The sequence below is a fragment of the Streptomyces sp. NPDC023157 genome (genome assembly GCF_055560575.1).
Map to the genome: position 1 here is coordinate 57672 of NZ_JBVHIL010000006.1, position 110176 is coordinate 167847.

Consider the following 110176-nt stretch of genomic DNA (forward strand, 5'->3'; position numbering starts at 1 on the left):
GTCGCCGGGGTCTCGGGCGCGGGAGCGCAGGCGCGGCGCGGTGAGCTGGTGCGGGGACTCATGGCGGCCGCCACCCTCGCCGAGCAGGAGTTCCTGATCCGGCTGCTGTCCGGGGAGGTGCGTCAGGGCGCTCTGGACGCCATCGCCCTGGAAGGGGTCGCACGGGCCGCCGGGGTGGCGCCGGAGGAGCTGCGGCGGGCCGTCATGCTCGAAGGTTCGCTGCCGCGGGTCGCGAGCGCGGTGCTCGCCGAGGGTGCCGCCGTGCTCGGCACGTTCACGCTGCGGGTCGGCAGTCCGGTGCAGCCGATGCTCGCCCACACCGCGGGCAGCGTGACGGAGGCTGTCGCCGCGCTGGGGCCCTGCGTCGTGGAGGAGAAGCTGGACGGCATCCGGATCCAGGTCCACCGCCTCGGCGACGAGGTCCGGGTGTTCACCCGCTCCCTCGACGACATCACCGACCGGCTCCCCGAGGTCGTGGGCGTCGCCCTGGAGACGCGCGGCGACGGGCTCGTCCTGGACGGCGAGGTCATCGCGGTCGACCCCGCGACCGGGCGGCCGATGCCGTTCCAGGACATCGCCTCCCGGGTCGGTTCCCGCGTCGACGTGGCCGGCGCGCGGGCCGGGCTGCCGCTGTCGCCCGTCTTCTTCGACGTGCTCGCGGCGGACGGCCGGGTGCTCGTCGACCTGCCGGGGGAGGAGCGTCACCGGGTGCTCGCCCGGTTGCTGCCCGAGTCGCTGCGGGTGTGCCGCAGCGTCGTCGCCGACCCCGGGGAGCCCGGCGCGGCCGAGACGGCCGAGCGGTTCTTCCGGGACACGCTCGCCCGGGGCCACGAGGGCGTGCTGGTGAAGGCGCTCGACGCGCCCTACGTCGCGGGGCGCCGGGGACGCGGCTGGCTGAAGGTGAAGCCCGTGCACACCCTCGACCTGGTCGTGCTCGCCGCCGAGTGGGGTCACGGGCGGCGGACGGGGCTGCTGTCCAACCTGCATCTGGGGGCCCGGGCCGCCGACGGCACGTTCGTGATGCTGGGGAAGACCTTCAAGGGGCTCACGGACGAGATGCTCCGCCTGCAGACCGGGCGGCTCGGTGAACTGGCCGTGTCCGACGACGGGTTCACCGTACGGGTGCGGCCCGAGTTCGTCGTGGAGGTCGCCTACGACGGGCTCCAGCGCTCGACCCGCTACCCGGCCGGGGTGACCCTGCGCTTCGCCCGAGTCCTGCGCCACCGCCCCGACAAGAGCGCGGCTGAGGCCGACACCGTGGAACGGGTCCTCGCGGGCGACTGAGCCGTGTCCGCCGTGCCCGCCGGACCCGCCGGACCCGCCGTGCGGTCAGTCGTGGTCCGACGTGTGGCGGCGGCGCACCCAGAGCGGCAGGACGAACCAGCACAGCACGTACCAGGCGAACAGGCTCCCGACGAGCCAGGGCACGTACGCGCCTCCGGTCGCCACCCGGAGCACCAGCAACAAGGCCGCGGTCAGGGTCGCGAGGAGCAGCACGAGCCCGATGAGGATCAGCCGCGAGGTCCAGGCCACCGCCCGGGGCTTCAGGCGCCGGCCGGCGACCATCCGGTGGAAGGAGACCGGTCCGATCAGCGCGCCGATCGCGGCGGCGGAGAGCGAGATGGTGACCACGTAGATCGTCCGGTCGGTGTCGGAGAGTTCCGCGAAGCGGGGCGTGAAGACGACCGTGAGCAGGAAACCGAAGAAGATCTGCACGCCCGTCTGGGCGACCCGGATCTCCTGCATCAGCTCGCCCCAGCGCCGGTCCGCCCGTTCCTCGGGCGTCTCGTTACGCCCGCGGACCAGCCCGTCGTGGTCCTGCCGGGCCGGTTCCGCCGGCCCAGTAGGCTCCGTTGGCCCCACCGGTCCAGTCGGTCCCGCAGATCCGGGCGATCCTTCCGATGGTCCGGCCACGTGTCCTCCCGTGTCACTCCCCCTCCACCGTGGCACGAACCTCGCGGGATGCCCTGCCGGGAGGCATGCTGGAAGCGGGACAGGAGGAGATGAGCGACGTGTACGACTTGCACATCGACACCGATGTCACCGTGCAGCTGAGCGACTGCTGCCGGGAGGACGCCCAGGCCGTCTTCGAGGTTCTCGACCACGCCTACCAGGTCGAGGACACGACGGCACCGGGCCCCAAGGCGGCCGCCGGGCCCGCCACCACCGTCTGGATGGCCACCTTCGACACGGCGGGCGGCCGGCACGAGGAGATGCCGCCGGTCAGGCTGAGCTCCATGGTCGGCGCCACCCTCACCGGCGGTTACCACGCCGTCGACGAGGTCGAGAAGGTGCTGGCGCGCAACTTCGCCATCCAGTCCCTCCAATCCGTCTCCGGCGACCAGGAGACCGAGGCGCGGATCCTCCTCGCCTCCCGGTGACCCACTGACCTGATGGCCTCGTGACTCGATGACCCCGTGACCCCCCGGGCGGAGCGGACGGGCGCCGCCCGGGGTCGTCGTGTGCCTGAGGGGGCGCGCACCTGCCCGGAGCAGGGCAGGACCCCCCTCGACAGGGCAGCTATACACCGTGTGTAGAGTTCTGGCTGTGCCGCAGGGCCCCGCCGTGACCAGCGTGGGCCCCGGTACTCGAACCATCATCGGGGAAAGCGGGTTGAACATGTTCCGAACCACGTCGGGCCGCCGCCGAGGGCCGACCGTCGCCCTTCTCGCCGCGGCCTCGCTGGTCCTCACTCTCGCCGGCTGCTCCGCCGACACGGTCACCCCCGGTGACGCGCGTGGCGGCGCCGCTGCGGACCTCAAGGGCGCGGCTACGGCCGGCGGCGTGGACTGCGACAAGGTCAAGTGCATCGCGCTGACCTTCGACGCGGGGCCGGGCAAGGACACGCCCCACCTGCTGGACGTGCTCAAGGAGAAGAAGGTCCACGCCACCTTCTTCCTCCTCGGCAAGAAGCACGTCGAGCGCTACCCCCAGGTCGTCAAGCGGATCTCGGACGAGGGGCACGAGGTCGCCAACCACACCTGGTCCCACGAGATCCTCACCGACCTGGACGCCTCCCAGGTCCGCGAGGAGCTCTCACGCACGCAGGACGCGATAGCCAAGATCACCGGCCGCAAGCCCACCCTCATGCGCCCGCCGCAGGGCCGCACCGACGACACCGTCGCCGAGGTGAGCCGCGAACTCGGTCTCGCCCAGATCCTGTGGAGCATCACGGCCAAGGACTACTCCACCACCGACTCCGCGCTCATCCGCAAGCGCGTCCTGGAGCAGGCGCACCGGGACGGGATCATCCTGCTCCACGACATCTACGACGGCACCGTCCCCGCAGTGCCCGGGATCATCGACGAGCTGAAGCGCCAGGGCTACACCTTCGTGACCGTGCCCGAGCTGCTCGCCCCCGGGAAGGCCGAGCCCGGCGCCGTCTACCGCCCCGAGAAGGACGACTGACCCGCCCGGAGTGGCTGAACGGGTGCCAAACGGGTGATTTGACTCACATGTGGCGCAGGGGACACCCCGGAACAATGCGGGGAGGTTTACCGTTCATCAGTATGTGACGGTGAAGGGGTCCGGCGCCCTAGGTCCCCCCCAAGAGGCGGCCGCCCTTCTCTTGTCACGGCAAACAGCCCCGGTTGGAATCCCCCGTCCAACCGGGGCTTTGTCGTGGGCGCCGCACGCGCCGTGAACGCCCCTCCGGCGGCGCGCGCTCCGGCGCGTCCTACCCCTTCGAGTGAGTCGCGCGGACCCCTCGCATGGCCGGTCCGGCACCGGGCATTGATCGCCACGAACGGTGGCGACCACGCCGCCGGACCACGCCGATCAAACCCGCCACCAGGGGGAACCTCTTGCGTCACGGAACCCGCCGCGCACTCGTGACGGCCGCCGCCGCCCTCGTTCTGGCCGGCTGCGCCACCGTCCGGCCCGGCCCTGCCGGACCGCCCGTCGGCACCACACGGCTGGAGCAGGACCGGCTCCTCAAGGCCGCCGAGCAGAGCCTCGTCGTCGACTGCCTCGGCGACCGCGGCCTCACCCTCCCGTCCAGGGCGCGCGCTCCCGCCGAGGACCGCCGGCTCCAGGCCGCGCTCTTCGGCAGCGACCCGCGTGAACTGTCCCTGACCCTCGCCAGCGGGCTCACCGTCACGGCCAACAGCGACGGCTGCGTCGCCACGGCCCGCGCGAGCCTCTACGGCGACCAGATCCGCTGGTTCCACGCCCAGGTCACCGTCGACAACCTGCGCGCCGAGGCCCAGGCCCGGATGAAGGACGACCCCGCCCACCAGGCCGCCGTCGACCGCTGGACCCGGTGCGCCGCACCCGAGGGCGGGCCGCGCCAGGGGCGCCCCGACCCGGCCCTCGCCGACCGCTGCTCCCGCGAGAGCGGGACCGTCTGTCTCGCCCCCGGCCAGGAGGTCGGGTACAACGGCGCGGCCAACGACCGGGGTGACTCCCACATCTGGGCCGCCGGCTGCTGACCCCGGACGCGCGTGCGCGCCCCGTCCCACCGGACGTACCAGGGGATGCGGGGGCGCGTCGGCGGGACCGGACGGTCAGCGCCCGCCCGGGTGCCGCAGCGCCGAGGAGAGCAGCAGGCCCGCGCCACGTACGGTGCTCGTGGCCGGGTCGTTCGCCAGCCGCAGCCGGACGCCGAGGCGCAGGGCGAGGCGGCTCGTCAGGTCGAGACGCAGCGCGCCGCCCCCGGTGACGAGGACGCCCCGGCCCAGCGCCCCGCGGACCGCGCCCGTGGAGTCCCGCCGCCACAGGTCCCGCACCATCTCCGCGGCCGCGGAGACCACGGCGTCCGCCGAGCCGCCCGCCTCCGTGAGGTCGTCGAGGCCGACCTCGGCCTGCCGGGCGTCCTGGACCATGCCGTCGACGAGGAGGGTGACCTCGGTGAGCTCCGCCCCCAGGTCGGCCACGAGCAGCGGGCCGCCGCCCGAGGGGCCCGCGTAGGCCGCCGCGGCACGGGCGCTGTTCACCGAGACGACCCGCGCGGCGCCGAGCCCGGCCACCATCCGGCGGGTCTCCTCCCGCTCCGCCGGGCCGGCGAGGACCGGGTGGCAGAGCATCACGACGGTCTCGTCCATCGCGCCGCCGAACGCCGAGTCCGCGACCTCCCGGAGCAGCCGCTGGTGCGGGGTGGCGTCGGTGACGCGCCCGCGCCGGACCGGGCCGCTGGGCACGTCCGCGACGACACCCGCGCCGGGCGCCCACACCCGGGTGCGGGAGCTGCCGATGTCCAGGGCGAGTCCGTGAACCGCCTTCTGCGCCGTACCCATTCGCCCGCTCCTGCCACTGATCATGAGGTGATTTAGCGGCATCACTATGCAATATCCCGGGCGGAAACACCATGGCCCATCGGATTGCAGGCGATGTGGCCGGTCAGGCCTCGGTGCCCAGCCACAGGTCGGGCCCGAACACCTCGTAGTGCACGGCCGCCGGGGCGATGCCCCGGGCGAGCAGGTCGCCGCGCACCGCGCGCATGAAGGGCAGCGGGCCGCAGAGGTACGCGGTGACGTCCTCCGGCAGGTCCAGCGTCGAGACCTGGGCCCGGCCGCGCCCCGCCTCCTCGGTGCCCGGCTCCTCGTACCAGAGGTGCAGCGAGCCCTGCGGCAGGGCCTCGACGAGGCGGCGCAGCTCCTCGCGGTGCGCGTGGCTCCCGGGCGTGCGGTCGGCGTGGACCACGGTCACCGGGCGCTGCGAACCGGTGGTCACGAGGTGGTCGAGCATCGCCAGCATGGGCGTCGAGCCGATGCCGGCGGAGGCCAGCAGCAGCGGCGCGTCGCCCTCGGGCAGGACGAGGTCGCCGAACGGGGCCGACACGGTGACCCGGTCGCCGACTCCGGCGTGCGTGTGCAGCCAGGACGAGACCTCGCCGGCCGGATCGCCCTCGATGCGCTTGACGGTGATCCGCCATTCGGGTCGGCCGGGCGCGGCCGAGAGGCTGTACTGGCGGATCTGCCGGGCGCCGTCCGGGAGCGCGACCTGGACGCTGACGTACTGGCCGGGCCGGAAGCCGCCGGCCGGACGCCCGTCGACGGGGCGCAGCACGAGGGAGACGGTGTCAGGGGTCTCGGCGCGGCGCTCCGCGATCTCCATCGGCTGCCACACCTGCCCCTCCGCGACGCCCTGCTCCTGGTAGAGGCGGGCCTCGATGGCGATCAGGGCGTTGGCCATCAGCCAGTACACCTCGTCCCAGGCGCGTGCGACCTCAGGGGTCACGGCGTCGCCGAGCACGGACACGATGGCGGCGAAGAGGTGCTCGTGGACCACCTTGTACTGCGCGGAGGTGACGCCCAGCGAGGCGTGCTTGTGCGCGATCCGCGAGAGCATCACGTCCGGGCGGGCCTCGGGCCGCGCGAGCAGCGCCCCGGCGAAGGCGGCTATGGAGCCGGCCAGGGCCTTCCGCTGGTCGCCGGTGGCCTGGTTGCCGCGGTTGAAGAGGTCCCGCAGCAGCTCAGGGTGGGCGGTGAACAGCCCCGCGTAGAACCGTTCGGTGATCTCGTCGAGCGCTCCCCCGACGACGGGGAGGGTGGCCCGGACGACCGGGGTGGCCTGCTCGGACAGCATGACGACTCCATATTTGGTAGATGATCTGCGTATTTAAAACGGTGCGGAAACCCCGCGTGGCGCGCGGGGGTGCCGTCAGTCGGCGGGACGGCTCGTGGACAGGGCGATGAGCACCGGTCCGGTGGGGGAATCGACCAGATCCGCGACGGTGAGCGGGTCGAGGGTGCGGTAGAAGGCCTCCTGCGCCTCGCGCAGCGCGCCGCGCAGCCGGCATGCCGTACGCAGCGGGCACGGTGGATCGCCCTCGCAGGCGACGACCTCCTCCTCGCCCTCCAGCGTCCTGGCGAGCCAGCCCACCGAGGAGCGCCGGCCGAGATCGGTCAGCGTCAGCCCGCCGCCCCGGCCGCGTCGCGCCTCGACCACGCCGAGATGCTGGAGGCGCGTGACCACCTTCGCCATGTGGGCGTAGGGGACGGCCATGGAATCCGCCACCTCGCGCGTGGTGGGGGTGTCGTCCTGCCTGGAGACCGCCAGACGCATCACGGCACGCAGCGCCAGGTCGGTGAATTTGGTCAACCGCACGGAACGACCGTATCAAAGGCGCATTTCTCATACGTATTAAGGGGGTGGCTTCCGGTCCTTCCGCCCGTGGCGCCGCCACGTCCACCAGCCGCCGACCGCCATCGACGCAGTGAACAGCGTGACGCCGAGGACCGGCCATTTCCGGTCGGCGATCCGGGCGTCGGTGAACACGACCACCGCGAGTGCCACCAGCGGAACGAGCAGGGACAGCGCGGCACGCACCGAGGCCGTCACCACCGCGGGGGAGAGCCGGCCGCTGCGGCGCGGAAGCCGCGCGCCGGAGTAGAAGAGCGTCGCCCGGTCCGCGACCCGGGCCGTGCCGCGGTGGTACGAGAAGGCCAGGTACGGCAGCCACACCAGCGGGGCCGCCAGACCGACCAGGAACACGGCGCCGACCAGCGCCCACTGGCCGATCCGTACGAGAAGCCCGGTCCCGCCGCCGTCCGAGGGGGTGACGAGCCCGAGCAGCCGCGCCATCCGCATGACCAGTTCCCACAGGGCGGCGAACCGCGCCGGCCGTCCCGCGGCCGGGGGCTGCGGGGCGGCCAGTCCGGCCCGCGCGGCGTCGGTGTCCTCGTACACCCCCTGGAGGACCAGCAGTTCGGCGGTCCGCTCGTCGTCGGCCGGATCCCGGCCTTCGAGGGCCGCCAGCTCCAGCAACATCCGCGCCTGCGAGAGGAGCGCCGCGCAGAACGCGACCGGGATGAACACCAGGAACGGCCCGCCCACGAACGCGCCCTCCGACGTCGCCGCCCGGCTGCCGCGCGCCACGATCCTGGCGCGCAGCAGGTCCGGCGTCTCGTCGGGGTGCTCCGCGCGCAGCCGCTCCACCGTCCGGCCGGCCCCGCGGCCCAGCCGGCGGGTCGCGAAGTCGGCGAGGAGCTCCGGCAGCCGGCCCGGCTGCGCGCTCGCCGCGCGCAGCAGGGAGCGGGGGAGTTCCGCGGGCGCCTCGTGCTCCTCGCCGTTCGGTCCGGTCAGGACAGGACCTTGGCCTTCGCCCTCTCGAACTCCTCGTCCGTGATGGCTCCCTTGTCCTTCAGCTCCGACAGGCGCGCGAGTTCGTCCACGCTGCCGCCCGTGCCGCCGCCCGGCGAGGTTCCCGCGGTCTTGCGGATGTAGTCCTGGAACGCCGCCTCGCTCGCCTGAGCCTGCTTGAGGTCGCGCTTCCCCATCCCCTTGCCGCGTGCGATGACGTAGATCAGAACGCCCAGGTAGGGCACCAGGATGCAGAGGATCATCCAGCCCGCCTTGCCCCAGCCGCTGAGGTCGTGGTCGCGGAAGATGTCCGTGATGACCTTGAACAGCAGGAAGAGCCACATGATCCAGAGGAAGAACCAGAGCATGGTCCAGAAGAGATTGAGCAGAGGGTAGTCGTCCATGCCTGCACTCCGTTTCCCGTCGACCTCGAACGGCCCGACGTGGAAGCGAGTCTTGTCGACCCCGCGCGGTCCCGCATGTCGTGGCCGCCCCGGGGTGCGGGCCCGCCGAGGCCGTGTTCGGATGAGCGGGCGCACGCGAACGGCGCTCGCACACGAGGGAGTCATAGGGGACCGGTGGAATGTCTGGTGTTTGCCTCTGCTCGGCGTCTGACGATGCGCGCCCCGTGATGCTCGCCCCGTGATTCGGACCGCATGATGCGCGCCGTGGGGCGCGGGACGCGCGGGCTCAGCGCCCGCGCGCCCGGAGCGCCGCGAGCGCGCGGTCCGCGTGGGCGCTCATCCGCAGCTCGCTACGCACGACCTCCAGCACCTTCCGGTCCTGGTCGATCACGAACGTGACCCGCTTCGTCGGCGCCAGCGAGAAGCCCCGCTTCACCCCGAACCGGTCCCGGACGGCACCCGTGGGATCGGAGAGCAGGGGATAGCCGAGCGAGTGGCGCTCGGCGAACTCCTGCTGCCGCTCCACCTCGTCCGTGCTGATGCCGACGGGCCCGGCCCCGACCGCGCGGAACTCGCCCGCCAGGTCGCGGAAATGGCAGGCCTCGGCCGTGCACCCGGGGGTGAGCGCGGCCGGGTAGAAGAAGAGGACGACCGGCCCCTCGGCCAGCAGGCCCGAGAGGGAGCGGGGCGTCCCCGTTTCATCCGGAAGAGTGAAGTCCTCGACGATGTCACCGACGTTCATGCGCAGCGACGCTACCGCACGGTAGCCACGCACGTCACCGCGCACGTCACCGCGCACGTCACCGCGCACATCACGGGGCACGTCACCGGGCCTGGCGCACCGGGGACGAGGCCTCGCGCTCGGCGAGGACCGTCAGGACCCGCTCGCCCCAGCGCACGTTCTCCTCCTCGAAGGCCCGGCCGCGCATCAGTGTGAGGTACGGGCCGACCCGCTCGGCCTCGCGCAGATAGGTCTCCTCGTCGCGACCGTCCAGCAGCCACTCCCGCAGCCGCTCGTAGCGCGCGATCTTGCCGCGGGCCCACTCCATCCGCTCCCGCACGTGCTGCCGCACCGCCGCCGTGTCGCCCTCGTCGCAGGCCTGCACCTGCACCATGAGCTCGTCGCGGACCGCCGTCGGCTTCGGCGGGTGCGAGGTGTAGGCGACGAGGTCCTGGCGGCCCGCCTCGGTGAGGGTGAACATGCGCTTGTTGGGGCGCCGTTCCTGCTGCACCACGCGGGCCGCGATCAGGCCGGCCTCGGAGAGCCGGTCCAGCTCCCGGTAGAGCTGCTGCGGAGTGGCCGCCCAGAAGTTGGCCACGGAGACGTCGAAGAGCTTGGCCAGGTCGTATCCGGACGCCTCGCCCTCCAAAAGGGCCGCCAGGACCGCGTGCTTGAGAGACATCCGGACAAACTAGCAGTTCGTTCAATAGTTTCCTCTGCACCTATTCTCCGGTGAAAGCCCTGGTGAGAGGGGCGGGGTCCAGTCGGCGTGGCGAAGGATCATCCGCAGGGCGACGCCCGAAGGGGTCAGGCGCAGAAGGGCGTTGCGCAGGGGTACGGCGAGCGGGTGGGCGAGCTGCTGCCCCATCCGCCCGGCCTGCCGGGCCGCGGCGGCCACGGCCGTGGTGCGCGGGCGCCGTTCGGTGTCGTACCGGGCGAGCGCGGCCGTCACCCCCGGCTCGGTGTCGAGCGCCGCGGCCAGGACCACGGCGTCCTCCAGCGCCTGGCAGGCGCCCTGGCCGAGGTTCGGGGTCATGGCGTGCGCGGCGTCGCCGAGGAGGACCACCCGTCCGGCGACGAACGACGGCAGAGGAGTGGCCAGTTCGGCGATGTCGTGGTGGAGGACGGCCTCGGGCTGGGTCGCGGCGAGGAGTCCGGGGACCGGCGCGTGCCAGCCGGCGAAGCGCCTTCGCAGCACGGCGAGCGGGTCCTCGTGCCGTACCCCGGCGGGGGAGTTGAGCACCGCGTGCCATTCCGCGCGCCCGTCGGCGAAGGCGATGTGCCCGAACTCGGCGCCGTGTCCCCAGGTGAGCTCGAAGTCGGTACGCAGGTCCACGGGCCGCTCGGTGACCGCCCGCAGCACCGTCGAACCGCTGTGCACCGGGCCCGGGTGGCCGGGGAACAGGGCGCTGCGCAGCCGGCTGCCGACGCCGTCGGCGGCGACCACCAGATCCGCCTCCAAGGAGCCGTCCGGACCGGCCTCCCCCCGACGGGTACCCGCCGCCTCCGCCGTATACGTGAGTCGCGCCCTGCCGTCCTCCCCAGGGGGGATCACCCCCGTCGCGGTCACTCCCGTACGCACCGTCCCGGGCGGCAGCGCGCCGCGCAGCAGGCGGTGGAGTTCGGCGCGCGGGATGCCCACGATGGGGGAGCCGAGGGCGCGTTCCAGCGCGGCGCCGTCCATCCGGGCGAGCCAGGAGCCGCGCGGGGTGCGGGTGCCTCCCGTGTACTGGCCGCGCCCGGCGGCCCGTACGGCGGCGCCGAGCCCCAGGGCGTCGAGCGCGCGGATGCCGTTCGCCGCCAGGGAGATCCCGGCCCCCGCGTCGGTGAGGACGGGCGCGCGGTCCACGACTCGCACCTCCCAGCCGACGCGGCGGAGTCCGATCGCGGCGGCCAGCCCCCCGATGCCCGCGCCGACGACGACAGCGGTGTGTCCCATGGTGCGCCCTCACTCCCGTACGGCCGCCTTCTACATCTGTAGAAGACGATGACCGGAGCGTAGCGCTGCCCTCTACAGGTGTAGAAAGAGGGGGTGACTTCCGCATCCCCGGCGCCCGCCCCCGCCCGCCGCACCGTGCTCGCCGACGCCGCCCTCGACGTCCTCGCCGACGCGGGCATGCGCGGCCTCACCCACCGGGCCGTGGACGCCGCCGCCGGGCTGCCGACGGGGACCACCTCCGCGTACTTCCGCACCCGATCCGCCCTGCTCACCGGCCTGGTCCTGCGGCTCGTCGAGCTGGACCAGGCCGAGCTGCGGGCCGCCGCGGAGAACGCCCCCGCGCTCCGTACCCCCGCCGATCTGGTCCACGGCCTCGCCGTGCTCGTCGCCACGCGCACGAGCGGGGAGGGGCGCCGGCGCTCCCTGGCCCGCTACGCCTGTGTCCTGGAGAGCGTGCGCGACCCCGAGCTGCGCGCGATCCTGGTGCCGAGGAGGAATCCCGGGCGCGAGGCGGTACGGAGCTTCCTCGCCGCCCATGGCGTGACGGACCCCGAAGCACGCACCCTCACCCTGCTCGCCTGCGTGGACGGCCTGGTCCTGGACCGGGTCGTGGCCGCCGGGCGGGCGCCGGGCGCGGTGCGGGAGGAGATCGAGGGGCTCGTGGCCGCCGCGCTCCGCTGACGTGCGGCCGAATGGCTGCCCGTCGCGGTGCGACGCGGCCGGTAGCGGGAGAAGCTGCACTATCCGAAGGCCGCCCCGGTCAACGCCCCCGCCGACCTGAAGTCCGCAATGGAGCAAGCCCCGATGGACAGCAACGCGTTCGTCTACACGACGTACATCCGCACCACACCCGACGAGCTGTGGAAGGCGCTGACCGAGCCCGAGCTCACCCGCCGCTACTGGGGCGTGGCCTTCGAGACCGACTGGGCCGCCGGCTCCGCCATGGTCTGGGACGAGAACGGCCGCAGGACCACCGACCCCGAGCAGGTCGTCCTCGCCGCCGAGCCCGGCCGACGCCTCGCCTACACCTGGCACACCTTCACCCCCGCCTGGGCGGAGGCCGTACGGATCGACCCGGAGACCTACGCCCGCCTCGCCGGGGAGCGCCGCTCCAAGGTGACCTTCGGGATCGAGCCCGCCGGGGACATGGTGAAGCTCACCGTCGTCCACGACGACCTGGAGCCCGACGGCACGATCGGCGGCCTGGTGGGCGAGGGCTGGCCCGCCCTGATCTCCAGCCTGAAGTCCCTCCTGGAGACGGGCGAGGAACTGCCGGAGGTCCCTCGCTGAACCCCGGGCCCTCACCCGTCCGCCGCCCCACGGGCACGCCCCAGGTGTCCGCGGCCCGCCGGAATTCCCCCGAACGGCCCAGCGTGACGCGCCGGCGAAGACGCGTCGTCCCCGGTCGCGAGGAACCCCTCGCCTCCACCGCGACCACGCCCCGCCGACCTCCGCGCACCCCCTCGTTGGTGCTTTCGAGTCGTCTCACGGGCCTCTCCCACGCCACGCCCGGTCAGTTGATCATCTTTTCGGTCCCCGATCGGATTTGATGCACCCGTCGGACCGGATCGGCGCAGGCGAGAAGGGGTGGGTGCCCGACGTGGCGTCACGCAGCAGCATCAAGGGGTGGGGTGCGCTCTCCCTCGCGGCAGGAGCCGTCCTCACCGTCAACGCGGCCCAGCCGCCGGGCGCCGGCGCCCCCGACGCCCGGGCGGCCCCCGCTCTCGTCTCGGTCGACGCCTGCCCCGCCGGCGACGGCGGGCTGTGCGCCGTCCCCCGACGCACCCTCCTCCTCGACGGACCCAGGCCCCCGATCTCCCTCGACGGGCGCACCGCCCTCGGCCCCCTCGGCCTCGCCCTCCGCACCCCCGGACGGCTCGCCGACGTCACCGTCACCGACCACAAGGGCCACCGCGTCGCCGGAGCGGTGAGCGCCGACGGCGCCCACTGGACCAGCACCGCACCGCTCCCCGCCGACGCCCGCTACACCGCGCGCCTCGTCGTCGAGCGCGCCGACGGCGGCCGGTTCCGCCACCAGCGCGCCCGGCTCGACCTGCGTACCGGAGCGGCCCCCAAGGGCGAACGCCTCACCGCCGAATTCGGCCCCACCCGCGGAGGAGGCTCCGGCGACGCGACGTACGGCGTGGGCCAGCCGCTCACCGCCGAACTCAGCCACCCCGTGCCCGCCACCGACCCGGAGGCCCGGCGCTCCGTCGAACGGGCCCTCGACGTCCGCTCCACCCCCCGGACCGACGGCGCCTGGCACTGGGTCGGCCCCACCACCCTCCACTACCGGCCGCGCACCTACTGGCCCGCCCACGCCACCGTCCGCGTCCACAGCGCCCTCGACCGGGTCCGGGTCGCCGACGGGCTGTACGGCGCCCCCTCCGCACCGCTCACCCTCACCACCGGCGATCGCGTCGAGGCCGTCACGGACGTCACCGCGCACACCATGACCGTCTTCCGCGACGGCCGGGTGATCCGCACCATCCCGGTCACCACCGGCAAGGAGGGCTACCGCACCCGCGGCGGCATCAAGGTCGTCCTCGGCAAGGAGGCCACCGTCCGCATGCGCGGCGACTCCATCGGCATCACCCGTGGCAGCGAGGACTTCTACGACCTGAAGGTCCGCTGGGCCACCCGGGTGACGTGGAGCGGCGAGTACCTGCACGCCGCCCCCTGGTCGCTGGACGCGCAGGGCAGCGAGGACGTCAGCCACGGCTGCACCGGCATGAGCACCGAGGACGCGGCCTGGTTCTACGGCACCGTCCGCGAGGGCGACCTCGTGCGGGTGGTCCACGCCTACGGCGAGCCGATGAGCCCGTTCGACAACGGTTACGGAGACTGGAACCTCAGCTGGGCCGAGTGGCGCCGGGGCAGCGCCCTCGGTCCCGCGTCCCCCGGCGCCGGGCAGGCCTCCGGCGCGCTGCGGCCCGCCCTCTGAGCCCGGACCGGCCGCCCGCCCCGTACCGAGGAGTGACGATGACAGAGATGACCAAGGTCGAACTCGCCGACGGCATGCTGTACGTGGAGGCGGAGACGCTCGCCCCGGAGCGCGGATCCGACGAGCTGGAAGGCCTGCACGGCCGGCTGCCCGACCTGTCGGGGGTCACCGCCGCGCTGTCCTCCTTCGCGGGGCAGCTCGGCGACGCGCTGCACCAGGCCGCGCCCGACCGGGCGGTGGTGGAGTTCGGCTGCCAGCTCGGCGTGGAGGCGGGCAAGCTCACCGCGCTCGTCGTCCAGGGCACGGCCAGCGCGAACCTGAAAGTCACCCTGGAATGGACCAAGGAGCAGCGGTGAAGGCCCCGTCGGAGAACCGGTGAGAGATCCCGTACGAGATCCGACGGCGGCCCATAGGAGACTGCCGCGGGCCCCCGGCCGGCTAGGCGTCCGCCCCGGTCCGCTCCGGACTCTCGATCCGGCACACCAGCGCGTCGTTCTCGACGTCCGCGACGATCGTGTCCCCGGGGTCGGCCTCTCCGCTCAGCAGCAGCGAGGCGATCCGGTTGTCCAGCTCCGTCTGGATCGTGCGGCGCAGCGGGCGGGCGCCGAACTCCGGCTGGTGCCCGTGGGCGACGAGCAGCTTCTTCGCCGCCGTCGTCACCTCCAGGTCCAGGCCCTGGGCCTTCACCCGCCGCTTGCTCTGGTCGATCAGCAGGTCGAAGATCCGTGACAGGTCCTCCTCGCCGAGGCCGTGGAAGATGATCGTCTCGTCGATCCGGTTGAGGAACTCGGGCCGGAAGTAGTCCCGCAGGTCCTGCTTGAGGTCCTCGCGGATCTCCGACACGTCGCCGTGGTGGGCGAGGATCCGCTGGGCGCCGATGTTCGAGGTCATGATGACCACGCAGTGGCGGAAGTCGACCGTGCGGCCCTGCGCGTCGGTCAGCCGCCCGTCGTCGAGGACCTGGAGCAGCGTGTTGAACACGTCCGGGTGCGCCTTCTCCACCTCGTCGAAGAGGAGCACGCTGTACGGCTGGCGGCGCACCTTCTCGGTGAGCTGCCCGGCCTCCTCGTGGCCGACGTATCCGGGCGGGGCGCCGACCAGCCGGGAGACGGTGTGCTTCTCCTGGAACTCGCTCATGTCGAAGCGGATCAGCCGGTCCTCCTCGCCGAACAGCAGCTCCGCCAGCGCCTTGGCCAGCTCCGTCTTGCCGACACCCGTCGGGCCGAGGAACAGGAAGGAGCCCACGGGCCGCTTCGGGTCGCCCATGCCGGCCCGGTTGCGGCGCACGGCCTGGGCGATCGCCACGACGGCCTCGTCCTGGCCGACCACCCGGCTGTGCAGGGCGTCCTCCAGCTTGAGCAGCCGCTCCTTCTCGTTCTCGGTCATCTGCGCCACGGGGATGCCGGTGCGCCGGGACAGCACCTCGGCGATGTCGGCGGGCGTCACCTCCAGGACGCCCTCGCGGCGTTCCTCGATGCCCGCGAGCTCGCCCTCGACCCGGGCGATGTCCTGCTTGAGGCCGTTGGCGCGCTCGAAGTCCTCCGCGGCCACCGCCTCGTCCTTCTCGCGGCTCAGCTTGGCCAGTCTGTCCTCGCGCGCGACGGCCTCGGTGGACCGCCCGAGCGAGCGCAGCCGCACCCGGGCGCCGGTGTGGTCCATGAGGTCGATCGCCTTGTCGGGCAGGAAACGGTCCCGGACGTAGCGGTCGGAGAGCTCGGCCGCCGCCGCGAGGGCGTCGTCGCTGTAGCGCACCTGGTGGTGCGCCTCGTAACGGTCCCTCAGGCCCTCCAGGATGCCGATGGTCTCCTCGACGGTCGGCTCGGGGATCAGCACCGGCTGGAAGCGCCGCTCCAGGGCCGCGTCCTTCTCGACGTACCGCCGGTACTCGTCGATCGTCGTCGCGCCGACGACATGCAGTTCGCCGCGCGCGAGGGCCGGCTTGAGCATGTTGCCCGCGTCCATCGAGCCCTCGCCGGTGGCGCCCGCGCCGACCACGGTGTGCAGTTCGTCGATGAACAGGACCGTCGAGTCGGCGTCCTCCTTCACCTCGTCGATGACCTTCTTCAGCCGCTCCTCGAACTGGCCGCGGTACTGCGCCCCGGCGACCAGGCCCGACAGGTCGAGGGCCACGACCCGCCTGCCCTCCAGGGTGCGCGGCACCTCGCCCGCCACGATCCGCTGGGCCAGGCCCTCGACGATGGCCGTCTTGCCGACGCCCGGCTCGCCGATGAGCACCGGGTTGTTCTTCGAGCGGCGGGAGAGGATCTCCACGGTCTGCTCGATCTCCTCGGCCCGCCCGACCACCGGGTCCAGCTTGCCCGCCCGGGCCTCCTCCGTGAGGTCCCGCCCGTACTCGTCAAGCGTCGGCGTCTTCGACTCCGGCTTCGCCGCCGGCGGGGCCTCGGTACGGGCCTGCCGGTCGGCGGTGGAGCGCAGCGCCCCGACGTCCGTCCCGTACGAGCCGAGCAGCCTGGCCGCGGCGGAGGAGGGGCTGTCGAGCAGGGCGCCCAGGATGTGTTCGGGACCGATGTACGAGACCCCCGACTCCTGGGACCGTTCGAAGGCGCGCAGCAGCACCCGCTTGGCGGCCGGCGTGAGCCCCGGCTCGGCGGACGGCACACCGCTCTCGCCCGGCAGCACCTGGGCGACGGCCTCGCCGAGTTCGTCGGGGTCGGCACCCGAGCGCGCGAGCAGACCGCGGGCCGGTTCGACCTGGGTGCACGCCCACAGCAGGTGCTCGGTGTCGAGGTCGGCGCTGCCGTTCTCGGCGGCCTTGGTGGCGGCCCGGCCGAGCAGGTCACGGGCCGAGTCGGTGAGCAGCCGCCCGATCGGCACCCGCTGCACGGCCGGGGGAGAGGCCGCGGGGGACATGCCGAAGAAGCGGTTGAGCAGGTCGTTGAAGTGGTCGGAGCCACCGAACGGGTCTGAGCCGCCGAAGGATCCGAAGGGGGACATGGTCATGGAGTGCCGTCCAGATGCGTCGACTTCCGGGCAGTTCCCGTCCACTGGAACAGCAAGGGGCTCCCCTCACCCGGCGGGAGCCGGTCACGGACGGTGGCGGGGACCCCTGCGGGCCGTGGGCCGTACGGATTCAGGCCGGGCGGTCCGGCGCGGAATCCGTCGCGTCCCCTCCGCCATCCGGGTCAAGGAGTCCGGCCGGGGACGGTTCGCCGACCCGCAGCCGGGTCCTGTGCTGGAGCCCGGCACCGACCAGGACGCCCAGGGCGATCGCGGCGACCGTCACGATGGTGTTCACCAGACTGGACAGACCGCCGTCCGTGTCGCCGTCGACGATGATCTCCGAGACGCTGGTGAGCCCGACCGCGCCCGGTACGAGGAGCCAGAAACAGGGCAGGAACACCACCTGGTCCGGGGTCCTGGAGCGGCGTGCGATCCAGGAGGCCATCGGAGGCAGCAGCACCCCCGCCGCGAAGGCGCCGAAGGTGACCCCGCCCAGTTCGCCCGCCGCCGACTGCACCAGGCGCTCGGTGAGCAGGGCGCCGAGCAGCCAGCCGGTGACCCGGGGCGGCGCCGAGAAGTAGAGCAGGAAGCCGAACCCGAGGAGCAGCACCCCGGCCCACGGGGCCCAGGCGCCCAGCGCCTCGGAGGGCGGCTTGCCGATCGGCCGGGGGTGGACGAGCTCGGTGCCCACCAGGATGCCGAGCGCGAGCAGCAGCAGCACGTTGACCGCGACCGCGAGCCGGGCGATGCCCGACAGGGCGGCGCCGGTGGCCAGTTCGATCGCGCCGAGGGTCAGCGCCGCGCCCGGCAGGAAGGCGATCAGCGGCGGGATGTACAGGAGGGTGGGCTCCTCGTGCAGGAGCGGGCCCGCCCAGCGCAGCGAGACCGCGCTGACCAGGATCGCCGTGACCACCGGCAGCGCAGAGCGGCCGGCCGGCAACCGGTCCCCGAACAGGCGCAGCAGGCCGACCCCGAGGCCGAGGACGGCATAACCGACGACGGCGGCGACGGTCGCGTGCCGCATCACGCCCAGACCCACCGTGAGCAGGACGTAGCCGAGCACCGTGGTGGCCGGGCTGAACCGCTCGGGCTTCTCCCGCTCGGCCCGCAGCGCCGCCCGCACCTCCTCGAACGGCAGCTCCTCCGCGCGCAGCCGCGCCACCAGCGACTGCACCGCCTCGACCTGGTCCAGGCGCAGGTCAGGGCCCTCGACGGGGGCGAAGTCCAGCTCGCCGCCGCGCCCGTCGGGCCCGACGCCGACCCGTACGAAGAGCCCGGTCGGCACGACGAAACACCGTGCGCGCATCCCGTACCGGGCGGCGACGTCGTGGACGACGGCCTCCACCTCGGCGGTCCGCTCCCCGGCGCGCAGCAGCTCCGACCCGAGCTCGCACAGCAGCGAGGCGAACTCCCGCAGCCGCTCCCGCCCCGCGTCCTCCGCCTCCGGCAGGGTGACCGTGCCGGAAGAACGCCGGCGCGGCGGCCGGAGGGAGGCCGCCTTACGGGCGAGACCACGCACGTCAAAAGAGCGCAATTGCCGCATTCCGGAAACCTAGCAGCGCTCAGCCCAGAGCGCGGGCCGCACCGGCGCGGGCCGCACCCGGCACGGAACGGCCCGCCGCCCGGCGGCGCACCGGACTCTCAGACCCGCCCGCCGCCCGCCGTGTCCGAGGACAGCCGCTGCGCCGCGTAGATCGGGATCACCGACAGCAGCACCAGCAGCGCCGCCACCACGTTCACCACAGGGGCCTGCTGAGGCCGTGTCATGTTGTCGAAGATCCACAGCGGCAGGGTCCGCACCCCGGGGCCCGCCGTGAAGGTGGTCACCACGACCTCGTCGAAGGAGAGCGCGAAGGCCAGCAGCCCGCCGGCCAGCAGCGCCGAGCGCAGCAGCGGGAAGGTGATGTCCCAGAAGGTGCGGAAGGTGTGCGCGCCCAGGTCCATCGCCGCCTCCTCGTACGAGCCGGGCAGCCGGCGCAGCCGTGCCGTCACGTTGTTGAAGACGACCACGATGCAGAAGGTCGCGTGCCCCACGATCACCGTGAACAGCCCGAGGCCCACCCCGAGCGGGGCCAGGACGGTCCCGAAGGCGGAGTTGAGCGCGATGCCCGTGACGATGCCGGGCAGCGCGATCGGCAGCACCACCGCGAAGGAGACCGCCTCCCGCCCGAAGAAGCGGTGCCGCTGCACGGCGAAGGCGATGAGCGTGCCGAGCACCAGCGCGACCGCGGTCGCCGCGACGCCCGCCCGCACCGAGGTCCACAGGGCCTCGCGGGCCCCCTCGTTGTCCCAGGCCGCCGCCCACCAGTCCAGGGTGAGCCCGGGCAGCGGCCAGCTCGCCGAGCGGTCCGGGTTGAGCGAGCCGAGGAGCACGAGCAGCAGCGGCAGGTAGATCACCGCGAAGCCGAGCCCGGCCGCGGTGCGCAGCGCGATCCGCGCGGGACGGGAGAGGTTCATCGGGGGCGGTCCTTCCGCAGGTTCGGGTTCCGCGGCCCGGTCACAGGCTGCGCAGCGCCCCGGTGCGCCGCACCGCGAGCAGGTAGAGCACGATGACGGCCACCGGCACGGTGCCGAGCGCGGCGGCCATCGGCAGGTTGAGGGTGACGTTGGAGTAGACGAGGTTGCCGAGCAGCTGGGTCTTGCCGCCGACGATCTGCACGCTGATGTAGTCGCCGAGGCTCAGCGAGAAGGTGAACACCGACCCCGCCGCGACCGCCGGCCACACCATCGGCAGCACCACGGAGAAGAAGGTCCGCCCGGCCCGCGCCCCGAGGTCGGCCGAGGCGTGCAGCAGGTTGTCCGGGAGCTGTTCCAGGGCCGTGTGCACCGGAAGGATCATGTACGGCAGCCAGAGGTAGGTGAGCACCATGACCGTGGCGGTCAGTCCGTACCCCGGGCCGCTGAGGCCCAGCGGGCGCAGCGCCCAGTCGAGCGGCCCGCCCTCGGAGAGGATGAGCCGCCACGCGTACACCTTCACCAGGTAGCTGGCCCACAGCGGGGTGAGGATCGCGACCACCAGCAGCGGGCGGCGGCGCGGGCTCGCCACCCGGGCCGTGTAGAACGCGATCGGGAAGGCGATCAGCGCGCACAGTGCGGTCACGGCCAGGGCGACGCCGACCGTGCGCAGGGCGACCGTCCGGTACACCGGCGAGGACAGCAGCTCCTGGAAGTTCTGCGCCGACCAGACGCGTACCACCTCGGAGGTGAACGAGTCGGTGGTCCAGAACGCGGAGAGGAACAGCGCGGCCAGCGAGCCGAGATAGGCGAGCACCAGCCACAGCAGGGGCGCGGTGAGCAGCGCGGCGAGCCGGACCCTGGGCCTGCGGTGCAGGGCCCCGGCGAGCCGCCGGACCGGACCGGCGGCTCGCGTGGTGGACAGCGGGGAAAGGCTGGTCATGGGACGGCGTCAGCCCTTGATCTCGTTCCAGGCCTGCACCCACTTGACGTACGGCACGCACGTCGCGTCCGTACGTCCGTCGAGGCACTGCTCGATCGGCGTGGTCCAGAAGTGCACCTTGTCCCAGTAGGCCTCGTCGCTCGCGTGGAAGGTGGCGCAGTGCCCCTTGTCCGCGGTCTGCGCGCAGGACTCGGCATTGGCGGGCGCCTCGCCGAAGTACTCGGCGACCTGGGCGTTGGCCTTCGGCGAGACGATCCAGTCGAGCCACTTGTAGGCGCAGGACGGGTGCTTGGCCTTGGCGGACACCATCCAGGTGTCCGACCAGCCGGTGGAGCCCTCCTTGGGCAGCACGGCCTCCACCTTGGCGCCCTCGGCCTTGGCCAGGTTGGCGATCACCTGCCAGCTGGTGCCGACGACGGAGTCGCCGCTCTTGAAGGCCGAGACCTCCTTCAGGTAGTCGCTCCAGTACTCGCCGACGTGCTTGTTCTGCGCCTTCAGGAGCTCGACGGAGGCGTCGAACTGCTTCTGGTCGAGCGCGTACGGGTTCTTGATGCCGAGCTCCGGCCTGGTCGCCTTCAGGTAGAGCGCGGCGTCGGCCAGGTAGATGGGGGAGTCGTAGGCGGTCACCTTGCCGCTGTGCGCGGACGCCTTGTCGAAGACGGCCGACCAGGAGTCGGGCGCGGGGGTGACCTTCTCCTTGTCGTACATCAGGAGGTTGGCGCCGCGGCCGTGCGGGATGCCGTAGGCGACGCCCTTGACGGAGTTCCACTCCTTGTTCTTGAGCCCGGCGAAGACGTGCGCGTAGTTCGGCACGAGGGCGGTGTTGACGGGGGCCGCGTCGCCGGAGGCGATCAGGCGCAGCGAGGCGTCGCCGGAGGCGGAGACGGCGTCGTACTCGCCGGTCTTCATCAGCGCGACCATCTCGTCGGAGGTGGCGGCGGTCTTCGCGTTGACCTGGCAGCCGGTCTGCTTCTCGAACGGGGTCACCCAGTCGACCTTGGGGTCGTTGGAGCCGTCCTCGACGTATCCGGCCCAGGCGACCAGGTTGACCTGTCCCTCGGGCGCGCCGAGCGACGTGGGTGCCTTGAGGGCGGGCGGGTGGAGACCGCCGGACTTCCCGGCACCGGCCTGGCCGGCCGAGCCGCAGGCGGTGAGGAGGAGCAGTCCGGAGACGGCGGTGGCCGTCAGGAGCGAGCGGTGCAGGCGCACGGGGTTCTCCGTTGCGTGAGAGTGCGGGAGGTGCGGGGGAGTGCGGGGGAGTGTGAGACGTACGGGGGTGCCCCGGGGGCTTCGGAGGCCGCCCGGGCTAGGCCCGGGGCCCGGCCGTCGGGGTCTCCGTCCGCGCCGGCTCCGGCGACGGGGCCGGTACGGGCGCGGGGACGCTCACGGCGTGCCGCGGGTGCCAGTGGAGTCCCACCCGGGCGCCCCGGAAGGCGGCGAGGTCGACGGAGGAGGTCTCCAGGTTCTGCTGGACGGCGGTGAGCCGGCCGCCCGCGTCGAGGTCGACCAGGAAGCGGGTGGCGTCGCCCAGGTAGACCACCTCGGCGACCGTGCCGGCGGCGCTGGTGTGGCCGGCGTCGGCGGGCGCGGCCGGGTCCTTGACGACGCGGATCTTCTCCGGCCGGATGCTGTAGGTGCCGGAGGCGCCGAGCACGGCCCGCGCGGTCGCGCCGCTGAGCAGGTTGGAGGTGCCGACGAAGCCGGCGACGAAGGGGCTGGCGGGGCGTTCGTAGATCTCGGCGGGGGAGCCGACCTGTTCGATCCGGCCCTGGTGGAAGACGGCGATCCGGTCGCTCATCGTCAGGGCCTCCTCCTGGTCGTGGGTGACGAACACGAAGGTGATGCCGACCTGTCGCTGGATCGCCTTGAGCTCGACCTGCATCTGCTCGCGCAGCTTGAGGTCGAGGGCGCCCAGCGGTTCGTCGAGGAGCAGGACGCGGGGGCGCCCGACGAGGGCCCGGGCCAGGGCGACCCGCTGGCGCTGGCCGCCGGAGAGCTCGCCGGGCCGGCGCCCGCCCAGGCCTTCGAGGCGGACCTGGGCGAGCGCGGCGCGGGCCCGGACCAGGCGTTCGGCCTTGGCGACCTTGCGCACCTTCAGGCCGTAGGCCACGTTCTGTTCGACCGTCATGTGCGGGAAGAGCGCGTAGTCCTGGAAGACGGTGTGGACGTCGCGCTCGAACGGGGCGAGCCGGGTGACGTCCCGGCCGGCCAGCTCCACGGTGCCCGCGCTCGGGGTCTCGAACCCGGCGATCATCCGCAGCACGGTCGTCTTGCCGGAGCCGGAGGGGCCGAGCATCGAGAAGAACTCCCCGTCGGCGATCTCCAGGTCCACCCCCGCCACTGCCTCGGTGCGGCCGTAGCTCTTGCGCAGTCCTGAGAGCCGGATCGCCATTCCCTCCATGGGCGGGAACCTTTCTGGTGCGGTGGAGCGTTGTGACGAGCGTGAGCGTAAACATATGAAGTCATAGTTCAAATCTCAAGACCCCCTTAAGGTAAAGGCTGAGTCAACGCGCGAGGTGGTACACCGTGAGGCCAGACGGCAGACAGGGCGCGGGCGCGCCGGGGAGCGCCCGCAGGACCGTGTTCACCCCCGTCGACACCCGTGCGCGGGTCGACACCGTGGTGCGCAGGCTCGGCGACGCCATAGAGCTCGGACTCCTCGCCGACGGGGAGCAGCTCCCCGGCGAGACCGAACTCGCCGGCCAGCTGGGCGTCTCCACCGTGACCCTGCGCGAGGCCCTCATGGCCCTGCGCCAGCAGGGACTCGTCACCACCCGCCGCGGCCGGGGCGGCGGCAGTTTCGTCACCCTCCCCGAAGGACCGCCCGAGGAGCGGCTGCGCGCCCGCCTCGCCGACTGGTCCACCGAGGAGCTGCGCGACCTCGGCGACCACTGGGCCGCCGTCTCCGGAGCCGCCGCCCTCCTCGCCGCCCGGCGCACCCAGCCCGGCGACCTGCGCCCGCTCACCCGGACCGTCGACGAGCTGACCGCCACCGGGGACCCCGCGGCCCGCAGCCGCCTCTACGGACGCTTCCACGTCGAGCTGGCCGCCGCCGCCCAGTCGGCCCGCCTCACCCGCGAGGAGATCGCGCTCCAGACCGAGTTGGGCGCCCTGCTCGTCCTCGTCCTCGACGACACCGCGTATCTCGAATGCGTGGCGGATCGTCACCGCTCCGTGATCTCCGCCGTGCAGGATGAGGCCGACGAGCGGGCAAGAATGCTGGCCGAGCGGTGCGTGCGCGAGTCCGTGGGCCGGCTGATCGCCCTGCGGCTCGCTCCCCCCACCCGCGCACCCGAGCCCCGTCCCGAGGAGGACACCGATGGCCAGGAGCACCGGGCTCGCCCACCCCGTGGGGGCCGCCGCCCCTGACCCGGCCCGCGCGCTCGGGCCCGACGCCGTCGCGCGGCGCGTCCGCGACACCCTTGAGGACGTCTTCGCCGCCGTCGCCGCCACCCGCGCCGACACCGCGTCCCTGCTCACCGCGGCCGGCGGCACCGGCCGGGCCCCCGCCTCCGCCGACCTGGCCGCCCTCCGGCCCGGACTGCACGGCCGGCTCGCGGCCCAGAACCTCGTCTCGGGCGCCGGGTTCGTCGCCGCGCCCGGCCTCCTCGCCGACGTGCCGGCCTGGCTGGAGTGGTGGCAGCGCGGGCCCGACGGCACCGTCCGCCCGCTCCTGCTCGACCTCGACCCGGCGCACTCCGCGTACTCCGACTACACCCACTGGGACTGGTACGCGCTGCCCCGCGAGACCGGACAGCGCGCGGTCGCCGGGCCGTACGTCGACTACCTCTGCTCCGACGAGTACAGCCTCACGCTCTCCGCGCCCGTCCACGTCGGCGGACGCTTCGTCGGGGTGGCCGCCGCCGACGTCTACCTGCGCCACTTCGAGGCGGCCGTCCTGCCCGTGCTCCAGGAACTGCCCGTCCCGGCGCGCCTGGTGAACGCCCGCGGCCGGGTCGCCGCCTCCACCGACCCCGCCCACCTCGCCGGCTCCCTCACCAAGGGCCCCGACTTCGCCGCCGTCCTCGCCGCCCCGCCGGCCGTCCACCGCCACGGCGCCCTGCACCTGACACCCTGCGCGGGCACCCCGCTGGTCCTGGTGACACCGGAACGGTGAAGGGCCGTCGCGGGGACCACGGACTGGCCCGCGACCCTCGCGGGACCAGGGGCTGGCCCCTGCCCTCGCGGACCAGGGACCGGCCCGCGGCTCTCGCGGGGACCACGGATCGGCCCCCGGCCCTCACCGGACCAGGGACCGGCCCCAGGGCTACCGGTACTCGACCGTCAGCGTCACCGGCGCCGCCTGGTTGACGAAGAGGTACGCCGTCGCCGCCTGGACCGCGGCGAAACCGAGCCGCACCTGCGTCGTCCCGCTGCGGTCCAGGGCGGCGAGCGCCGCGGGCGACAGGTCCGTCGAGACCCCGCTCCCCGACGAGATCGCGCCGAACTCCGCGGCCCCGGCGACCGTCGCCGGCGCCGCCCAGTCGGCGGCCTCCACCGCGCAGCCGCCGAAGCAGCCCGTACGGACGTCCGCGAGGAGCCGGTTGCCCGCGGGCGAGGCCCAGGGGTCTCCGGAGCCGCTCGACCGGGCAACCGTCAGATACGCGCGGGTGATCTCCTTGCCCGCCGGGACCGCCGACGTGTCGAAGGAGAGCAGCGTGCGGTTCACCTTGCCGTCGGTGCCCCGGCCGAGCGCGAAGCCCAGGGAGTCCTCCAGGGTGCCGACCGCCGCCCCCGTGTCGTCGGCCACCGCCTTCACGTACCCGTCCTGCGCGTCCACGCTCGGCAGCGTGACCGAGCCGCCGCCCGAGGGCGGCGTCGTCGTGCCGCGCAGCGCCCGCACCATCCCCATCACGGCCTCGATCTGCTTCCCGCCGTGCCGCGCGTACGCGGAGTCCCCGAGGTAACCCCACCAGTTCCAGCAGGCGTTGGGGTTCTCCAGGGAACCGGTCGCCGCCGCCTGCGGATACAGCACGATCATGTCGTTGGTGTCCGCGTACTCGTTCAGATAGGCCCCCTCGAGGAACCGGCTCCCGAAGCCCTGGTGGCCGTACGCCTGCTTGCAGCCGTGCAGCGCCACCATCAGCGTGCAGACGGCCCCGTCCGCGCAGGACTTCGGCACGTAGGCGAAGCCGTCGTCCCCCATCGACAGGGCGGCGGCCGAACCACCGGGGGCGTACGCGTTCTGGTCGAAGCGGATGAGGGTGCCCGCGGGGGCGGCGGCAGGCGCGGCGACCGTGCCGAGGAGCTGCCCGAGCAGTTCCCGCTCGGCGTCGGTCCCGCAGTCGTTGATCCACGGACTCTGCGTCACCGCACAGGAGTTGGGGCCGAGCGGGCTGATCCACGCGTGCCCGGCCGCGGTGGCGCGGTTGTAGCGCACCCGGGCCCCGAAGCGCCCGTAGAAGTCGGCGAGCGCGGTCGCGACCGGCTGCTTCACCGTGGTGTCGCCTGTCCCGCTGAACACGTACACCGGATCACCCGACAGGTTCGCCACCGGGTCGACGAGTCCCTGCGCCGACCAGTCGCGGGTGGTCTGCTCCAGCGCGGCGAGCTGGAGGTCCTGCGTGGTGTTCATACAGGCGTTGAGCGCCGTGGACAGCGTGTTCCGGGCGCAGCCGTACGGGCCCGAGGCGAAGACCGCCGACCCGGAGATCTCACCCGAGTACGCGACGTGCAACTGGGTCGCCATGAACCCGCCGGCGGACACCCCGGCGGTGAAGACGGAGCCGATGGCGTACGGCGTGAGGGCACCCGGCACCGGCGCGGGCGCCGCGGCCTCGGCGGACGGCGCGGGCCCGGCGAGGAGCAGGGCGGTGACGGCGGACAGCAGAAGTGCCGCGAGGCGGCGTGGACGTGAGGGGCGCATGGGGGCTCCTGTGCGGCTCGACAGGTGGGGACAGGGCCGGAGGCTAGAGGTGTCCGGAACCCATCCCCTATGGGCCGGGCAGCCACAAAAAGCGGGGCGGAGTATGGCGTTCCATGACCTGGCAGCCGGGACGGCCCCCGTCGGCGCCACCGCCCCGGGCTGCGAGGATGCCCCCATGAGCACCGAGAAAGACGCGCCTCTGGGCAACAAGGAAGACGCCCCCCGGAGCACCCACGGAGACGCCCCCCTGAGCACCCAGGGACGAGACACCCTGCTCGCCGAGGCGATCGGCCTGCGTGAGCGCGGCAGCCGCGAGGAGGCCCGTGACCGGCTCGTCGCCCTCTCCGCGCGCCACCCGGCCGACCCCGAGATCGCCTACCAGACCGCCTGGGCCCACGACGTACTCGGCCTGGAGGCCGAAGCCGTGCCGTACTACGAGAAGGCACTCGCCGCGGGTACGGAGGGACTCGGCGCCGAGGAACGCAGGGGAGTGTTCCTGGGCCTCGGCAGCACCTACCGCATCCTCGGGCGCCACGAGGAGGCCGTCGCCACCCTGCGACGGGGCACGGAGGAGTACCCGGAGGACGGCTCCCTGCGCGCCTTCCTCGCCATGGCCCTGTACAACACGGGCCGCCACCACGACTCCACCCGGCTCCTGCTCCGTCTCCTCGCGGAGACCAGCACCGACCCGTTCGTCCGTGAGTACCGCGAGGCCATCGAGCACTACGCGGAGGACCTCGACCGGATGGAGTGAGCGGGCGAAGGGCGGGCAGCTGCCCCTTTCAGGCGGCGCTGAGGAAGACGTACGCCGTCATGGTGGCGGTGACCGGCCCCCGGCCCAGGCGCGCGGTCGTCTCCTCGACGACGGTGGCGTGCTCGTCCGGTCCGCCGCCCCGCTCCTCGACGGCCTCGCGCACCGGTGACCCGGTGAGGAAGCCGAGGGCGACGTCGGCCGCCGACGCGGCCCGGCCTTCGAGCGTCAGCTTCTCCTCCGCCTCCAGGGCGAACCCGGCCGCCGCCAGGTCGTCGGCCACGACGGCGGGGTCCGCGTAGCCGTGCGGGACGGTCGGGAGGAACAGGGGCGGGTCGACGGGAAAGGCGCGTGCGAGCCCGGCCTGCACCGCGTCGTCGAAGCCGTGCGAGGCGATCGGGCCCCAGGTGTTGAACAGGAACCTGCCGCCCGGGGCCAGCACACGGCGGGCCTCGCCGAAGGCCGCGACCCGGTCGGGGAAGAACATCACGCCGAACTGGCAGACCACGAGGTCGAACCCGCCGTCCGGGAACGGCAGCCGCCGCGCGTCGGCCTGCCGCCACACCGCGCCCGGGACCCGGGCCGCCCCGAAGGCGACCATGGCCTCGTTGAGGTCGGTGGCCGTCACCTCGGCCGACGGCACCGACGCGAGAAGGCCGGCGGTCAGCGCGCCCGTCCCCGCCGCCAGTTCCAGGACGGTCCGGGGGCGGAGCGCCGCCGCCCGGGCGGCCAGGTCCTCGGCGAAGGGGCGGAAGAGCACCGGAACGAGGTACTGCTCGTAGGCCTCCGGCATGGACGCGGACCAGCGCCGGTCGGCATCGATTCCTGTCACCCTCGGGCCGCTGACGCCGAGCCGGCGCACGTCCGGTGCGCCGCGCCGCCGGCCCGCCCCGGACGGACACCCACTAGTCGTTCACCGCGGTCAGGAGCACGACCGCGTCCTCCAGGGCCGTCAGACCGTGCCGTTCCTTCGGGATCATCTGGAGCCCGCCCGTCGCCAGTTCCTCCGAGCGGCCCGAGGCCGTCAGTTCCACCCGGCCGCGCAGGACCTGGAGGCTCGCCGCGGGCGGGGCGTTGTGCTCGTCGAGGGAAGTGCCCGCGATCATGGCGATCACGCTCTGGCGGAGCACCCCGTCGTGCACCACCAGATGGGCGCTGCGCCCGTGGGGCGCGCCGCGGGCCTTGGTCAGGTGTTCGTCGGCGAGGGCGCCCAGGTCGAGGGGGGCGGGTTGCTGCATCGTGTCTCCCTGTGAGGGACGCGGACCGGTACCTCCAGCCTTCCCTGTGGCGGGCGTGGCGCAAGTCGGGGGCCGGGGCGCGGTCAGGCGGGGGCGGACGCCCGCCGCCACGAGGCCGCCAGCGCGCCCAGCGCCGTGAACGCCGTCGCCCCGAGGACCGTCGCCCGCCAGCCGTACGCCCCGTACAGCCAGGCCGCCATCAGCGAGCCGAGCGCGCCGCCGCCGAACGTGGCCAGCATGAAGACCGTGTTGACCCGGGCCGCCACCTCCCGCCCCAGGCCGAGCACCCGGGCCTGGTTCGCCACCTGGCAGGCGCTCGTACCCAGGACGACGCAGCCCGCGCCCGCCACCAGCGCCACGGGCGCGTACGGCGCCAGGCCCGCGACCGTCAGCCCGAGCCCCACGCAGCCGAGGGCCCAGCGGCCGACGCGGCCCGTGCCGAAGCGGTCGGTGAGCGGGCCCGCGTACGCCGAGGCCAGCGCGGCCGGCACGGTCAGCAGCCCGAACAGGCCCGCCGCCCCCGGCCCGTACCCCAGTGGCGGGGCCGCGAGATGGAAGACGAGCGCGGCCCAGAAGACGCTGTACGCCGCGAACACGCACGCCCCGACGAGCGCCGAGACCCGCAGCGCCCGGTGGACGCCGAGCAGCCGGGGCAGCCCGGCGAGCATCCGGCCGTACGGCATCCGGCGCGCGCCCGGGGCGCCGAGCCGCTCCGGCAGGGCCCGCGGCAGCACGCACAGCAGGCCCGCCGTGGCCACGGCGGCCACCAGGTAGGCCGTGCGCCAGCTGCCGCTCGCGTCGGACACCGCGCCCGAGACGGTACGGGACAGGGTGGAGCCGAGCGTGAGGCCGAGGCCGATCAGACCGACCACCCGGCCGCGCCGCTCGGCACCCGCGAGGACGGCCGCCACGGGCGTGAGGATCTGCGGCAGCACCGTCGTCGTCGACAGGGCGAGGGTCGCGAGGAGGAGCGTGAGGATGTTCGGGGCGGCGGCCGCCACCAGCAGGGCGCCGCTGGTCAGGGCGAGCAGCGTGCCCGTCAGGCGGCGCAGCCGCGCGGTGTCGGCGAGGGGCACCAGCAGCAGGATGCCCAGCGCGTACCCGGCCTGCGCCGCGGTGGCGAGGAGGCCCGCCGTGCGGTCGGACACGTCGAGGCCGCGGGCCACGGCGGCGAGCAGGGGCTGCGGGAAGTAGATGTTCGCGACGGTCACGGCCCCGGCGACGGCGAGCACGAGGACGTTCAAGCGAGCGGGGGCGGGAGCGGGTGCGGGAGCGGGTGCGGTTGCGCCGGCGGCAGGGGCTGCGGGTGTGCGGGGGCGGGAAGGGAGGAGGGTCACGTCCCTCAGGGTCCCGTCGGGCCCGCCGTGCATCAAGGTGCAACAATGCAACCGGCGTTGAGCGAGGCTAAACAATCGGAGGTGGTCCCGTGCTCGAACGGCACGAACTGGAGGCGTTCCTGACCCTCGGCGACGAGCTCCACTTCGGGCGCACCGCCGAACTCCTCGGCGTCTCCACCGGCCGGATCAGCCAGACGATCAAGAAGCTGGAGCGCCGCGTCGGCACCCCGCTCTTCGTCCGCACCAGCCGCAGCGTCCGCCTCACCCCCGTCGGCGCCCGCCTCCACGAGGAACTCCGCCCCGCCCACCGCCGGATCCTCGCCGCCCTCGAACAGGCCACGGCCGCCGGGCGCGGCATGCTCGGCACCCTGCGCGTCGGCTTCGCCTCCCCCTGGGGCGGGGCCCTGCTCACCGCCGCCGCTGACGCCTTCCTCGCCCGCCACCCCGGCTGCGAGATCACCCTCCGCGAGATCCCCCTCGACGCCGGCACCCGCCCGGTCGAGGACGGCGAACTCGACCTCCAGTACGCCACCTTCCCGGTCGCCGTCCCCGGCCTCACCACCGGCCCGGTCCTGATCCGGGAGGACCGGGTGCTCCTCGTCCCGGCCGGCCACGCGCTGGCCCGCCGTCCCTCCGTGGGCCTGGAGGACCTCGCGGGGCAGACCCTGGTGACCAGCGGCGCCGGCCACCCCCGGGCCTGGCGCGAGGCCCACTACCCGACCCGTACCCCCTCCGGCGCGCCCGTCGGGCACGGCCCCTCGGCCGCCACCTGGGAGGAGCTGCTGTCCCTGGTCGCCGCGGGCCGTGGTGTCTCCCCGGGAGCGGCCCGCGGCGCCCGCTACCACCCCCGCCCCGGCATCGCCTACGTGCCCTTCCACGACGCCCCGCCCCTGGAGTACGGCCTCGTCTGGCCGACGGCCGCGGAGTCCGCCCTGGTCCGGGCCTTCGTCGAGACGGCGGTGGGTGTCCCGGCCGGGAGCGATACGGCGCCGGGGCCGCGGTGAGCCGGTGCGGCGCGCCGAGCACCGGCTGACGCTCGCCGCGCAGCGCTACGGGCCGAGCACGGCCGCGGGCGGGGTCCAGCGCCGGGAGCGGGGGACGGAGGACGAGACCCCGAAGTCGGCCTTGAGGTGTTCGGGGATGGCGTAGTGCATGACGCGTCCGCGGGTGAGCGAGGACAGTTCGAAGACCGTGGTGAGATGCCCGATCCGGTCGAGGGCCCAGGCGCTGAGCGGGGAACGGTCCTCGATGGTCTCCAGGACGCCCAGGAGGTGCGGCACGGCCTTGACCACGGTGTCCCACGGGGTGCGGGGGACGTCGAGCCAGTCGGCGGAGGTCTCGCCGACGAGGAACCGGATGAGGGCGGAGACGATCGGGTCGAAGAAGGTGCCGGGCACGACCTCCTCGTACAGGTCGATGAGCTGCCGGGTCAGCACCGCGCCCTCCTCGGACGGGCCCATGTACCGGATCATGTACCGGTCGAGGAACTCGCGGGCCTCGGTGAGGTTCTGCGGGACGGCCTCCTGGTCGACCCCGAGGATGGCGCCGACCACCTTCCACGCGTAGTAGTAGGCCTCCGCCCCTTCCGTGGACATGTGGACACCGAGCCGGTGCAGGCTGTCGAGGACGAGGATCGAGAAGAACATCTGCCCGCCGATCATGTCCTCCTGACAGATCGGCACCCCCAGCGCGACGGTGTCCCAGCGGTCCTCGCGGATGAGGTGGTGGCGGATCGAGGCGTGCAGCAGCCGCACCTTCTGGGCGGCCGGGATGAAACGGCCGCCGGCCTCGAACGCGTCGGGCCGCATCAGGTGCACCGTGAACTGACCGGTCTCCGCCATCCGCTTGGACGGGTACTTCAGACCGTGGGTCGTCGACAGCAGCTTCGCCACGTGCGGGACGAGATAGCAGGCGGGCATCGAGGCGAAGGACAGCGCCGTGGTGATGTGCACGTCGTTGTCGATGAAGAACAGCCGCGCCTTCTCCATCTCCTCCCAGTCCACCCAGGCCGGAGCCGCGCTCGTGACGTGGAGGTACTCGCGCGCCACGTCGGGCAGCCCGTCCGGCAGGGGAGCGCCGGCGACGGAGACGTACCGCATCAGGGTGTTGAACGTGCCCACCTCGCCGCGTTCGAAGAGCGTGGCGACGGTGGCGTCGGCGAGTTCGTCTCCGGCCCGGCGCAGGGCGTCGTGCGACGCGTCGGTGGAAGGCATACGGGGGCTCCTTCGGGCTCTGGGAGGTGAGGGGGGAGGGCGGGTACGGCGGTCAGGACGGGCGGATCGCGGCCGAGTGGGCGAGCGCGGTCAGGGCGGCGGCGCTCGCCGGGGGCACGTCGAGGCCGTCGAGCGCGCCCAGCGCCTCCTCGACCCGCGCGGCGATCATCTCCTCGACGCGGTCGGGCGCCTTCAGCCGGAGCATCAGCGCACGGACCTCGTCCAGGACACCGTGCTCCGCCCCCGGGTCCCCGCCCGGACCGTCCCGCCCCAGGAGGGCGCGCAGCCGGTCGCGCTCGCCCGGCCCGGCGAGCCGCCAGGTCTCCGCGAGGAGCGCCGTGGGGCGGTGGCCGCGCAGGTCGTCGCCGTTGGACTTGCCGGTGCGCTCGGGGTCGCCGAACAGCCCGAGCAGGTCGTCCCGCAGCTGGAACGCCTCGCCCAGCGGCAGCCCGTACGCCGCGTACCCCTCGCCCAGGCGGCGCCCTGCCCCGGCCAGGGCGCCGCCGATCAGCAGGGGCTGCTCCACGGTGTACTTCGCCGTCTTGTAGCGGATGACTTTCAGCGAGGCCTCCGTGTCCGGGACGGCGCCCGTGTGCAGGATCTCCAGGCACTCGCCCGCGACCAGCTCCCGCGCGAGCAGCGCCCACAGCGGGCGGGCCCGGCCGAGATAGGCGGCGGGCAGGCCGCTGGTCACGAACAACTGCCCGGCCAGCGACATCAGCAGATCGCCGAGGAGCATCGCGAGCGAGCGGGCGGCGCCATCGGCCCCCGGATGGTGCGGGACGGCGGCGCGCAGCGCCAAGTGCGCGGTGGGCCGGCCGTGCCGCAGCGGGCTGTCGTCGACGAGGTCGTCGTGCACGACGGCCGCCGCGTGGACCAGCTCCAAGGCGGCCGCCGCCCGCACGAGGGCCTCGCTGTCCGGCTGCCCGGCGCCGCGCCAGCCCCAGTAGCAGAACGCCGCCCGCAGCCGCTTGCCCGCCGCGACCGCCGTCTCCAGCTCGACCGCCACCGGCGCCAGGGCGGGATCGATCCCCGCCAGCAGGTCGGCCTCCTGGGCGACGAACCGGTGCAGCGCCTGGTCGACCCGGGCCTTGAACCCGGCCGGGTCCCACGCCTCAGACATCGTCGGCGTCCCGGCGGGCCACCACGTGCCGGGCGAGCACCTCCAGATGGGGCGGCGGCGCGGCGGCGTACCGGTCGAGGGCGAGGCGCCCGCGCGCCATCAGGTCCCGCTCGGCCTCCGAGGCCAGCTCCGCCGTGTCGGAGCGGCGCAGCAGCCCCCGGACCGTGCCGAGCGCCGATCCCAGTGTGCCGATCGCCAGATCGGCGAGTCCCGCCACGAGCAACAGGGCCTGGTCGTCCAGGCCTTCGCGGTGCCCCGTGTCCCGCGCCATGTCGTCCTCCCACCCTCGGATCCGTCCGCCTCAGCGTGGCGTGGCGCGGGGGTGGGAGAACGCCGGAACTCACGAACGAGTGAGGCGCTTTCCGGTCGCGGTCGGAGGCGTCATCCGGCCGTCAGCGCACCGGCGAGGTGGGCGTACGCCACCTGCGCGTGCAGTCGGACCCCGGTCACCAGGGTGGAGTCGTCGGCGTAGAAACGCGGGTTGTGGTTGGTGACGAGGCCACGGCCGCCCGGCGAGGGGACCGGGCGCCCGGCGGCGTCGAGAGTCGCGTCCTGGACGCCGAGCATCACGTACAGGCCGCCGAAGCGGTTCACGAACTCGGACACGTCGTCGTAGCCCAGCGTCGCTCCGGTCTCCACGACCCGCTCCGCGCCGACGACGCGCCGCAGCGTCGGCAGGCCGGCGGCCACCCACGCGGCGGTGTTGTGCACCGGCGGCACCGCCTGGAGGTAGTCCACGGCCGCCGTGGCACCGTACGCCGCCGCCGTGTGCTCGGCGAGCGTCGTCAGGCGCCGCTGGACCTCCGCCATGTCCGACTCCACCGCGCAGCGGACCGTGCCCCACAGGGTGACGGTCTGGCCGATGATGTTGAAGCGGCCGGCGTCCTCGACGTGCCCGATGGTCACGGTGACCGGGTCGAAGGCGGAGACCTGGCGGTAGATCTGCCCGATCCCCGTCATGATGCCGCCGGCCGCCGGCATCGGGTCGACACCCTGCCACGGCGTCGAGCCGTGCACCTGCTCCCCGGTCACGACGATCCGCACGAGCGTGGACGCCGCGTACTGGTTGCCGACGCGGTAGCCCACGTACCCCTTGGGATACGGGGTGACATGCATCCCGAAGACCATCGTCGGCACCGGATCGGTGAACGCGCCCGCCGCCAGCATCGCCCGGGCCCCGCCCTCCTCGGTGACCGGCGGGCCCTCCTCGGCCGGCTGGAACACGAACAGCACGGTCCCGGGAAGCCGTTCGCGCACCCCGGCGAGGACGGTCGCCGCGCCCATCAGCATCGCGGTGTGGCAGTCGTGCCCACAGGCGTGCGAGACCGGGAACGGGCCGCCGGGATAGTCCGCGTCGACGGTCTCGGAGGCGAAGTCGGTGCCGCACAGGTCCTCGACGGGCAAGGCGTCGATGTCGGCCCGCAGCGCCATCGTGCGCGGGCCCGGCAGTCCGCCCCGCAGCACCCCCACCACCCCGTGCCCGGCGATGCCGGTGCGGACCTCGTCCAGACCGAGCGAGCGCAGATGGTCGGCGACGAGACGGGCGGTCCCGACCTCGCGGTTGGGCAGCTCCGGATGCCGGTGCAGATGGCGGCGCCAGGCGATCACCTGGGGCGCCGTCTCCTCCGCGCTCCGGTCCAGCTCCTCGTGGATCGCGTCGATCCCGTCGATGCCGTGGATCCCTTCGATCCCGTCGCGGTGCGGTTCCGTGCTCAAAGGGGCCTCCGTCGCGCCATGGGGGAGGGGCAGGGACAATGCGCCCATCAGACTGCCACGCGAGGGGCCCGGTGCGCCGTGCTCCGGGCCCGCCCGCGTGGCGCCGGTCTCGGGATCCGGTCAGGCCGACGGGAAGCCCGGGGCGCCCCGCTCGATGATCGCCGCCGCGTCCAGGCCCTGCGGGAGGGTGCCGAAGGCGATGCCCCAGTCGCCGTCCAGGCGGGAGGCGCAGAAGGCGTCGGCGACGGCCGGGTGCCCGTGCCGGACGAGGAGCGAGCCCTGGAGGACGAGGGCGAGGTGCTCGACGATCCGGCGGGCGCGGTACTGGAGGGCGTCCAGGTCGCCGAGGCCCGCCAGGTCCTTGCGGAGGCGGGCCGTCGCCGCGTCCAGGCGCCGGTCGGTGCCCGCCGCGCGGTCGACCTCCCCGAAGAAGGCCTCCACTGCCTCGGGCTGACGGGCCATCGCGCGCAGCACGTCCAGCGCGGCCACGTTGCCCGAGCCCTCCCAGATGGAAGGGAGCGGAGACTCCCGGTAGAGGCGGGGAAGTCCCGAGTCCTCGACGTATCCGTTGCCGCCCAGGCACTCCAGGGCCTCGGCCGCGTGGGCGGGGGCGCGCTTGCACACCCAGTACTTCGTGACCGCGAGACCAAGGCGGCGCAGCTGTTCCTCCGCGGCGTCCCCGGCCGTCGCCCGGTCCACCGCGCCCGCGAGGCGCATCGCGGCGATCGTCGCGGCCTCGGCCTCGACCGCCAGGTCCGCGAGCACGTTGGTCATCAGCGGCTGGTCGACGAGCCGGGCGCCGAACGCGCTGCGGTGCGTCGCGTGGTGCACGGCCTGGACGAGCCCCTGCCGCATCCCGGAGGCCGAACTGACGGCGCAGTCGAGCCGGGTCATGTTCACCATCCGGATGATGGTGGCGACCCCGCGGCCCTCCTCGCCGACCAGGTGCCCGAGCGCACCCTCGTACTCGATCTCGCTGGAGGCGTTGGAGCGGTTGCCCAGCTTGTCCTTGAGCCGCTGGAAGCGGATCGCGTTGCGCGAGCCGTCCGGCAGCACTCTCGGCACCAGGAAGCAGGACAGCCCGCCGGGCGCCTGCGCCAGGGTCAGGAAGACGTCCGACATCGGCGCGGACGTGAACCACTTGTGCCCGGTCAGCGCGTACATCCCGGCTTCGCCCGTCGGCACCGCCCGGGTGGTGTTGGCGCGGACGTCCGAACCGCCCTGCTTCTCGGTCATCGACATCCCGGCGATGATCCCGCGCTTCTTCGTCGGGACCCGCAGCCCGAAGTCGTACGAGGAGGAGGTCAGCAGCGGCTCGTAGACCGCGGCGAGCTCCGGCTCGGCCCGCAGCGCCGGCACCGCGGCGTACGTCATCGAGATCGGACACAGGTGCCCCGGGTCGGCCTGCCCCCACACGAACACCTTCGCGGCGCGCGCCACGTGCGCGCCCGGCCGGCCGTCGGCCCAGGGCGCGCCGTGCAGGCCGTGCTGCACGGCCACGTTCATCAGCTCGTGCCAGTACGGGTGGAACTCGACCTCGTCGATCCGGTGCCCGTACCGGTCGTGGGTGTGCAGCACCGGCGAGTGCCGCTCGGCGAGCCGCCCCCACTCCTGCGCCTGCTGCCCGCCCGCCATCACGCCCAGCTCCCGGACGTCCGTCTCCGCCCACTGCGCGCCCTCGCGCCGCAGCGCCTCCAGGAGCGCGGGGTCGGCCGAGACGTCGTAACCGGTCAGCGGCGGAACTTGGTTGGTGACCTCATGCGTGGTGGGCATCGGGAACTCCCAGAGCTCGGAGGGTGAAGGTGACCAGGGCGGGTACGGTGCCGGGCCCCACGGACTCCCCGCCCGCCTCCCCGGCTGTCTCTCTGGCTATTTCCCGGGCTGTCTCTCCGGCGGACGGGCCGGTCGTCGGGCCGGTCAGGGGGCCGATGAGGGCCTCGGCGCCCGCGCCCACGAGCGCGGAGGCGGTCAGCCGGGGGTCCTGGGGCGGGAGCTCGCCGCTCTCGACGCCGGTGGTGATCACCGCGGCGAAGACGTCGCGGAACGCGCGCCGGAAGACGAGGCGCTCGGCGTCGACCGCCGGGTCGACCGGCTCGGCGAGCAGCGCGTAGGCGAGCCGGGGCGCCTTCAGGGCCCGGGTCGCGAAGGTCTCTATGACGGCCACCACGCGGTCGGCGGAGCCCCGGTGCGCGCCCAGGGCCGCGGCCTCGGAGACGGCGGCGACCTCGCGCCCGACGACGGTGCGGAACAGCTCGACGGAGAGCTCGGCCTTGCTGGGGAAGTGGCGGTACACGCTGCCGGTGGCGATCCCCGCCCGCGCGGCGACGGCGGCCATGGTGCAGCCGGCGTAGCCGTGCTCGGCGAGCAGCCCGAGGCCCGCCTCGACGACGCCGGCGCGCTGTGCGTCGAGACGGGCCTGGACCGCCGGTGTGCGTCGGTAGGGCATGGAAGGAGTGAAGCAGTGATTCAGTTCTTCAGCAAGGACCCGCTCACGGCTGCGTCAGATCGCGCAGCGCGAAGTCCTCGAAGCCGCGTGCAGCGTCCCGGCGGACCCGTCGAGCGCGTTGAGGGCGGCGACCGGCTTGCGTTCCTCGTGCTGGGCGAGGGTGGGGGCGCGCAGTTCGCGCGGGCGCTCCCCGCCGGAGGCGAGATGGCCGGCCACGTCCGCGCGCAGGCGGGCCAGCTCCTCGCGGAGGTAGAGGTGGGCGTCGACGAGTTGGTTGCCGAACGCCGTGAGACGGTCGGAGGGTTCGGGACGGAGGGACATGCCCGCGTCGTAGGCAGGCGGGCATGTCCTTCAGGGGCCGATCGAGTGCATCGGCTGCATCGGCCGCTTCGGCTTCATCGACCGTATCGGCAGGCGGAGCGGCTTCCGCGGCCTCGGCCGTTTCGGCAGCCCCAGCCGCATCGGCCGCCTCAGCCCGTGAAGACCTCCACCAGCGACCAGATCGCGAGCCCGGCCATGCACACGCCGCCGACCCGCTGCACGGTCTTGAGCGGGACGCGCTTCGCGATGAAGCGGCCCGCGACGAGCGCGAGCGCCGACACGCTCATCAGGGCGGCGGCGGAGCCGATCGCCGTCGACCAGGTGCCGTTGGTGGCGGCGAGGTTGGCCGTGGTGATCTGGGTCAGGTCGCCCCACTCGCTGATGAAGACGGCCATGAAGGCGGTCGAGTAGACGGGCCAGAAACCGGTCACGGTCTTGCCGCCGGAGTCGCTCTCGTCCTCGTCGTCCCCGCCGCGCAGCAGCATGAAGGCGCCGAAGCCGAACATCAGAGCCGAGACGAGTTTGACGCTCCAGCCGGGCAGGAGCCCGAGCAGGCTGCCGGCGCCCACGGCGATGGCCACATGGACGATGAACGCGGTCGAGGTGCCGAACCACACGTACAGCGGACGCATGCGCGTGCCCATGGCGAGCGACGCGAACATCGTCTTGTCCGGAAGCTCGGCGAGGAAGATCAGCCCGAAGGCGGTGATGATCGCCAAGGGGTCGAGGTGCATACCGGGAGCTCTCTGCTCGGACCGGGCCCGGGCCCGGAACGGCGCCTGGAGGGGCGACGGGAGGACCACTCGGCCCGGCATGACGAACCACGCCCACAGATGCGGACGTGGCGATGATGCCTGGCCGAAGGTCTCGCCCGTCCGCGCTTCCGCACGGACCCGGTCACCGGGAACCCGGGGGTTCCAGTGTGTCGACGACCGGTTTGCAGGGCTACTCCCCTTCGCTGTCCCTCAGTGTAACGGACGCAGTAACGGACGCCCCGGACGCCCCGGACGGGCTTCGCGGTGCCGCCCCCGCCCCCGTGGCTGCCCACGCAGGGTAGACACTGTCTACGAAACGGGTAGACAGTGTCTACGGAGATCGGCTAGACAAGGATCATGTCCGCAGAACCCACTCCGCCCCCGCCCTCCGCGCCCACGCCCCCCACCTCCACGCCCGAGCCCGAGACGGGGCTGCGCGACCGGCTCGTCCGGGCCGGTGTCGAGCTGGTCGACACCGAGGGCGTCCAGGCCCTGTCGCTGCGCGAGATCGCCCGCCGGGCCGGGGTCTCGCACGGCGCGCCCCGCCGCCACTTCCCGACCCACCTCGACCTGCTCTCGGCGATCGCCCGGGAGGGCTTCCGCGAGCTCGGCGCACGCGCGGCGCGCGCCGAGGCGCACGCGGGGGACGCCCGGGCCCGCATCGAGGCCCTCGCGCGCGCCTACCTCGACTTCGCCAGGACCCGCGGCGGGATGTACGAGCTGATGTTCCGCCACGACCTGCTGGAGAGCGGGCGGCTCGGGCTGCGCGACACGAGCCTCCCGCTCTTCGCCCGCTTCGGCGCCCTGGTCGCGGAGGCCCGCCCGGACGTGGACCCCGCCACCGCCGCGGGCGCGCTCTGGGCCAACCTGCACGGCATCGCCCAGCTCTGGCGCTGGGGCAGCCTGCGCCTCGCGACGGGCGCGGACGACGTGGAGCCGCTGCTCGCCGCCGCGCTCCGGGCGCACCTGGGCCCCGCGGAGGCGACCCGATGAGCACCGAAGCCGCCGCTGTCGCCGCCCGGCCCGTCGCGGCGGCCCGGCACCGGGCCCTCGCGCTCACGTGCAGTGTCGTCGGCGCCGCCGTCGTCGCTCTCGACGGGACCGTGCTGACCGTGGCCCAGCCGGTGCTCCAGCGTGACCTGGGCGCCGGGCTCGGGCAGGTGCAGTGGACCAGCACCGGCTACCTCGTGGCCGTCGCCGGTCTGCTGGTCTTCGCCGGACGGCTCGGCGACCGGTACGGGCACCGCCGGGTCTTCGCGGTCGGCTGCCTCGGCTTCGCCGCAGCCTCCGCCGGGATCGCCGCCGCCCCCGGGATCGGCACGGTGATCGCCCTGCGGGTCGCGCAGGGCGTCGCCGGCGCGCTGCTGCAGCCCGCCACGCTCGGCATGCTGCGCGCCGCCTACCCGCCCGAACGCCTGGGGATGCCGGTCGCCCTGCGCACCAGTGCCATCGGCCTCGCCGCCGCTGCCGGACCGCTCGTCGGCGGCGCGCTCGTCGGGGCGTACGGCTGGCGCGCGGTCTTCCTGATCGGCGTGGCCCCCACGGCGGCGCTCGCCCTCCTCTGCCTGGCCCTGCCCGAACGACGCCCCGCCCCGGGGACCTCGGACACCCGCGGCCTCGGCGGCCTCGACCTCCCCGGCGCCTGCCTGCTCGGCCTCGCCCTCGCCTGCCTCGTCCACGGCCTGGTCACCGGCACCCCCGTCGCCCTCGCCGTCGCCGTGCTCGCCGCCGTCCTCCTCATACGGCACGAACGGCGGGCCCCGCACCCCCTGCTGCCGCCCGCTCTGCTGCGGCCCGGGCCGGTCGCCGCCGGGCTCGGGGCGCTGCTCGCCGTGTCCGCCGCGCTCTCCGGCACCCTCTTCGCGGCCACGTACCTCTTCCAGGACGCCCTCGGGCTCACCCCCATGGAGACCGCCCTGCGGATGGCCCCGCTCGCCGTGGCCCTGGTGCTGGGGGCGCCGGTCAGCGCCGTGCTCCAGCGGCGCCTGGGCGCGCGGGCCACGGCCACGGGGGGAGCCCTCCTCACCGCGCTCGGCGTGCTGCTCCTCGGCCGCCCGGGGGTGACGGACTCGGGTCCGGTGACGGGCGCCTGCGCCGCGCTGATCGGGGCCGGGTTCGGCGCCGTGATGGTGACCGCGACCTCCGTCGTCGTGCACCGGGCGCCGCTCGGGCACGCCGGGGTCGCCGGCGGGCTCCAGCAGACCGCCATGAACACCGGGCCCGTCCTCGGGGTCACCCTGGCCTCCCTGCTGCCCGCCTCCGGCCACGCCCTGCCCGCGCTCGCCGCCGTCGCGGTCCTCGCCGCCCCGGCCGCGCTCGCCCTGCCGGGGCGGCGCGGGGACGCTGACACGCCACCGGCGCCGTAACGCCCGGGTCCGCCGCCGTCGCGTACGTACCATCAGGCAATGCCCACAGGTGGTCACCGTCTCCCCCCGGCCAAGGGGACGCGCACCGAGTTCACCATCGGCCTCGCGCTGCCCCTGCTGGCCCTCGCGCTCGTGGTGGTCGTCGACCTCGTCACCTCGCAGGGACAGCACTTCGACCGGCTCCTCGTCATCGGCCCCGCGCTCGCCGCCGTCACCTGGAACGTGCGCGGCACCGTCGCCATCGGCGTGCTCGCGATGGTGCTGCGGCTGGCCCTCGCCATGGCGCAGGGAGATCCCGCGCAGGACATCCTCGCCGCCGAGGCCGTCCTGGCCGCCGTCATCGCCGCCGCCGTCTGGGTCAGCCGGGTCCGCGCCCGCTACGAGCAGGACATGCGGGAGGTGCTGGCCGTCGCCGAGGTCGTCCAGCGGGTGCTGCTGCGCCCGCTGGCGCCCCGGCTCGGCCGCGTCGAACTGCACCTGCTGTACCTCGCCGCCGCCGCGAAGGCCCGGATCGGCGGCGACTTCTACGAGGCCGTACGCATCCCCGGCGCCGTCCGTGTCCTGCTCGGCGACGTCCAGGGCAAGGGCCTGGGCGCCGTGGAGAGCGCCTCCGTGCTGCTCGGCGCCTACCGCGCCGCCGTCACCGACGCGCCCGACCTCCCCGCGCTCGCCGACCGCCTCGAAGAGGGCCTGGAACGGTACGGCGCCTGGGACCCCGACGCCGACTCCGCCGAGCGCTTCGCCACCGTCCTCCTCCTCGAACTCCCCGACGGCGAGGACGTCGTACGCCTCCTGAGCTGCGGCCACCCGGCCCCGCTCCTCCAGCACGACGGGCGGGTACGCCCCGTCGTCCTCTCGGACCCGTCGCTGCCGGTCAACCTGGCCGGTCTGTTCGTCTCCCGGCACCGGGTGGAGGAGGTGCCGTTCGGCCCGGGGGACCGGCTGCTGCTGTTCACCGACGGCGTCAGCGAGACCCGGGACCGGGCGGGCGTCTTCTACCCGCTGGAGGAGCGGCTCGGCGGCTGGGCGGACCAGCCGGACGACCGGGTGCTGCCGCTGCTCCAGGAGGACCTCGCCCGCTACGCCGCGGACGGTCTCGACGACGACGTGGCCGCGCTGCTCGTCGTACGCCCGCCGGAACCGGCCGTAGAGCCCGCCGCCCCCGCCCGGAGCTGACGGGCGGGCTCCGTTTCAAACGTGCGAAACCGGGCGGCCGGTGTCGCCGGTGTCCCGGTCCGGTGTCTCACGCGCCCTTCACGCGCTCTCTGGTGGCTCCGTCGCCCATGGGTCAGGCTTGCTGACCGTGCGTCACCCGTCCGCCATGCGGACGGGCCGTACACGGAACCGCCGGACCAGACGAGAGGACCGGGTGCACGTGCCCGACGACACCACGCACACCACCTTCAGCTCCCTCATCACCGAGGCCGTCACGGAGGCCGACGTCGCCCACGTCGCCGCGCGCGGCCTGTGGGCGCCCGACGGGACGGCCGACCCCGACGCCGTCCGGCTCGGCCAGACGCTGGCCGCGGCCATGGAGCCCGAGGGGCGCACGGACCTGCTCACCGACGAACTCGCCGAGCTCGTCGGGCAGGTGCGGGGGATCGCCCTCCCACTCGTCACCACCATCGAGGCCCACGACGGCATCGGGCTCTCCGCCTTCACGCTCCGGCAGCTCACCCCCGGTCCGCACCCGCTGGTGGTCCTCCCGGCCGGCTGGTCGCCCTTCGGCTGGGCACCCTTCCTGTACGCGTACCTCACGCTCGCGCTGAAGGGCTACCACGTCATCGCGTACACGCCCCGCGGCCTCGGCCTCAAGGGCCTGCCGTCCACCTCCCAGGGCTTCATCGACGTGGCCGGACCGAACGACTGGGCGGACGGCTCCGCCGTCGTCGACTACGCCGTCGAGCGCTTCGGGCCCACCGCCATCGGCTTCCTCGGCGAGTCGTACGGCTCCGGCATCAGCCAGCTCGTCGCCGCCCACGACGAGCGGGTGGCGGCCGTCGTCGCCCTCAGCACCTGGGGCGACCTCGCCACCGCGCTCCACGACAACGGCGTCCGCCACCTCGCGGCCGTCAACGCCCTGCTCGGCCTGACCGGCGGCACGGTCGAGGAGAAGTTCGACGCGCGCAACCGCGCGATCCTCGCCGCATTCCTGAACGGGCAGGACATGGACCGCGTGGTCGCCTGGGGGAAGCTCCGCGCCCCGCGCTCGTACCTCGACCGGACCAACGACCACGGCACACCGACCTTCCTCTCCCACACCTGGCACGAGAGCCTCTTCCCGGCCAACCAGGTCGTGGAGTCCTTCGAGGCGCTCACCGTGCCCAAGCGGCTCAACATGTGGATCGGCGACCACGCCGCCCCCGAAGGCCCCGGCCTCCTCGCCCCGCCCGCCAGACCCGGCGACGTCAACCTCCCGATGCAGGAGGCGTACGCCTGGCTCGACCACCACCTCAAGGGCGAGCGCAACGGGGTGGAGGACTGGCCCGCCGTCAGCAACCAGGTGATGTTCACCTACCGCACGGTCCGGCTGCGCGACCCGGAGACCGGCCGGCCGACGGCCGAGCACCAGATCGTGGAACCGGCGCTGCGGGAGAGCCGCGCGAGCTGGAGCGACGTCACCACCGGCACCGAACCGCTCGTCCTGACCGGCGGTGGTGGCGGTGCGGGCGGCGCGGACGGCGGGCTCGTCCCGGAGCGGGACGCGGACGGCGGGGGGACGGCCTGGCAGCGGTCCTTCATCGCCGGCGTCGACACCGCGGCCACCGCGATGGACAGGATCATGGAGACCGGCCGGAAGGAATGGGCCGGCAGCCCGAAGATCTACGACACCCGGAAGATCGACCGCACCCATGCGCTGGTCTGGACGTCGGATCCGCTGACCAGCGCCGGCGGGGCCGGGAGTGCCCGCGGCGCCGGGAGTGTCAGCGGGGCCGGGAGTGTCGGCGGGGCGGTGGCCCGGCGGATCCGCGGCATTCCCGTCCTGCGGCTGACCGTGCGCTCCACGACCCACGCGGTGAGTCTCTTCGCCCACCTCTTCGACGTGGCTCAGGACGAGACGGCCCGGATCATCACGCACGAGCCGCTGAACGTCGAAGGTCTGGGGCCGGGCGAGGCGCGCGAGGTGGAGTGGCGCCTGCAGGCCGCCGCGTACGACCTGGCGGAGGGGCACCGGCTGATGCTGGTGATCGACAGCAAGGACCCGCTGTACGGGGACGTGTCGGAGGTCTGGACGCAGACCGTCGTCGTCGCGCCGGCGCGGCTGGAGCTGCCGCTGGGCTGAACGCGGAGGAGGGGCCGGGCGCGATGCCCGGCCCCTCCCTCGTCCGTCCTCGTCCGTCCTTGTCCGTGCTCCCCGTGGGTTCAGGCGCGGCCGTGGAAGTCGTAGCCGGCGTCGTCGATGGTCTCGGAGATCAGCGCGTCGTCCGGCTCGGCGCTGGTGTTGACGGTGACCAGGCCGGTGGAGATCTCCACGCTCACGGTGTCGACGCTGTCCAGGCCGCGCAGGGCCTCGGAGACGATCGCCTTGCAGTGACCGCTGTTGACACCGGAAACCTTGTACGTGGTGGAGAAAGCGGACATGGGAGCCTCCTGAGCGTGTGCGCGTGATACCCCAAGGGGGTATTTCGTTGATCCATTTGTACCCCCGGGGGGTATCCCGCGCAAGGAGAGGTTCCGGCCGACGGGGTCAGGCCAGGGGCGCCAGACCGAGGTGCTCGCGCAGCGTCGTCCCCGTGTACGCCGTGCGGTACACACCGCGCTCCTGGAGCTCCGGGACCAGCAGGTCCACGATGTCGTCCAGGCCGTCCGGGATCAGGTACGGCGAGACGTTGAACCCGTCCAGGGCCCCGTGCCGCACCCAGCGGGCGAACCTGTCGGCGAGCCCCGCCGCCGTGCCCACGTGTCCGCGCTGCGGGCCCAGCTCGATCACCGCCTCCCGCAGCGACCAGCCGTTGGCCTCCGCCTTCGCCCGCCACTCGGCTACGACGCCCCGCGGGTCCGCGACCCGCGCCGAGCCGAACGCGCCGGTGTTCTCCTCGACGACCGGGTCCTCGGCCGGCAGCGGACCGTCGGCGTCGCGCTCCGACAGGTCGATGTTCCACAGCCGGCTCGCGACGGCCAGCGCCGTCGCCGGGGTGACCTGCTCCAGCCGCACCCAGCGGGCCTTCTCCTCGGCCTCCTTCTCGGTCGCGCCGATGACGATCTCCGTGGCCGGCAGGATGCGCAGCGCGTCCTCCGGCCGGCCCGCCGCGCGCAGCCGCCGCCGGATGTCCTCGGCGAAGCCGAGCGCGTCGTCGAAGTCGCGCCCGTGCGCGGAGAAGATGACGTCCGCGTTGCGTGCCGCGAAGTCCCGGCCGACGGGCGAGTCGCCCGCCTGGAAGATCACCGGGTGCCCCTGCGCGCTGCGCGGCAGCGCCGGCACCAGGTCGATGTCGAACTGGGCGCCCGCCGTCCGTACCCGGCCTATCGTGCCCGGCACGGACCAGGTGCGGGCCTCGACCGAGTCGGTCACGGCGCCGTCCGCCCAGCCGTCCCAGATCGCGCGGGCCACGGTGAGGAACTCCTCGGCGCGCCGGTAGCGGTCGGCGTGGTCCAGGAAACCGCCGCGCCGGAAGTTGGCGCCGGTCCAGGCGTTGTCGGTGGTCACGACGTTCCAGCCGGCACGGCCCTGGGAGAGCAGGTCGAGCCCGGCCAGCCGGTGGGCGAGGTCGCCCGGCTCGTTGAAGGTCGTGTTGGACGTCGAGACCAGGCCGATCCGGTGGGTGACGGCCGCGAGCGCGGCGAGCTGCGCGAGGGAGTCGGGGCGCCCGGCGACGTCCAGGTCGTGGATGTGTCCGTCGGTCTCGCGCAGCCGCAGCCCGTCGCCGAGGAAGAAGGCGTCGAACAGGCCGCGTTCGGCGGTCTGGGCGACCTTCCGGAAGGAGGCCGGGTCGATCTGGGAGCCGCTGGCGGGGTCGGACCAGATGGTCCAGTGGTTGACGCCCTGGAAGAAGACGCCGAAGTGCAGCTGGGCGTCGGGGCGGGGGACGTCGTGCGGGTCGGTGCCGGTCATCGGTTCCCCTCCCGGGTGGTGGCGGGCGTGGTGGCGGAGGTCGCGGCGGATGCCGGGGCGGCGGAGGATCCCGTGGCGGCGGAGGCAGGAGAGGGTGCCGTGGCGGCCGTGGCGGCGAAGCGGCTCTCGGGGCGGGGGAGGCCGAGGGTGGTGCGCAGAGTGGTGCCCGGCAGCGGGCGCGCTGCCACCCGCCGTGCGAACAGCTCGGGCAGGACGAGCCGCGAGAGCACCGACAGGTCCTCGTCGAGGACCAGCGGGTGCAGCCGCACCCCGTCGACCAGGGCGCTCAACTCCTCCAGGAGATCCGCGAGTCCCTGCGCGGAGCCGGTGTACCGCAGGCGGCCGGGCGGCCGGCCCGTACTCCCGTCCCAGGGGGCGAACCGGTCCAGGTCCGCGATGCGCTCCGCGGCCGTCTCGCCCGGGGTGTCCAGGGCGACCTCGAGCTCGGCGAAGGCGAGCGGAGCGCCCGAGGCCGCGGCGGCCGCGCCGAGCAGCGCGGGGGAGGAACCCTCGACGAGCGCCACGTCGACGAGCCCGGGCGGGACGAGCCCGGCGGGCGCCAGGACCACGGGCCTGCCCTGCGGCGGGCGCGGCACGATCGCCGGGCCCTTCACGCTGTACGTCTCGCCCTCGAAGTCGACGTAGTGCAACCGCTCGCGGTCGAGGTAGCGGCTCGTGGCGACGGACCGGATGACGGCGTCGTCCTCCCACGAGTCCCACAGGTCCCGCGCCACCTGGAGCCCGTCCACGGCCTCGCGGCGCAGCGCCGGCTCGCCCTCGACGCGGGGCCGCCCCCAGGCGCGGGCGGCCTCGGCGCTCTCCTCCACGTCGAGCACCCAGCCGGCCCGGCCCACCGAGACGTGGTCGAGCGAGGCGATCCGGGTGGAGACGTGGAACGGCTCGGCGTAGGTCGTAGCGAGGACCGGCGCCACGCCGATCACGCTGGTGGAGGCGGCGATGAACGCGGCCCGCTCCACCGCCCCGATCCGGCCCGCCGGGCCGCCGACGGCGGCCGAGGCGGGCGGCAGGACGGAGTCGTCGAGGGTGACGAGGGTGAACCCGGCGTTCTCGGCGACGGCCGCGACCTTGGCGATCCGGCGCGGCGTGAGCAGCTCGCCGGGGGCGTGGGCGGCGCGGCGCCACGCGGCGGGATGGGCACCGTCACCGTCGATCTCGACGGCCAGGTGCAGGGCAGGGTGAGGCATGGGGGTCCTTCCGGAACGACACGGCGAAACGCGACGGCGCGCCGCCCCGAGCCGTGAGGGCACGGCACGGCGGACGCCGGCCCGAGACCGCGCGCGGGCGCGGCGACGGGGTGGGATTCAGCGGTGTGCGGAAGGACAGATGGCGGAGGCGGTGCGGCAGAAGTCGACATGCCGCCGACAGCTCAGCAGAGCCCCCGCCCACACGACACCACGACCGCGACGCGGCGCGGCGAGGGGTGCGGGCACGGGAGCCTCCAGGGTCCGGAACGGAACGCCCCAGCTTAGGCAGGCACGGTTCCGGCCTGTCAAGGTGGTTCTGACTGGCGGACGTTCGGGCGGGGGCGGTCCCCCCGCTACGCCCGGTACGGCGTGTTCGCCGCCGCCCAGTCGGCGAGCGCGCGGGCGCAGTCGGCGACCGACTCGCGCCAGCTGCGGGCCGCCCCCTCGCCGGCCTCGTCGCTGACGTGCTTCACCAGCCGGACCGGGACCCCGGCGAGGCCGGCCGCGTTGGCCAGGGAGTACCCCTCCATGTCGACCAGAGCGGCGCGGGCCGCGAGGCGCATGCGCGCGGCCTCGTCCGAGACGAACGTGTCACCGGTGGCGAGGACCACGTCGCCGCCGCCGGTGAGGGTGAGCGGCGCGCCGTACGTCTCGCCGGTGAGGGTGGCGAGCAGCTCGCTGTCCAGGTCGTGCTGGATGACCGTACCGACGACATGGGTGCCGCTCCAGCCGGGGCGCAGCGCGCCCGCCGTGCCGAGGTTGACGACCTCGGAGGGGCGCGGCCCGCGGGCGAGAACGGTGGAGAGCGCCGTCGCCGCGTTGACCTTGCCCATGCCCGTGAGCAGGATCGGCAGATCCGTGTCGAGGTACTGCGCCTCCTCCTTCACCGCGAGGACGAGCAGGGGACGGCCGGCGGTGATCTCACCCGAGAGTTCCATGCGCCTCACGCTACCCCGTACGGCGGAGCGGGCGGCGCTCAGACCGGGAGCAGGCGGCCGATGAGCTCCCCGAGCTGCCGCGCGTCCCGGCAGGGGCGCATGTCGACGAGCTCGGCGTAGGCGTGGGCGACCGAGTCGCCGGTCGACCACAGGGAGCGCTGCTCCGGGTTGAGCCAGTACACCCGACGGGCCCGCTCGGCGATCAGCGCGAGCGCCGGGAGCCGCGGGTCGCTGTTGTTGGTGCGGGCATCGCCGAGCACGAACACGACGGTACGGGGGCCCAGCGCACCCAGGTGGCGCTCGGTGAACTCGTCGAGCGCCGTCCCGTAGTCGCTCTGCCCGTGCCAGCCGGTCAGCGTCGCCTCGGCGAGGATCCGCTCGCCGAGCCCGGCGGGGTCCGCCCGGCCCCGGGCGACCAGATCCGTCACCTCGTCGGTGCGGTTGACGAAGGCGAAGACCCGGACCCGGCTGAACTGGTCGTGCAGGGCCTGCACCAGCAGCATCGTGAAGTGCGCGAAGCCCGCGACGGAGCCCGAGACGTCGCACAGCAGCACCAGTTCGGGCCGCCCGGGCCGCCGCTGCCGCAGCACCGGGCGCATCGGCACGCCCCCGGTCGACAGGGAACGCCGCAGGGTGCGCCGCAGGTCGATCTCGCCGCGCGCGGCCTTGCGGCGCCGCGCCGCGAGCCGGGTCGCGAGCCGCCGGGCCAGCGGGCGCACCGTACGCCGCAGCTCGTCGAGCTGGTCCCGTCCGGCGAGCAGGAAGTCGATCCGGTCGGGTGTCGTGCCGACCGCCCGGCGGGCCACCCGGTCCCGGCCCTGGCGCTCGGCCACCCGGCGGCGTGCCTCGGTGCGCACGCGTGCGCGGAAGTCCTCGATGCGGCGCCGGATCTCGTCGTCGGTCAGCCGGTCCGCGAACTCCGGCGCCCCGTCGGTGCCCTCGCGCAGCATCGCCCGGACCCGGACGAGCAGCGTCTCGGGCCGCAGCCGGGACAGCGTCTGGTACGAGGACCAGCCGTCCGAGCCGGGGGAGGAGCCGTATCCGCCGAGCCCGCCGACCGCCTCGCCGGCCAGCTGGTTCAGGGCCGCGTCGTCCCCGGCCGCGAGGGCGGCGGCGAGCCGCTCGCGCAGCTGCTCCCGCAGCCGGGCGGGATCGGTGGGGCGGTCGGCGGCCGGGTCGCCGTCCCCCGGGTCGGCGCCCGCCGGGTGGCCCGCCGTCTCCGTGCGCCCGGGGACCTCGTCGCCCGGCAGCGCTTCGACGAGCGGGAAGTACAGGTCGAAGACCCGGTCGAACACGGGCCGCCGGTCCTCGCCGTGCAGGAGCGTGGCGGCGAGCGCCGCCCGCATCCGCTCCCGGTCGTCGAACCCGACGGCTTCGAGCGCGAGCCCCGCGTCGACGGTCTCGCCCGTGCCGATCCCGAAGCCGTGCGCCCGCAGCGCCCGCACCAGGCCGGTGACCCGGTCGGCGGCGGTCACAGCGCGTCCAGGTCCAGCTTGGCCGCCGCCTTCACGATGTCCTCCTGGTGCTTGAGGATCACACCGAGGCTGCTGCGGACGACCTCGTCGGACAGCGTGTCCGCGCCGAGCGCGAGCAGCGTGCGGGCCCAGTCGACGGTCTCCGACACCGAGGGCGCCTTGCGCAGGTCCATCGCGCGCAGCGCGCCCACGACCCGGACCACCGAGGCCGTGAGGGCCTCGTCGATGCCGGGCACCTTGCTGCGGACGATCCGCCGCTCCAACTCCTCCTCGGGGAAACCGATGTGGAGGAAGAGACAGCGCCGGCGCAGGGCCTCGGAGAGCTCGCGGCTCGCGTTGGAGGTGAGGACGACGAAGGGGCGCCGGGTGGCGGAGATGGTGCCCAGCTCGGGCACGGTGACCTGGAAGTCGCTCAGCACCTCCAGAAGCAGCCCCTCGACCTCGACGTCGGCCTTGTCGGTCTCGTCGATCAGCAGCACGGTCGGCTCGTCGGAACGGATCGCGGTGAGCAGCGGGCGGGGGAGCAGGAACTCCTCGCCGAAGATGTCGGTGCGGGTCTCGTCCCAGCTCTCGCCGCGGCCGGCGGTGATCCGCAGCAACTGCTTGGCGTGGTTCCACTCGTACAGGGCGCGGGACTCGTCGACGCCCTCGTAGCACTGGAGGCGCACCAGGCGCGCTCCGGCGACCTGGGCGACCGCCTTGGCGAGCTCGGTCTTGCCGACCCCGGCGGGCCCCTCGACGAGCAGCGGCTTGCCGAGCCGATCGGCGAGGAACACGGTGGTGGCGACGGCGGGCGAGGCCAGATAGCCGGTGGCGGCGAGCCGCTCGGCGACCTCGTCGACGGAGTGGAAGTACCCGGTCGTCATTGCTGTTCCCCCGGAGATACGCGTGAGTTACCGGCCAGTAGTGGGAGAGTACCCGTGGGATGCCCCCGTGTGTTGGGTGTTGTCGGGCGCCGGGCGCCGGGCGCCGGGTGTCGGGCGTCGGGTGTCGGGCGTCGGGTGTCGGGTGTCGGTCGGACGTCGGGCCGGCGGCCCTGACCGGGCACGGGACCCGGGACCCGGGACCCGGGACCCGGGACCCGGGACCCGGGACCCGGGCCCGCGATCGGCGTGGAGCGGCCCGGCCGGGGCCTCACGGAGGGTGACCCCGCGCTGGTCCGGGGGGTGCCGCGCGCGCGGCGGTCGGGCCGCTGATGGAATGGGGGTGAGGGGAACGGCGGTGGAGGTGCGGTGGCGGAGCGAGCTGGGGAGCGGACCTGGCCGGAGGGGGAGTACGAGGCCGTCCTGGCCCGGCTCGACGCCATGGAGCACGCGGCGGCCGAGATAGGCACCTCGCTCGACGAGCGGACCGTCTGCGGCGAGCTGGCGGCCTTCCTCGTCCGCCGGGTCGCCGACGCGGCGCTCGTCGACCTCCGGTCGTCCGACGATGCCCCGCCGCTGCGGGCCGCGGCCGCCGGTGACACCGCGCTCCTGGACGGATCGACCGCGCCCGCGGTGCTCGTGCTGCCGATGCTCGCGCGGGACGGGGCGGACCTGGGGCGGGTACGGGTGGCCAGGACCGGCCGCGCGTTCACGGCGCACGAGAGCGCGGTCGTCGCGCACGCCGTACAGCTCGCCGCCCTCCACCTCGGCCACGCCCGCCGGCTGGCCGCCACCGAGGCCACAGCACTGCACCTGCAGCGCGCTCTGGTCGCCGAGCCGGGCCGGCCGCACCCCAACCTGGAGATCGCCGGACGCTACCTCCCGGCCGGTCCGCGCACCCTCGTCGGCGGCGACTGGTTCGAGACGGTGCGGCTCCACTTCGGGCGCAGCCTGCTCGTGGTCGGCGACGTGATGGGACACGGCCTCGACGCCGCCGTGGACATGAACGCCTACCGCAGCGCCCTGCGCGAGGTCGCCGCCACCGACCTGCCCCCGCACCGGGTGCTGCGCCAACTGGACGCCGTCGTCGCCGAGGACGAGGGCCGCCGTCCCGCGACCTGCCTGCTCATCCAGGTCGACCCGGCCCGCTCCACGGCGACCTTCGCCAGCGCCGGCCACCTCCCGCCGGTCGTCTTCGCCGCCGACGGCTCGGCCGAACTCGTGGACCTCCCCGTGGGCCCGCCGCTCGGCACCGGCCTCGGCGGCTACGAACCGGCCGTCCGCACCGTCACCCCCGCCGACACCCTCCTGATGTTCACCGACGGCCTCGTCGAACGGCGCGGCGAGGACATCGACCACTCGCTCGCCCGGCTCGCCGCACTCCGGCTACCGGCCGGATCCGGCCCGGAGGCCGTCGTCGACGAGGTACTGCGCCGACTCGACGCGCACACCGCGGAGGACGACGTCGCGGTGCTCGCCGCCCGGGTCCGCGAACGCCCCGCACCCTGACCGGAGTCGACTGTTTTGCGCCTGGGCGGGATTCTTTCCGCAGGACGCTTGTGCGCGCCCCCGGGGAGGGGCACGCTCCTCGTATGAACACAGCCAGGCACGCCAGTGAACGCCTGATGAGCTGGCCCTCGCTGATCGCCGACCACGCACCCTGCGGCGCCGAGCTCGGACTGCGCACCGCGACGCAGGAGATCGTGCACTTCCACGGCGAACACGAGGCCGACGTCCACCTCACCCGTGCCATGATCGCCCGGCTGCGCCCGGCCCTCCTCGGGTCGAGCGCGCTACGCCTGAAGGCGGGGTCAGGCTGGGTGACGGTCCGCCTGGACATGGGCTCGGACATCGACCTGCTGGCCACCCTGGTGAGCGCGGCCCTCCAGGCGACCGGCGAGCCCTATCCGGCCCACGACCCGGCCCCGGACCACTGCACCCGCACCCGCGTGCGCTGCTGACGAACCGTCCGGGACGCCAGGTCGTGTCCTAGCCCACCGGGAAGATCATGCAGGTGCTCGTCGCGTGACCGAGCAGCCGGTCCTGGGAGTCGTACAGGCCCGCCTCGGCGAGCGCCGTGCGCCGGCCCTGACTGAGGACCGTGCCGATCGCGCGGACCTTGCCGGTGTCCTTCGTGATCGGCCGCAGGAAACGGGTCGACAGGTCCAGCGAGGTGTACGCCATGCCCTGAGGGAGCGTGGAGTGCACCGCGCAGCCGGCCGCCGAGTCGAGCAGCGTCGCGTAGACGCCTCCGTGGACGCTGCCGATCGGGTTGTAGTGCTCCTCGCCCGGCTCGAAGCCGAAGACGGCCCGGCCGTGCTCCACCTCGTCCAGACCGAAGCCCAGCAGGGCGCCGAGCGGAGCCGCGGGAAGCCGGCCCGCGGCGATCTCGCGCAGGAAGTCCAGGCCCGCCATCCTGCCCGCGGCGTCCGCGGTGGCCGCCGCGTCCTGCCAGTGCACCGTCCGTGACCGCTCCATCGTGCTTCCCTCCGCCGGGACCCGTCGGTGGCCCGGCGTGCCCGTGATCCACATCTGATGATCCATGTCTAGCTTCGAAGATCGAAGCTAGAGGGGCTTTCGGCTGACTGTCAACATCGCAGCCAGCTGACTACAGTGTGACGATGCAGTACCTGGAGATGGACACCGAGAACTGCCCGGTCCGCCGCGCGCTCGACCTCGTCGGCGAGAAGTGGTCCCTGCTGATCCTGCGGGACGCCTTCAACGGGGTACGCCGCTACGACGACTTCCGCCGCCACCTCGGACTCTCCGAGGCCGTCCTCGCCGACCGCCTCCGTAAGCTGGTCGCCGCCGACATCCTCCGCGTCGAGCCCTACCGCGAACCGGGTACGCGCACCCGCTCGCAGTACCGCCTGACCTCCAAGGGACGCGACCTGTGGCCCGTCCTGCTCGCCCTCAAACAGTGGGGCGACACCCACGCCGGGGATCCCGCCGGCACGCCCCTCGACATCCGTCACACCGAATGCGGCGCTCCCGTCCGCGTCGAGGTCGTCTGCGCCGCCGAGGACCACACGACCCTCACCCCCCACGAGGTGACCGTCCGCCCCGGCCCCGCCGCCCGCCCCCGTCACACCTGACCCACGCGGCTCCTCTCCACCGATCCCGACGACACCCGGCTGCACCCGGCCGGGTCCTACTGCACCCGATCGGCGGCATGCCGGACGGGTTCGGGCGACGAGCGGGGTACTCGACGAGACATGCCCCCCACTTCCGGTGCGCCGCACAACGGTGCCCCCGCCGAGCACGGCCACTGGTTCCACCGGCTTCACGAACGCCTCCTCGCCTCACCGGTCGGGCTCGCCTGGAACCGCGGGCGCGAGATGGAACTCATGCACCGCGCCATGGGGTTCGCCGCACTCAGCCTGCTCACCCTCGTCCCCCTCCTCATCGTGGTGGCCGCCGCCGACCTCGCCAGCGGCCAGGGCTTCGCCCGCTGGCTCATCCAGGGCCTGGGCGTCTCCCAGGTCTCCCAGGAAGAGGTCGAGCGGCTCTTCGGCCAGCCGGGGCAGGCACTCCAACGCACCACCGCCTTCGGCCTCGCCGCCCTCGCCGCCTTCGGCGTGACCTTCGGCTCGGCCGTCCAGACCGGCTACGAACGCGTATGGGACCTGCCCACCGCCCGCTGGCACACCATGTGGCGCCACGTCGTCTGGCTCGCCGTCCTCGTCGCCGCCCTCCTCCTCTTCGTCGCCAACCCGGCCCCCGAGGACTCGCCCGCCGGTCTCACCGTCCTCGTCGCCCTCGGCGACCTCGTCGGCACCTTCCTCTTCTTCTGGTGGTCCCAGCGCTTCCTGCTCTGCGGGCGCATCCGCTGGCGCGCCCTGCTGCCCGGCGCCGTCCTGACCGCCCTCGGCCTCCTCGGCCTGCGGATCTTCTCCCAGTTCGTCTTCTCCCCGCTGATCGCCTCCAACGCCGTCACCTACGGCCAGTTCGGCACCGTCCTCGTCCTGCAGTCCTGGCTCGTCGGCGTCGGCTTCGTCGTGTACGGGGGCGCCCTCGCCGGCCGCCTCGTCCACGAACACCTCGTCCCGCGCCGCCTGCGCCGTGCCGCGCGCGGCACGGTCGGCCCCGGCCCCCGGCGCCGCTGACCTCACTGGTCCCGGCGCTGCACCGAGAACACCGTCACCGCGGCCGCCGCCAGCGCCCACGCCCCGTACACCAGCCACGCCCCGCCGACCGTCCACGGGAACGGCGCGGGCCAGTCCCCGATCTGCAGCAGACGCTGCCAGGCCTTCTGCGGCTGCAGATGGGCCAGCACCGCCGACCAGTGCCGCTTCTCGCTGATCACCGCAGGCACCACCAGGAGCAGCACCACACTGGACACGATCGTCGATGCGCTGTTGCGCAGCAGCGTCCCGAGCGCCATCCCCACCAGCGAGCTGACCGGCGCGAGCAGCGCCGAGGCCACCGCGATCCGCACGGCCCCGGGGTGGCTGATCGGCAGACCGATGCCGTGGGCGGACAGGATGGCCTGGCTCACCCAGAACGACACCCCGGCGACCACCAGGCCGAAGCCGGTCATCACCGCCGTCACCACGAGCACCTTCGCCGCCATCACCGACCGCCGCGCCGGCACCGCGGCGAAGGTCGTGCGTATCTGCCCGCTGGCGTACTCGCCGACCACCGTCATCGCCCCCATCGAGGCGGTCGCGAGGATCAGCACCATCCCCGCGTTCCCCGTGAACGCGTCCAGCAGCGCCATGCCCTCCCGGACGAACCGGGCCTGACTCTCCGCGTCGTACGCCGTCCAGTACCGGTAGTGGTCCCAGGCCTGGCCCGCGTTGAACGCGATCACCACCAGCGCGCCCAGCAACAGCGACCAGCCGGTCGAACGCAGCGACCACAGCTTGAGCCATTCGGACGCGAGCAGATCGCGGAAGCGGGCGCGGGGCTCCGTCACGGGAAGGGCGAGCGCGGTCATCGGGCGTCTCCTGCCAGGTACTCGACGCTGTCGGCGGTCAGTTCCATGAACGCTTCCTCCAAGGAGGACGTACGGGTGGTCAGCTGGTGCAGCGGCATCCGGTGGTCGAGGGCCAGGTCGCCGATCCGGGCGGCGCTCAGCCCCGTCACCGTGAGGAGCCCGCCGTCCTCCGCCTCCACCGCCGCGCCCTCCGCGACGAGCAGGGCGCTCAGCGCCTCGGCCGCGGGCGTACCGACCGTGACGCTCAGTCGCGTGCCGCGCGCCGCGAAGGCCGTGAGGCTCTCCGCCGCGATGAGCGAACCGCGGCCGACCACCACGAGGTCGTCCGCCGTGTGCTCCATCTCGCTCATCAGATGACTGGAGACGAAGACCGTGCGCCCCTCGGCCGCCAGCCGCCGGAACAGGCCCCGCACCCACTTCACACCCTCCGGGTCCAAGCCGTTCAACGGCTCGTCGAAGAGCAGCACCGGCGGATCGCCCAGCAGCGCCGCGGCGATCCCCAACCGCTGTCGCATGCCCAGCGAATAGCCCCCGATCCTGCGCCGGGCGGCGCCCGCGAGCCCGACCTCCTCCAGCAGCGCGTCGACCCGGGCTCCCGGAATGCGGTTGCTCCGCGCGAGTATCCCCAGATGCGCCCGGGCCGTCCGCCCGCCGTGCACGTCCCCCGCGTCGAGCAGGGCGCCCACGTGCCGCAGGCCGCGAGGCAGCGCGCGGAACGGCCGGCCCGAGACGGTCACCGAACCGCTGGTCGGCGCGTGCAGCCCGAGGATCATCCGCAGTGTGGTGCTCTTCCCCGCCCCGTTCGGCCCGAGAAAGCCCGTCACGCGGCCCGGGCGGACGGTGAACGTGAGTGAATCGACGGCGGTCGTGGCGCCGTACCGCTTGGTGAGGTCCCTGACTTCGATCATGGCACCACCGTGCCGCCCGCACCCCACCGCCCACATCGGACCACGGACGACAATCCCGCCCGGCCGATGTCAACCCAGGGTGTACCCCTCAAGGTCAATGTGCCGGACCCGCCCCCGCGTCTACGATCACCGCATGTCCGCCACCCCGCCTCCACCGGCGCTGAAACGGCTGCCGCCGGGCGTTCTGGCGGCCGTCGGCTGGGCCGCCGGGCTGCTGTTCACCCTGCTGCTCCGGGTCCGGCTGCCCGGCCAGCCATCTGCCGACGTCCCGGTCGGCGTGTTCTTCGTCCGCTGGGACGGCATCACGATCCTCGCCCTGTCCACCCTCCTCGCCCTGGGCGGCTGCGTCCTGCTCGCCCGCCGGCCGCTGCCCGCGGTCGCCCTGCTGCTCGCCGCCGCGACCGGCGCCTCCTTCCCGCTCGGCGTCGGCGAGATCCCGCTCGCCCAGTTCCTCGCCGTCGACGTGGCCCTCTACACGGTCGCCGCCACCCGGCCGTCGCGCACCGGGACAGGCGCCCTGCTCCTCTCCCTCGGCACCCTCGGCGGCTATCTCGGCACCCGGCTGCTCCTCGGCTGGGCCGTGGGCACCACGGCCGAGCTCGCCGTCGCCCTCACCGCCGTCATCGCCTGGCTCCTCGGCCGCTCCGCCCACCAGTCCCGCAGCCACGCCGCACAGGCACGCGACCAGGTCGCGGAGCGGGCCGTCACCGCCGAACGGCTGCGGATCGCCCGGGAGATGCACGACATGGTCGCCCACAGCATCGGCATCGTCGCCCTCCAGGCCGGTGCCGCCCGACGGGTCATCGACACCCAGCCCGACCGAGCCCGCGAAGCCCTCACCGAGGTGGAGAAGGCCAGCCGCGAGACCCTCGCCGGACTGCGCCGCATGCTCGGCGCCTTGCGCCAGGCCGACGCCGCCGGGAGCGGGCGGCCCGCACACCTCCCCGAGATGCCCGGCCTCGCCGACCTGGACCGGCTCGCCGAGGCCACCACCGCCGCGGGCGTGCCCGTGCGCGTGCGCACGGTCGGCGAACCGAGGCAACTGCCCCCGGAGATCGACCTGTCGGCCTTCCGCATCGTCCAGGAGGCCGTCACCAACGTCGTCCGCCACGCGGGCGAAGCCTCCTGCGAGGTCACCGTCTTCCACGGCGCCGACCTGGTCACCGTCACCGTCGAGGACGACGGCCCGGGCCCCCGTGCCGGCGCGCGGACCCCGGGCTCCGGCCTCGGTCTCGCCGGCATGCGCGAGCGCGTCACCCTGCTGCACGGAGAGTTCACCGCCGGACCCCGCCCCGGCGGCGGCTTCCGCGTCCACGCCCGCCTGCCCGTACCCACCGGAGTGCACGTCCCATGACCCAGGCCCCGCCCCCAGCCCCGTCCCCGTCCCCGTCCGAGTCCGCCACCCCGGGCCCGGCCCCGGCGCCCGTCCGTGTCGTGCTCGCCGACGACCAGCCGCTCGTCCGCACCGCCCTGCAGATGGTCATCACCGACGCCTCCGACCTCGCAGTCGTCGGCGAGGCGGGCGACGGAGCCGAGGCCGTGCGGCTCGTCGAGGAGACCGGAGCCGATGTCGTCGTCATGGACCTGCGCATGCCCGGCATGGACGGCATCGAGGCCACCCGGCTGCTGACCAGCGGCGGCGGCACCGCCCGGGTGGTCGTCCTCACCACCTTCGACGACGACGACAACGTCTACGCGGCGCTGCGCGCCGGGGCCTCCGGGTTCCTCGTCAAGGACATGGCCCTGGACGACATCCTCGCCGCCGTCCGCGTCGTCGCCTCCGGTGACGCCCTGATCGCCCCGAGCGTCACCGGGCGCCTGATCAAGGAGTTCGCCGCCCGGCCCGCCGCCCCCGGAGGGCGACGGAGCGCGGAGCGGCTCGCCGGGCGGGTCACCGAGCGCGAGCGTGAGGTCCTGACCCTCGTCGGACGCGGCCTGTCCAACACCGAGATCGCCGCCGAACTGCACCTCAGCGTCGCCACCGCCAAGACGTACGTCACCCGGCTGCTGGCCAAGCTGGACGCCCGCGACCGGGTGCAGCTGGTCATCCTCGCGTACGAGACGGGGCTCGTCTCCGCCTCCTGAGCCGAGGTGATCACACGATCCGGTGACGCCTCCCCGTGGAGCCCGGCCGGGCCGCGCGGACCGCTTGGATGGGAGGTGATCCCACCGCTCCGTCGAGAGAGAGCCGCCCATGGCGAACACCTGGCTGCCGCCCGCCGAGTACATCGCGACGCTGCCGCGAGCGACCGCGTACGCCTGCCTCTACTTCACCGACACCCAGGGCCGCCCGTTCCAGCTGCGCGCCACCTACGAGACCGAGCTGTGGCAGTGGCCCGGCGGGAACATGGACCCGGGGGAGACCCCCTGGCAGACGGCGGTGCGGGAGTGCCGCGAGGAGACCGGACTGGTCTACGAGGGTGAACCGCGACTCCTCGGAACGCACTTCACCCGCGACCGCGGCGAGAACTGGCCGGCCAACCACATCGGCTTCATCTTCGACGGCGGCGAGCTGACCGACGCGCAGATCGCCTCCGTCGTCCTCGACCCCGAGGAGCACACCGAGTACCGGCTGCGGACACTCGCCGAGTGGGAGCGGGAGATGCACCCGCTCAACTTCCGGCGGCTCGCCGAGATCGACCGGGCCCGGCGGACGCGGACGTCGGTGTACGTGGAGACGGCCGAGGAGTTCTGACCGGCCGGATCACGAGGAAGGGGGCGGGGGCGTCGCTGTGGACGGTCCCGCCCCGGGACGGACGGCGGGGGAGCTCACCTCGGGCATGCGGCCGGGTGGTGGGCGATGTCGAGCACGAAGCGCTCGGGCGAGTGCAGTGCGAAGGACTTGTACACGGGCTTGCTGTCGAAGGCCGCTCCTATGGTCACCACGCCCTCGAAGTCGCCGGTGAGGGCGACGCCCTTGAGGGCGGGCAGATGGATCCGCGTGAGCCGGGGCCCCTGGTAGACGGACCGTCCGGACTGATCGTGGGCGGCGGCGGGCGAGAGCTTGATCTCCAGGAAGAACTTCCCCGCGAGCGGGACCCGGTGCCCGGAGCCGTCGTAACGCAGGACCTTCACCGGTCGGACGCTCACCGGGGGCAGGGTGCCCCGGACGTCGACGACCAGCCGGTCGAAGGTGGGATGGGCGCCCCAGCGGACGTCGACGACCTGGGCCGTGGCCGGAGGGTGCGTCGTACGGGGTGGAGCGGCCCCGGCGTCGGCCGGGATCGTGGCGCCGATCCCGGCGGCGAGAACGATGCCCGCGGCCGTTGCCGCGAGGCTCTGACGGTGAAGCATGGCGTCCCCCGGACTTCTTCGGGGATGGGGACAGTGGTGTCACTGGGAAGGACATTCACCCCAGCCGTATGGTTCCGTCCGATTTGCGAATTTACGGACTTGATGCAGTATGCGCGAGAGAATCCACGCGGCAGCCGTAACCTCGGCGCCGCTCGACAGTTGACCAGGCCATGAAGAAGCGCAGCATGCTCGCCATCGCCTCCCTCGCCGCCGGTGTCGTCACCGCCCTCGTCTCCCCGGCCCCGCACGCCGACGCGGCGGCGCCCGGGCCCGCCGACGCCGTCACCGGCCTCCTCCAGGAGGACCAGGTCCTGCAGGACGACCAGGGCGTCGGCTCCCTCCTGGGCGACACCGTCCAGGGTGCCGACGGCGCCGTCCAGGCCCCGGAGGCCGGCGGCCTCATCTGACGCGGGGCGGTCCACCACCCGGCCGGGGGTGGCCCGTGCGCGAGGAGTGCCGCAGGAATGACAGGATGTCCTCATGAGCGAGAACGTTTACTTCGACATCACCATCAACGACGAGCCGGCCGGCCGGATCGTCTTCAAGCTGTACGACGACGTCGTCCCGAAGACGGCGCGCAACTTCCGCGAGCTGGCCACCGGCGAGCACGGCTTCGGCTACGAGGGCTCCCCGTTCCACCGCGTCATCCCCGCCTTCATGCTCCAGGGCGGTGACTTCACCAACGAGAACGGCACCGGCGGCAAGAGCATCTACGGCGAGAAGTTCGCGGACGAGAACTTCACCCTCAAGCACGACCGCCCGTTCCTGCTGTCGATGGCGAACGCCGGCCGCAACACCAACGGCTCGCAGTTCTTCATCACCACCGTCGTGACCGACTGGCTGGACGGCAAGCACGTCGTCTTCGGCGAGGTCGTCGAGGGCTCGGACATCGTCAAGAAGATCGAGGGCCTCGGCTCCCAGTCCGGCGCCCCCAAGGCGAAGATCAAGGTCGCCAAGTCCGGCACCGTCTAGGTCCGACCCGACCGCACGGCCCCGGCCGAGCAGTACACCGACCCGCCCCCGTGCCCCAGGCCCGGGGGCGGTCGAGTATGATCCGTGCGCGCGTCGGCGCCTCATCAGGATGCGCCGCGCCGCCACGGCCGGTAGGTTCGGAACGCAGCACGGTCCGCGGCACACGCCGCGTCGACCACACGCCGTACCGGGAGGTGAGCCCCACATGCACGAGCAGTACCCCGCACGGGCCCTCCCCGACGCCGCGTCACGCTGACCCGCGCCGGGAGCGCCCGAACCGTCGAGCACTCCCCAGCGAAGGAACCATGACCGTCACCCCCTTCCGGATCTCCGTGTCCGAGGACGTCCTGCGCGATCTGCGCGCCCGACTCACCCGCACGCTCTTCACCGAGCCGTCCGACTCCACCTACTGGGCCGCCGGCACCGACCCCGGCTGGCTGCGTGAACTCGTCGCCCACTGGGCCGACGGCTTCGACTGGGCGGAGGCCGAGGAGCGGCTGAACGCCTTCCCGCAGTTCCGCGCCCACATCGCCGGCCGCGCCGTGCACTTCGTCCACCTGCGCGCCCGGCGAGGGGCCGTCCCCGACGGGCCCGCCCGGCTGCCACTCGTCCTCACCCACGGCTGGCCGAGCAGCTTCGTGGAGATGCTGCCGCTCGCCGAACGGCTCGCCGACCCGGCCGCGCACGGCGGCGACCCGGCCGACGCCGTCGACGTCGTCGTCCCGTCTCTGCCGGGATTCCTCTACTCGGACCTCCCCGACGGCCCGTTCACCCGCAGGGGCTCCGCCGAGACCTGGCACACCCTGATGACCGAGACCCTCGGCTACGAGCGCTACGGCGCCTTCGGCGGCGACATCGGAGGCGGCGTCACCCAGTGGCTCGGCGCCCTGCACCCCGAGGCGGTGGCGGGCGTGCACATCACCTCCGCCGTCGTCTCCGCGGACTTCGCCGCCCAGCCGCCGACCGCCAGGGAGCGCACCTACCTGGACGCCCTCGCCGCCTACGAGGAACGGGACCAGGGCTACAGCGAGATCATGTGCACCCGGCCCGACACCCTCGCGGCGGCCCTGCGGGACTCGCCGGCGGGGCTGCTCGCCTGGATCGCCGACAAGTACCGCGACTGGAGCGACTGCGGCGGTGACCTGGAGAAGCGCTGGGACCGCGAGAGCCTGCTCACCGTCGCCACCCTCTACTGGGCGACGGGCACGATCGGCTCCTCCTTCCGGCAGTACTACGACTACCACCACAACCGGGCCGTGCCGCCCGTCCGGGTCCCCGCGGCCGTCACCCTCAGCCACGAACCCGCCTACGCCGACTACCCCCGCAGCCTCGCCGAGCGGGTCTTCCGAGACCTGAGGCACTGGAGCACCCCGGGCCGCGGCGGCCACTTCATGGCCTACGAGGAACCCGACCAGGTCGCCGCGGAACTGCGCGCGTTCTTCCAGCCGCTCAGCTGAGGGCGCGGGCCAGGGACCGGGCGAAGCCGTCCGGATTGTCGATCATCATGTTGTGCCCGGCGTCCGGGACCTCGATCACCGGTATGCCCTGGCCCGCTGCCTTCTCGGCGTCGGCGTCGGCGTCCGGCAGGCTGAGCGAGCCGACCAGGAAGGCCTTCGGGCGCTGGAGAGCCGCCAGCAGCTCGCCCGGCGCCGGGATCGAACTCTCCACCAGGGCCACCGCGCTGCGGTGCACGGCGAGCGGATCGGCGAGCCGGAGCCGCGCCGCGTAGTCCGCCCGGTCCTGGGCCGCCACCATCGCGGCGAAGCCCTCGCGGACGAAGGACTCCACGTCCTGCGCCGCGACCGGGGACGAGAACGCGCCCCCGCCCGGGTACAGGTTGGGTTCGGCCACCACGAGACGGTCCACCAGATCCGGGCGGGAGGCGGCCAGATGGACGGCGACGGCGCCGCCCATCGAGTGCCCGACCAGCTCGACACCGGTCAGCCCCTCGTGGTCGAGGATCCGGGCGACGGCCGCCGCCTGCGACTCCATGCGGTAGTCGAAGGCGCGCGGCCGGTCGCTCAGCCCGTACCCCAGCAGGTCCACCAGGAGCGAGCGGCGCCCCGCGAGCGCCGGATGGGTGGCGATGTGCGCGAAGTCGGAGCCGCCCGTGCACCCGAGGCCGTGGACGAACACCCGCGCGGGCCCCGCACCGGGCAGATCGAGCCAGCGCACATACCCCTGCGCCTCCGTCAGAAACAGCTCCCGCATGGCCCCTCGCCTCTCGTCACACCTCGCCGGCCCGGCTCCCCACCGGTGCCGATCACCCTACGAGGCGGCACTGACAACGGCCCGGGACAACGGACCGGGAGGGCGATTCGGGAGAGCGATCCGGTACGACGCCTCCCGGACGCCGACCCCGGACGCCGACCCCGGACGCCGCCCCCGGGATGACCACCGCACGCCAACCGCCGCCTCACGCGAAAGCGAAGGCGTTGCGCTCCGCCCAGGCCGAGAAGGGGCGTCCCGGGCGCCCGAGCACCCGCTCCACGTCCGGGCTCACCCGCCGCTCGTCGGCGCGCGGCTCGCCCATGACCGCCAGCATCCCGTCCACGGCCACCTCCGGCAGGAACCGCACCAGCTCCGCCCGCGCCTCCGCCCGGGACTGCGCCACGAACCGCACCGGCGCCCCCACCGCGCCCGCCAGCGCCGCAGCCTGCTCGCGCGGGGTGACGGCGGCAGGGCCCGTCAGCACGTACGTACGCCCGTGGTGGACGCCCTCGCGCAGGACGGCCGCCGCCACGTCGGCGATGTCCGCCGGGTCGACGACCGGCATGGCCACGTCGGCGAAGGGCGCGGCGACGCTCCGCGCGGTCCGTACGGACTCGGCCCACATGAAGGCGTTGGAGGCGAAGCCGGAGGGGCGCAGCACGGTCCACTCCAGACCGGACCCGCGCACCGCCGCCTCGAAGTTCCTCAGCGGGGCGTGCGACACCGACTCCGGCCGGGTGCCGAGGAGCTGAGAGGACTGCAGGACGAGCCTGCGCACCCCCGCGGCCACCGCCGCGTCCACGATCTCGCGCGGACGCAGCTCCTCGCCGACACCGGCGACCAGCAGAAACACCGCGTCGGCGCCGTCGAACACCGCCTTCAGCTCCACCGGGCGGCCCAGGTCCCCCACCCGGTGCCGCACCCCGGCGGGCAGCGCGGCCTCCGGGGCACGGCGGCTCACCGCGGTGACGTCCTCGCCGGCCGCGGCCAGCGCCTCCACCAGCGCGCGGCCGACGTTCCCGGTGGCTCCGGTGACAACGATCATGATCGATTCCTTCCGAGGAGAGAGAAGAGACGACCGGGTGGAGCGGGAGGCCCCGCCGCGGTCATGACACTCATCCTGGAAGGCGAACTGGTCATCCTCTGGCCAGTTATGAAGGAGGGTTCAGCCCTCCCCGCCGTTGCGCCGCTGAGCGTTCAGCTCTCCTCGCCGTAGCGGCGCTCGAACTTCGCGATCCGCCCCTCGCTGTCGACCGTCCGTGCCTTGCCCGTGTAGAAGGGGTGGCTCTCGGAGGAGATCTCGACGTCCACCACCGGGTACGTCTCGCCGTCGTCCCACTCGATGGTCTGGTCGCTGCTCGCCGTGGAACGGGTCAGGAACGCGAACCCGGCGGAGCGGTCCCGGAAGACCACGGGCCCGTACTCCGGCTGCTTGTCCTTCTGCACTTGTCCTCCTCGGACGGCCTGACACGGTTCCCCCGGTGCACCCAGCCTCTCCGGGCACGGCCCCCGCGACCAGCGCCGCACACCCGACCGGGTGACGGCCGCCGCCCGGGGCGCCGTCAGGAGTGATGCTCGCGCGGCCGCCAGCGGGCCGCCAGGAGCAGGGCGATGTCGTCCGGCCGGTCGGTGGACCGGGCCTCGCGGATCAGGCGGTCGGCCGTGTCCGCGAGCGCGGCGGTCCCCGTGGTGGCGAAGGTGCGGCGCAGACGCTCGATGCCCTCGTCGATGTCGGTGCCCGGGCGCTCCACCAGACCGTCCGTGAACAGCGCCAGGACGTCGCCGGGATCGAGACGCAGCCGCGTCACCGGATAGGTAGCGGTGCTATCCACCCCCAGCACCACACCGCCCGCGAGCTCCACCACCTCGGTGGTGCCGTCCGCCCGCCGGATGAGCGGCTGCGGATGCCCCGCGCGGACCGCCTGCACGTCACCCGTCTCCGCGTCGAGCACCGCGTAGCAGCAGCTCGCGAACTGGCCCGGATCCAGGTCGATCAGGAGCCGGTTGGTACCCCGCACCACGTCCTGCGGCCGGTGCCCGCTCAGGGCGAACGCCCGTACCGCGCTGCGCAGCTGCCCCATCGTGGCCGCGGCGGCCACCCCGTGGCCCTGCACGTCGCCGATGACCAGGGCCAGCTGTCCGTGGTGGCCCGTCTCGATCACGTCGTACCAGTCGCCGCCCACCTCCATGCCCTCGGTGCCCGGCAGATAGCGGCCCACCGTGTCCACGCCCTCGTGCACCGGCAGCCGGTGGGGGAGCAGCGCGTCCTGCAGGCCACGGGCGAGCGCGGTCTCGGAGTCGTACCGCTGGGCCCGTTCGAGGGCTTGGGCGATCAGACCGGCGAGCGCCGTGAGCACCGTCCGCTCCTCGGCGGTGAAGCCCCGTGGGCGGTCGAAGCCGAGGATGCACGAACCCACCGGCCGCCCCGAGGCGATCAGCGGCAGGAACGCCCGCGCGCCCGAGTGCGCGTCCATCGGCAGCCCCGGATAGGCCGCGCCCAGCTGCTCCATCGACTCGAAGAACAGCGGGCGGCCCGTCGTCAGCGTCTCCACCCCCGGCATCCGCGCGTCCAGCCGTACCCCGTCGAAGGGCTCCAGGAACCCCGTCGGGAAGCCCGTCTCCCAGGCCAGGTAGAGGTGCCGTTCGCTCAGCAGGTAGATCGCGAGCTGCCGGCCTCCGAAGGCGGGCAGGAGCTCCTCGGTGACCACCGCGGACACCTGCCGGGCCGTCACCGCCTCCGACAGCGCGATGGCGAGCGCCACCGGACGGTAGAGGGCCGCGGCCCGCCCCTCGGGGGAGGAGAGCCCGTCGGTGTCGGAGGCGCCGTTCTCGCCGCCCGTCGGCCGGTGGGCCGGATCGCTCTCCGGGACCAGCACCATCGTCACCCCGTCGTGCCCCGGGTACAGCGACACCGACAGCCACTCGCCCCGCCCCGGGTGGGCCAGGAAGTGCGTCGCCCGGTCCGAGAGCAGCGCCCCGCGCAACTGCTCCTCGTGGTACGGATGCGAGAACCAGGGCAGGGCGTCCCACAGCGGACGCCCGGCCAGGGCGCGGCGCGGCATGCCGAGCAGCGACTCCGTCCGGTCGTTCACATAGGTGATCCGGCCGAGCCGGTCGATGGCCAGGATCGCGCGGGGCAGCCGGTCGGTCGCGTCCGAGCCGACCAGCCCGGTACCGAGGTCGATCAGCGAGCCGGTCAGGATCTTTCCCTCGCCGGCGCCCGGCACCGTGCGCGCGGTCACCTCCAGCAGGTGCAGCCCGCCGTCCGGCCCCTTCAGGCGGATCCGGCGCGCCGTCGGGCCGCCCGTACCGGCCGCCTGCCGGGCCAGCGCCCACAGCGCGTAGGAGTCCTCCGGCATGAGCCGGGCGGTCAGGGCGTCGACGGTCCACGGGAACGGGGCCGTCTCGCCGAGGATCGCCCGCAGACCGGCGTCGGCCGTGACCGTCCCCGTGTCCAAGTTCCAGTCGAAGTAGCCGATCCGTACGGGCGGCGACGTCTGCGTCGGCAGTTGCACGCCGACCGGCTCGCCGGGCCACTCCACCTTCGTCCCGGCGGCTTCGAGGGCCGCCAGGTCCGTCCCGAGCCGCCGCGCCTCCTGGAGCATCCGGCCCCGGTCCCGCGCGGCCACCGGCACCCCCGGCGTCGGCGCCCGCAGCACCACCAGCACCCCGTACCGCTCCCGGCCGCCGACGACCGGCGCGTACAGGGAGGCGAAGGGGAACGGCAGGCTCGCCACCAGCTGCGGGAAGAGCCGCATGGCCTCCTCCACGTCCCCCAGGTGCACCGGCTGCCCGGACCGGTGCGCCTCCGCCACCGGGAACGGCCGGTTCACATGCATCCGCCACCACGGGCGGAACAGCGGCGCCGGCAGCCCCGCCAGCATCGCGAGCCGCAGCAGCCCCGGCGTACCGGACTGCAGATAGACGCCGCCCGCGTACCCGCCGACCGCCTCCACCGACCGCAGCGCCGCCTCCGTGAGGACCAGCGCCAAGGCGTCCGGCACCGGCCCGTCGACGCCGGCGCCCCGGGACGGGGGGCCGGCCTCGGCCGACGGGGCGGGACCGGCCGCGCCGTACGACGTCACACAGCCAGGATGCTCCGGCCCGCACGGCCCACGCATCCGGAGGTACGAACGTGTGAACCGCCCGCCGGACCCATTGACCCGCTTCCCGGCGGCTCGACAGACTCGGTCCTCGGCTGCCGCGGCGGGCGCGCAGCCCCACCACCTCGCGACCAGGGGGCCTGAATGACCGGCCGGGTTCTTCCGTACGACGTACAGGGCAGCGGTCCGCACCGCGCGCTCGTGCTGCACAACTGGTTCGGCGACCGCACCAGCTTCGCCCCGCTGCGGGCCGAGCTCGACGACGCCGCCGGGTCCTACGCCTTCCTCGACTGCCGCGGTTACGGGGAGGCGATCGACGCCGACGGTGCGTACACCATGGAGGAGGTCGCCGCGGACGCCCTCGCCGTCGCCGACGACCTCGGCTGGGACTCCTTCTCGGTCATCGGCCACTCCATGGGCGGCAAGGCGGCCCAGCTGATGCTGCTCGACGCCCCCGACAGGGTGCGCTCGATCGTCGGGATCTCCCCGGTGTCCGCGGCCGGCTTCCCGCTCGACCCGGAGACCTGGGAGCTCTTCGCCGGGGCCGCCGAGAACCACGGCAACCGCCGGGCCATCATCGACAACACCACCGGCGGCCGGTACGGCGACGACTGGCTCGGCGGCCTCGTCGACCGCTCCGTAGGGCGCTCCTCGGCGACCGCCTTCCGCGCCTACCTGGACTCCTGGTCCGGCACCGACTTCCACGAGCGGGTCCGCGACAACCCGGCCCCCGTCCTCCTCGTCGTCGGCGCCCACGACCCGGCGCTCGGCAAGGAGGCGATGGAGGCCACCTGGCTGCGCTGGTACCCCAACGCCCGCCTCGAAGTGTTGCCCGACGCCGGTCACTACGCCCCCGAGGAGACCCCGAAGGCCCTCGCCGACGCCATCGAGGCCTTCCTGGCGGCCTGACGGGGCGCGGACCGGCGCCCGCCGGGAGACCATGGGGTCATCCGGCGTACGACGGACGACGCGCACGCGGCTCGGAGGCGGACGTGACCTCGATGTTCCTGACGGCGGCGGTCGCGGCGGCCGTCCTGGTCTGCGCTCTGGCCGTGCGCGAGCTGCGCGCCCCCGGCACCGCCCGGCGCACGCTCGCCTTCACCCGGGACCGGCGCGCGTTGGCCGCCGGCCTCGTGGCGGCGGTGCTGCTCGCCGGGCCCGGCTGGCGGGCCGCCGGACCCGGCGCCCTGGCATGGGCGGCGCTCGTGGGCGTCCTGGTGGCGGCGCTCTCCGGGAACGGGAAGGGCCCCGCCCTCCGCGCTCACGCGCGGAAGACGGGGCCCGAAGGCTCCCACGATCAGGAGTAGTAGCCGAACAGGTCGGCGATGACGTGCACGTTTCCGGCGTTCGGACGGAAGTCGATCTTTCCGTTGACGACGGGCACGGTCACCAGGTTGGCCACCGTCTGACCGGCGGTCCAGTTGATGTTGGACGCGTTGGGCAGCGTGGTGCCGTCCGGCCAGACCGTCAGGAAGCCGCCCGAGGACGGGGACGTGGCGGTGACGTTGAGCACGACCGCCTTGGCGTTCGCGAGGGTGTGGCCGTCGTTCAGGTTCAGGACCTGGGTGACGCCGCCCTTCATCGGGGTGGCCGAGGCCGCGCCCAGGGCGTACCGGGTGTCGAGCAGACGTGCCGGACCGGCCGAGTGGAAGGAGGCACCCTCGGCGCCGGCCGTGTAGTAGCCGAAGACGTCGGCGATGAAGTGCACGGAGCCGAGACCGGCGTTGTACAGGTTCACCGTGCCGTCGGGACCGATCGGCAGGACGACCATGTTCGGCCGGGTCTGGCCGGTCAGCCAGTTGATGTTCGACGAGGTCGGACGGGTCGCGCCGCCCGGGTACGCGATGAGGTGACCGGTCGACTTCGGCGCGGTCGCCGTCACGTTGAGCACCACGGCGGTGGCGCCCGTGGCGGGGACGCCGCCGCTGCCCGCGACGGTCAGGGCGACGGTGCCCTGGCCGGCGACGGGCGTGTTGCCGGTGCGGCCGATGCCGTAGCGCGTGTCGAGGATGCGGGCCGGGCCGGTCGGCAGGTAGGTGCCGCCGCCGGTCGCGGTGGAGAAGTAGCCCGAGATGTCGGCGATGAAGTGCGTCGTGCCGCCACCGGCGTTGTACAGGGAGACCGTGCCGTCCTTGCCGACCGGGACGGTCACCAGGTTCGGGACGATCTGGCCCTTCAGCCAGTTCATGTTCGACGAGGCCGGGCGGGTGGTGCCGCTCGGGTACGCGATGAGGAAGCCGGCCGCGCTCGGCGAGACCGCGGTGACGTTCATGACCACGGAGGTCACGCCCGTCGCCGGGACACCGCCCACGCCGGTCACCTTCAGCTTGACCGTGCCGTTCGCGGCGACCGGGGTGGTGCCGGCGCGGCCGATGCCGTAGCGCGTGTCGAGGACACGGGCCGGGGTGAGCGCGTTGAACGTGGCGGCGGGGGAGGGCGCGACGGCCTTGCACAGGCCGGCGACTATCTCGCGCCCGTTCGGCGTGCCGAGGCCGGTGGCGAGGTCGTAGCCCGCGCCGGCCTTGTAGAGGCCGCTGTAGTTGCCCGACTGCGTCACGTTGTTGTGACCGGTGGTGACGTCACGGAAGGCGCTCGCCGGCAGCTTGTAGAGCGCCGGGTGGACGTAGCCGACAGAGCCGTTGGCCTGGCAGGCGAGGTCCTGGTTGGCCTGGCCGATGAGCGCGGCCCACACCGGGGCGGCGCCGCTGGTGCCGCCGATCACGTTCCAGTACTGACCGGCGCCGTAGGCGACCGGGTAGCCCGTGTAGTAGTCGGCGAGGCCCGCGACGTCCGGGACCTGACGGCAGGTGCCCGAAGCCGTGTTGCAGGCGTTGGTGTAGCCGGCCCCGCTGACGCCGGCCTGGAAGCCGTCGGCGGGGACGGTGTAACGACGGGAGACACCGCCGCCGGAGCCCACCCAGGTGGTCTGCGCGGAGACGGAGCCCTTCATCGTGGTGCCGCCGACGCTGAGGACGTACGGCGAGGAGGACGGGAAGTCGACCGCGAGCTGGTTCTGGTTGGGCACGCCCGAGGTCGGGTTGCCGTTGTCGTCCGGGGCGAAGCACCCGGTCGAGCCGCTGTCACCGGAGGCGACGACGACCGTCTGGCCCTGGGCGGCGGCCTGCTGGAAGATCAGGTTCTCGGCGTCCTGCGCCGAGGTCGGCGTGTTCAGCTCGCACAGACCCCAGCTGACCGAGATGACCTTGGCGCGGTTCTCGTTGACGATCTGGCGGTAGACGGCCGTGCCGTCGTTCCAGGTGTTGGGGCCCTGGTAGACGAGGATCTTGGACTGCGGGGCCTGACCGATGATGGTCTGGACGTCCAGCGCGGTCTCCAGACCGACGCCGCCGGTGGCGGCTCCGCTCGGGCCTCCGTTGACCCGCACCGGGGTGACCGGCACCTTGGTGCGGAAGCAGCGCTGGAACTCGGCGTTGTCCCGCGGGTCGTAGTTCTCGAGCGAGTAGATGGCGATGGTGGTGCCGGTCTGCACGTTCGGCTGGTTCGCCATGTTGTACTGCGTTGCCAGCGAACGCGGCGCCCAGTAGTCCTGGGTGTCGTACATCGCCGGGTAGCCGTCGACGGCCGTCGCGAACAGGGTCGAGACGTCGCCGCACATCGCCGGGGTGGTCCCGGTCAGACGCGGCTGGGGGCCCGTCTGGGCCGCGCCGGTGTCCTCGGTGACCTTCTTGCGGGGCTTGGCCTTGGCACCGGTGTTGAGCGGCTTGTACGAACCCAGCGTGCTCAGACCGGTGACCGTGCGGACCTCGTCCGCGACCCGGCCGTCGACGGCGGGAGCCGTGGTGTTGACCAGGCCGGTGGTGCCGTCCGTCAGCCGGTAGCCGTCGAACTCGGTGCTGAACGCCTTGCCCGCCTTCGCGACGGTCGTCGTCACCGGCAGCGTGAGGCCGTCGGCCTCCAGCGCGCCGACGGTCAGGCCCTTCGCCTCCAGCTCGGCGCGCACGCGCTCGACCGTCGCCGGCTCGGCGCCGAAGACCTTCGCGAACTCGCCCGTACCGAGGTACTGGCGGTAGCGCGGGGACCCCGGCGTCGAGACCTCGGCGACGAAGCGCTTCAGCGCCTCCGGGTCCCGGGGCTCCAGGACGACGCTCAGTTCGAGCGCCTTGCCGGGGGCCGGGTCGGCCGTGCGGACGGCGCCCTGCGGGACCTTCGGCGCGGCGCCGACCCGCTGCGGGCCCGGGTCGTCCGAGACCGGCGCCGCAACGGCGGTGGTCGGGACGACGGCCGTCGCGACGGCCAGGGCGGCTACCGTGGCCGCACCCCATCTGAATGCCTTCTCACGGGCGGTTCGGCCCATGCACACGCTCCCTTTCACGTTCCGCGTCGCGCGGCCGCGCGGGCAGGGAGCAGCCCGGGAAGGAGAAGTGGCAAGGCGGTTCTCCGGGCCGCGGCGTGCTGACGTCGCGGCCCGATATGCGTGAAATCCCCCCGGCGCCGTCCCCGCGCCCGTACAGGCGGCAGAGCGTCGACCAGAAGTGAAGATGTATCAGCCCCGTACTCGCGTTCGGTGCGGCGGGGTGGTGTTCTTTACCGGACCGTGATCATGGGGGCGGTTTCCGGCCGTAAGTTACCCGGCGGTTTCTCGTGACTTCCCAAGAACCCGCCAGTAGAACATGTTCCCATTCACTCAAGAGTGAGGAACGTCACGTGAGTGATACACCCGTTCCGGCCTCCCCCTCTGGAGGCATCTCCCGTCGCCGGTTCGTCAGTGGAACCGGTTCTATTCTCGGCGGTCTCGCCCTCGCCGGACAGGTCGCGGCGGCGAGCGCCGCGACACCGGCGAGCGCCGCCGAGGTCGCGGCCGCGTCCGTGTCGATCCCGCCCGGCGCCCACGTCCCCGCCCTCGTCGTCGGCACCGGCTACGGCGGCTCCGTCGCCGCGCTCAGACTCGCCCTCGCCGGAGTCGACGTCCACATGGTCGAAATGGGGATGGCCTGGGACACCGCGGGACCCGACGGGAACATCTTCGCCAACACCACCAAGCCGGACTACCGTTCCTACTGGCTGCGCACCCGGACCAAGCAGCCCCTCAGCAACTTCCTGGGCTTCCCGCTCGACAAGGACGTCCCCTGTTACACCGGCATCCTCGACGCCGAGGACTTCGCCGGCATCACCGTCTACCAGGGCCGCGGCGTCGGCGGCGGTTCGCTCGTCAACGGCGGCATGGCCGTCACCCCGCGGCGTGAGCTCTTCCCCGGCATCCTCCCCACCGTCGACCCGGCCGAGATGTACGGCACCTACTACCCGCGCGCCAACGCCGGACTGGGCGTCACCGAGGTGGACCGGTCCTGGTGGGAGAGCGCCGACTGCTACCAGTACGCGCGCGTCGGCCGCAAGCACGCCGAACGCTCCGGCTTCCCCTTCGTCTTCGTGCCCAACGTCTACGACTGGGACTACATGAAGCAGGAGGCCATCGGCACCGTCCCCAAGTCCGCGCTCACGGGCGAGGTCATCTACGGCAACAACCACGGCAAGAAGAGCCTCCAGAAGTCCTATCTGGCCCGGGCCGCCGAGACCGGCCGGGTCTGCATCTCCCCGCTGCACAAGGTCACCACCGTCACCCCCGCGGCCGGCGGCGGCTACACCGTCGTCATGGAGCGGCTCGACAACGCGGGTGCCACCGTCGAGACCAAGACGGTCACCGCCGACCGGGTGTTCTTCGCCGCCGGCAGCGTCGGCACCAGCAAACTGCTCACCCGCCTCAAGGCCACCGGCGCCCTGCCCGCCCTCAACGACCGGGTCGGCAAGAACTGGGGCGACAACGGCAACGTCATGTGCGGGCGCGCCAACCACATGTGGGACCCCACCGGGAAGCTGCAGTCCTCGATGCCCACCGCCGGCATCGACAACTGGGACGCCGGCGGAGCGTTCGCCGAGGTCGCGCCCCTGCCCACCGGCATCGAGACCTACGCGTCCTTCTACCTCTCCATCACCAAGACCCCGCACCGCGCCGAGTTCAGCTGGAACGCGGCCACCGGGCGCGTCGACCTCAACTGGGACCGGGCCTGGAAGCAGACCTCCATCGACGCGGCGAAGAGCATCTTCGACAAGATCAACGCCAAGGAGGGGACGATCTACCGGACCGACCTCTTCGGCGCGTACAAGATCTGGGGCGACCACCTGACGTACCACCCGCTCGGCGGCGCCGTCCTCGGCGAGGCCACCGACAACCACGGCCGCCTCCACGGCTACGACGGCCTGTACGTCATCGACGGCGCCCTCATCCCGGGCAGCACCACCGTCAACCCGTTCGTCACCATCACCGCGCTCGCCGAACGCAACATCGAGAACATCATCGCCAACGACATGTGAGGCGGCCGAACGCGAGGGGGGGGGGGGGGCGGCCCCCCCCCCCGGCCCCCCCCCCCCCGGGGGGCGGGCGCCCCCCCCCCCCCCCCCCCCCCCCCCCCCCCCCCCCCCCCCCCCCCCCCCCCCCCCCCCCCCCCCCGGCCCCCCCCCCCCCCCCCCCCCCCCCCCCCCCCCCCCCCAGCTCCCGTACGCCCCCCCCCGCGCGCCGCCCCACCTACACGCCACCCCAGCGGGCCGCCGGGGGGGGGGGGCGGCCGCCCGGGGGGGGGGGGGCGGGGGCCCCCCCCCCGCCCCCCCCCCTCGGCGTTCAGTGGGTCGGCAGCACGCACACCGTGTCGAGGCCCAGCACCCGGTTGAGCCGCCCGAAGGCCAGCCACGAGCCCAGGCTCATCGTCAGCTCCACGATCTCCACCTGGCTGTACGCGCCGGTCATCCGCGCCCAGAACTCCTCGTCCAGGTGGTGGTGGTCCAGCGCGTACCGCTCCGCGTACTCCGCGGCGAGCCGGGTCCGCTCGTCGAAGGCGTCGGTCGTCCGCCAGGCCAGGACGGCCTCGGGGAACTCGTCCTCGACCTTCTCCCCGTCCCGGTCGGTCCGCCAGTCCAGACAGAACCGGCACCCGTTGATCTGCGCGATCCGCAGCCGCGCCGCCTCGAACTCGCGCAGTCCGAGCGTCGTATGGGCGTACACCGACAGCGAGAAGTTCGCCGCCGCCATCCCGATCCCGGGCACCATGTCGCCCCACACGTACCCGATCGGCTCCTGCCCCTCGGGAATGTCGATGATCACCGCGGTCTCCTTCCCAGTCTCCCGAACGCCGGCCTGAGCGGCACGTCCAGCGCGTCGTACAGACCCGGCTCGGCCGCCACGAGCCAGTCGATCGCCCCCACCAGACGGCCCACGGCGGTGGCGTTGCCGCCCGCGGACCGGTTCTCGCCCTCGTCGGTCGCCTCAACCGTGACCTCGATCCGCGGCCTGCCCTCGACGATGACCCGGTGCGCCCCCGATCCGTCCGGCGGGACCGGCCAGTCCGGGGCGCAGTCCGGGTGGATCCGGGTCACGTGCTCGATGACCAGGCGCGGCTCGCCGTCGACGATCCCCTGCACCTCGAAGCGCACCGCACCCTGCGTGCCGGCCGCGAACTCGCCCATCGTCCGGGTCCGTACGGTCGCCTCCAGGGGACGCCGCTGGAGCGTCTCGCGGATCTCGTCCAGCTCGACCCCCAGCGCCCGGGCCATCAGCCGCAGCTGACCGCCCCACACCATCGTGGGCACCGACGGCAGCAGCATCGGCGGCTCGTACTCCATGGGCTGCCCCATGCCGACGAGGTAACGGACCGACTCCTCCTGCTCGTACGTCGAGTAGTCGAAGATCTCCTGGCAGCGGATCGCGTCCACCGTGCTGCCCAGCCCGCTGACCAGCAGCGGCAGCACGTCGTTGCCCCAGCCCGGGTCGACACCGGACGCGAACAGCGAGCCGCCGCCCTCCTTCACCGCCGCGAGCACCGGCTCGCGGAACTCGTCGGGCGCGCCCCGCTGGTCGTACAGCGGGTACAGCGCGGGCGTGACGACCACCGCGCCCGCGCGCACCGCGCGTACGACATCGGCGAGCGCCTCGTCGGGGCGCATGTCACCGGAGGCCGCGTACACCACGGCGCCCGGTGCCTGCGCGAGGACCGCCTCGACGTCGTCCCGGGCCGTGACGCCCAGGTCGTGCCCGAGCCCGGCGAGCCGGCCGGCGTCCCGGCCGACCTTGTCCGGGTTGGCGACGAGGACGGCCGAGAGTTCGAGCTCCGGATGGGCCGCGACGGCTCGGATGGCCGCGCGCCCGACATTTCCGGTTCCCCACACCACCGTCGGAATCATGCGCGGAGGGTAACGCCGGGGGTGCGAGGTTCCCAGAGCCGTGACACCGCTTTGCTGACGGTCTTTCAGATATGGGTGCCGGACCCGGGGAACCCGTCGCTCAGCGGCCGCCTCCTCGGCACTCGGCGTACCCCCGCGGGTCCTCTTCGGCGAGCCGGCGCAAGGCCGCCGCCGCCCGCTCGCGCGGCTCGGCGCCGTCGTCGGGCAGCCGCCAGACGAAGTGGAGCCACGGCCCCCGCTCGTCGTCCTCGCCCTCGAAGATCCCCGGCCGGTAGAGGAACCACAGCACCGTCGTGTACGGGTCGCGGGTGTCGACCCCGGCGTGGAGCGGCCGCGCGTCCCAGCGGGCCAGCAGCTCCGGCCGCGCCCGCAGCCCGGCGGCGAGCAGCCGCCCCGTGTCCCTGGCAGGCCACGACCAGCCCTCCTCGCCGACCCCTCGGGCGAGCTCCGCGTCGTACGCGGCGGCGTCGAAGCGGTACACGGGAAGCGACGGCGCGGGCGAGCCGTCGGGCAGCCGGGCCGGGTGGCTCCAGTCGCGCCACACCACCTCGTCGCCCTCCCGCACGACGATCACCCCGAGCGCCCCGCAGCAGCCCTCGGTGCACCAGGCCTCCGCGAGCTGCACCTCCCGGGGCTCCCCGGTCGCGGCCAGGTCGCCGCTGTCGAGCAGGTACTCGGGGGAGTGACCCGTGCCGCGCCCGAACGCCTCCGGCACGAGGGGCCGTCCGTCGATCAGGAACCGCGTCTCGACCGGCTCCCGCTCCACGGGGTCGTGCGCGACCACCTCGATCCGCAGCCGCCCGGGCGAAACCGGCCGCGAGGCGAACAGGCGCTCCGCCGCACCGCGCAGCCACGCCGCCCGGTGCCGCACCTCGGGAGGCGCGGACGCGTCGGCCCGGCCCGGTAGGGCGGCCCACTCGGGCGAGGTGAGCAGCGCCCCGAGCGCGTCCAGGAGTTGCTCGCGCTGTCCCTCCCGCCAGGGCAGGAGGTGGGAGGGCCCGCTGTCCAGGTCCAGGGCGAGGGAGAGCAGCACCGCCGCGCGCTCCACCGTCGGCGGCAGCCCGCAGGTCCGCCGCACCACGGTCTCGAAGACCTCCACCGCGTCCCGGTAGCGGAGAACCTCTGTCCGGTAGTCCCGTTGGCCCGTCATCCGGACGAGCAGCCGCCCCGCCCGCACCAGGAGCCGGGGGTCGGTCCGCCCGCCGCGCAGCAGCCCGGCGAGGTCCGCGGCGTCGGCGAGCAGCCGGGCCTGGGAGGGGGAGACGGTGTCGATGCCGAGCGGATCGTCGATCAGCGCCGCCGCCGCGGCCTGTGGGTCGCCGGACGCGAACGCGTCCGCGAGGACCCGCAGGCTGGGCCGTTCGGAGTGGCAGGTCAGGTGGAGCAGGGCCGCGGCCCGGGCGTCCAGCGGCTCCAGGGCGCGCACCACGACCCGGGTGAGCCCCCGCACCAGGCCCAGAACGCGCAGATACGGCACGTCGGCGGGTTCCCCGAGCCGTGCGAGCAGCGCGATGCCGACGTGGGCGGACGCCAGGTCGGGTGCCGTACGGACCAGATGGCGGCCGAGGGCGCGGGCGGCGGGTTCGTCGGCCAGGGGCAGGTCGGCGACGGCGGAGGCCACCGAGCGTCCGCTGACGGGCAGTCGGGCGAGGCGGTGGCGCACCACCTCGGCGGTGGTGCCCGGGTGGCCGCCCGAGGCCGGACCGGGTGGGACGAGGAGCGGGTCCAGGGCCTCGTGGACGGCGTCGACGGCCTCGCGGTGCCGCAGTGGGGCGGCGCGGTCCGACGGTCCGGCGTCGTCCGGGGGGAGGGCGTGCTCCGGAGGCGGATAGCAGCCTTCGGGCAATCGCCCCTCCGGCTCGGCGTCGAGCCGGGCCCGGGCATAGGCGTGGAGAGAGAGGAGGGAGGTCCGGGAGGTGAGCGGCCGACGCTCTTCCGGGGCGCTCACCGGGCGGAGGTGTACTCGATTCCGTCGATCATGCCCCCGATGCTGCCGCACCGGGGGTCGACCCGTCCAGCGCTTTGCGGACTAGACGGCGGGGGAGGCCTCGGCAGCGGGATCATCGGCCAGGCGCAGCGTCACGAACGGCACCGTGTCGCCCGGCAGGACGTACCGCTCGGTCTCCACGAACCCCCGGGCCAGCGCGAAGCGCAGCCCCTCCGTGTTGCTGGCGAGCACCACGGTCTCCACGCCCTCGTCGCTCAGCGTCCGGGCATGGGCGAGACCGTGCTCGTACAGCGCCGTCCCGTATCCCTGGCCACGGTGTCCGGGCAGGACGCGGGCGATGACCGTGGCGGCCGGCGTCTCCTCGTCGGGCGGACGCACCGTGGAGCAGCCGACGGCGACGCCGCCCGCGTACGCGACGTCGAGCCGGTTGCGGCCCGCGCGCTCGCGGACGTCCTCGGGGGAGAGCGGGGCGGTGGGGATGATCGCGTTGTGGATCAGCCGCCAGTCCTCCAGGAGCGCGAGCCCGGCGGCGGAGCCGGCGGGATCCACGGGGCCGGCCGTCTCGATACGAAGATCGTTCATTGCCGCAGGAAACCGCGCGGGTTCCGCCCCGTCAACTCCTTTGCCGCGTGACCCGGACGGGTGAGGACGCAGGGACACGCGACAGGCCCGCACCCGACCGGGTACGGATCCCCGCATTGCCCCGAGTCTCGGAGGTGGCCGACCCATGCGCGTCCGCACGGGCACCGCAACGGTGCTGACCTGTGCCCTGTCCGCGGCCCTGGTGCTGACCGGCTGCACCGCCGGCCGCTCCCCGGCCCCCGCGCCGCCCTCCGCCCGGAGCGCGCACGACGGGCGGGACGGGGGAGCGGGGCCCCGCCCGGCGCACGGCGCCCCGCGACAGGAGCGCCGCACGCCCGAGCGCATCCCCGGCATCGGCCCGGCCACGCACGCCCGCATCCCCGACGGCACCACCCAGGCGCTCGTCGTGAGCGGCGAGAACGCCGACGGCAGCGTGGTGACCGCCGTCCTCCACGAACAGGACCCGGCCGGCCGCTGGCACCCTGTCGCCGGGCCCTGGAGCGGCCACAACGCCCTGCGCGGCTGGACGGACGCCCATGAGGCCGGCGATCTCCGCTCGCCCATCGGGGTGTTCCGGCTCGGTGACGCAGGCGGGCGCCTTCCCGACCCAGGGGCGCGTCTCCCGTACGACCAGGACCAGGAGTTCGAGGTCTCGGGCACCGGCTTCCTCGGGGAGCCCCTGGAGGGCTCCTTCGACTACGTCGTCGCCATCGACTACAACCGCGTCGCCGGGACGACCCCGCTGAACAAGGAACGCCCGCTGGGGCCCGAGAAGGGCGGCGGTGTCTGGATCCACGTCGACCACGGCGGCCCCACCCAGGCCTGCGTCTCGCTGCCCCGCGAGAACATGGCGGAGCTGCTCCGCGCGCTCGACCCGGCCCGCGAACCCGTGGTCGTGATGGGGCCGGCGGGCGAGATCGCCCGCTGAGCCGCAGCCGGGGCGGAGGCGCCGCCCTGGGGTGAGCCGCCGCGGGAGTCGAGGCGCGGCACGGGCGGAGCCGTCGCCCGGGTCAGCTGTCGGGCGGGGCCGCGGCCCGGGCGGGCCCGTGTGGCGTGGTGTCACACCCCGGGCGCGGGCGTCACCGTGATGCCGTGGCGCTCCAGGAGCGCTGCCGTGACCCCGTCGCCCGGTACGAGACCGCCGCCGAAGGTCCCGTCGTACACCCGGCCCCGCCCGCAGGAGGGGCTGCGTGGCATCAGCACCGCTTCGGCGCAGCCAGCCGCCTGGGCGCGGGCGAGCGCGAGGCGGGCGCCGGCGAGGAACTCCGCCGTCACGTCCTCGCCCTGGTCGTCGACGACCTGCGCCGTGCCGTCCAGGACCGCGTGCCCGTCGCCGCCCACCAGCTCGGCGGGCCGGCGCGGGGTCGGCAGGCCGCCCGCGCTCTCCGGGCAGAAGGGCACCACGACACGGTCGGCGAGCTGCGCGTCGAGCCCGGCGGAGGGCTTGTCGCGTGCGTCGTGACGGCACGGCACGCCCCGCAGGCAGGCGCTGACCAGTACGGAGTCCATCCGGTCAGCCTAGCGAGGCGGCCGGGCCGGCGGCGCGGGCCCGTGGGGCGCTCAGGAACCGGCGGCCCGCAGCGACGCCGTGTGGGAGCGGACCTGCTCCGGGGTGAGGTAGGCGTCCGTGTACTCGAAGTCCCGCAGGGTGCCGGACTTCGAGGCGAGGAAGCCGGTACGGACGAAGTCGTCGCCCGCCACCGCGTTCAGCAGCCAGTTGGTCATCACCCGGGTCTTGGCCACGTTCGTGCGCAGCGCCGCCCAGTGGTAGGCGCGGGCCACCGCCTGGGCCGGCATGCCGTGCAGCTCGACGCCGAGGGGCTTGGACACGCCGTCCAGGCCGCCCAGGTCGACCACCAGCCCCAGGTCCTTGTGGACGTACGGGTGGGTCTGCTCGCCCCGCAGGGTCGCCACGAGGTTGTCGGCGAGCGCCTTGCCCTGGCGCATCGCGTGCTGGGCGGTGGGCGGGCAGATCGCGTCGGGCTTGCCCTTGGCGATGTCCGGCACCGCGGCCGCGTCGCCCAGGGCCCACACCCCGTCCAGGCCGGGCACCGACATGTCCGAGCCGACGACCAGCCGGCCGCGCAGCGTCTCGGCGCCCAGGGTGCCGATGAGCGGGCTGGCGGCCACGCCCGCCGTCCAGATGAGGGTGCGGCAGGGCAGCACACGCCCGTCGGTGAGGGTCACGTTCTCGTCGTCCACGGAGGCCACCGACACCCCGAGGGAGACCTCGATCCCGCGCTTGCGCAGCACTTCCAGGGCGGCCCCGCCCAGCTTGGGGCCGAGTTCGGGCATGAGCGTGGGCGCGATGTCGACCAGGTGCCACTTGATGAGCTCCGGGTCGAGGCGCGGATAGCGCTTGACGGCGGTGCGGGTGAGCAGCTGGAGGCAGGCGGCCGTCTCCGTCCCCGCGTACCCGCCGCCGACCACCACGAACTGCAGCCGCGCCCTCCGCTCGGCCTCGTCCTGGCTGGCGTCGGCGAGGTCGAGCTGGGCGATCACGTGGTCGCGGATGTACGCGGCCTCGGCGAGCGTCTTCATGCCCCGGGCGTGTTCGGCGAGCCCGGGGATGTCGAAGGTGCGGGTGACGCTGCCCGGGGCGAGGACGAGCTGGTCGTAGGGCTCGGTCACCAGCTCGCCCGCGATGGTGCGGACCACGCAGACCTTCGCGGCCGTGTCCACGCCGACCGCGCCGCCCGGGATGATCCTGGTGCGGTGCCGCTCGCTGCGGCGCAGCGACAGCGCCACCGACTGCGGGGTCAGCACGCCGGAGGCGACCTGCGGCAGCAGTGGCAGGTACAGCTGGTACGAGAAGGGCGACAGGAGCGAGATCGTCGCCTCCCGTGCGGTCAGCCGCCGTTCCAGGCGCCGCACGCACCCGACCCCTGCGAAACCGGCGCCCACCACGAGGATTCTCGGTCGAGACACGGTGTCAGCCGCCCTTCCACGTTCCTGGCCGTCGACGGCCCTTGAAGGCTGACTAACCGGGCACACCATCCTGAAACCATTTATATCCGCTGAACGGGTGAGGAGGACGAGGTGAGTGAGGCGGCTCCCAGCGGGGTGGGGAGCCGGTGCGACTGCGGGTGCGGCCCGGCCGGGGCTGTGGCTGAGTGGGACCATGTGGCAGTTCTTCGCGGACAACCCCTGGTTCACCCTGTTCGTCGTCATCGCCGCCGGCTCCCTCTTCGGCATGGTCCGCTTCGGGCCGGTGAAGCTGGGCGCGGCCGGGGTGCTGTTCGTCGGGCTGCTGCTCGGCGCCCTCGACCCGGACATCGGCCCGGCCGTCCCCGCCGGGCTCGCCGTCTTCGGCCTCGCCCTGTACGTGTACACGGTCGGCCTGGAGGCCGGACCCGCCTTCTTCCGCGAACTGCGCCCCCAGCTCGGCGTGATGACCGGCGCCGTCGCGGCGCTCGTCGTCACCGCCGTGGTCGTCGGCGTCCTCGGCAACAAGGTCTTCGGCATCCCCGGCAGCTACCTGGCCGGCGGCTACGCCGGCATCGGCACCACCACCCCCGGCCTCGCCGCCGCCCAGGCCTCCTCGACACACCCCACGGAACCGGCCACCGGATACGCCATCGGCTACCCCCTCGCCGTCGTCCTCACGATCCTCTTCGTCTCGGCCATCGCCGCCGTACGGGCCTGGCCGTCCCGCCGCGACCCCGGCACCGGCCTGCCCGACCGGCTGATCACCCGCACCGTGACCGTCGACCGCGCCCAGAAGTGGGGCGAGGTCCCCGGCGTCGCCGACGGGCGGCTCCTCGCCAGCGTCCACCAGACCGTCGGCGCCGCCCCCCGGGTCGCCCGCGACCTCGGCGCCCTGGCCCCCGGCGACCGGGTCGTCCTCGTAGGCGGCCCCGAAGCCGTCGCCGAGGGCGCCGCCGCACTCGGCCAGGAGGACGTCGCGCACCTGCTCGACCGCCGCGACACCGTCGACTACCGCCGCATCCTGCTCACCAACCCCGACCTGGCCGGGCGCACCGTCGGCGAACTCGCGCTCGCCGACCGGTACGGCGCCCTGGCCACCCGGGTCCGCCGCGGCGACCAGGACCTCCTCGCCCACGACGACCTGCTGCTCCAGCTCGACGACCGGGTCCGCGTGGTCATGCCCCGGGCCCGTACCGCCGAGGTCACCGCCTACCTCGGCGACACCGAGGCCAAGGTGAGCGAGGTCAGCGCCGTCAGCATGGGCCTCGGTCTGGCCGCGGGCTTCCTCATCGGCATCCCCAAGTTCACGCTCGGCGCCACCACCCTCTCCCTCGGCACCGCGGCCGGCCCCCTCGTCATGGCGATGGTCCTCGGCCGGCTGCGCCGCACGGGCCCGCTGGTGTGGGTGCTGCCCACCCGCGCCAACCTGACCCTGCGCCAGATCGGCCTGCTCGTCTTCCTGGCCTGCGTCGGGCTCACCTCCGGCTACGCCTTCCGCCGCGACGCCTTCTCCGTCTTCGGCCTGAAGCTGCTCCTCGTCCTCCTGGTCAGCGCCGTCCTGAGCTACGCCCTGATGGTGCTGGTGGCCCGGCTCCTGGGCCAGAGCCGCCCCCGGACGATGGGCCTGCTGGCCGGCTACGTCGGAAACCCCGCCATCACGGCGTACGCGAACAGCAGGGTCTCCGACAGCCGGGTGAACACCGGCTACGCGACGCTCTTCGCCCTGGCCATCCTGGTGAAGATCGTCTGCATCCAGCTCATCGTCGGGCTCTGACCCCGGCTCCGGCGTCGGAGCCGGGGTCAGAGCCCGGACCGGTCGTCGGGCGGGCCGTCAGCCGGTGACGCTGGGCGCCCCCGTCTCGATGTGGCCGGTGTACCGCCGCGACCAGGTGCCGTCGGAGTCGGCCAGGATCGTGAAGTCGTACCAGCCGTCGCTGTACGCCACGGCGTTGAAGTAGTCCTCGCGGGAGGAGTTCGCCGGGACGGTGTACGTCCAGGGGCCGTCCGTACGGTACGCGTTGGAGCGGACGGTGAAGGTGACGGCGGAGGCCGAGGCGTTGGTCATCTTGAACCAGATCGCGGTCTTGCCGGTGCCGGACTCCGTCGCGAACCGGGCCGCCACCTCGATGTCCTTGCCCGCCTTGGAGGCGTCGCCGATGAAGCGGCGCAGGAAGCGGTTGGGGCCCATCATCGAGAGGTCGTACTTCCCCGAGCCCGAGCCGAGCCCGATGTTGAAGTAGTCGGTGGCGGTGCCTCCCGGGTCGACCGTGTACTGCCAGGCGGCGGTGTCCCGGTGCTGGTGCGGGTGGATCGAGAAGTGCGCGGGGCGGCGCGCCTCCGTGCCCTGGTTGGTCATGGAGAACCAGGCGAGGATCTTCCCGGCGGCGCCGAACTCGAAGCGGTCCAGGTTGCCGTTCACCTGGTACGGCACGGCGCGCGCCGGACGCGTGCCCGTCTCCTGCGGGGGCAGGGCGTTGTCCTGGGGGACCGGGTTGGGCAGCGGGCCGCAGGTGGACTGGCCGATGACCTTGGCGGTGGACGGGAGGTTCGCCGGAACGCCGTACACGGGACGGGCGAAGTCGAAGACGCCGGTCAGGTCGCCCACCACCTTCCGCCGCCAGGCGCTGATGTTGGGGCAGGTGGCAGGGGTGCCGAGCGCCGCCGTCCAGGTCTCCATGAAGCGCAGCACGGAGGTGTGGTCGAAGACCTCGGAGCTGACCCAGCCGCCGCGGGTCCACGGCGACATGACGATCATCGGGACGCGGAAGCCGAGGCCGATCGGCACCCCGTCGAGGTACTCGCCGGCGGTGCCGGGCGGCGCGACCGGCGGCGGGACGTGGTCGAAGAAGCCGTCGTTCTCGTCGTAGTTGAGGAACAGCACGGTCGAGTCGAAGACCTCGGGGTTCGCGGAGAGCGCGCGGTATACCAAGTCCACGAAGTGCGCGCCGTCGCCGGGCGGGGCGTAGGGGTGCTCGGAGAACGCCTCGCTGGCCACCACCCAGGAGACCTGCGGCAGCGTGCCGGCGACGACGTCCGCGCGGATCGCGGCGGCGATGTCGTCCGGGGTCGAGCCGGTCACCTTGGGCACCGAGCCCATGCCCCGGTCGTACAGCGGGTCGCCGGGCTTGGCGTCGGTGAACCTCTTGAAGTACGCGAGCCCGTTGTCGCCGTAGTTGTCCTGGGCGTTCTGGTAGACCTTCCAGCTCATCCCCGCCCGCTGGAGGGCCTCCGCGTACGTCTCCCAGGTCAGCCCGGACTCGTCGCCGCCGTCCTTGCTGGAGGCGTCGACCTTGCCGCTCCACAGGAAGGTGCGGTTGGGGCCGGTGGCGCTGAGCGTCGAGCAGAAGTAGGCGTCGCAGATGGTGTACGAGTCGGCCAGCGCGTAGTGGAACGGGATGTCGCCCCGGTCCAGGTGGCCCAGGGTGCGGGTGTTGCCGACCCCCGTGACCCAGTTGTCCATGCGCCCCTTGTTCCAGGCGGCGTGCTGCGAGGTCCAGCTGTGCGGGAGGTCGCCGTTGCACTGGGCCAGGGTCTCGCCGTCGACGCCACCGGCCGGGGGAGTGGAGCTGAGCTTCCACGGGTACTGCCGGCCGCCCCAGTTGGGCTGGTTGAACACGCCCCAGCCGCCCGGGATGTTGCCGGCGGCCCGGTCGCCGAAGCCGCGCACGCCGCGCAGCCGCCCGAAGTAGTGGTCGAAGCTGCGGTTCTCCTGCATGAGGATCACCACGTGCTTGACGTCGGTGATGGTCCCGGTCGCCCCGGCCGCGGCGGCCGAGACGGCCTCCCCGGCGGCGGCCGCGGCCCGTCCGGCCGGCAACGCCGCCCCGGCGGCGAGCCCCGCCCCGATCCCGACGAACCCTCTGCGGCTGATGGGAAGCATGCCCCGCCCCTCATGTCACACGGCTGCCCCGGTGGCACGCCGAAGACAGGATGGGGGACCGAGGCCCAAAGGTATACGGCCGTGCAGTAATCGATTGGTTAACTTACGGAGGACGCTCAGGTGTTGGGGTGACAGGCCCTGGTGATTGGTCCGGATTAGAACCAATGCGATGGGGTGGGAGAATGAGAACACGGGACGCACCCGGATCCGGACCACCATGGAGGTGGATCATGGGCGAGGCACGTGACGTCATGGACCGTTTCACCGAGGCGGTGACCCATGCGGACCTCCAGGCGATCTCCGGCCTCCTGGCCGAGGACGCCGTCGCCCTCACACCCGACGGGGGCGAGATCGAGGGACGCGACGCGATCGTCGAGTACTGGCGCACGATGACCACGTCGATACCCGACGCGACGTTCACCTACCGGAACCGCTTCGAGATCGGCGACACCGCGATCGACGAAGGACTCTTCACCGGCAAGAACACGGGCCCGATCCCCCTCCCCGACGGAGACACGCTGCCGGCGACGGGCAGGACCGTCAACATCCGCGGGATCGACCTGGCACAGGTCAAGGACGGCCGGATCCAGAGCTACCGGCTGTACTTCGACCAGATGGAGTTCCTGGACCAGCTCGGACTGCTCCCGGAGGACTGACCAGCGGCGATCAGGGGCGCGGCGGCGCGCTGTCGGTCGCGTGGTACACAATCGACGGCATGACCGAGACGAGCGCGGACACCGGCAGCACCGACCCCTACCTGTGGCTGGAGGAGGTCGAGGGCGAGCGGGCGCTCGCCTGGGTGCGGGAGCGGAACGCCGAGACGAAGGCCGAGCTCGCCGACGCCGACGGCGAGGCCTTCGGGGCGCTCGCCGCCGAACTGCGCGAGGTGCTCGACGCGCCCGACCGCATCCCGTACACCCGCCGGCGCGGCGACCACCTCTACAACTTCTGGCAGAGCGCCGAGCACACCCGCGGCGTGTGGCGCCGCACCACCCTGGACGAGTACCGCACCGACGAGCCCCACTGGGACGTCCTGCTCGACCTCGACGCGCTGGCCGCGGCCGAGGGGGAGGAGTGGACCTGGGCCGGAGCGCAGGTCCTGCGGCCCGCCTTCCGGCGCGCCCTCGTGAGCCTCGCGCGCGGCGGCGGCGACGCCGTCGTGGTGCGCGAGTACGACCTGGAGGAGCGGGCCTTCGTCGAGGACGGCTTCCGGCTGCCCGAGGCCAAGACCGACATCGGCTGGATCGACGAGGACCACGTCTACGTCGGCACCGACCACGGCCCCGGCTCCATGACCGCCTCCGGCTACCCGCGCACCGTGCGCCGCTGGCGCCGCGGCACCCCGCTCGACGCGGCCGCACCCGTCTACGAGGGAGCCGAGTCCGACCTCGCCGTGTCCGCCTGGCACGACCCCACCGAGGGCTACGAGCGCGACTTCGTCGCCCGCTACCGGGACTTCTGGCACCACGAGACGCACCTCGTCACCGAGGGCGGCGAGCTGCGCCGGATCGACGTCCCCGACGACGCCGACAGCTCCGTCCACCGCGACTGGCTGCTCGTCACCCCCAAGGCCTCCTGGCTCGGACAGCCCGCGGGCGCCCTCCTCGCCTTCCGCCTCGACGCCTTCCTCGCCGGACGGCGCGAGCCCGAGGTCCTGTTCACACCCGACGAGCGCACCGCCCTCGCGGGCCACTCCTGGACCCGCAACCACCTGGTCGTCGAGACCCTCCAGGACGTCGCCAGCCGGATGCACGTCCTCACCCCGCCCACGGGCCCGGGCGACTGGAAGCGCCAGGAACTGGCCGACATCCCGCCGCTGGCCACGGCCGCCCTCACCGACACCGCCCCCGACTCCGGCGACGAGTACTTCCTCTCCGTCACCGGCCACCTCCTCCCGCCCTCCCTGCACCGCGGCGAGATCGGCGGCCCGGGCGAGCGGATCAAGCAGGCCCCCGCGCGCTTCGACGCGACCGGCCTCGACGTCCGGCAGTACTTCGCGACCTCCGCCGACGGCACCCGCGTCCCGTACACCGTCGTCGGCCGCCACGGAGAGCTCCCCGGCCCCACCCTGCTCACCGGATACGGCGGCTTCGAGATCTCCCTGACCCCCTCGTACGACTCCGTGCGCGGCCGCGCCTGGCTCGCCCGCGGCGGTACGTACGTGGTCGCCGGCATCCGCGGCGGCGGCGAGTACGGCCCGCGCTGGCACCGCAGCGCCCTCAAGGCCGACCGGCCCCGCTCCTACGAGGACTTCGAGGCCGTCGCCCGCGACCTGGTCGCGCGCGGCATCACGACCCCCGATCGGCTCGGCATCACCGGCGGCAGCAACGGCGGCCTGCTCATGGGCGCGATGCTGGTCCGCAGCCCCGAACTGTTCGGCGCGATCGTCGGCCACGTCCCGCTGCTCGACATGCTGCGCTTCCACACCCTGCTGGCCGGCGCCAGCTGGACCGCCGAATACGGCGACCCCGACGACCCGGCCGACCGGCCGCACCTCGCCGCGCTCTCCCCGTACCACCACATCGAAGCCGGCCGGCCCTACCCGCCGGTCCTGCTCACCACCTCGACCCGCGACGACCGCGTCCACCCCGGGCACGCCCGCAAGGCCGCCGCCCGGCTGCGGGAACTCGGGCACCGGGTGCTGCTCCACGAGACCCTCGCCGGCGGCCACGCGGGCGCCACCGACCACGAACAGACCGCCCACAACAGCGCCCTGGAGCACACCTTCCTGTGGCGGACCCTCGGTTCCTGAGAGCCGCCGGCCCCGGCGGCGGACGGCTGGGCTCCCGAACCGGCCGGAGGGCGCTGGGCTCCTGAACCAGCCGGACCCCGGCGGGGCGCCTTCACGGGCGCCTGCCGGGGCGGGCGGGAGGCTCAGACCAGGGCGCCGTCGCGGGCCACGACCCGGCCCGCCCGAACCACCAGGTCGCGGCGCGGCACGTCGACCACGGCCTGCGGTACGCACTCGCCGTCGACCAGCATGAAGTCGGCGGGCGAACCGGGGCGCAGGTCGGCCCGGTCCAGGCCCAGGAGCTCGGCGCCCCCGTGAGCGGCGAGCTCGAAGCAGGCCGCCAGCTCCTCGTCGAGCCGCGCGCGCAGCGCCCAGCCGGCCAGCCAGGCCCGGTGCAGCATGTCCGCGTTGCCGAACGGGCTCCAGCTGTCCCGTACGCCGTCCGAACCCAGCCCGACCCGCACCCCGCGCTCGGCCAGGCGCCGGAACGGCAGGATCGTGGTGGCCGACAGGGCGACCGTGGTGAGCGCGACCCCGGCCCCGGACAGCACGTCCGCCATCGCGTCCAGCTCGTGCCCGGACAGCTGGGCGACCGCGAAGGCGTGCGAGACGGTCACCCGGCCCTGGAGCCCGAGGGCCCGGGTCCGCGCGGCGATGTCCCGCAGCGGAGCGAGGCCGGTCTCGCCCCGGTCGTGCAGATGGATGTCGAGCCCGAGACCATGGCGCTCCGCCAGCGCGAACACCGCCCCGAGCTGCTCGCCGTCGGCAGCGCCGCGCTCGGCGTCGAAACCGGCCGGGTCGATCCCGCCGACGTGCGTGATCAGCCCGCTCGCCGCCGCCTCTTCCAGGAGAGCGGTGACCCCGGGGGCGCGGACGACCCCGTGCTGGGGGAACGCGACCAGCTCCACGTCCACGATCCCGCGCAGCTTCTCCCGCGCCTCGGCCAGCCCTTCCAGGCCCGCGAGCCCGAACGCGGGGGCCACGTCCGCGTGCGCCCGCATCGCCCGGGTGCCCTGCGCCGCCGCGTGCGACATCAGGCGCAGCGCCCGTTCGCCGACCGGCGTGGGCAGCGCCCGGGCGAGCTCCACGTCCCCCTCGACGTACTCCGCGATCCCCTGCGCCGCCCGGCGGCTGTGCCAGGGCTCACCCCAGGAGGTCTTGTCCGGGTGGATGTGCGCGTCGACCAGGGTCGGCAGCGCCATCCTGCCGCCGCCCTCGACCACCTCGACCGCCGCGCCGTCCGGCACGGCGTCCACCAGGACCCCGTCCACGGCGACCAGTTCGGCCACGGCCCCGCCGAACGGGCGGACGTCCCGGAAGACGGTCGCCGAGACCGGGGAGGGGGCGGCGGGAGCGGTGGACGGGGCGGGCTGAGGTGAGGACACGGCGCGGTCTCCTGGGCTGCTGCGGCTGGACGAAGGGACGCCGTTTGGTATACCACGGGTTTGTATACCAAGGCGTGTCCGTCGGGCCGCGGGGCCGCGAGACCCCGGGAGGACCGGGGGGTGGAGGACCGGCGGTGCCGCGTCAGTCCTCGCGACGCGCCAGCAGACAGCACCGCCGGGTCTCGGCCTCGTGCGGATACGGGCCCCGCTCCAGCTCGGCCTCGATGCGGAAACCGGCCCCGCGCAGCGCCTCGGCGACATCGGCCGGAGCGAGGAAGTGGAAGTCGACGTCCACGTCGTGACCCCACCACTCGGTCAGGGTCCGCACCTCGGTGCCGATGTGGAAGGAGACCAGGAGCAGGCCGCCGGGCCGCAGCGTCCGCCGGATCTCGGCGAGGGCGGGGGCCAGCTCTCCGGGCGCGAGGTGGATCAGCGAGTAGAGCGCGACGGCCGCGTCGAACTCGCCGTCGCCCGCCGGCAGCCGCAGCAGATCGCCCTCGCGGAACTCGACCTCGGGGTGCCGCTCGCGGCCCAGGGCCACCATGGCGGGGGACAGGTCCACGCCCACCACGCTCCCGGCCCGACCGAGGCCGGCGACCCAGGCGGCCACGTGCCCGGGCCCGCAGCCGAGGTCGGCGATCACCGCGCCGTCGCCCGCCTGCTCCACGACCGCGCCGATCAGCGCCCGGTCGAGCGGCTTGCCGTCGAGTTCGCCGCCGATGCGCGCGAGGTACTCGCCGGCAACCGTGTCGTAACTGCGCCGCACCCGCTCATGGCCGAGCCCTCCGGCCCCCACCGTCCTGTCCGTCCCCGTCATCACTCCGGCCCCCTCCGTCGTACGGCCCCTGACTCATGAGACTTCGGTGACTTCTACGACTCTGCGCCTACTGCATGGGGTGCTGCATCGGCTGCTGGCCACCCTGCGGAAGCTGCGGCATGCCCTGCGGAAGGTGCTGGACACCCGGGGGCAGCTGCTGCATGGGCTGCTGCATCGGACCACGCGCGGGCGCCATGCCGGCCGGAGCGATACCGGCCGGCGCCATCCCCGTCGGGGCCATCCCGGCCGGCGGCATCTGGATCACACGGCTGAGGTCGCGGAGCACCTCTTCGGCGGTCCGGCGCACGTCACCGGGCACGTCCCCCTGCTCGCGTATCAGCTCGGAGTAGATGGGGGCGGTGGTGTCCGCGTGATTCATCGGGTTCGCATCCTCGGTCTTCTCGGGCGTGCTCGGGCGTGCTGGGGAGTCGTGCGGGGAGGTACACGTGTGGCCGGGCGGTGCCGGGGCCCCGAGGGGCGGCCACAAGACGGCGAGTCTACGGGGCCGGGCCCGCACCCGGGGGCACGGGCCCGGCCCCCGGCCGTGAACCCGGGCCAGGACGTCGTGGACGTCCCGGACGGCGACCGAGCGCGCGGACGACCCCGTCGAGCGCCGCCGCCTGCTCGCCGAGGCGGCCCGGCGGCGCCCATAAAACGGCTGTTCAGGGTGGGTCGCCGACCGGAAGAATGAGCCTCCTTGATACCGGGAGGGAACCCATGAGCCAGGCGTACCTGACTCTCGACACGCTGCTGCCGGCGCAGGAGCTCGCGGCAGCCGTCGAAGCCGGGCATGTGACCCGCAAGTCGCACCCCGAGCTGCCGCTGTCCATCTACACGTACACACGGGCCTGTCAGTACGAAGGCGTGTGGAACGAGGTCACCGTGCGCTGCCGCGGCCTCGTCGCCGACGACAGCACCGGCCGGATCGTGGCCCTGCCCCTGCCGAAGTTCTTCAACGTCTCCGAACACGAGTCCGGCCGCCCCTACGCGCCCACGCTGCCCGACGAGCCGTTCGAGGTGTACGAGAAGGTCGACGGCAGCCTCGGTGTCCTCTTCCACTACGCGGGCCGCTGGCGGGTCGCCTCCAAGGGCTCCTTCATCAGCACCCAGGCCACCTGGGCGCAGCGCCGCCTCGACGCCGCCGACACCTCGGCGCTGGTGCCCGGCGTGACGTACCTCGCCGAGATCCTGTACCCGCAGAACCGGATCGTCGTCGACTACGGCGACCGCCGGGACCTCGTCCTGCTCGCCGCGTTCGGCCCGGACGGCACCGAAGTCGCCCTCGCCGAGGCCGCGGCCCACTGGACGGGCGTCGGCTCCGTCGTCACGGTCCACCCGTCCATGCCGCTCGACGCCCTCGTCAAGCTGACGGAGTCGAGCACACTGCCCGACGGCGGCCCCGCGACCGGCACCGACGCCGAGGGCTTCGTGCTGCGCTTCGCCTCCGGGGTGCGCGCCAAGGCGAAGATCGCCGAGTACGTGCGCCTCCACAAGGTCCTCACCGGCGTCACCGAGCGGGACATCTGGCGCGGCCACGGCATCCAGCGCTTCGCCGACACCCCCGCCAAGGCCCTCGCCCAGGGCCTCGGCCTGTCCCCGACCGAGCTCGCCGACGCCCGCGCCGAGGGCGGCCGGCCGCTGGACGCGCTCCTGGAGCAGGTGCCGGACGAGTTCGACACCTGGGTGCGGAGCGTCATCGCCGGACTCGAGGACGCCTTCGCCGAGCGCGAGAACGCCATCGACACGGCGTACGCGGCGCTCGCCCCGCTCGGCCGCGACCGGGGCGCGTTCGCCCGGGCGGCGAAGGAGCTGCCCGACCCGAGCCTGCGTTCGGCCCTCTTCCTGCGCCTCGACGGGCGCCCCACCGAACTGCTCACCTGGCGGTCCCTGCGCCCCGAGACCGCCGACCCCTTCACCACTGACGAGGAGAACTGACCGTGCCCGTGGTCCACGTCATGACCGGACTGCCCGCCTCGGGCAAGACGACCGCCGCCCGCGCCCTCCAGGAGCAGTCAGAGGGCCGGATGCGCCGCGTCAACCTCGACGACCTGCGCAGCATGCTCGACGTGCCGGGCGGCGACCGCCGCTCGCACGCCCACGAGCAGACCGTCCTCGAGATCCAGGACGCGGCCGTCCGCGCCGCCGTCGACGACGGCTTCGACGTGGTCGTCGACAACACCCACCTCACCCCGCACATCCCCAAGCGCCTCAAGGCCGCCGTCGCGGGCCGCGAAGCCACCTTCGTCGTGCACGACTTCACCGACGTGCCGGTCGACGAGTGCGTCCGCCGCGACGCCGCCCGCGAGCGGCCCGTCGGCGAGGAGATCATCCGCATCCTCGCCGACAAGCACACCAAGGCCACCCGCGGCGGCTGGCGGCTCACCGACGCCTGGCTCAACGACCGGCCGGCCGCCACCCCGTACGTCGCCGACCCCGCGCTGCCCTCCGCCGTCCTGTGCGACATCGACGGCACCCTGGCGATGCGCGGCGACCGCGGACCGTACGACTTCAGCCGCTGCGACCTGGACCTGCTCAACGTCCCGGTCCGCGAGGCCCTGCGCGCCTTCCAGCGCGCGCACCAGGACCGGATCGTGCTGCTCTCCGGCCGCAGCGAGGACCACAGGGCGCTGACGGAGGCCTGGCTGGAGCGGTACGAGGTGCCGTACGACGAGCTGTGGATGCGCGCCTCCGACGACGGCCGCTCCGACGACCTCGTCAAGGCCGAACTCTTCGACGCGCACGTACGCCACCGCTACGCGGTCCGCCTGTCGCTGGACGACCGGGACCGGGTGGTCGCCGTGTGGCGCCGGATGGGCCTGCCCACCTGGCAGGTCAACTACGGCAACTTCTGACCCGGGACGGCCGACCTCTTACCCCGGACGGCCGACTCCTGACCGGGGGCGGCCGACTTCCGGCCAGGATGGCCCACTTCCGGCCTCCGGCACCGGTCGTATCCGGCCTCGGTCTCGTGACCTAGGCCGGGTGCGACCGTAGCCGGATGCCGCACCGCCCTCCGCCGTCCTAGGGTGGCGGGGGCCCACCACGGCTCATGACCCGCCCGACCGAGGAGATGTAACCGCGCATGATCCGCCGCACCGACGAGGTCGAAGACCTCATGCACCGCTTCCCGCACGTCCCCAGGGAGGCGGTGATCAAGGAGGATCTGCTGCGCGGCGGCATCGCCTTCGACGACTCGGCCCTCACGGACAGCGCCAACGAGGCGTCCGGTGAGGTCAAGCCCAAGTCGTACTTCATCTTCTCCTTCGACCACCGCACCCTGCCCGAGCTCGGCGAGGCCGCCCTGCGCCGCCCGCCGGAGGAGATCGTGCTCACCGGCGGCCCGTACGAGCTGCGCCGCACCGTCGTGTCCGTCCGCGTCAACCCGGCCTCGCCGTACCGCGTCGCCGCGGGCGACGACGGGATGCTCGGGCTGTACCTCGACGGGCGCCGGATCGCGGACGTCGGCCTGCCGCCCATGCCTGAGTACTACCGGCACACCCTCGCCAGCGGGAAGTCCGTGATGGAGGTGGCCCCCACGATCCAGTGGGGCTACCTGATCTACCTCACCGTCTTCCGCGTCTGCCAGTACTTCGGAGCCAAGGAGGAGTGCCAGTACTGCGACATCAACCACAACTGGCGCCAGCACAAGGCCGCCGGACGCCCCTACACCGGCGTCAAGGACGTGGAGGAGGTCCTGGAGGCCCTGGCGATCATCGACAAGTACGACACGACCGGCGCCTCCACCGCGTACACCCTGACCGGCGGCGCGGTCACCTCGCAGATCGGCGGCAAGGACGAGGCGGACTTCTACGGCCAGTACGCGCAGGCCATCGAGGAGCGCTTCCCCGGCCGCTGGATCGGCAAGGTCGTCGCCCAGGCGCTGCCCAAGGCCGACGTCCAGCGCTTCAAGGACTACGGCATCCAGATCTACCACCCCAACTACGAGGTGTGGGACAAGCGCCTGTTCGAGCTGTACTGCCCCGGCAAGGAGCGTTACGTCGGCCGCGACGAGTGGCACCGCCGGATCCTGGACTCGGCGGAGATCTTCGGGCCGCGCAACGTCATCCCCAACTTCGTGGCGGGCGTCGAGATGGCCGAGCCCTTCGGCTTCACCACGGTCGACGAGGCCATCGCCTCCACCACGGAGGGCCTGGAGTACTTCATGTCGCGCGGCATCACGCCCCGCTTCACCACCTGGTGCCCCGAGCCCACCACCCCCCTCGGCAAGGCCAACCCGGAGGGCGCCCCGCTGGAGTACCACATCCGGCTCCTGGAGGCCTACCGCGCGACCATGGAGTCCCACGGCCTCAGCTCCCCTCCCGGCTACGGCCCGGCGGGCCCCGGCCGCGCCGTCTTCTCGGTCAGCTCCTTCATGGACAGCCTTCCGTCCAACGACTGACGGGCACCGCCCGGGCACTACCCGGGCCCTGCCCGGGCCCTCCCGGGCCTCCCGGACCGCTCCGCAGGACGCGGGCGGTCCGGGAGCGGGCTTGCGGAAATTCCTTGCAGGATCTTGCAGGGGTTCGGCGGGCGCTGTTTGACTGCGCGCATGAGCAGCGACAGCACTAGTGATGCCGAGACCGACATCGACGTCCTCGTCCTCGGCGGTGCCGGCGTCGACACCATCGTGTACGTCCCCGAACTCCCCCTGCCTTTCGCGGACAGCCACATGATCCGGCCCGGCATCGAGACCCGGGCCGGTCAGACCGGCGACTTCGTCGCCCTCGGGCTGCACCGGCTGGGCCTGCGGACCCACCACCTCGACCTGATCGGCGCCGACCCCGAGGGCGAACTCGTGCGCCGCTTCCACCGGGAGCAGGGCATCGCGCTCACCGAGGTGCCGCACCCCGCCGGCACCAAGCGGGCCGTCAACCTGGTCGGGCCCGACGGGCGCAGGCTCTCGCTGTACGACGCGACCCGGGGCGGCGACGACGACCGGCTGCCGCCGGAGACCGTGAAGGCGCTCGCCGCCCGCAGCGGGCACGCCCATGTCTCGCTGACCCAGCCGTGCGCCCACGCCCTGCCCGCGCTGCGCGACGCGGGGCTGACCCTCTCGACCGACCTGCACGACTGGGACGGCTCCTCCGCCTATCACGAGGCCTTCGCGTACGAGGCCGACGTCGTCTTCCTCTCCACCGTCGCCCTGGACGACCCGGAACGCACCATGCGCTCCATCGCCGCCCACGGCCGCGCGTCCGTCGTCGTCGCCACCGCCGGCGCCGAGGGCGCGTACCTCCTGAGCGGCGCGGGCGGCGAACTCGTCCACGTGCCCGCCGTCACCCCGCCCGCGCCCGTCGTCGACAGCAACGGCGCCGGGGACGCGTTCGCGGCGGGCTTCCTGGCCGCCTGGCTCTCCGGGGCACCCGTACCGGAATGCGCCCTGCACGGCTCCGTGGCCGGGGCGTACGCCTGCACCGTGCCGGCCACCCGTACCGATGCCATCGGGCGGGACGAGCTCCGGGCGGAGGTGGCACGGCTGCGCGCCGCGCCGGGTGGTCACTGACCTGTCGGGGGACATGTCAGGATCGGAGGATGACAGAGAAGATCATCGCGGCGTGCGACGGCGCGTCCAAGGGCAATCCCGGGCCCGCGGCCTGGGCGTGGGTCATCGGCGCGGGGGACGGCGCGATCGCCCACTGGGAGGCCGGACCGCTCGGCACGGCGACCAACAACGTCGCCGAACTCACCGCGCTGCTCAGGCTGCTGGAGCACATCGACCCCGCCGTGCCCGCCGAGGTGCGGATGGACTCGCAGTACGCGATGAAGGCGGTCACCACCTGGCTGCCGGGCTGGCGCCGCAAGGGCTGGAAGACGTCGGCCGGCACGCCGGTCGCCAACAAGGACCTCGTGGTCCGGATCGACGAGCTGCTCGCCGACCGGCGCGTCGAGTTCGTGTACACCCCCGCCCACCAGGTCGACGGCGACCCCCTGAACGACGCCGCCGACCGGGCCGCCAGCCACACCGCCCGCACCCAGGAGCCCGCCGGTTCCGCCGCCGGTTCGCCGCTGCCGCCGCCGGAGCCCGGTTCCACCCGCCCGGCGGCCGCGAAGCGTGCCCCGAAGACGGCCGGCGCGGCCCGCGGGACGGGCTCCTCCGGAGGCCCCACGCTCAAGGCCCGGTTCGCCGGCCGCTGCCGGTGCGGGAAGGCGTACGACAAGGGCGAGACGATCACCAGGAACCCCGACGGCTGGGGCCATCCGACCTGCGCGGAAACGGCTTCCTAGGGCCCCTCGGGAGGGGGCTTCGGCGGGGGTTTGCGCCATGTGAGGGATCGGGGTGAACCGGACATTCACCCAGCCGTGCGCTCGGGTTCGTGTGGGGTTCTGTTCAGGACGCGCTGCGGGCTGCATACTGTCCTCCTCGCACCGGTGACGAACCGTTTCATGGCCCGTTTTGCCCATGCGGCGAAGTGGTCGGCATCCGGCGCGAACCTCACCCCGTCATTCCCGCCGTGATCCGGCGTGGGATGTCCCCTGCCCGTGAAAGACCCGAGGTTCCGTGCCAGTACCTGTAGTCCTTGCCGGGCGCACCGTGCGCCTGGAGCCGCTGGCCATGCGCCACGCCGAGGGCATCGCCTGGGCGGGCGCACTGGATCGTGCGGCCTATGCCTACACCGCCGTGCCCCACGGCCTTGACGCCTCCTGCGACTACATCGCCCGCGCGCTCGCCGATCAGGCGGCGGGCAGGGCGTTGCCCTTCGCCCTGGTCAATCCCCGCAACGGACGGGTTCTCGGATCCAGCCGGTTCCTTGAACTCGACTACTGGCGCGGGCCCCTCGTGTGGCCGCCGACCACCGGCACGCCCCACGGCGACCCCCTGACGGCCGTGCCCGACGCGGTGGAGATCGGCAACACCTGGCTCTCCACCGAGGCACGCGGGACCGGCGTCAACACCGAGGCCAAGTACCTCATGCTGCGTCACGCGTTCGAGACCTGGGGCGTACGCCGTCTCTCGATGCGCGCCGACGCCCGCAACAGCCGCTCCCGGGCCGCGATCGAACGCCTCGGCGCCACCTGTGAGGGTGTGCGCCGGGCCCACTCCCGCGGCCTGGACGGGGTCGTCCGCGACACCGCGTTCTACTCGATCCTCGATGACGAGTGGCCGGCCGTGCGCGGCATCGTCGAGCTCCGCCTGCCGGGCCTGCGCCCCCAGGGCGTGCTCGGACATGCCTTCCCCGGCGAGACCCGGGAACACGGGGGCGCCGGGGAGCTGCTGCCCGCCTAGGGCCTGTCCGAGGGCGGCGGTTCAGACCCGCAGCCGGCCAAGGTGCCCCAGGCGGGGCGCCGGTGGCCGGGCCGCCCCGGAGGGCGCGCCGCCGCCGGGCTCCGGGGCGGCCGGCTCCGGGCGCAGCAGGTCGTCGAGGGCGGCCAGCCGGATCAGCCGCAGGATCGTCGGCTGGTCGCACACCAGGCGCCAGGCCGCGCCTCGCCCCTGTACGCGCTGCGCACACCGCACCAGGAGCCCGAGCCCCGACGCGTCGCAGAAGCCGAGAGGGCGCAGGTCGACCGTGAACGCGGCGGCCTCGCGGGTGAGGTCGTCCAGTTCGGGCCGGACGCGCTGCACCAGCACCAGGTCGAGCTCGCCGTACAGCTCGACGGTGGTCAGGCCCTCGCTCGACCGGACGGCGAGGTGCGGTTCGCGGCGTCGGATCAGATGCATGGACACGCTCCAGTGGATCGGCCCCCCGTGAGTCGAGGTTCCCGGTACCCATGGAGGCAGACACGTTTCTCCACATCCGTCATCACCCGAAGAGGTGAATTCGGCGCATTTCTGCCCGCTTGCGCTCCGGTGGCGCGCCAGGTGGCGTCAGGAGCCGCCCGGGGGAGCGGTCAGGGCTGCTTCACCGGCGGCACGACCGCCACCGGGCAGGCCGCGTGGTGCAGCACGGCGTGCGCGACGGAGCCGACGAGCAGCGTCTCGACCCGGTGCCGGCGGTGCCGTCCCACGACCACGAGACCGGCCTCCTGGGAGTCCTCCACCAGCCGGCCGGCCGCGTCGACGGGCGTGACGGTGCGGACGACCTCGACCCCGGGATACCGCTCGATGAAGGGGCGCAGCCGCTCCTCCTGGTGGCGGCTGGTCGACTCGACCAGCTCCGGGGTCTCGTCGGGCAACGGCGGCGGCACCTGGAGGGCGGGCGCCGGCGCGCCGATGAGCAGGGCGGGGGAGGGCGGCACGGGATAGGCCGTCACCACCTCCAGCGACACACCCCGCCGCCGCGCCGCCTCGAAGGCGAAGTCGACGACCTCGTCCGGGGTTTCCTCGACGTGCAGCCCGAGCAGCACCCGCCCCGCACCCGCGCCGCCCTCCAGCGACGCGGCCCGTGCCTCGTGCGGGACGACCACCACCGGGCAGGGCGCCGACGCGGCCAGACTGCGGCTCGTCGACCCGAGGAGCAGGCTCGCGAAGCCGCCCCGCCCGCGTGCGCCGACCACGAGGAGCCGGGCGTCGCGCGCTGCCGCGGTCAGGGCGTCGACGACGGAGCCGTCGAGCGAGGCGTACCGCACGTCCAGTCCTTCGGCCTTCGTGCCGACGCGGTCGGCGAGCGCGTCGAGGACGGTGTCGGGGAGGGTGGGGCCGGGGCCGAGGGAGGAGATCCGGGCGCTGCCGAGCTGGAGCGCGTCGGAGCGGACATGGGCGACGGTCAGCGGCGCCTCCAGGTGGTGTGCGACCCCGAGGGCCCATTCGAGCGCGCGCAGGCTGTGCTCGGAACCGTCCACGCCCACCACGACAGCTGTCTTCTCAGTCATGCTTCGCACTCATATCGGGATCATCCGACCGTATTCGGATGCCACGCCGGAGGCGCCCCGCGCGGTCCGCGCTCCTTGCGCGTGCGTGTCGCCCCGCCCCCACCCCCATGGGGGCGGGGAGGGGGCGGGGACGAGGTGAGTTCAGCGCCAAAGACGGCGGCGGCCCCGGGCCGCGGCGACCAGCTCGGGCACCGTCCCCAGCTTCACCCGGGGCCGTCCCGCCGCCCCGCCCCGGGCGAGCTCGGCGCGTTCGATGGAGGCGAGCCCCCGGGCGTCGACGACCGCCTTCGCCCGGCCGCGGGCCAGCCGGTCGAAGGCGCGGGCGCCGCCGGCCGGGAGGGGCAGGGTCCCGTCGACGGCGTCGGCGAGGAGGGTGCCGACGGTCTCCGCGGCGCAGGTGCGGTTGGCGCCGATGCCGCCCGAGGGGCCGCGCTTGATCCAGCCGACGACGTAGGTGCCGGGACGGCCCGCCACCCGTCCGTTCTCGTGCGGCACGGTGCCGGTCGCCTCGTCGAAGGGCAGTCCCGTCACGGGCATGCCCCGGTAGCCGACGGCGCGCAGCACCGTGCCGGCCGGGATCTCGACGGTCCCGGCCGGGTCCGGGCCGGTCACCCGCACCGCGCCGGCCAGGATCTCCTCGGGCGCGGAGTGGAACCGGAAGACGATGCGCCGCTCCGGCCCGGGCGCCCCGGACCAGTCCACGCGCTCGCGGTCCGCGCCGCGCAGCAGCGCCGCCTTCTCGTGGGGCGCGGCGGCCTCGACGGCGGCCCAGGTCCGCGGGTCCTGGTCGTCCACGACCAGCCGCACCCCGGGCAGCTTGCCGAGGGCGAGCAGTTCGGACGCGGTGCAGGAGGCGTCCTCGGGGCCGCGCCGGGCGAGCAGCACCACCTCCCGTACGGCGGAGGCCCGCAGCGCGGCCAGCGCGTGGTCGGCGATGTCGGTCGCGGCGAGGGTCTCGGGGTCGGTCACCAGGATGCGGGCGACGTCGAGGGCGACGTTGCCGGTGCCGACCACCACGACCCGCTCGGTGCCCGACAGGTCGACGGCGTCCGGCGCGACCTCCGGGTGCGCGTTGTACCAGGCGACGAAGGCGGTGGCCGAGAGGCTGCCGGTCCGGTCCTCGCCGGGGATGCCGAGCCGCCGGTCGGTGGCGGCGCCCACCGCGTACACGACGGCGTCGTGGTGCGCGGCCAGTTCCTCGGCCGTGACGTCCGTACCGATGTCGACGCCGAGGTACATCCGCACCCGGGGGTGGCTGTGGAAGCGGGCGAAGGTGTCGCCGATCCGCTTGGTCGCCGGGTGGTCGGGCGCCACGCCGTACCGGACGAGTCCGCCGGCCACCGGCAGCCGGTCGACCAGGGTCACCTCGGCGTTGGTGTGCAGGAGCAGGTCCTCGGCGGCGTACATCCCGGCGGGTCCGGTGCCGACGACCGCGACCCGCAGGGGCGCGAAGTCGGACGGCAGACTGCGCGGGAAGGACGGTTGGCCCCAGGGGTGGAAGGTGGGCCCGGCCACGGGCTCGGGGCGTGCCGCGCGCTGCTCGTAGTAGGCGGCGTTGACGGCGGCGTACTCCTGCTGGCCGGGGGCGAGGGCGTCCGCGGGGAAGATCGCGTCGACCGGGCACGCGTCGGCGCAGGCACCGCAGTCGATGCAGGACCGGGGGTCGATGTACAGCATCTCGGTACGGCCGAAGTCCGGCTCGTCCGGCGTCGGATGGATGCAGTTGACCGGGCAGACGGCGATACAGGTGGCGTCGTTGCAGCAGGTCTGGGTGATGGCGTACGTCATGGCGTCGTCGGCTCGTCCGCTCGTCGCTCGGGCAGGTCAGATGAGGTGGGCGCGCTTGTAGAAGGCGAGCGCGGGGCGGGTGAGGAGGCGGCAGGAGGCCAGGAACTCCATGAGGCCGGCACAGCTCGACCGCATCAGGGACTTGTGGTGCTCGTTGGCACGGGCCTCGGCGAGCGCCCGCTCGGTGTCGAGGCCCGCGTTCGCGTACACCTCGCGGTTCACCATGCTGGTGACGATGAAGTACGAGGCGATGGAGACGACCAGGGCCTGGACGTGCCGGCGCACCGGCCCCGCGTGGCGCAGCCGGGCGCGGGTCTCCTCGCGGGCGAACTTCATGTGCCGCGACTCCTCGACGACATGGATGTTGTTGATGGTGCGGACGAACGGGGCGACCCGCTCGTCGCGCATCCAGTCGCGCTGCATGACGTCGAGCACCTCCTCGGCGACGAGGATCGAGGCGTACGCGGCCTCGCCGACGGCGAGCGTCTTGAAGGCGCGGCCGAGTTCGAGGACGAAGCGGGCCGGGCGGTAGGCGGGGGCGCCCAGCTTGGCCGCGCCGCGCCCGAACATGATCGAGTGCCGGCACTCGTCGGCGACCTCCGTCAGGGCCCACTGGAACCGGGGGTCGGTCGGGTCCTTCGCGTACATGTCGCGCAGCACCATCTGCTGCAGGATCATCTCGAACCAGATGCCCGTGCTGGCCACCGAGGCGGACTCCTGACGGGTGAGCTCCCGGCGCTGCTCCTCGGTCAACTCCTGCCAGTAGCGGGTGCCGTAGAGGGTGCTCCACTCCGGGCTCATGCCGTGGAAGCCCTCGTCGAGCGGGGTGTCCCAGTCCACCTCGGTGGCGGGGTCGTAGGACAGCTTGGCGGAGGAGTCGAGCAGCCGCCGTGCCGCCTCGCGTTCGGGCGCGGCCGAAGCGGGCGTCGCGGTCTGGGAGGGGCGGGCCTGGTCCGCCGGCCGGACGGTGCTGCTTGCCATGGTGCGGCTCCTTGGTGACCTCTGGGGGGCAGGAACGCTCGCTTGTTAGACGTCCCGTCTAGCAAGCTATTAGACGGAAGGTATAGCAAGAGCCTCCGCCCGCCTACCCATCGGTACGAAATTCCCTCGGGCACGGCCCCCGGACGGGAGAGGATGAACGCATGCACCAGGAAAGCGAACAGGACGCGATCGCCGCCGCCCTCGCCGGCGAACTACGCCTCATGGACCCCGCCGCCCGGGTCTCCGCCGCCGAGGCCCGCCGCCTCCTCGACCCCGCGTTCGTCGAGGTCGGCGCCTCCGGACGGCGCTGGACGTACGAGGAGATGCTCGCCGCGCTCCCCGATCTCGACGGCGGCACACAGGACGGCCCGCGGTACGAGCCCTCCGGCCTGCGCGGCGTGCTCCTCGCGCCCGGCCTCGTCCATGTCACCTACGAGACGCTCATCGACGGCCGGCGCGCGCACCGCAGCTCCCTCTGGCGCAAGACGGAAGCCGACGCTGCCGGGGAGGGACAGGCGGGCTGGCGCATGTACTACCACCAGGGCACCCCCGTCCCGGAGGAGTGAACACCTCGGCTGCCATGATGCGTTCTGCCGATCGGACGTGATCATGAACGTCCGGCGGGGATCGAGAAGCGGGGGACCATGGACAAGAAGGACGACAGCGAGCTGCTCACCCGGCGGTTCGAGCAGGACCGGAGCCATCTGAGAGCGGTGGCCTACCGCATGCTCGGCTCGCTCGCCGAGGCCGAGGACGCCCTCCAGGAAGCCTGGCTGCGGGCGAACGCCGCCGGCATCGACGGCGTCGACAACCTCGGCGGCTGGCTCACCACCGTCGTCTCCCGGGTCTGCCTGAACATGCTCAGGTCCCGGGACCGGCGCCGTGAGGACGCCCTCGACGACCTGCTGCGCGAGACGGAGCCCGACCGGCCCGGCCGCGACCCCGAGGAGGAGGCCCTGATGGCCGACTCCGTCGGCGTCGCCCTCCTCGTCGTGCTCGACACGCTCGCCCCCGCCGAGCGCCTCGCCTTCGTCCTGCACGACATGTTCGCCGTCCCCTTCGAGGACATCGCCCCCCTCCTCGACCGCAACACGGCCGCCGTACGCCAGCTCGCCAGCCGCGCCCGCCGCCGGGTGAAGGGCGGCGCCGCCCCGGCCCCGGCGGGGGCCGCCGACCTGGCACGGCGGCGCAGCGTCGTCGACGCCTTCCTGGCCGCGACCCGCGGCGGCGACTTCGCCGCCCTGGTCGCCCTGCTCCACCCGGACGTCGTGCTCCACGCCGACCGCCGGGTCATCCCGACGCCCGAGCCGATCGTCGTCACGGGCGGCCACACCGTCGCGCAGGGCGCGATGGCCGCGATGGGCCGCGCCCGCTTCACCGGCCTGGCGCTCGTCGACGGCACGGTGGGCCTGGCGATGGCGCCCATGGGCCGCCTGGCCCTGGTCCTCACCTTCGCCGTGACGGACGGTCTGATCACCGGCATCGAGGTGATCGCGGAGCCCGAGCGGCTCGCGGCGATGCGGCTGGACGTCATCGGCGACGAGAGCTGACCCGTACGCCCATGACCCGGTGACGGCCGAGCGGGCTGGTGACCCGCTCGGCCGCCGCGCGGGATCAGGCGGCGGTCACCCGGTACGCGCCGATCTGCGTCTGGGTGAGCGTGTTGCCGACGGCGTCCGTCAGTTCGGCGCGCAGTGACACCGTGCCGCCCGGCGCGGGCGTCCGCACGGAGGCGAGGCCCCCGACCATCGGCACCCGGTTCCAGGTGGTCCCGGCGTCGGTGGAGAGCGAGACGGTCAGGCACCGGAGACCCGTCGCCGAGGCCGCCCCCTGCACGGTCACCGGCACGAGCGAGGTGGTGTACGGCGCGGCGGTGCCGTCCGGCCGCAGCTCCGGGGTGAAACGGACCACGCTGAGTGGGAGTTCGGCGGGAGCGGCGGTCGCCGCCGAGGTGAAGGTCCAGGCCGCCGTGACCCGGCCGCCCGGACGGGCGGCCGTGGTGGAGAGACGGTAGTCGCCGCGGGCGGACGGCACCGTGAACTCCGCCCGCCCCGGTGTGCCGCGCCGGGTGCCGACGAGCACGCCGTTGCGGTGCAGGGTGGTGGTCGCGCCCTCGAACAGGGGCGCGCTCGGCCGATGCCCGTCGCCGTCCGCGAGCAGGGCCAGGTCGAGGGCGAGCGTGTTGCCGGTGCGCAGGCCGGCCGGCTTGGCGCCCGGTGCCGGGTCGAGAGCGGGGCCGAAGACCGGGCCGTCGAAGGTGACGAGCGTGGTGGCGCCCGCCCGCACGCGCACCCCGGACGCGCCGTACCGGTTCGGCGTGGCCTCCTCGGAGGCGGTGGGGGCGCTGTAGAGGAGGTCCCAGGCACCGCGGTCGGGGGTGATCAGGAACGTGGTGGAGCCCGGGACCTGGAACGGATGGGGCAGGGACACGGCGGTGTCACCGACCGGCGACAGGTCGAGGAACCCGTACCCCCCACCGGTCTCCGGCACGACGGCGCGGACCGTGAGGGTGCCCAGCTCGGCGGCCTTCGGGTGTCGGACGATACCGGTCAGCGCGCGGTCGGACGTGAAGGTGTAGCCGAGGGCGTACCCCTGCTTCTCGCCCTTCCAGTACGTGTCGAACCACTGCCGCACCGAACCCGGCTCGGCCGCCGGGCCCAGGTGCGCCGTCCGCAGGTACGGGGTGGAGTTGACGATGCTCGCGAACGCGGTGCCGCCCTCGTGGGAGACCTCGACGAACGTGCCGCCCAGCCGGTACCCGGCCCCGGCCTCCGGCGGCAGGATGTCGACGGGCTCGGCCGTCCGCGCGTCGAAGACGACGGTCGTGTCGCCGTCCACGTCCAGCCGCGGCTGGACGATCCAGTCCGTCTCGATCCGCGGGTCGTACACGTTGATCGAGGAGTGCAGCAGATAACGCCCCTTGGGGACCTGGAGGGTGACGGTCGCGGGCGACTCGGTGATCTTCTCCTTGACCGCGGCGGCCGCGCCGGAGACGCCGACCACGTAGGTGGTGTAGTCGGCGGTCGGCGCGCCGGTGCGCCCGAGATGAGTGAGCGTCAGCGTGTACGTCTCGGTGGTGGGGGTCGCGGCGGCGGCCGGGGTGGCGGCGTGGGCCACGGCGGCGGGGAGGCAGGTGCCGGCGGCGGCGAGGGTGAGCCCGCGCAGCAGGGTCCGGCGGGTCGTGCGCTTCTGCGTGATGTTGTTCATGATCAGCACTGGGCGGAAGGACGGGCCCCGTTCCCGTGACCTGCGCCACACGAGGGGGAGCGGTGGGGCGGATGTGGCGCAGGTCACGGGAACCCGGGCGAACCAGCGCCCAGTACTCCATGTGGAATCACCTATGAGGAATCGTTTCCGTGCCGGGGACACCACGGCACTCGGCGAGGCCTACGACGAGCACGCGCAGGTCCTGTTCCGGTACGCGATGCGCGTCTGCGGCGACCAGGCGGCCGCCGAGGATGTCGTCTCCGCCACCTTCCTGGAGGCCTGGCGCTGCCGCGAGCGCCTGCGCCCCGACGGCGACGGCCTGCGCCCCTGGCTGCTCGGCATCGCGACCAACATCCTGCGCAGCACCGCCCGCGAGGCCCGCCGCCGCGACACGGCCCTGGCCCGGCTCGCCGACCGCGGCGTACTCCCGGACTTCGCCGACGACGTCGTGACCCGGCTGTACGACACGGAACAACTGACCGCCGCCCGCGCCGCCCTCAAGCGCCTGCGCCGCCGCGACCGCGAGGTCTTCGCCCTCGTCGTGTGGGCCGGCCTCGACTACGCGGCGGCCGGCGAGGCCCTGGACATCCCGATCGGCACGGTCCGCTCCCGCCTCTCCCGCGCCCGCGACCGGCTCCGGACGCTGGCCGAGGCGGAATTGAAGGCGGTACGGAAGGCGCGGCGGGGCGGCGGGGTGGGTGGGAGCGCGGGTCCGCGGACCGGCTCCGGCCGGGCCGCGCTGGCTGATGCCGGCCCTGCCCGGACCGCGTCGGCCGATGCGGGCCTCGCCCGGACCGAGTCGGCTGGTGCCGGCCCTGCCCGGACCGCGTCGGCCGATGCCGGCCCCGTCCGGACGGCGTCGGCTGACGCCCGCCCCGCCCGGACCGCGTCGGCCGACGCCCACCCCGCCCACCCCGCCCAAGCCGTCGCCGCCACCGCTCCCGTCACCCCGGCCGCAGCACCATCCGCCCGCACCACCATCCCCCGCGTTCCCGTCGCCACCCTCGCTTCCGCCCCTGTCCCCGCCCCCGCCCTCGCGCGCCGATCCGCCCCGGAGAACTCGCTGTGAACACCCCCGCCGACGATGCCCTCCGCGCCGAGCTCGCGGGTCTGCTGCCGCCTCCCGAGGTGCCGGACCTGCCGCCGCTGCGCCACCAGGTGCTCAAGCACCGGATCCTGAACGCGGCCGAGGGGCCCCGCCCCCTCCGTGGGCGTCGCCGCGTCCCGCGCTTCGCGCTCCCGGCGGTGGCCTGCACCGTCGCCGTGACCGCGGTCGCCCTGACCGTGGTCGTCGGCGAGTCGCCCGCCCCGCCCGCGCCCACCCCGCGTGCCGGGGCCGCCGCGCCCGGGGCCGACCAGATCCTGACGCGGGCCGCGCTCGCGGCGGCGGCGAGTCCGCGGGCCGAGGCGCGCCCCGAGCAGTTCGTGTACATCGAGAGCCTGGTCGCGTACGCCGCCCGGAGCGCGGCCGGCGGCCCCGCCACGCTGCCGCCGGCGCACCGGCGCCAGGTCTGGCTCTCCGCCGACGGCAGCCGCGAGGGCCTGCTGCGCGAACAGGGCGCGCCGGACAGCCCGCTCGGTGTCCGGGCCCCCGTCTACACGCTCGACCACCGGGGCGCCACGCCCCGCCTGGCCGAGGGCGGTGCCCCGACGGCGTCGGTCACGGACCCGACCCACACGTATGTCGCCTCTCTGCCGACCGACCCGGAGACCCTGCTGAGCCTCGTCTACGCGCAGACCCGCACCACCGGCGGCGGCGATCCGGACCAGAGGGCCTTCACCGCCATCGGCACGCTGCTCAGCGAGACCTGGGCGCCCCCGGAGGTGACGGCCGCGCTGTACGGGGCCGCGGCGCGGATCCCGGGGACGACCGTGCTGCCGTCCGCGAGGGACGCGGCGGGCCGCGAGGGCGTCGCCGTGGCCCGTACCGCCCGGGGCGAACAGACCCAGTGGATCTTCGACCGGAAGACCTCGGCGTTCCTCGGGCAGCGCACGGTGCTGGCGCGTACGACGGACGCGGGCCCGGCCGGCACGGTCCTCGGCAGCTCCGCCGTCCTGGCCAGGGGGGTCACGAACCGCCCTGGGGAACACCCGCTCGGGGCCTCGGCGGCACCGGGGGCGTGAGCGCGCCGTCGCCGGTCCGGGTCCGTCGCGCCCACCGGACGGCGAGCGGGGCGGCGAGGCCGGTGAGGGCGAACATCGCCCCGGCGACGTACCAGCCGGGGCGTCCCCAGCTGATGCACAGCGCGATGAGCAGGGCCGGACCGAAGCCTTCGGCGAGTCCGGCGCCGAGGCCGAAGACGCCGAGGTACTGCCCGGTGGCGTGCTCGGGCGCGAGCGCGAAGGAGAGCTCGAAGCCCGCGGCCGCGTGCCACAGTTCGCCCACGGTGTGGACGACCACGGCGGTCAGGACGAGCGCGGCCGCCGCCCACGCGGGGGTCCCGGCGGCGAGGGAGACGAGCGCGCAGGACACCAGGAAGGCGACCCCGGCCCGGCGGTAGGCCCGCGCTCCGGCGGCGGGCGAGTCGATGCCGCGGCTGGCCCGCACCTGGAGGGCGATCACGATGACCGTGTTGACCAGCATCGTGCCGCCGATGAGCCAGCGCGGCGCGCTCGTCGCCTCCACCAGCCACAGCGGGATCGCCACGGTGAGCACCTTGAACTGGACGGCCATGACACCGTCGATGGCGGTGATCAGGAGGTAGGGCCGGTCCTTGAGCGCGAGCCGGCGGGGACCGCCGGCCGCGGGCACGGGCGGCACCGGCGGGAGGGGGAGGAGCGCGACCGCCGAGGCGGCGAAGGCGACGGTGGTGCCGACGATCAGGAGCTGGTACGCCGTGAGGGTGCCGACCTGGACCACCCACCCCGCGACCAGCGCGCCCAGCGAGATGCCGACGTTGGTGACCGCCCGCAGATAGGCCCGGAACTCCTGCGGCCGGTCACCGCCGTATCGCCGGATGATCGGGCTGCGCGCGGCGAGGCCGGCGGCCTGCGCGGCGCCGGCCGCGGAGATCGTCAGGACGAAGAGCCACAGCCGGTCGGCGAACAGGAATCCCCCGGTCGCCGCGGCCCGCACCACGAGCGTGACCGCGTACACACCCCGTGCCTCGCGCCGGTCCGCGAGATGCCCGACGGCGATCCCGACGGCCAGCGACACGAGCCCGGCGGCCCCGAGCCCGAGCCCGACCTGGGCCGCCGGGAGGTGCACCGCCTGGGTGAAGTACAGGACACCGGCGGTGAGGTACAGCCCGCTGCCCATCGTGTTGACGAGATTGGAGGCGGCGATGACGCGCTGCGGTCCGGCGTCGGGCAGCAGTCTGGGCATGACGGGCTCCGGGTCCTGGGCGAACGGACGTAAGGACTCGCATAGCTTCTTGCTTATTACTCGTAAGAGCAAGAGCTTTGCAAGAAGAGGGAATGCGGGGCCCCGTTGCCCTGTTACACCGAGCGAAGCTGACATGCCCGACTCAAAAGATCTCGGGGCCTGTCGGCCGGAAGGAGCACAGCATGGCCCGCACCACCCAGCGCCCGGTCGTCACCCTCCGGTCCACCGCCGGTACCGGCGTCACTTACGTGACCAGGAAGAACCGCCAGAACGACCCCGACCGTCTGGTCCTGCGCAAGTACGACCCGGTCGTGGCGGCACACGTCGAGTTCCGCGAGGTCCGCTGACGATGAAGGTACGCAACTCCCTCCACGCCCTGAAGGCGAAGCCCGGGGCCCAGGTCGTCCGCCGTCGCGGCAGGACGTACGTGATCAACAAGAAGGACCCCCGCTCCAAGGCCCGCCAGGGCTGACCCGCACCGGCCCCCGCCCGCACCCCATGCGGCGGGGGCCGCCGTCGTGCCGGGGGGGGGGAAGCGGACCGGGAGCTCAGCGCCCGTCGTCCATGCGCACGTGTACGTGTACGTGCATCGCCCGCGGCCGCTCCGGCGGGGCCGCCGGCAGGTCACCCTCCGCGCGGAAGCCGCCGGAGAGGGCGGTGCGGCACGAGGCGTCGTTGCCGACCGCGTGCACCAGCTCCAGCCGGGCGCCCGCGAACGGACTGTCCGCCGCGTCGCGGGCCCACCCGGCGGCCAGGGCCAGCGCGCGGGAGGCGATCCCGCGCCCGCGCGCCGAGGCAGCCGTCCAGTAGCCGACGCGCACGGCACCCGCCACGGCCGTCAGGGCGAGGTGCCCGACCGGTTCACCCAATACGGTGCCGCCGTCCGCCGCCTCGACCACCGCGAACGCGGCCCGCGAACCGGCCTCCCGCCCCCGGCGCTGCTCCGCGATCCACGCCCGCGCCTGCTCCACCGAGTCGAGATGCGTGGCGAGCCAGCGCCGCATGGCCGGGTCGCCATGGTGCCGTACGAGGGTCTCGGCGTCACCGTCCTCCCACGGGCGCAGCACCAGCGCGGCCCGGGCCCCGCTCACGCCCGCCCGTCCAGCAGGACCCGCGCGGCACGCAGCAGCAGGCCGGGACGCGTGAGCGCGCGCGGGTGCTCGACCATGTGGACCACGTTCATGTACGTCGTGTTGACGGCGGCGTCGACGACGGGAGGCCTCGGTGATCCGGTCGCCCGCCCACCGCAGCAGGCGGTAGCCGGGCGGGTACGGGCCCTCGACGTGCGGCTGGGCGAGGTCGGCCGTGGCCTTCCACCCAGGATGACGGCCCGCTCCATGACCCCTCCACCACTCCCGCCCGCACCGCGCGAGCCCCTCCGGCACGCCATCGGCGACCCTATCCGCCGGACCGCAAGTCGAGGACCAGCCGGTACTTCACCGCACGCCCCGCGCCCGAGGCGGCTCCTCAGCGCCGCTCGGCGAGCACCGTCTCCAGGTGGGCCACGTGCCGGGCGTCGGCCTCCTTGCGGACCGCCGCGAAGCGCCGGTCGACGAGGAGCACGGGAAGCAGCCACAGGGCGCCCCACACGGTGAACGAGTCCACGACTCCGGTCGCGAGGAGAACCCGGTTGGTGGCGAAGCAGAGCGCCACGGAGATCGCCCAGGCGGCCGAACGGTAACGGCCGAGGAACCGCACGGGCGCGTTCCATGTGCCGGACAGGGCCTCAAAGGTCGCGGCCCGGACGGCGACCGCGCGGTAGCCGGGGCTCGCGGGGTCGACGGCGTGCACCGCATCCGGGCCACCCGCCCTGAGGTCCTCGGCGAGGGCCCGGGCCTGAGCCTCGGTGTCCCGCCTGGCGACGGCCTTGACGGCCGCCTGCATGCGTATGTCGTCCCAGTAGCCCCGGCGCGCCCAGCGTTCGGCTTTCACCAGTCGCTCCGCCTCGGCGGACTCCGGCGCCAGCTCCTTCAGTCGGCGGGACAGCGTGACGGCCCGGCCGGCTCGTCCGGGGTGGTCGAAGGAGTCGGAGCGCAGGCAGAGTTCGGCGTATCCGGCGAGGAGTCCGAGGTGGTCGGGCTCGCGTGCGAGTCCGGCATGGAAGGCCTTCTCGGCCTCGTCGTCGTGATCGTCCTCGTCCTCGACGGCGTGCCCGAGCGCGAGCCAGCAGTACAGGTCGGCCTGCGGGCCGAGCGCGTCGAGCCCCTCCTGCGCGGCCCGTCGTACGGCCGCGTTCCCTCCGGCGTGGAACAGCTGCTCGCAGCGGTCCTCGTAGGCCTCGACGGTGGTCATGCGCTTCCCCTCTCCTGAACCCCCCCTGGGGTCGGGTCAGTGTGCGGTGCACGGTTTTCCCAGGTCAAGCGCCCGATGGGCGGGGCCCGGAGAGGCACGTCCGCCAGACCGGCGGGCGGAGACGCACCCGCTCGCCCGCACCGCCCCCGACGCCGTCCCAACTCCCCTTCCTGTCGGACCTCTTGCGCCGCCGAAGGCCGCGCCCTACTCTCGCTCTCGCCTCACAGAAAGTTAGGAACCTTTCCTATTAGTCTCGGGCGCCGAGACTCCCCTCAGTCCTCCCACCACACAGATGGAGCGACATGCCCCCCACGATCAACGCACTCCGGCGCCGCCGTCTGGCCGCGCTCGTCGTCGCCGCGGCCACCGGTGTCCTGCTCCCCGCCGTGTCCGGCCTGACGAGTGCCACCGCGGCCGCCGGCAACCTCGCCCAGGGTCGGCCGGTCACCACCTCGACCACCGAGAGCAGCACGCTCAGCGGCGCCAAGGCCGTCGACGGATCCACCTCCACCCGCTGGGGCAGCGCCGAAGGCGTGGACAACCAGTGGATACGGGTCGACCTCGGGCCCTCGACCACGGTGAAGCGCGTCGTCCTCAAGTGGGAGGCCGCCTACGCCAAGGCGTACCGCGTCGAGCTGTCCGACGACGGCTCCACCTGGCGCCAGGTCTACGCCACGACCACCGGCGACGGCGGCACCGACGACCTCGCCGTCGACGGCACCGGCCGCTACCTGCGCGTCTTCGGCACCAAGCGCGCCACCACGTACGGCTACTCGCTCTGGGAGGTGGAGGCGTACGGCTCCGGCGGCACGCCGCCGACCACCGGCACCAACCTCGACGACCCCCGCAAGAAGGAGGTCGCGATGAAGCTGGTCTCCACCTTCGAGAAC

The 110176-nt window shown here is 73.8% G+C and carries 104 protein-coding genes and 3 pseudogenes (2 of these 107 only partly in view); 47 read left to right on the top strand and 60 right to left on the bottom strand.

Going from position 1 to position 110176, the window contains the following annotated elements; genetic code table 11:
* Positions 1 to 1284 carry the 3' portion of an ATP-dependent DNA ligase gene (locus ACZ3ZE_RS22205; RefSeq protein ID WP_361172237.1) on the top strand. The gene continues 264 nt to the left of window position 1, outside the view, so the window shows 1284 of its 1548 coding nt (coding positions 265–1548); its start codon lies beyond the left edge, outside the window; it ends in the stop codon at positions 1282 to 1284.
* A gap of 45 nt (positions 1285 to 1329) precedes the next feature.
* On the opposite strand, the gene ACZ3ZE_RS22210 is transcribed toward ACZ3ZE_RS22205, so the two are convergent.
* The gene (locus tag ACZ3ZE_RS22210; RefSeq protein WP_361172869.1) at positions 1330 to 1806 is read right to left on the bottom strand and encodes a DUF6328 family protein; all 477 of its coding nucleotides are present in this window, start codon (positions 1804 to 1806) and stop codon (positions 1330 to 1332) included.
* Between the two features lie 173 nt (positions 1807 to 1979).
* Here ACZ3ZE_RS22210 and ACZ3ZE_RS22215 point away from each other — a divergent pair, with 173 nt between their 5' ends.
* From ACZ3ZE_RS22215 to ACZ3ZE_RS22225, 3 genes and pseudogenes are all read left to right on the top strand, one after another.
* A complete protein-coding gene (locus ACZ3ZE_RS22215) occupies positions 1980 to 2381 on the top strand; it encodes a hypothetical protein (protein ID WP_361172240.1) in 402 nt (133 codons plus the stop codon).
* Between the two features lie 238 nt (positions 2382 to 2619).
* On the top strand, positions 2620 to 3408 hold the full coding sequence (locus tag ACZ3ZE_RS22220; RefSeq protein WP_361627871.1) for a polysaccharide deacetylase family protein: 789 nt from the start codon (positions 2620 to 2622) through the stop codon (positions 3406 to 3408).
* A 932-nt stretch (positions 3409 to 4340) separates the two neighbouring features.
* Positions 4341 to 4430: pseudogene (locus ACZ3ZE_RS22225) on the top strand (peptidase inhibitor family I36 protein); the annotation flags it as partial.
* Between the two features lie 75 nt (positions 4431 to 4505).
* On the opposite strand, the gene ACZ3ZE_RS22230 reads toward ACZ3ZE_RS22225, so the two are convergent.
* The 8 genes from ACZ3ZE_RS22230 to ACZ3ZE_RS22265 form a co-directional block, all read right to left on the bottom strand.
* Positions 4506 to 5234: a rod shape-determining protein gene (locus ACZ3ZE_RS22230; protein WP_361172250.1), complete on the bottom strand. Its 729-nt coding sequence runs from the start codon at positions 5232 to 5234 to the stop codon at positions 4506 to 4508.
* 103 nt (positions 5235 to 5337) lie between these two features.
* Positions 5338 to 6525, bottom strand: coding sequence for a globin domain-containing protein (locus ACZ3ZE_RS22235; protein WP_467260299.1), 1188 nt, complete (start codon positions 6523 to 6525; stop codon positions 5338 to 5340).
* 75 nt (positions 6526 to 6600) lie between these two features.
* The gene (locus ACZ3ZE_RS22240) at positions 6601 to 7047 is read right to left on the bottom strand and encodes an RrF2 family transcriptional regulator (protein WP_361172256.1); all 447 of its coding nucleotides are present in this window, start codon (positions 7045 to 7047) and stop codon (positions 6601 to 6603) included.
* Between the two features lie 36 nt (positions 7048 to 7083).
* A complete protein-coding gene (locus tag ACZ3ZE_RS22245; protein ID WP_467260302.1) occupies positions 7084 to 7878 on the bottom strand; it encodes a hypothetical protein in 795 nt (264 codons plus the stop codon).
* 143 nt (positions 7879 to 8021) lie between these two features.
* On the bottom strand, positions 8022 to 8426 hold the full coding sequence (locus ACZ3ZE_RS22250; protein WP_361172262.1) for an SHOCT domain-containing protein: 405 nt from the start codon (positions 8424 to 8426) through the stop codon (positions 8022 to 8024).
* Between the two features lie 286 nt (positions 8427 to 8712).
* Positions 8713 to 9168: a peroxiredoxin gene (locus ACZ3ZE_RS22255; protein WP_361172265.1), complete on the bottom strand. Its 456-nt coding sequence runs from the start codon at positions 9166 to 9168 to the stop codon at positions 8713 to 8715.
* An 82-nt stretch (positions 9169 to 9250) separates the two neighbouring features.
* Complete coding sequence (locus ACZ3ZE_RS22260; protein ID WP_467260305.1) at positions 9251 to 9829, bottom strand: PadR family transcriptional regulator; 579 nt, start codon at positions 9827 to 9829, stop codon at positions 9251 to 9253.
* A 21-nt stretch (positions 9830 to 9850) separates the two neighbouring features.
* A complete protein-coding gene (locus ACZ3ZE_RS22265) occupies positions 9851 to 11086 on the bottom strand; it encodes an FAD-dependent monooxygenase (RefSeq protein WP_467260308.1) in 1236 nt (411 codons plus the stop codon).
* Between the two features lie 177 nt (positions 11087 to 11263).
* On the opposite strand from ACZ3ZE_RS22265, the gene ACZ3ZE_RS22270 reads away from it, so the two are divergent.
* The 4 genes from ACZ3ZE_RS22270 to ACZ3ZE_RS22285 all read left to right on the top strand — a co-directional run bounded on the left by ACZ3ZE_RS22270 (position 11264) and on the right by ACZ3ZE_RS22285 (position 14386).
* Positions 11264 to 11767, top strand: coding sequence for a TetR/AcrR family transcriptional regulator (locus tag ACZ3ZE_RS22270; protein ID WP_361172872.1), 504 nt, complete (start codon positions 11264 to 11266; stop codon positions 11765 to 11767).
* Between the two features lie 123 nt (positions 11768 to 11890).
* A complete protein-coding gene (locus ACZ3ZE_RS22275) occupies positions 11891 to 12376 on the top strand; it encodes an SRPBCC family protein (RefSeq protein WP_361172274.1) in 486 nt (161 codons plus the stop codon).
* A 310-nt stretch (positions 12377 to 12686) separates the two neighbouring features.
* Complete coding sequence (locus ACZ3ZE_RS22280; RefSeq protein ID WP_467260311.1) at positions 12687 to 14030, top strand: L,D-transpeptidase; 1344 nt, start codon at positions 12687 to 12689, stop codon at positions 14028 to 14030.
* Positions 14031 to 14068: 38 nt separating this feature from the next.
* Complete coding sequence (locus ACZ3ZE_RS22285; RefSeq protein WP_361172280.1) at positions 14069 to 14386, top strand: CU044_2847 family protein; 318 nt, start codon at positions 14069 to 14071, stop codon at positions 14384 to 14386.
* A gap of 82 nt (positions 14387 to 14468) precedes the next feature.
* On the opposite strand, the gene ACZ3ZE_RS22290 is transcribed toward ACZ3ZE_RS22285, so the two are convergent.
* The 6 genes from ACZ3ZE_RS22290 to ACZ3ZE_RS22315 all read right to left on the bottom strand — a co-directional run bounded on the left by ACZ3ZE_RS22290 (position 14469) and on the right by ACZ3ZE_RS22315 (position 22789).
* Positions 14469 to 16991, bottom strand: coding sequence for an ATP-dependent Clp protease ATP-binding subunit (locus ACZ3ZE_RS22290; RefSeq protein ID WP_467260313.1), 2523 nt, complete (start codon positions 16989 to 16991; stop codon positions 14469 to 14471).
* A gap of 130 nt (positions 16992 to 17121) precedes the next feature.
* Positions 17122 to 18534, bottom strand: coding sequence for a threonine/serine exporter family protein (locus ACZ3ZE_RS22295; RefSeq protein ID WP_467260316.1), 1413 nt, complete (start codon positions 18532 to 18534; stop codon positions 17122 to 17124).
* A 98-nt stretch (positions 18535 to 18632) separates the two neighbouring features.
* Entirely contained in the window at positions 18633 to 19448 is an 816-nt protein-coding gene (locus tag ACZ3ZE_RS22300; RefSeq protein ID WP_467260318.1) for an ABC transporter permease, read from the bottom strand.
* A 40-nt stretch (positions 19449 to 19488) separates the two neighbouring features.
* The gene (locus tag ACZ3ZE_RS22305; RefSeq protein ID WP_361172292.1) at positions 19489 to 20388 is read right to left on the bottom strand and encodes an ABC transporter permease; all 900 of its coding nucleotides are present in this window, start codon (positions 20386 to 20388) and stop codon (positions 19489 to 19491) included.
* A 9-nt stretch (positions 20389 to 20397) separates the two neighbouring features.
* Positions 20398 to 21597, bottom strand: coding sequence for an ABC transporter substrate-binding protein (locus ACZ3ZE_RS22310; RefSeq protein WP_361172295.1), 1200 nt, complete (start codon positions 21595 to 21597; stop codon positions 20398 to 20400).
* Positions 21598 to 21694: 97 nt separating this feature from the next.
* A complete protein-coding gene (locus tag ACZ3ZE_RS22315) occupies positions 21695 to 22789 on the bottom strand; it encodes an ABC transporter ATP-binding protein (protein WP_361172298.1) in 1095 nt (364 codons plus the stop codon).
* A 125-nt stretch (positions 22790 to 22914) separates the two neighbouring features.
* On the opposite strand from ACZ3ZE_RS22315, the gene ACZ3ZE_RS22320 reads away from it, so the two are divergent.
* Both ACZ3ZE_RS22320 and ACZ3ZE_RS22325 read left to right on the top strand, forming a co-directional pair.
* Complete coding sequence (locus ACZ3ZE_RS22320) at positions 22915 to 23757, top strand: FadR/GntR family transcriptional regulator (protein WP_361172301.1); 843 nt, start codon at positions 22915 to 22917, stop codon at positions 23755 to 23757.
* Positions 23708 to 24505, top strand: a complete 798-nt coding sequence (locus ACZ3ZE_RS22325) for a cache domain-containing protein (RefSeq protein ID WP_467260320.1) — start codon at positions 23708 to 23710, stop codon at positions 24503 to 24505. The genes ACZ3ZE_RS22320 and ACZ3ZE_RS22325 overlap by 50 nt, the downstream gene beginning before the upstream one ends.
* Before the next feature lie 150 nt (positions 24506 to 24655).
* Here the strand turns inward: ACZ3ZE_RS22325 and ACZ3ZE_RS22330 are convergent, their stop codons facing one another.
* Positions 24656 to 26254: an extracellular catalytic domain type 2 short-chain-length polyhydroxyalkanoate depolymerase gene (locus ACZ3ZE_RS22330; protein WP_467260322.1), complete on the bottom strand. Its 1599-nt coding sequence runs from the start codon at positions 26252 to 26254 to the stop codon at positions 24656 to 24658.
* 175 nt (positions 26255 to 26429) lie between these two features.
* On the opposite strand from ACZ3ZE_RS22330, the gene ACZ3ZE_RS22335 reads away from it, so the two are divergent.
* Positions 26430 to 27008: a tetratricopeptide repeat protein gene (locus tag ACZ3ZE_RS22335; protein ID WP_442304471.1), complete on the top strand. Its 579-nt coding sequence runs from the start codon at positions 26430 to 26432 to the stop codon at positions 27006 to 27008.
* Positions 27009 to 27036: 28 nt separating this feature from the next.
* Here ACZ3ZE_RS22335 and ACZ3ZE_RS22340 read toward each other — a convergent pair whose 3' ends face one another.
* The 3 genes from ACZ3ZE_RS22340 to ACZ3ZE_RS22350 all read right to left on the bottom strand — a co-directional run bounded on the left by ACZ3ZE_RS22340 (position 27037) and on the right by ACZ3ZE_RS22350 (position 29487).
* Positions 27037 to 27798 (bottom strand): class I SAM-dependent methyltransferase, encoded by a 762-nt coding sequence (locus ACZ3ZE_RS22340; protein ID WP_467260716.1) that lies wholly within the window; start codon positions 27796 to 27798, stop codon positions 27037 to 27039.
* 112 nt (positions 27799 to 27910) lie between these two features.
* A complete protein-coding gene (locus ACZ3ZE_RS22345) occupies positions 27911 to 28243 on the bottom strand; it encodes a cupin domain-containing protein (RefSeq protein ID WP_361172314.1) in 333 nt (110 codons plus the stop codon).
* An 83-nt stretch (positions 28244 to 28326) separates the two neighbouring features.
* Positions 28327 to 29487 (bottom strand): MFS transporter, encoded by a 1161-nt coding sequence (locus ACZ3ZE_RS22350; RefSeq protein ID WP_361627839.1) that lies wholly within the window; start codon positions 29485 to 29487, stop codon positions 28327 to 28329.
* 182 nt (positions 29488 to 29669) lie between these two features.
* On the opposite strand from ACZ3ZE_RS22350, the gene ACZ3ZE_RS22355 reads away from it, so the two are divergent.
* Positions 29670 to 30584, top strand: a complete 915-nt coding sequence (locus ACZ3ZE_RS22355) for a LysR family transcriptional regulator (protein ID WP_467260324.1) — start codon at positions 29670 to 29672, stop codon at positions 30582 to 30584.
* 45 nt (positions 30585 to 30629) lie between these two features.
* On the opposite strand, the gene ACZ3ZE_RS22360 is transcribed toward ACZ3ZE_RS22355, so the two are convergent.
* From ACZ3ZE_RS22360 to ACZ3ZE_RS22395, 8 genes are all read right to left on the bottom strand, one after another.
* Entirely contained in the window at positions 30630 to 31793 is a 1164-nt protein-coding gene (locus tag ACZ3ZE_RS22360; RefSeq protein ID WP_467260326.1) for an oxygenase MpaB family protein, read from the bottom strand.
* Positions 31794 to 31845: 52 nt separating this feature from the next.
* Entirely contained in the window at positions 31846 to 32916 is a 1071-nt protein-coding gene (locus tag ACZ3ZE_RS22365) for a polyprenyl synthetase family protein (protein ID WP_363290697.1), read from the bottom strand.
* The gene (locus ACZ3ZE_RS22370; protein WP_361172329.1) at positions 32909 to 33187 is read right to left on the bottom strand and encodes a polyprenyl synthetase; all 279 of its coding nucleotides are present in this window, start codon (positions 33185 to 33187) and stop codon (positions 32909 to 32911) included. Before ACZ3ZE_RS22370 ends, ACZ3ZE_RS22365 begins: the two co-directional genes overlap by 8 nt.
* A 110-nt stretch (positions 33188 to 33297) precedes the next feature.
* Positions 33298 to 34632 carry an amidohydrolase gene (locus tag ACZ3ZE_RS22375; protein ID WP_467260329.1) on the bottom strand — a complete coding sequence of 445 codons (1335 nt, stop codon included), beginning with the start codon at positions 34630 to 34632 and terminating at the stop codon, positions 33298 to 33300.
* Positions 34633 to 34752: 120 nt separating this feature from the next.
* Positions 34753 to 36405 carry an acyl-CoA dehydrogenase family protein gene (locus ACZ3ZE_RS22380; protein WP_467260330.1) on the bottom strand — a complete coding sequence of 551 codons (1653 nt, stop codon included), beginning with the start codon at positions 36403 to 36405 and terminating at the stop codon, positions 34753 to 34755.
* The gene (locus ACZ3ZE_RS22385; RefSeq protein ID WP_361627821.1) at positions 36389 to 37078 is read right to left on the bottom strand and encodes a TetR/AcrR family transcriptional regulator; all 690 of its coding nucleotides are present in this window, start codon (positions 37076 to 37078) and stop codon (positions 36389 to 36391) included. The genes ACZ3ZE_RS22380 and ACZ3ZE_RS22385 overlap by 17 nt, the downstream gene beginning before the upstream one ends.
* 54 nt (positions 37079 to 37132) lie before the next feature.
* Positions 37133 to 37399, bottom strand: a complete 267-nt coding sequence (locus ACZ3ZE_RS22390; protein ID WP_361627818.1) for a hypothetical protein — start codon at positions 37397 to 37399, stop codon at positions 37133 to 37135.
* A 149-nt stretch (positions 37400 to 37548) separates the two neighbouring features.
* Positions 37549 to 38133, bottom strand: a complete 585-nt coding sequence (locus ACZ3ZE_RS22395) for a TMEM165/GDT1 family protein (RefSeq protein WP_361172344.1) — start codon at positions 38131 to 38133, stop codon at positions 37549 to 37551.
* 378 nt (positions 38134 to 38511) lie between these two features.
* Between ACZ3ZE_RS22395 and ACZ3ZE_RS22400 the strand changes: the two genes are divergently transcribed.
* The 4 genes from ACZ3ZE_RS22400 to ACZ3ZE_RS22415 all read left to right on the top strand — a co-directional run bounded on the left by ACZ3ZE_RS22400 (position 38512) and on the right by ACZ3ZE_RS22415 (position 43803).
* Complete coding sequence (locus ACZ3ZE_RS22400; protein ID WP_467260332.1) at positions 38512 to 39147, top strand: TetR/AcrR family transcriptional regulator; 636 nt, start codon at positions 38512 to 38514, stop codon at positions 39145 to 39147.
* Positions 39144 to 40520 (top strand): MFS transporter, encoded by a 1377-nt coding sequence (locus tag ACZ3ZE_RS22405; RefSeq protein WP_467260334.1) that lies wholly within the window; start codon positions 39144 to 39146, stop codon positions 40518 to 40520. Before ACZ3ZE_RS22400 ends, ACZ3ZE_RS22405 begins: the two co-directional genes overlap by 4 nt.
* Positions 40521 to 40559: 39 nt before the next feature.
* The gene (locus ACZ3ZE_RS22410) at positions 40560 to 41696 is read left to right on the top strand and encodes a PP2C family protein-serine/threonine phosphatase (RefSeq protein WP_467260337.1); all 1137 of its coding nucleotides are present in this window, start codon (positions 40560 to 40562) and stop codon (positions 41694 to 41696) included.
* Positions 41697 to 41895: 199 nt separating this feature from the next.
* Complete coding sequence (locus ACZ3ZE_RS22415) at positions 41896 to 43803, top strand: alpha/beta fold hydrolase (protein ID WP_361172356.1); 1908 nt, start codon at positions 41896 to 41898, stop codon at positions 43801 to 43803.
* Positions 43804 to 43883: 80 nt separating this feature from the next.
* Here the strand turns inward: ACZ3ZE_RS22415 and ACZ3ZE_RS22420 are convergent, their stop codons facing one another.
* From ACZ3ZE_RS22420 to ACZ3ZE_RS22445, 6 genes are all read right to left on the bottom strand, one after another.
* Entirely contained in the window at positions 43884 to 44102 is a 219-nt protein-coding gene (locus tag ACZ3ZE_RS22420) for a heavy-metal-associated domain-containing protein (RefSeq protein ID WP_361172359.1), read from the bottom strand.
* A gap of 106 nt (positions 44103 to 44208) precedes the next feature.
* Positions 44209 to 45573 carry an NtaA/DmoA family FMN-dependent monooxygenase gene (locus ACZ3ZE_RS22425; protein ID WP_467260338.1) on the bottom strand — a complete coding sequence of 455 codons (1365 nt, stop codon included), beginning with the start codon at positions 45571 to 45573 and terminating at the stop codon, positions 44209 to 44211.
* Positions 45570 to 46778: an LLM class flavin-dependent oxidoreductase gene (locus ACZ3ZE_RS22430; protein ID WP_442304479.1), complete on the bottom strand. Its 1209-nt coding sequence runs from the start codon at positions 46776 to 46778 to the stop codon at positions 45570 to 45572. The genes ACZ3ZE_RS22425 and ACZ3ZE_RS22430 overlap by 4 nt, the downstream gene beginning before the upstream one ends.
* Before the next feature lie 353 nt (positions 46779 to 47131).
* Entirely contained in the window at positions 47132 to 47716 is a 585-nt protein-coding gene (locus tag ACZ3ZE_RS22435) for a nucleosidase (RefSeq protein WP_361627800.1), read from the bottom strand.
* A 38-nt stretch (positions 47717 to 47754) separates the two neighbouring features.
* Positions 47755 to 49191: a vWA domain-containing protein gene (locus tag ACZ3ZE_RS22440; RefSeq protein WP_467260341.1), complete on the bottom strand. Its 1437-nt coding sequence runs from the start codon at positions 49189 to 49191 to the stop codon at positions 47755 to 47757.
* Entirely contained in the window at positions 49188 to 50057 is an 870-nt protein-coding gene (locus ACZ3ZE_RS22445) for an AAA family ATPase (RefSeq protein WP_363290691.1), read from the bottom strand. Before ACZ3ZE_RS22445 ends, ACZ3ZE_RS22440 begins: the two co-directional genes overlap by 4 nt.
* Before the next feature lie 366 nt (positions 50058 to 50423).
* Between ACZ3ZE_RS22445 and ACZ3ZE_RS22450 the strand changes: the two genes are divergently transcribed.
* Complete coding sequence (locus ACZ3ZE_RS22450) at positions 50424 to 51563, top strand: PP2C family protein-serine/threonine phosphatase (protein WP_467260343.1); 1140 nt, start codon at positions 50424 to 50426, stop codon at positions 51561 to 51563.
* Between the two features lie 83 nt (positions 51564 to 51646).
* Positions 51647 to 52015 carry a luciferase domain-containing protein gene (locus tag ACZ3ZE_RS22455; RefSeq protein ID WP_361172377.1) on the top strand — a complete coding sequence of 123 codons (369 nt, stop codon included), beginning with the start codon at positions 51647 to 51649 and terminating at the stop codon, positions 52013 to 52015.
* A 28-nt stretch (positions 52016 to 52043) separates the two neighbouring features.
* On the opposite strand, the gene ACZ3ZE_RS22460 is transcribed toward ACZ3ZE_RS22455, so the two are convergent.
* Positions 52044 to 52532 carry a PaaI family thioesterase gene (locus ACZ3ZE_RS22460; RefSeq protein ID WP_361172380.1) on the bottom strand — a complete coding sequence of 163 codons (489 nt, stop codon included), beginning with the start codon at positions 52530 to 52532 and terminating at the stop codon, positions 52044 to 52046.
* Between the two features lie 143 nt (positions 52533 to 52675).
* Between ACZ3ZE_RS22460 and ACZ3ZE_RS22465 the strand changes: the two genes are divergently transcribed.
* Together ACZ3ZE_RS22465 and ACZ3ZE_RS22470 are read left to right on the top strand one after the other, a co-directional pair.
* A complete protein-coding gene (locus ACZ3ZE_RS22465) occupies positions 52676 to 53149 on the top strand; it encodes a winged helix-turn-helix transcriptional regulator (RefSeq protein ID WP_467260345.1) in 474 nt (157 codons plus the stop codon).
* Between the two features lie 120 nt (positions 53150 to 53269).
* Positions 53270 to 54160, top strand: a complete 891-nt coding sequence (locus ACZ3ZE_RS22470) for a YhjD/YihY/BrkB family envelope integrity protein (RefSeq protein WP_467260346.1) — start codon at positions 53270 to 53272, stop codon at positions 54158 to 54160.
* A 2-nt stretch (positions 54161 to 54162) separates the two neighbouring features.
* Here ACZ3ZE_RS22470 and ACZ3ZE_RS22475 read toward each other — a convergent pair whose 3' ends face one another.
* Together ACZ3ZE_RS22475 and ACZ3ZE_RS22480 are read right to left on the bottom strand one after the other, a co-directional pair.
* Positions 54163 to 54993, bottom strand: a complete 831-nt coding sequence (locus ACZ3ZE_RS22475) for an ABC transporter permease (RefSeq protein ID WP_467260348.1) — start codon at positions 54991 to 54993, stop codon at positions 54163 to 54165.
* On the bottom strand, positions 54990 to 55901 hold the full coding sequence (locus ACZ3ZE_RS22480) for an ABC transporter ATP-binding protein (protein ID WP_361627782.1): 912 nt from the start codon (positions 55899 to 55901) through the stop codon (positions 54990 to 54992). Before ACZ3ZE_RS22480 ends, ACZ3ZE_RS22475 begins: the two co-directional genes overlap by 4 nt.
* 133 nt (positions 55902 to 56034) lie before the next feature.
* On the opposite strand from ACZ3ZE_RS22480, the gene ACZ3ZE_RS22485 reads away from it, so the two are divergent.
* The 3 genes from ACZ3ZE_RS22485 to ACZ3ZE_RS22495 all read left to right on the top strand — a co-directional run bounded on the left by ACZ3ZE_RS22485 (position 56035) and on the right by ACZ3ZE_RS22495 (position 58596).
* The gene (locus ACZ3ZE_RS22485) at positions 56035 to 57255 is read left to right on the top strand and encodes a sensor histidine kinase (protein ID WP_361627779.1); all 1221 of its coding nucleotides are present in this window, start codon (positions 56035 to 56037) and stop codon (positions 57253 to 57255) included.
* On the top strand, positions 57252 to 57986 hold the full coding sequence (locus ACZ3ZE_RS22490; RefSeq protein WP_361172398.1) for a response regulator transcription factor: 735 nt from the start codon (positions 57252 to 57254) through the stop codon (positions 57984 to 57986). The genes ACZ3ZE_RS22485 and ACZ3ZE_RS22490 overlap by 4 nt, the downstream gene beginning before the upstream one ends.
* Positions 57987 to 58095: 109 nt before the next feature.
* Positions 58096 to 58596: an NUDIX domain-containing protein gene (locus ACZ3ZE_RS22495; RefSeq protein WP_467260350.1), complete on the top strand. Its 501-nt coding sequence runs from the start codon at positions 58096 to 58098 to the stop codon at positions 58594 to 58596.
* Positions 58597 to 58670: 74 nt separating this feature from the next.
* Here the strand turns inward: ACZ3ZE_RS22495 and ACZ3ZE_RS22500 are convergent, their stop codons facing one another.
* Positions 58671 to 59195 carry an AMIN-like domain-containing (lipo)protein gene (locus tag ACZ3ZE_RS22500; protein WP_363290689.1) on the bottom strand — a complete coding sequence of 175 codons (525 nt, stop codon included), beginning with the start codon at positions 59193 to 59195 and terminating at the stop codon, positions 58671 to 58673.
* 170 nt (positions 59196 to 59365) lie between these two features.
* On the opposite strand from ACZ3ZE_RS22500, the gene ACZ3ZE_RS22505 reads away from it, so the two are divergent.
* From ACZ3ZE_RS22505 to ACZ3ZE_RS22515, 3 genes are all read left to right on the top strand, one after another.
* Positions 59366 to 59602 carry a hypothetical protein gene (locus ACZ3ZE_RS22505; RefSeq protein ID WP_361172407.1) on the top strand — a complete coding sequence of 79 codons (237 nt, stop codon included), beginning with the start codon at positions 59366 to 59368 and terminating at the stop codon, positions 59600 to 59602.
* Positions 59603 to 59675: 73 nt separating this feature from the next.
* A complete protein-coding gene (locus ACZ3ZE_RS22510) occupies positions 59676 to 60167 on the top strand; it encodes a peptidylprolyl isomerase (RefSeq protein ID WP_361172410.1) in 492 nt (163 codons plus the stop codon).
* A gap of 305 nt (positions 60168 to 60472) precedes the next feature.
* A complete protein-coding gene (locus ACZ3ZE_RS22515; RefSeq protein WP_467260353.1) occupies positions 60473 to 61624 on the top strand; it encodes an epoxide hydrolase family protein in 1152 nt (383 codons plus the stop codon).
* On the opposite strand, the gene ACZ3ZE_RS22520 is transcribed toward ACZ3ZE_RS22515, so the two are convergent.
* The 4 genes from ACZ3ZE_RS22520 to ACZ3ZE_RS22535 all read right to left on the bottom strand — a co-directional run bounded on the left by ACZ3ZE_RS22520 (position 61617) and on the right by ACZ3ZE_RS22535 (position 66499).
* The gene (locus tag ACZ3ZE_RS22520; protein ID WP_467260355.1) at positions 61617 to 62378 is read right to left on the bottom strand and encodes an alpha/beta fold hydrolase; all 762 of its coding nucleotides are present in this window, start codon (positions 62376 to 62378) and stop codon (positions 61617 to 61619) included. The two genes, ACZ3ZE_RS22515 and ACZ3ZE_RS22520, sit on opposite strands and share 8 nt — an antisense overlap.
* A 205-nt stretch (positions 62379 to 62583) precedes the next feature.
* Positions 62584 to 63423 carry an NAD(P)H-binding protein gene (locus ACZ3ZE_RS22525; protein ID WP_361172419.1) on the bottom strand — a complete coding sequence of 280 codons (840 nt, stop codon included), beginning with the start codon at positions 63421 to 63423 and terminating at the stop codon, positions 62584 to 62586.
* Between the two features lie 152 nt (positions 63424 to 63575).
* Positions 63576 to 63824 (bottom strand): type B 50S ribosomal protein L31, encoded by a 249-nt coding sequence (locus ACZ3ZE_RS22530; protein ID WP_361627757.1) that lies wholly within the window; start codon positions 63822 to 63824, stop codon positions 63576 to 63578.
* Between the two features lie 116 nt (positions 63825 to 63940).
* On the bottom strand, positions 63941 to 66499 hold the full coding sequence (locus tag ACZ3ZE_RS22535; protein WP_467260358.1) for a SpoIIE family protein phosphatase: 2559 nt from the start codon (positions 66497 to 66499) through the stop codon (positions 63941 to 63943).
* 126 nt (positions 66500 to 66625) lie between these two features.
* Between ACZ3ZE_RS22535 and ACZ3ZE_RS22540 the strand changes: the two genes are divergently transcribed.
* A complete protein-coding gene (locus ACZ3ZE_RS22540) occupies positions 66626 to 67390 on the top strand; it encodes an alpha/beta fold hydrolase (protein ID WP_467260360.1) in 765 nt (254 codons plus the stop codon).
* An 83-nt stretch (positions 67391 to 67473) separates the two neighbouring features.
* Positions 67474 to 67788, top strand: a complete 315-nt coding sequence (locus ACZ3ZE_RS22545) for a hypothetical protein (protein ID WP_467260362.1) — start codon at positions 67474 to 67476, stop codon at positions 67786 to 67788.
* Here the strand turns inward: ACZ3ZE_RS22545 and ACZ3ZE_RS22550 are convergent.
* On the bottom strand, positions 67779 to 70796 hold the full coding sequence (locus ACZ3ZE_RS22550) for a protease pro-enzyme activation domain-containing protein (RefSeq protein WP_467260364.1): 3018 nt from the start codon (positions 70794 to 70796) through the stop codon (positions 67779 to 67781). The genes ACZ3ZE_RS22545 and ACZ3ZE_RS22550 overlap by 10 nt on opposite strands.
* Positions 70797 to 71146: 350 nt before the next feature.
* On the opposite strand from ACZ3ZE_RS22550, the gene ACZ3ZE_RS22555 reads away from it, so the two are divergent.
* Entirely contained in the window at positions 71147 to 72811 is a 1665-nt protein-coding gene (locus tag ACZ3ZE_RS22555; RefSeq protein ID WP_467260367.1) for a GMC oxidoreductase, read from the top strand.
* A gap of 304 nt (positions 72812 to 73115) precedes the next feature.
* Here the strand turns inward: ACZ3ZE_RS22555 and ACZ3ZE_RS22560 are convergent, their stop codons facing one another.
* The 4 genes from ACZ3ZE_RS22560 to ACZ3ZE_RS22575 form a co-directional block, all read right to left on the bottom strand.
* Entirely contained in the window at positions 73116 to 73595 is a 480-nt protein-coding gene (locus ACZ3ZE_RS22560; RefSeq protein WP_361172440.1) for a carboxymuconolactone decarboxylase family protein, read from the bottom strand.
* Entirely contained in the window at positions 73592 to 74671 is a 1080-nt protein-coding gene (locus tag ACZ3ZE_RS22565; RefSeq protein WP_361172443.1) for an NAD(P)H-dependent amine dehydrogenase family protein, read from the bottom strand. Before ACZ3ZE_RS22565 ends, ACZ3ZE_RS22560 begins: the two co-directional genes overlap by 4 nt.
* A 100-nt stretch (positions 74672 to 74771) precedes the next feature.
* Positions 74772 to 76619 (bottom strand): hypothetical protein, encoded by a 1848-nt coding sequence (locus ACZ3ZE_RS22570; RefSeq protein ID WP_467260370.1) that lies wholly within the window; start codon positions 76617 to 76619, stop codon positions 74772 to 74774.
* An 81-nt stretch (positions 76620 to 76700) separates the two neighbouring features.
* The gene (locus ACZ3ZE_RS22575) at positions 76701 to 77201 is read right to left on the bottom strand and encodes a GNAT family N-acetyltransferase (protein ID WP_467260372.1); all 501 of its coding nucleotides are present in this window, start codon (positions 77199 to 77201) and stop codon (positions 76701 to 76703) included.
* Positions 77202 to 77346: 145 nt separating this feature from the next.
* Between ACZ3ZE_RS22575 and ACZ3ZE_RS22580 the strand changes: the two genes are divergently transcribed.
* Positions 77347 to 78129 carry a hypothetical protein gene (locus ACZ3ZE_RS22580; protein ID WP_467260374.1) on the top strand — a complete coding sequence of 261 codons (783 nt, stop codon included), beginning with the start codon at positions 77347 to 77349 and terminating at the stop codon, positions 78127 to 78129.
* A 131-nt stretch (positions 78130 to 78260) separates the two neighbouring features.
* Here ACZ3ZE_RS22580 and ACZ3ZE_RS22585 read toward each other — a convergent pair whose 3' ends face one another.
* Positions 78261 to 78710 carry a 2-thiouracil desulfurase family protein gene (locus ACZ3ZE_RS22585; protein ID WP_361172455.1) on the bottom strand — a complete coding sequence of 150 codons (450 nt, stop codon included), beginning with the start codon at positions 78708 to 78710 and terminating at the stop codon, positions 78261 to 78263.
* Between the two features lie 51 nt (positions 78711 to 78761).
* On the bottom strand, positions 78762 to 80129 hold the full coding sequence (locus tag ACZ3ZE_RS22590; protein WP_361172458.1) for an NAD(P)/FAD-dependent oxidoreductase: 1368 nt from the start codon (positions 80127 to 80129) through the stop codon (positions 78762 to 78764).
* 193 nt (positions 80130 to 80322) lie between these two features.
* Between ACZ3ZE_RS22590 and ACZ3ZE_RS22595 the strand changes: the two genes are divergently transcribed.
* Positions 80323 to 81903 carry an aspartate-alanine antiporter-like transporter gene (locus ACZ3ZE_RS22595; protein ID WP_361628662.1) on the top strand — a complete coding sequence of 527 codons (1581 nt, stop codon included), beginning with the start codon at positions 80323 to 80325 and terminating at the stop codon, positions 81901 to 81903.
* A gap of 57 nt (positions 81904 to 81960) precedes the next feature.
* On the opposite strand, the gene ACZ3ZE_RS22600 is transcribed toward ACZ3ZE_RS22595, so the two are convergent.
* Entirely contained in the window at positions 81961 to 84009 is a 2049-nt protein-coding gene (locus ACZ3ZE_RS22600; protein WP_361172464.1) for a phosphocholine-specific phospholipase C, read from the bottom strand.
* Positions 84010 to 84239: 230 nt separating this feature from the next.
* Here ACZ3ZE_RS22600 and ACZ3ZE_RS22605 point away from each other — a divergent pair, with 230 nt between their 5' ends.
* Both ACZ3ZE_RS22605 and ACZ3ZE_RS22610 read left to right on the top strand, forming a co-directional pair.
* Positions 84240 to 84665 (top strand): ester cyclase, encoded by a 426-nt coding sequence (locus ACZ3ZE_RS22605; protein ID WP_361172466.1) that lies wholly within the window; start codon positions 84240 to 84242, stop codon positions 84663 to 84665.
* A 59-nt stretch (positions 84666 to 84724) separates the two neighbouring features.
* Entirely contained in the window at positions 84725 to 86761 is a 2037-nt protein-coding gene (locus ACZ3ZE_RS22610; protein WP_467260377.1) for a prolyl oligopeptidase family serine peptidase, read from the top strand.
* Between the two features lie 122 nt (positions 86762 to 86883).
* On the opposite strand, the gene ACZ3ZE_RS22615 is transcribed toward ACZ3ZE_RS22610, so the two are convergent.
* The 3 genes from ACZ3ZE_RS22615 to ACZ3ZE_RS22625 all read right to left on the bottom strand — a co-directional run bounded on the left by ACZ3ZE_RS22615 (position 86884) and on the right by ACZ3ZE_RS22625 (position 89321).
* Complete coding sequence (locus tag ACZ3ZE_RS22615; RefSeq protein ID WP_467260380.1) at positions 86884 to 88125, bottom strand: amidohydrolase; 1242 nt, start codon at positions 88123 to 88125, stop codon at positions 86884 to 86886.
* A 142-nt stretch (positions 88126 to 88267) separates the two neighbouring features.
* The gene (locus ACZ3ZE_RS22620; RefSeq protein ID WP_467260382.1) at positions 88268 to 88942 is read right to left on the bottom strand and encodes a class I SAM-dependent methyltransferase; all 675 of its coding nucleotides are present in this window, start codon (positions 88940 to 88942) and stop codon (positions 88268 to 88270) included.
* Between the two features lie 67 nt (positions 88943 to 89009).
* A complete protein-coding gene (locus ACZ3ZE_RS22625) occupies positions 89010 to 89321 on the bottom strand; it encodes a hypothetical protein (RefSeq protein WP_361172478.1) in 312 nt (103 codons plus the stop codon).
* Between the two features lie 338 nt (positions 89322 to 89659).
* Here ACZ3ZE_RS22625 and ACZ3ZE_RS22630 point away from each other — a divergent pair, with 338 nt between their 5' ends.
* The 6 genes from ACZ3ZE_RS22630 to ACZ3ZE_RS22655 all read left to right on the top strand — a co-directional run bounded on the left by ACZ3ZE_RS22630 (position 89660) and on the right by ACZ3ZE_RS22655 (position 96167).
* The gene (locus ACZ3ZE_RS22630; protein ID WP_467260383.1) at positions 89660 to 90877 is read left to right on the top strand and encodes an RNA ligase; all 1218 of its coding nucleotides are present in this window, start codon (positions 89660 to 89662) and stop codon (positions 90875 to 90877) included.
* A 2-nt stretch (positions 90878 to 90879) separates the two neighbouring features.
* A complete protein-coding gene (locus ACZ3ZE_RS22635; RefSeq protein WP_361172484.1) occupies positions 90880 to 91794 on the top strand; it encodes a phosphatase domain-containing protein in 915 nt (304 codons plus the stop codon).
* Between the two features lie 230 nt (positions 91795 to 92024).
* On the top strand, positions 92025 to 93341 hold the full coding sequence (locus ACZ3ZE_RS22640) for a radical SAM protein (RefSeq protein WP_361628679.1): 1317 nt from the start codon (positions 92025 to 92027) through the stop codon (positions 93339 to 93341).
* A gap of 150 nt (positions 93342 to 93491) precedes the next feature.
* Complete coding sequence (locus tag ACZ3ZE_RS22645) at positions 93492 to 94445, top strand: adenosine kinase (protein ID WP_467260385.1); 954 nt, start codon at positions 93492 to 93494, stop codon at positions 94443 to 94445.
* Between the two features lie 29 nt (positions 94446 to 94474).
* Positions 94475 to 95167 carry a ribonuclease H family protein gene (locus ACZ3ZE_RS22650; RefSeq protein WP_361172493.1) on the top strand — a complete coding sequence of 231 codons (693 nt, stop codon included), beginning with the start codon at positions 94475 to 94477 and terminating at the stop codon, positions 95165 to 95167.
* Positions 95168 to 95441: 274 nt separating this feature from the next.
* Entirely contained in the window at positions 95442 to 96167 is a 726-nt protein-coding gene (locus tag ACZ3ZE_RS22655; RefSeq protein WP_361172496.1) for a GNAT family N-acetyltransferase, read from the top strand.
* A 21-nt stretch (positions 96168 to 96188) separates the two neighbouring features.
* Here the strand turns inward: ACZ3ZE_RS22655 and ACZ3ZE_RS22660 are convergent, their stop codons facing one another.
* The 4 genes from ACZ3ZE_RS22660 to ACZ3ZE_RS22675 all read right to left on the bottom strand — a co-directional run bounded on the left by ACZ3ZE_RS22660 (position 96189) and on the right by ACZ3ZE_RS22675 (position 100462).
* On the bottom strand, positions 96189 to 96602 hold the full coding sequence (locus tag ACZ3ZE_RS22660; protein ID WP_467260388.1) for an STAS domain-containing protein: 414 nt from the start codon (positions 96600 to 96602) through the stop codon (positions 96189 to 96191).
* Positions 96603 to 96772: 170 nt separating this feature from the next.
* Positions 96773 to 97693, bottom strand: coding sequence for a universal stress protein (locus ACZ3ZE_RS22665; RefSeq protein WP_361172502.1), 921 nt, complete (start codon positions 97691 to 97693; stop codon positions 96773 to 96775).
* A gap of 141 nt (positions 97694 to 97834) precedes the next feature.
* Positions 97835 to 99481, bottom strand: a complete 1647-nt coding sequence (locus tag ACZ3ZE_RS22670) for an FAD-dependent oxidoreductase (RefSeq protein ID WP_467260390.1) — start codon at positions 99479 to 99481, stop codon at positions 97835 to 97837.
* A 36-nt stretch (positions 99482 to 99517) separates the two neighbouring features.
* Positions 99518 to 100462 (bottom strand): AurF N-oxygenase family protein, encoded by a 945-nt coding sequence (locus tag ACZ3ZE_RS22675; RefSeq protein WP_361172508.1) that lies wholly within the window; start codon positions 100460 to 100462, stop codon positions 99518 to 99520.
* Between the two features lie 161 nt (positions 100463 to 100623).
* On the opposite strand from ACZ3ZE_RS22675, the gene ACZ3ZE_RS22680 reads away from it, so the two are divergent.
* Positions 100624 to 101028: a nuclear transport factor 2 family protein gene (locus ACZ3ZE_RS22680; RefSeq protein WP_467260393.1), complete on the top strand. Its 405-nt coding sequence runs from the start codon at positions 100624 to 100626 to the stop codon at positions 101026 to 101028.
* A 78-nt stretch (positions 101029 to 101106) separates the two neighbouring features.
* Positions 101107 to 102012, top strand: a complete 906-nt coding sequence (locus ACZ3ZE_RS22685; protein ID WP_361172514.1) for a sigma-70 family RNA polymerase sigma factor — start codon at positions 101107 to 101109, stop codon at positions 102010 to 102012.
* A gap of 64 nt (positions 102013 to 102076) precedes the next feature.
* On the opposite strand, the gene ACZ3ZE_RS22690 is transcribed toward ACZ3ZE_RS22685, so the two are convergent.
* Entirely contained in the window at positions 102077 to 103669 is a 1593-nt protein-coding gene (locus ACZ3ZE_RS22690) for a serine protease (RefSeq protein WP_467260396.1), read from the bottom strand.
* Positions 103670 to 103802: 133 nt separating this feature from the next.
* Between ACZ3ZE_RS22690 and ACZ3ZE_RS22695 the strand changes: the two genes are divergently transcribed.
* Positions 103803 to 104738 carry an RNA polymerase sigma factor gene (locus ACZ3ZE_RS22695; RefSeq protein ID WP_467260399.1) on the top strand — a complete coding sequence of 312 codons (936 nt, stop codon included), beginning with the start codon at positions 103803 to 103805 and terminating at the stop codon, positions 104736 to 104738.
* The gene (locus tag ACZ3ZE_RS22700; RefSeq protein WP_467260402.1) at positions 104735 to 105793 is read left to right on the top strand and encodes a CU044_5270 family protein; all 1059 of its coding nucleotides are present in this window, start codon (positions 104735 to 104737) and stop codon (positions 105791 to 105793) included. Before ACZ3ZE_RS22695 ends, ACZ3ZE_RS22700 begins: the two co-directional genes overlap by 4 nt.
* Here ACZ3ZE_RS22700 and ACZ3ZE_RS22705 read toward each other — a convergent pair.
* Positions 105738 to 106994 (bottom strand): MFS transporter, encoded by a 1257-nt coding sequence (locus ACZ3ZE_RS22705; protein WP_361172526.1) that lies wholly within the window; start codon positions 106992 to 106994, stop codon positions 105738 to 105740. The genes ACZ3ZE_RS22700 and ACZ3ZE_RS22705 overlap by 56 nt on opposite strands.
* A 182-nt stretch (positions 106995 to 107176) precedes the next feature.
* On the opposite strand from ACZ3ZE_RS22705, the gene rpmG reads away from it, so the two are divergent.
* On the top strand, positions 107177 to 107341 hold the full coding sequence (rpmG, locus tag ACZ3ZE_RS22710) for a 50S ribosomal protein L33 (RefSeq protein WP_046910080.1): 165 nt from the start codon (positions 107177 to 107179) through the stop codon (positions 107339 to 107341).
* A 2-nt stretch (positions 107342 to 107343) separates the two neighbouring features.
* Positions 107344 to 107466 (top strand): type B 50S ribosomal protein L36, encoded by a 123-nt coding sequence (gene ykgO / locus ACZ3ZE_RS22715; RefSeq protein WP_329427399.1) that lies wholly within the window; start codon positions 107344 to 107346, stop codon positions 107464 to 107466.
* A 76-nt stretch (positions 107467 to 107542) separates the two neighbouring features.
* Here the strand turns inward: ykgO and ACZ3ZE_RS22720 are convergent, their stop codons facing one another.
* Together ACZ3ZE_RS22720 and ACZ3ZE_RS22725 are read right to left on the bottom strand one after the other, a co-directional pair.
* Positions 107543 to 108085 carry a GNAT family N-acetyltransferase gene (locus ACZ3ZE_RS22720; RefSeq protein WP_361172530.1) on the bottom strand — a complete coding sequence of 181 codons (543 nt, stop codon included), beginning with the start codon at positions 108083 to 108085 and terminating at the stop codon, positions 107543 to 107545.
* A gap of 376 nt (positions 108086 to 108461) precedes the next feature.
* Entirely contained in the window at positions 108462 to 109286 is an 825-nt protein-coding gene (locus ACZ3ZE_RS22725; RefSeq protein ID WP_467260405.1) for a hypothetical protein, read from the bottom strand.
* Between the two features lie 302 nt (positions 109287 to 109588).
* Here ACZ3ZE_RS22725 and ACZ3ZE_RS22730 point away from each other — a divergent pair.
* Both ACZ3ZE_RS22730 and ACZ3ZE_RS22735 read left to right on the top strand, forming a co-directional pair.
* Positions 109589 to 110059: pseudogene (locus ACZ3ZE_RS22730) on the top strand (discoidin domain-containing protein); the annotation flags it as partial.
* Between the two features lie 57 nt (positions 110060 to 110116).
* A pseudogene (locus tag ACZ3ZE_RS22735) lies at positions 110117 to 110176 on the top strand (chitosanase); its annotated part runs 636 nt beyond the window's last position; the annotation flags it as partial.

What these genes read in the sequence shown, in the direction of transcription:
- ACZ3ZE_RS22215 (WP_361172240.1), top strand. Translation starts at nt 1,980, where the DNA reads ATGCTGGAAGCGGGACAGGAGGAGATGAGCGACGTGTACGACTTGCAC.
- ACZ3ZE_RS22220 (WP_361627871.1), top strand. Translation starts at nt 2,620, where the DNA reads ATGTTCCGAACCACGTCGGGCCGCCGCCGAGGGCCGACCGTCGCCCTT.
- ACZ3ZE_RS22230 (WP_361172250.1), bottom strand. Translation starts at nt 5,234, where the DNA reads ATGGGTACGGCGCAGAAGGCGGTTCACGGACTCGCCCTGGACATCGGC.
- ACZ3ZE_RS22235 (WP_467260299.1), bottom strand. Translation starts at nt 6,525, where the DNA reads ATGCTGTCCGAGCAGGCCACCCCGGTCGTCCGGGCCACCCTCCCCGTC.
- ACZ3ZE_RS22250 (WP_361172262.1), bottom strand. Translation starts at nt 8,426, where the DNA reads ATGGACGACTACCCTCTGCTCAATCTCTTCTGGACCATGCTCTGGTTC.
- ACZ3ZE_RS22255 (WP_361172265.1), bottom strand. Translation starts at nt 9,168, where the DNA reads ATGAACGTCGGTGACATCGTCGAGGACTTCACTCTTCCGGATGAAACG.
- ACZ3ZE_RS22260 (WP_467260305.1), bottom strand. Translation starts at nt 9,829, where the DNA reads ATGTCTCTCAAGCACGCGGTCCTGGCGGCCCTTTTGGAGGGCGAGGCG.
- ACZ3ZE_RS22265 (WP_467260308.1), bottom strand. Translation starts at nt 11,086, where the DNA reads ATGGGACACACCGCTGTCGTCGTCGGCGCGGGCATCGGGGGGCTGGCC.
- ACZ3ZE_RS22270 (WP_361172872.1), top strand. Translation starts at nt 11,264, where the DNA reads ATGCGCGGCCTCACCCACCGGGCCGTGGACGCCGCCGCCGGGCTGCCG.
- ACZ3ZE_RS22275 (WP_361172274.1), top strand. Translation starts at nt 11,891, where the DNA reads ATGGACAGCAACGCGTTCGTCTACACGACGTACATCCGCACCACACCC.
- ACZ3ZE_RS22285 (WP_361172280.1), top strand. Translation starts at nt 14,069, where the DNA reads ATGACAGAGATGACCAAGGTCGAACTCGCCGACGGCATGCTGTACGTG.
- ACZ3ZE_RS22290 (WP_467260313.1), bottom strand. Translation starts at nt 16,991, where the DNA reads ATGACCATGTCCCCCTTCGGATCCTTCGGCGGCTCAGACCCGTTCGGT.
- ACZ3ZE_RS22295 (WP_467260316.1), bottom strand. Translation starts at nt 18,534, where the DNA reads ATGCGGCAATTGCGCTCTTTTGACGTGCGTGGTCTCGCCCGTAAGGCG.
- ACZ3ZE_RS22300 (WP_467260318.1), bottom strand. Translation starts at nt 19,448, where the DNA reads ATGAACCTCTCCCGTCCCGCGCGGATCGCGCTGCGCACCGCGGCCGGG.
- ACZ3ZE_RS22305 (WP_361172292.1), bottom strand. Translation starts at nt 20,388, where the DNA reads ATGACCAGCCTTTCCCCGCTGTCCACCACGCGAGCCGCCGGTCCGGTC.
- ACZ3ZE_RS22315 (WP_361172298.1), bottom strand. Translation starts at nt 22,789, where the DNA reads ATGGAGGGAATGGCGATCCGGCTCTCAGGACTGCGCAAGAGCTACGGC.
- ACZ3ZE_RS22325 (WP_467260320.1), top strand. Translation starts at nt 23,708, where the DNA reads ATGGCCAGGAGCACCGGGCTCGCCCACCCCGTGGGGGCCGCCGCCCCT.
- ACZ3ZE_RS22330 (WP_467260322.1), bottom strand. Translation starts at nt 26,254, where the DNA reads ATGCGCCCCTCACGTCCACGCCGCCTCGCGGCACTTCTGCTGTCCGCC.
- ACZ3ZE_RS22335 (WP_442304471.1), top strand. Translation starts at nt 26,430, where the DNA reads ATGAGCACCGAGAAAGACGCGCCTCTGGGCAACAAGGAAGACGCCCCC.
- ACZ3ZE_RS22340 (WP_467260716.1), bottom strand. Translation starts at nt 27,798, where the DNA reads ATGCCGGAGGCCTACGAGCAGTACCTCGTTCCGGTGCTCTTCCGCCCC.
- ACZ3ZE_RS22345 (WP_361172314.1), bottom strand. Translation starts at nt 28,243, where the DNA reads ATGCAGCAACCCGCCCCCCTCGACCTGGGCGCCCTCGCCGACGAACAC.
- ACZ3ZE_RS22360 (WP_467260326.1), bottom strand. Translation starts at nt 31,793, where the DNA reads ATGCCTTCCACCGACGCGTCGCACGACGCCCTGCGCCGGGCCGGAGAC.
- ACZ3ZE_RS22365 (WP_363290697.1), bottom strand. Translation starts at nt 32,916, where the DNA reads ATGTCTGAGGCGTGGGACCCGGCCGGGTTCAAGGCCCGGGTCGACCAG.
- ACZ3ZE_RS22370 (WP_361172329.1), bottom strand. Translation starts at nt 33,187, where the DNA reads ATGGCGCGGGACACGGGGCACCGCGAAGGCCTGGACGACCAGGCCCTG.
- ACZ3ZE_RS22380 (WP_467260330.1), bottom strand. Translation starts at nt 36,405, where the DNA reads ATGCCCACCACGCATGAGGTCACCAACCAAGTTCCGCCGCTGACCGGT.
- ACZ3ZE_RS22385 (WP_361627821.1), bottom strand. Translation starts at nt 37,078, where the DNA reads ATGCCCTACCGACGCACACCGGCGGTCCAGGCCCGTCTCGACGCACAG.
- ACZ3ZE_RS22390 (WP_361627818.1), bottom strand. Translation starts at nt 37,399, where the DNA reads ATGTCCCTCCGTCCCGAACCCTCCGACCGTCTCACGGCGTTCGGCAAC.
- ACZ3ZE_RS22395 (WP_361172344.1), bottom strand. Translation starts at nt 38,133, where the DNA reads ATGCACCTCGACCCCTTGGCGATCATCACCGCCTTCGGGCTGATCTTC.
- ACZ3ZE_RS22400 (WP_467260332.1), top strand. Translation starts at nt 38,512, where the DNA reads ATGTCCGCAGAACCCACTCCGCCCCCGCCCTCCGCGCCCACGCCCCCC.
- ACZ3ZE_RS22405 (WP_467260334.1), top strand. Translation starts at nt 39,144, where the DNA reads ATGAGCACCGAAGCCGCCGCTGTCGCCGCCCGGCCCGTCGCGGCGGCC.
- ACZ3ZE_RS22410 (WP_467260337.1), top strand. Translation starts at nt 40,560, where the DNA reads ATGCCCACAGGTGGTCACCGTCTCCCCCCGGCCAAGGGGACGCGCACC.
- ACZ3ZE_RS22420 (WP_361172359.1), bottom strand. Translation starts at nt 44,102, where the DNA reads ATGTCCGCTTTCTCCACCACGTACAAGGTTTCCGGTGTCAACAGCGGT.
- ACZ3ZE_RS22425 (WP_467260338.1), bottom strand. Translation starts at nt 45,573, where the DNA reads ATGACCGGCACCGACCCGCACGACGTCCCCCGCCCCGACGCCCAGCTG.
- ACZ3ZE_RS22430 (WP_442304479.1), bottom strand. Translation starts at nt 46,778, where the DNA reads ATGCCTCACCCTGCCCTGCACCTGGCCGTCGAGATCGACGGTGACGGT.
- ACZ3ZE_RS22435 (WP_361627800.1), bottom strand. Translation starts at nt 47,716, where the DNA reads ATGGAACTCTCGGGTGAGATCACCGCCGGCCGTCCCCTGCTCGTCCTC.
- ACZ3ZE_RS22445 (WP_363290691.1), bottom strand. Translation starts at nt 50,057, where the DNA reads ATGACGACCGGGTACTTCCACTCCGTCGACGAGGTCGCCGAGCGGCTC.
- ACZ3ZE_RS22455 (WP_361172377.1), top strand. Translation starts at nt 51,647, where the DNA reads ATGAACACAGCCAGGCACGCCAGTGAACGCCTGATGAGCTGGCCCTCG.
- ACZ3ZE_RS22460 (WP_361172380.1), bottom strand. Translation starts at nt 52,532, where the DNA reads ATGGAGCGGTCACGGACGGTGCACTGGCAGGACGCGGCGGCCACCGCG.
- ACZ3ZE_RS22465 (WP_467260345.1), top strand. Translation starts at nt 52,676, where the DNA reads ATGCAGTACCTGGAGATGGACACCGAGAACTGCCCGGTCCGCCGCGCG.
- ACZ3ZE_RS22470 (WP_467260346.1), top strand. Translation starts at nt 53,270, where the DNA reads ATGCCCCCCACTTCCGGTGCGCCGCACAACGGTGCCCCCGCCGAGCAC.
- ACZ3ZE_RS22475 (WP_467260348.1), bottom strand. Translation starts at nt 54,993, where the DNA reads ATGACCGCGCTCGCCCTTCCCGTGACGGAGCCCCGCGCCCGCTTCCGC.
- ACZ3ZE_RS22480 (WP_361627782.1), bottom strand. Translation starts at nt 55,901, where the DNA reads ATGATCGAAGTCAGGGACCTCACCAAGCGGTACGGCGCCACGACCGCC.
- ACZ3ZE_RS22485 (WP_361627779.1), top strand. Translation starts at nt 56,035, where the DNA reads ATGTCCGCCACCCCGCCTCCACCGGCGCTGAAACGGCTGCCGCCGGGC.
- ACZ3ZE_RS22490 (WP_361172398.1), top strand. Translation starts at nt 57,252, where the DNA reads ATGACCCAGGCCCCGCCCCCAGCCCCGTCCCCGTCCCCGTCCGAGTCC.
- ACZ3ZE_RS22495 (WP_467260350.1), top strand. Translation starts at nt 58,096, where the DNA reads ATGGCGAACACCTGGCTGCCGCCCGCCGAGTACATCGCGACGCTGCCG.
- ACZ3ZE_RS22500 (WP_363290689.1), bottom strand. Translation starts at nt 59,195, where the DNA reads ATGCTTCACCGTCAGAGCCTCGCGGCAACGGCCGCGGGCATCGTTCTC.
- ACZ3ZE_RS22505 (WP_361172407.1), top strand. Translation starts at nt 59,366, where the DNA reads ATGAAGAAGCGCAGCATGCTCGCCATCGCCTCCCTCGCCGCCGGTGTC.
- ACZ3ZE_RS22510 (WP_361172410.1), top strand. Translation starts at nt 59,676, where the DNA reads ATGAGCGAGAACGTTTACTTCGACATCACCATCAACGACGAGCCGGCC.
- ACZ3ZE_RS22515 (WP_467260353.1), top strand. Translation starts at nt 60,473, where the DNA reads ATGACCGTCACCCCCTTCCGGATCTCCGTGTCCGAGGACGTCCTGCGC.
- ACZ3ZE_RS22520 (WP_467260355.1), bottom strand. Translation starts at nt 62,378, where the DNA reads ATGCGGGAGCTGTTTCTGACGGAGGCGCAGGGGTATGTGCGCTGGCTC.
- ACZ3ZE_RS22525 (WP_361172419.1), bottom strand. Translation starts at nt 63,423, where the DNA reads ATGATCGTTGTCACCGGAGCCACCGGGAACGTCGGCCGCGCGCTGGTG.
- ACZ3ZE_RS22535 (WP_467260358.1), bottom strand. Translation starts at nt 66,499, where the DNA reads ATGCGTGGGCCGTGCGGGCCGGAGCATCCTGGCTGTGTGACGTCGTAC.
- ACZ3ZE_RS22540 (WP_467260360.1), top strand. Translation starts at nt 66,626, where the DNA reads ATGACCGGCCGGGTTCTTCCGTACGACGTACAGGGCAGCGGTCCGCAC.
- ACZ3ZE_RS22550 (WP_467260364.1), bottom strand. Translation starts at nt 70,796, where the DNA reads ATGGGCCGAACCGCCCGTGAGAAGGCATTCAGATGGGGTGCGGCCACG.
- ACZ3ZE_RS22565 (WP_361172443.1), bottom strand. Translation starts at nt 74,671, where the DNA reads ATGATTCCGACGGTGGTGTGGGGAACCGGAAATGTCGGGCGCGCGGCC.
- ACZ3ZE_RS22575 (WP_467260372.1), bottom strand. Translation starts at nt 77,201, where the DNA reads ATGAACGATCTTCGTATCGAGACGGCCGGCCCCGTGGATCCCGCCGGC.
- ACZ3ZE_RS22580 (WP_467260374.1), top strand. Translation starts at nt 77,347, where the DNA reads ATGCGCGTCCGCACGGGCACCGCAACGGTGCTGACCTGTGCCCTGTCC.
- ACZ3ZE_RS22585 (WP_361172455.1), bottom strand. Translation starts at nt 78,710, where the DNA reads ATGGACTCCGTACTGGTCAGCGCCTGCCTGCGGGGCGTGCCGTGCCGT.
- ACZ3ZE_RS22595 (WP_361628662.1), top strand. Translation starts at nt 80,323, where the DNA reads ATGTGGCAGTTCTTCGCGGACAACCCCTGGTTCACCCTGTTCGTCGTC.
- ACZ3ZE_RS22600 (WP_361172464.1), bottom strand. Translation starts at nt 84,009, where the DNA reads ATGCTTCCCATCAGCCGCAGAGGGTTCGTCGGGATCGGGGCGGGGCTC.
- ACZ3ZE_RS22605 (WP_361172466.1), top strand. Translation starts at nt 84,240, where the DNA reads ATGGGCGAGGCACGTGACGTCATGGACCGTTTCACCGAGGCGGTGACC.
- ACZ3ZE_RS22610 (WP_467260377.1), top strand. Translation starts at nt 84,725, where the DNA reads ATGACCGAGACGAGCGCGGACACCGGCAGCACCGACCCCTACCTGTGG.
- ACZ3ZE_RS22620 (WP_467260382.1), bottom strand. Translation starts at nt 88,942, where the DNA reads ATGACGGGGACGGACAGGACGGTGGGGGCCGGAGGGCTCGGCCATGAG.
- ACZ3ZE_RS22625 (WP_361172478.1), bottom strand. Translation starts at nt 89,321, where the DNA reads ATGAATCACGCGGACACCACCGCCCCCATCTACTCCGAGCTGATACGC.
- ACZ3ZE_RS22630 (WP_467260383.1), top strand. Translation starts at nt 89,660, where the DNA reads ATGAGCCAGGCGTACCTGACTCTCGACACGCTGCTGCCGGCGCAGGAG.
- ACZ3ZE_RS22640 (WP_361628679.1), top strand. Translation starts at nt 92,025, where the DNA reads ATGATCCGCCGCACCGACGAGGTCGAAGACCTCATGCACCGCTTCCCG.
- ACZ3ZE_RS22645 (WP_467260385.1), top strand. Translation starts at nt 93,492, where the DNA reads ATGAGCAGCGACAGCACTAGTGATGCCGAGACCGACATCGACGTCCTC.
- ACZ3ZE_RS22650 (WP_361172493.1), top strand. Translation starts at nt 94,475, where the DNA reads ATGACAGAGAAGATCATCGCGGCGTGCGACGGCGCGTCCAAGGGCAAT.
- ACZ3ZE_RS22660 (WP_467260388.1), bottom strand. Translation starts at nt 96,602, where the DNA reads ATGCATCTGATCCGACGCCGCGAACCGCACCTCGCCGTCCGGTCGAGC.
- ACZ3ZE_RS22665 (WP_361172502.1), bottom strand. Translation starts at nt 97,693, where the DNA reads ATGACTGAGAAGACAGCTGTCGTGGTGGGCGTGGACGGTTCCGAGCAC.
- ACZ3ZE_RS22670 (WP_467260390.1), bottom strand. Translation starts at nt 99,481, where the DNA reads ATGACGTACGCCATCACCCAGACCTGCTGCAACGACGCCACCTGTATC.
- ACZ3ZE_RS22675 (WP_361172508.1), bottom strand. Translation starts at nt 100,462, where the DNA reads ATGGCAAGCAGCACCGTCCGGCCGGCGGACCAGGCCCGCCCCTCCCAG.
- ACZ3ZE_RS22680 (WP_467260393.1), top strand. Translation starts at nt 100,624, where the DNA reads ATGCACCAGGAAAGCGAACAGGACGCGATCGCCGCCGCCCTCGCCGGC.
- ACZ3ZE_RS22685 (WP_361172514.1), top strand. Translation starts at nt 101,107, where the DNA reads ATGGACAAGAAGGACGACAGCGAGCTGCTCACCCGGCGGTTCGAGCAG.
- ACZ3ZE_RS22690 (WP_467260396.1), bottom strand. Translation starts at nt 103,669, where the DNA reads ATGAACAACATCACGCAGAAGCGCACGACCCGCCGGACCCTGCTGCGC.
- ACZ3ZE_RS22695 (WP_467260399.1), top strand. Translation starts at nt 103,803, where the DNA reads ATGAGGAATCGTTTCCGTGCCGGGGACACCACGGCACTCGGCGAGGCC.
- ACZ3ZE_RS22705 (WP_361172526.1), bottom strand. Translation starts at nt 106,994, where the DNA reads ATGCCCAGACTGCTGCCCGACGCCGGACCGCAGCGCGTCATCGCCGCC.
- rpmG (WP_046910080.1), top strand. Translation starts at nt 107,177, where the DNA reads ATGGCCCGCACCACCCAGCGCCCGGTCGTCACCCTCCGGTCCACCGCC.
- ykgO (WP_329427399.1), top strand. Translation starts at nt 107,344, where the DNA reads ATGAAGGTACGCAACTCCCTCCACGCCCTGAAGGCGAAGCCCGGGGCC.
- ACZ3ZE_RS22725 (WP_467260405.1), bottom strand. Translation starts at nt 109,286, where the DNA reads ATGACCACCGTCGAGGCCTACGAGGACCGCTGCGAGCAGCTGTTCCAC.